This window comes from Aurantiacibacter odishensis, from assembly GCF_003605195.1.
Taxonomy (GTDB): Bacteria; Pseudomonadota; Alphaproteobacteria; order Sphingomonadales; family Sphingomonadaceae; genus Alteraurantiacibacter; species Alteraurantiacibacter odishensis.
In genome coordinates this window covers 110258-222362 of the sequence record NZ_QYOS01000025.1, presented here as the reverse complement: position 1 = coordinate 222362, position 112105 = coordinate 110258, and the positions used below count along the sequence as shown (strand labels likewise).

Here is a 112105-nt window from a genome sequence, read left to right as displayed (position 1 = left end):
GCGGTATGTCTCCCTGCCATGGACGGGACGAATCCCCATCGCGCCTTCGGGCGCTGGCTGGCACCGATTGCCGCACTTGCCCTGCTGGGCGGCGGAGGCATGGGCCTTGCGCAGGACGCGCCTGCGACCGCGCCGCTGAGCGCCGATCTCGCGCCCGTTGCCAAGCCGGACCAGCCTGCATTCCAGCCCAGTGAGGAAGCGCAGTTCGAAACCGCTTTCGCCCGGTTCGACATCCCGGCGCAGCCTGCCCTGCCCGATCACGCGGTGGACATCACCACCATCGAGCCTCCCGAACCCGCAGCCACCCCCATCGGCCCCGGCATCGCCAGCTACTACGGTCGCCGCTTCCACGGTCGGCCCACGGCCAGTGGCGAGGCGTTCGACATGCATGACTTCACCGCCGCCCACAAGACGCTGCCTTTCGGCAGCCGCGTGCGGGTGACGAACACGCGCAACGGTGCCTCCGTCATCGTGCGCGTCAACGATCGCGGACCGTTCGTGCGGGGCCGCGATATCGACCTGTCGCGCGCCGCGGCAGAGGAGATCGGCATCGTGCGCAGCGGCCATGGCCGGGTGGAGTTGGAACTGCTCGACAACTGAGCACCTAGTCCTCCGCCGCGCTCACCTCTTCCGGGCGCGCCAGCCACCAATCGCCCTCCCCAGCCTCATAAGCGCAGAGCCGCTCCGGTTCCGCCCAGCGCCACTGCGCTTCGGTCATGCCGCTTTGCGCCTGGGCATCGGGCGGCAACGCGGCCTGCATCGCGGCGAGGCGCTGCTCCAATGGCACCGGCGGCCCATCTTGCGCGGCCTCGTCGGCGGCGAATGTGGAACACATGGAACACTGTCCTGAAGCAAATTCCGGACCCTCCCCCTCGCCCCCTTCAAGCGCCTCCACCGCCTCGTCGAAGTGCTCCTCCGCCATCAGCGGCGCGCGGCAATCGTCGCACACCTCCCGCTCCTCGGCCCGCTTGTCGAGCCGCGCCAGGTGGGCGAGCAGCAGGCGGTCGGAATAGCGGGTGCGCGTGGCGACCTCCTCCCCGTGGTAGAAGACCTTTTCCTCCACCCCGTTCAGCGCGCGGTCGGCCAGCACCTGCTCGGCATGGTCACGCGCCAGCACCAGCGCCGCATCCCAGCACTGGCGGAAGGCGTATGAGGCCCGCCGCGCGCGATAGGCCGTCTGCGGAGAGACCTGCACCGCCCGGCACGCGAGCCGCACGTTGCCATGCTCCGCCAGCGCCGAGCAAAACGCCGCCTGCCTAGCCGGGGTGAGCAGCGGCACAGGTCCGGGCCGGGATTGGGCGCGGGCAGCTCGCGCCCGCTCACCCTGAGCCTGTCGAAGGGCCTCCCCCGCCTCCCGCAGCCGCAAGTCCTCCGCCGTGCACGGCAACCCCTCCACCATGGTGACAGGCTCGCGCATCTCCCCCTCCGGCGCCCACCCGCGCCCCGCGGCAGAGCGCATCACATAGCCCCGCGCCGCCTCCCCGTCCGGCGCGGACGTTTTCGGGCGTGAGGGGGTGGTTGCGGGCGTGTTCGTGGGAACGGGCGCATCATCTAGAGGATCGCCGCCGCTAGGCTGGCTCCAGCAGGCATCCGTGGGCGAGGGAATTTCGCCCGGTGCGAGGTTGGGCGCGAGGTCGGGAATGTCTTTGGGAAGGGTGAAACGGTCGATGGGCGTGTGGCGAGACATGAGCGGCTCCGTATGTGTCAGGACCGCGAGAGGGAGCCACAGCGCCGGTCCAGTAGGAAAGCGTCAACACGCCTCCCCGTCACCCGCCCCGCTTAGCAAAAAGCAACCTTGCGCCCATGCACGCCGACGGCGCGTTGCGACCCTGCACCCCTGACGACTGCAACCCCTGTACAGACCGGACCCGCCCCATGCTCACCCAACTCAACCCGCCCCTGCCTGTGACGATCATCGACAAGGGCAAGGGCTACGCCGTCGCGGTGATCGACTACGGCCCCGAACACCACCTGATCTGGGTGACGGCTCTGGACGAGAACGGAGAAATCTGGTGCGCGCCCAACCCCAAGGTGCGGATGCAGGGGAACTGGACGATGGGGCGGGAGGTGCCGGAGGGTGGGTGCGGGATGGGGAGCTAAAGCCAAAAATGAGACCGGCCTACAAAACGCAGCCTGTTTCGGCGGCGTGAGATTATGCTGCGGCTGATTGGCCGGCGACGCACGGGCGAATGCGGGGAGGCGGGCGTGGGAAACCTCGTGATGGAGGACCTCGCAGAACAGCTTTTCCACAATGAAACCGCCGACGACTAGCGAGAAACACTTTCTACTGCTATTCTAGTTGACTTGACCTTAACTGCTATATGACGGCGCCCTTTAATTGCCGTCTAATACTCTGAGAAGGTGACAGGAAATGGAATACACGATTGAGATTGATGCGTCCAGAGGACTTTTGAAGGCTACAGGTGATAGAGATTTTGTCGAGTCCGTGATTGGAAAGTACGATTCGTTGATGTCCGGGAAGACGTTCGCTAAGCCGGATGCCCCGCAACACTCGTCCGCCACGCAGGCTCGTGCTACTAATATGGACCCCGAACCGGCACCAAAAGCATCCGCGAACTTGGAAGAGTTTGGGAGCGTCTTTGATGTTACCGAGGGGAAGGTCTCAGTTATCGCAGATCTACCGGGAAACACACAAGCATCTAAAGCGAAGTCGCTTTGTCTACTTTATCTGTTCGCTAAGCTCAAACTTGGTGAAGAAATTGTTCCGAATGAAGAAATCCGCGAGGCGTGTAAGTCGCACGGCGTTTATGATCAGACGAATTTCGCGACTCAGATGAAGAGCCAAAAGAAGCTGGTGATCGTGAGCGGAGGAAAGGGTAGCCCCAACTTCACATTGAAGCTTACCGTTCCTGGGAGGAAGGCTGCTCAAGACCTTGCAAAGGAACTGGAGGGAGCCTCTTGAGCTTTTCCACGGAAACTCTTTTTGCTGGCCTACCCGATACACTTCGCGAAGAATTGCTGATGGAATATCAGCATATTGTAACAAACTACTACGAGGGTCGGTGGGGGCCTTCGGAACTCTCCGCAGGTCGTTTTTGCGAAGTCGCTTATACTGTCATTCGCGGACGCGCAGATGGAAGTTACCCACCTCAAGGCACAAAACCCAACCCTTTTGATGGGAAGTGCCGTGCCTTGGAGAAAGAGACTTCCCTAGAAAGAGGTCTGCGCCTACTTGCGGCACGCATCCTACCCGCATTGTATGAGATCAGGAATAACAGGGACAGCGGGCATGTTGGCGGCGAAGTCAATTCTAATGAGATGGATGCTACTTATGCGCTGACAGCATCAAGCTGGGTCTTGGCTGAACTAATTCGTATTTTTCATGATACGTCAACTGAAGAGGCTCAGGAAGCGGTCAGGCAAGTATCAGAGATTCGAACGCCTGTAGTTTGGTCTAATGGCTCAATCCGTCGGGTACTAAAGGACGGACTTAAATTGGAAGATGAAATTCTCCTACTGACGGCATCGGCTGGAAATTGCTCAGTGGAGAACCTCGTAGATTGGACTGAAACGAGCAATGCGAGCTATCTTCGCAAGGTCCTTCGAGGATTGCACAAAGCACGACTGATAGAAGCATCTGACCATTCGAAAATTCATACGACACCGAAAGCAGCGTCTAAAGTTCGGGAATTATTAGAACGCTGATGCAGAGGAGTTTCCAACTCGTCTGCATCAGCTAATCCCGACCATCCGACACCAACATCATTTCGTTCGCGCAAGCATTGGCGGGTCTAAGTTCAGGGAGTTGCCCCTCTAGTTGGGACGTTCGAATCAATCGTCAAATAGCTCAATTCTTCGCAGTCTTCTCCGCGGCCAACATAGGCCGCAAATAAGCCCCCGTATAACTCCCCTCCACCGCAGCAACCTGCTCCGGAGTCCCCTCCGCCACGATCTCGCCGCCGCGCACGCCGCCGTCCGGGCCGAGGTCCAGCAGCCAGTCGGCGGTCTTGATCACGTCGAGGTTGTGTTCGATCACCACCACGGAATTGCCCTGGTCCACCAGACGGTGCAGCACTTCCAGCAGCTTTCGCACGTCCTCGAAATGCAGGCCGGTGGTCGGCTCGTCGAGGATGTACAGCGTCTGGCCGGTGCTGCGTTTCGACAGTTCCTTGGCCAGTTTCACGCGCTGCGCCTCCCCGCCCGATAGCGTGGTGGCCTGCTGGCCCACCTTCACGTAGCTGAGGCCTACCTCGTTCAGCATGTGCATCTTGTCGCGGATGGGGGGCACGGCCTTGAAGAATTCCTCCGCGTCCTCAATCGTCATGTCCAGCACGTCGGCAATGGACATGCCCTTGAACTTCACTTCCAGCGTCTCGCGGTTGTAGCGCTTGCCGTCGCATTCCTCGCAGGTGACGTAGACGTCGGGCAGGAAGTGCATCTCGATCTTGATCAGGCCGTCGCCTTGGCACGCCTCGCACCGGCCGCCCTTCACGTTGAAGCTGAAGCGGCCCGGCTTGTATCCGCGCGCCTGCGCTTCGGGGAGGCCTGCGAACCAGTCGCGGATATTGGTGAAGGCGCCGGTGTAGGTGGCGGGGTTGGAGCGCGGGGTGCGGCCGATGGGCGACTGGTCGATCTCGATCACCTTGTCGCAGTATTCCAGCCCCGTCACCTTGTCGTGCGCGCCGGCCACCACGCGGGCGTTGTTCAGCGTGCGCGCGGCGGAGGCATAGAGCGTGTCGATGGTGAAGCTGGACTTGCCCGACCCGCTGACGCCGGTGACGCAGGTGAAGGTGCCCAGCGGGATGGAGGCGGTGACGTTGTTGAGGTTGTTCGCCCGCGCGCCGTGCACGGTCAGCTTGTGACCGTTGCCCTTGCGGCGCTTTGCCGGAACCTCGATCTTGCGGCGGCCGGTCAGGTAATCGGCGGTGAGCGAGTTCTTGGCCTTCAGCACCTGCTTCAGGGTGCCCTGCGCCACCACTTCGCCGCCGTGCACGCCCGCGCCGGGGCCAAGGTCCACCACGTGGTCCGCCGCGCGGATGGCGTCCTCGTCATGCTCCACCACGATCACGGTGTTGCCGAGGTCGCGCAGGCGTTTGAGCGTTTCCAGCAGCCGGTCGTTGTCGCGCTGGTGGAGGCCGATGCTCGGCTCGTCCAGCACGTAGAGCACGCCCGACAGGCCGGAGCCGATCTGCGAGGCGAGGCGGATGCGCTGACTCTCCCCGCCCGACAGCGTGCCGCTGGTGCGATCGAGGTTGAGGTAGTCAAGCCCGACGTTGTTGAGGAAGCCAAGCCGCTCGACGATTTCCTTGAGGATGGCGCGGGCAATCTGGTTCTGCGTGTCGGTGAGCTTATCGGGCAGCGCCTCGAACCATTCGAGCGCGTCGGAGACGCTGAGGCGCGTGGGCTGGGAAATGTCGGTATCGACGATCTTCACCGCGCGGGCCTTCTCGTTGAGGCGCGCGCCGCCGCAGGTCTCGCACGGCTGCGCGGTCTGGAAACGGGCCAGCTCCTCCTGCATCCACGCGCTCTCGGTCTGCGCCATGCGGCGGTTGAGGTTGCCCATCACCCCCTCGAACGCCTTTTGCACGGTGTATTCCTTGCGCCCGTCCTTGAAGGTGAGCGGCACGCGCTTGCCCTTGGTGCCGTAGAGGATGACGTCACGGTGTTCAGGCTTCAGGTCGCTCCACGGCGTGGTGAGGTCAAAGCCGTATTCCGCCGCGAGGCTGCCGAGCACCTGCATGTAATAGGGCGATGGCGGGTTGGACTTGGCCCAGGGCACCACGGCGCCCTTCTTCAGGCTCAGTTCCTCGTTCGGCACCACCAGTTGCGGGTCGAAGAGCTGCTTCTCGCCGATGCCGTCACACGTCGGGCACGCACCTTGCGGGGCGTTGAAGGAGAACAGGCGCGGCTCGATCTCCTCGATGGTGAAGCCGGAGACGGGGCAGGCGAATTTCTCTGAGAACACGATACGGTTGGCGGGGATGCCTGCGCCCTTCAGGTTGCCGCCGCTATCTGCCTCGTCCTCGCGCCCCGGCACCACGCCATCGGCAAGATCGACGTAGGCCAGCCCCTCGGCCAGCTTGAGCGCCTGTTCGAACGAGTCCGCCAGCCGCGTTTCCAGCCCCTTCTTCACCGCGAGGCGGTCCACCACCACCTCGATGTCGTGCTTGAACTTCTTGTCGAGCGCGGGCGCGTCCTCGATGGCGTACATCTCGCCGTCGATGCGGACACGGGTGAAACCCGCCTTTTGCCACTCGGCCAGTTCCTTGCGGTATTCGCCCTTGCGACCGCGCACCACGGGGGCGAGCAGGTAGAGCCGCGTGCCTTCGGGCAGTTCCATCACCCGGTCGACCATGTTGGAGACCGTCTGCGCCTCGATCGGCAGCCCGGTGGCGGGCGAGTAGGGCACGCCCACCCTCGCCCACAAAAGGCGCATGTAGTCGTAGATCTCGGTAACGGTCGCCACGGTGGATCGCGGATTGCGGCTCGTCGTCTTCTGCTCGATGGAAATGGCGGGAGACAGCCCGTCGATGTGCTCCACATCGGGCTTCTGCATCATCTCCAGGAACTGCCGCGCGTAAGCCGACAGGCTCTCCACGTAGCGCCGCTGCCCCTCGGCATAGATGGTGTCGAACGCGAGGCTGGACTTGCCGGAGCCGGAGAGGCCGGTGATGACGATCAGGCTGTCGCGCGGAAGGTCGATATCGACCCCCTTGAGGTTATGTTCGCGAGCGCCTTTTACAGAGATTCTGGTAAGAGCCATAAGCCGTCCAAGTGGGGGCTTGTTTGTCACAAGTCCAGTGGGCCTGAAGTCCATGCCTTGAGAGAGGCGGACTGTCCGTCGATGTTCTTACAATGTTCCGCTGGTGTGCACAAGTGCGGTCGAAAAGCCGTACTGCGTCCAAGCCGCATTTCGCCTATGTTTGATTCGCGACAAGATATTGAAATTCCGCTTGAAAGCCGCGCAACCGCATATTGCGCAATTTGGTCGCGATCAGAGTTAACGAAATCTTAACTATTCTCGAATCCGCGAGCTTCGAAACCGCCGGACACTGCCAAGAAGCCGATTTCATCTAACCATCCGATCTTCCTGCAAAATTGCGCAGTTTGCGCAATCCGTCCTCAATTCGCGATAGGATTCTCTTAACGCTCCTCTTCCTAAATTACGAATAATCTCAATTACTTGGACGGGTAAACGAGAGGAAGAGAAATGAGGAAGACACACACCGCGATTCTCCGAGCGACGATGATGGCCGGGGTTGGCGCTGCCAGCCTGACCGCACCGGGCTTCACCAAACCTGTCCAGGCCCAGGCCCTCCAACCCGTAGTCGACGTCTGCACCGGTATCTCGCTCGACGATTCCGTGCTGACAGATATCCTAACCACCACCGTCGTGCCCACCGCGACCGGGCTGGAAACCCTTTACGACAACCTCCTCGATATCGAACTGGACCTCGTCCTGGGCACGGTCGACCTGCTCGATATTCCCGACGTCGACCTGGGTATTGCGGATACCACCGCGGCAATCGCAGCCGGGGACACGATTTCGCTGCAGGTGCTCGACACGGACGGCAACGTCGTTTCGCCCGGCGACTGCAACCTTGCCGCCGACAATTTCACGCTCAACGAAGAAGGTGGGCTTGCCATCGGCGGCAACCAGATCTCGGGCCTTGGTGCAGACGGCCTGACAGCATCGGCCGGAGAGCTCGATGCCATTGCGCTGGGCAACAACGCTTCCACCGCAGTCGGCGCGAACGGCGCCATCGCAATCGGTACGGATGCCAGCGCAACTGCCGCGAACAGTGTTGCCCTGGGCGCAGGATCCGTCGCGGATCGCGGCGCGCAAACCGGCTATACCGCCGATTTCCTTGCCGGGACTTTCGACTCCGCCGGTTCGGTTTCGGTGGGTGCGCCCGGCGCGCTGCGGCAGATCACCAATGTCGCGCCCGGCTCCGCCCCCACCGATGCCGCGACCGTCGGCCAGGTGCAGGCGGCGATCGATGGCGTCAGCGCATCCGTGGCGAATGCCGTGCAGTATGATGACGCGACGCAGACCTCCATTACGCTAGGCGGCGCGGGTGGAACCACCATCGCCAACCTTGCCGATGGCGAAGTGAGCGCCACGTCCGGCGAGGCAGTGAACGGATCCCAACTGTTCGCAACCAATCAGGATGTGGCCGCAAACGCCGCCGATATCGGCGGCCTCCAGACCGATGTCGCCACGAACACTACGGATATCACGAACCTGCAGACAGACGTCGCGACGAATACCACCGATATCGCGGCCCTGCAGGATACCGCAGTGCAATACGACGATGCCACACAGGCCAGCGTGACGCTGGGCGGTGCGGGCGGCACCACCATCGCCAACGTGGCCGATGGCGAGGTAAGCGCAACGTCGGATGAGGCAGTGAATGGCTCCCAGCTGTTTGCCACCAATCAGGATGTGGCCGCGAATGCCGGCGACATTGCCGATCTCCAGACGGACGTGGCGGCCAACACCACGGACATCGTCGACCTGCAAACGGACGTCGCTACCAACACCACCGACATTGCGGCATTGCAGGATACGGCGGTGCAATACGACGATGCCACACAGGCCAGCGTGACGCTGGGAGGCGCTGGCGGGACGACCGTCACCAACGTCGCCGATGGCACGCTGAGCGCAGGCTCCAGCGATGCGGTCAACGGCTCGCAACTGTTCGCCACCAACCAGCAGGTCGACGCCAACACCGTCGCCATCCAGGCCAACGCCGATGCCATTCTAGCAATCGGCAGCACCGGCGATCCGCTGGGCGTGACCTACGACGATGCGACGCGCACCAGTATCACCTTCGACGGCGCCGGCGGCACCACGCTTGCAAATGTCGCCGACGGCGAGGTCAGCGCCACGTCCGACGAGGCGGTGAACGGCAGCCAGTTGTTTGCAACCAACCAGGCCGTGGCCGATCTCGATACGCGGGTCACCACGAACGAGGGCGACATTGTCGATCTCGACAATCGCGTCACCGCGAACGAGACGGACATTGCCAACATCGATGCGCGCGTGACAGTGAACGAAGGCGATATCGCCAACAACACCACCGTCATCGCCAATCTCGATGACCGGGTGACGATCAACGAAGGCGATATCGCCGACATCGACGCCCGCGTGACGGTGAACGAAGGCGATATCGCCAACAACACCACGGACATCGCCAATCTCGACGACCGGGTGACGGTGAACGAAGGCGACATCGTCGATATCGATGGCCGCGTCACCGTGAATGAGGGCGATATTGCGGACAACAGCACCGCGATTGCCAACATCGACAACCGGGTGACGGTGAACGAAACCTCGATTGTCGAAGTGCAGCAGCAGCTTGCCAATGTGCCCATCGGCTACGTGGACGATGTGGATCCCACGATGATGAGCGACACGCCCACCAACACCGCTGCGCTGATCGGCGCAGGGGGCGACCCTGTGCGCCTGACGAACGTGGCGGCGGGCAATGTCGCTGCCGGATCGACCGACGCGGTCAACGGTTCGCAGCTGGCGGCTACCAATGCAGCCGTGGCAGAGAACCGCGTGGATATCGACCAGAACACCTCGGACATCGCGACGATCAATGCCAACCTCTCGGGCAGTACGGTCGTCGCGGTGCAGTATTCCGATCCTGACGATCCGACGCAGAGCAACGGCGGCACGATCACGCAGGACGTGACCTTCGTGGGCCTCGACTCTTCCGCGCCGGTGCGGGTGCACAACGTTGCCAACGGCACGCTGGCGAATGACGCGGTGAACCTTGGCCAGTTGCAGGCTGGTCTGGCCGACGTGATGAGCAGCTCGATGGAATATACCGACCAGCGGTTCGACATTATCAGCGCCGGGCTGGACCAGCTGGCCTTCGACCTTGACGAACTGCGCGACGAGGCGTTTGCCGGAACCGCGGGCGCCATGGCGCTGGCGGGCGTCCCGCAGACGATGGATCCGGGCCGCTCGATGGTTGGCGGCGCGATCGGCCACTATCGCGGCGAAACGGCCTTCGCCATCGGCGCATCCACTACGTTCAACGACGGGGCAGGCGTGCTGAGCGTGGGCGGCACGATCGATACCAACGGCAAGGGCGGCTTCAGCGCCGGGGCCGGTATCAGCTTCTGAGGCGTGATCGGAAGACAGCAGGAGGGCGCGCCACCCGGCCGGGTGGCGCGCCCTTCCCCTGTAAATCGAGCGTGGTCAGTCGCGCGTGCCGAAGCTGACCCCGTCGAGCGTGCCCAGCCCTGCATCCTCGATCCTGAACGTCGCGCCGTATTCCTGCGCGGCATCGCCGAAGAAGCGGCCCAGCAGGGAGCCGTTTCCGCCGTTCAGGTCCGCCTCGATCTCGCCCGTCACCGCCGACAGCGCGCCGGCGAAATCGTAGATACCGTAGGCAATCGGCACACCGCCCGCGTCGACGCCGCTTGGTGCAATCCGCACGGTAAGGGTCTGGTCGCCGAAGTTCACCCGCAGCAGCGAGGTGCCGCCGAAATCGGCGAGGATATCCGATCCCTGCCGCAGGGTGCCCGCCGTGCGCCCTGTATAGCTGGCGCTGCCGGTGAGCGGTATCTGGTCGAGCGGCGTGGCAATGCCGAAAGCGATCCAGTCGAGCGAGGTCGCTTCCACCGCGTCGCTCGCATCCAGCCGGGTGCCGATCACGCGGGCGAAGCTGGTGTAGGTGAGCGTCACGCCCTGCGAACTGCCGTCGAACAGGCCGATATCGTATTGCACCTCGCCCCCGTCCGCCACGGGCTGCGTGGCGCGGTAGGCCAGCAGGTCATTCGCATCCTGCGCGGCCACGCGGTTGCCAGGGCCGAAGCCGATGTTGAACTGGCTCGTCGCCACTTCCCACCGCTGCGTTGCCGCGTCGTAGGTGAGGAAATATTCGCTCAGCAGGGAGTCGATGCCGCCTGCATCCGGGAACAGGTTTGCATTGCGGCTGGTGCGGAAACGCGTGACGCCGGTGAGGTTTGTCAGCGTGTCGCCGGGCACGACCTCATCGTATTCGCGGCCCGCGAAGCTGGCGCTGTAGAAGTAGTTGCCGGAGGTCGCGTAGAGCGTGCCGCCCACCTCGTCCGCATCCGGCCCGTAGAAACGGCCCGACCAGTCGCCGTTGAACACCAGCGCCCCCGCACCGTCGGTATGGTTGGCGGTGAAGCTGCCGGTGAACAGGTTCTCGCCCGAGGCCAGGCTCGCCGTGCCGGACAGCGTGCCCGCATTGGCCTGGTCGCGCGACTGGCCCTGCGTGTTGCTGACCGTCGTGTTCGCGGCGATCGTCACCTTGCCGGTGGCAAAGTCGACCTGGATCGAGCCGACGCCGCTCAGCAGCGAAAGCGTGTCATAAGGCGCGCCTTGTGCGGACGAACCGGACAATGCGCCGCGCAGGGTGATGAAATGCGCCGCCCGCCCGCTTGGCGCGATATCGGCCACGTCGCTGGGCAGGCCGAACACGAAACTGGATGCGGTATAGTCGCGCTCGTCGTCGATGGCATTGTAGGTGGAGGTGTAGAACAATCCCTCGCGCACATAATCCGGGCGCGGTTCGATCAGCCCCTGGTCGCCGGTGGATAGCAGGAGGTTCCGCTCCTCCCCGTTCGCGCTGTTCGCAAAGGCGAAGTTCCCCGCAGAGGCTACCGCGTCACTCGGCAGGAAGCGGTAATTCTGCGGCCCGACCCCGATCACGTAGGCGTTGTCGGTCGCGTCGTAGCTGATGGTGATCTGCGAGCCATCGCCCTTGGCTGAAGCCTGGGCCGCGCCGCGATCGTAGGTCACGGTCGTGATATCGGCCTGCGTTGCAAAGGTGCCCGTTTCCAGCGGCGGCTGCACGCTGGTGTTCGGATTCGTCGGCACCGGCGTGGGTGTCGGCGAAGGAGCGGGAGTGGGTGCCGGAGTCGGCGCGGGAGTGGGCGTAGGCGTAGGCGTTGGCGATGGTGTCGGCGTTGCCGTGGGCGCGGGGCCGGGCGTGATGACCGGGCCGCCGCCGCCCGAGGTGCCGCCTCCGCCGCACGCTGCCAGTGCCAGCGCGAGGCTGGAGATCGAAGCTGTCTTGATGGAATGCATACCCTGTCCTCAATGCGCCTTAGCGGAGGCACCTGTTCACTCGTAACCGCAAGCGCGCCGCCCGGATAGGGCAACGCGCTTCCTTGTCATCAGTCTTTCTTGCCGAAGAACACGCCGTCGATATCCAGCTGGTTATCTCCGCCGCGAATGGTGTCGGGGGTGTAGATATCGAAGCCGCCGCCGATCTCTGCCGCCTGCGGGCCGAAGAAGTAGGCGAACATGTCGCCCACATCGGTATCGGCCCCGTCGCGCAGGTTCGTCTGGTTCAGCTTGTTGCCGGTGATCGAGCCGAGGTCCGTCGTGTAACTGCCCAGATCGCGGGTGGCCCCGGTGTTCTGGTTCGTGCCGTTCAGGTCCAAGGCCGCCCTCCACGAACCTGCGCCGAAGTTCACCGTGATCGCATTGGTGCCGTCCACGGTGTAGAACTCGTCGCCGTCGAAGCCGGTGCTGGCCCCCACGCCCACGACCGTGGTGGTGTAGCTGGCGCTGCCCGTGGTCGGAACGTCCACGTCCTCTGTCTCGAACCCGAAGACCAGCAGGTAGCGGTCAACTGTGCCGTCGCCCGCCTGGTAATCGATGAAGGAGGTGTAGGTCAGCTCCACGAACGAGTTGCCCGCCGCGGGGTTGAGCAGCTTCATGCCGTTCACTGGATCCACGCCCGTTTCGCCCAGCACGGTGTCGCCATAGGCGATGAACTGGTCGTTCGACTGCGCGGCATCGATGTCGCCCGTGTCGAACGTGGCCTCGATCCCGCGCACGACGGTCCATTCGCCGGTAGCGGGATCGTAGCGGACCGGGGGGACACCGGTGTATTCCATGAAATCACCCACCTGGCCGAACTGCTGGTAGACCTCTGTGCTGAACGAATAGCGCGACTGCTGCGTGCGCAGCTGGATCGCTCCGAAATCGGTCGGTTCGGTCAGCTCGGCGAAGTTGGTGGCGACGCCCCGGAAGGCGGGATCGCGGGAGCCTGCCAGCGAACCGGCATAGGAGTATCCACCGTTCAGCGACTGGAACGTGGCGGCAACTTCCTGCGCCGCCGGGCCGAAGAACAGCCCTTCCCAGCTTCCTTCCACGCCGTTCAGGCGGAACACGCCGCCAAAATCGTTCTCGAAGCCCGAAATGTCGGCGCTGGCATTGTAGTTCACCGTTCCCAGCGAAGCACCGGTGGCGAGATTGTACCGCTCGGCATCGCCCGTGAGGTAGATGCTGTCGCCCTGGAAATAGACGTCCATCGTGCCGGGTACGAGCGAGCGCACCAGTTCCGTCGGCGCGCCGTTCTGCCCGGCCAGCGCATAGAGGTAGACCGAGTAGTTGGCAGAGCCCGTTCGCGGCACTTCGGAGGCCGCGGTTGGGATACCGGCATAGAAGCCGTAGGCATCGAACACGCTACCCACGCCCGCCGGGTTGCGGCTGCTGAACAGGCCGTGGGTGACGTAGGACAGGTTCTTGTCCGGCGATGCCGGGAAGTCCGCGATTACCAGCACATCCTGGTTGTTGCCGGTGCCGTTGACGAATCGCGAATAGTTGACGTTGCCAGCCGCGAAGCTGCCCGTCTCGCTGCCCGGTACGAATGTCACCGTATCGGCACCGACCACCACCTCGTAATTGCCGGTGGCGGAATCGTAGACGATGTCGAGCCGGCTGGTGCCGGCTTCCGGCTGCGTCGTCACGCCGCCCGTCGAATTGGTGTCGAGGCTGAGCAGCGATGCCCGCGTCGCGAAGCCATAGCGGCCATCGGGATCGATCAGGGACGTGGTGCCCGGCGGCAGGCTGGGCAGCGTCACCAGCGTGGGAGCCGCACGGCCCGGCAGCAGGTCCGGCAGCGAAACGCTCGCCCCCGCCTTGCCCACGGCCGCGCCGAAGATATCGAGCTGGCCGCCCGATACCGGGTCCACCGTCTGGGCGAACCAGCGGGCGATCAGTTCCTCGGCATTGGGGCCGGCAAACTGGCCCTGGTAATAGCCCCCGCTGCCCGAAGGCGTGTTCGGCCCGGCGATGCCGCCGAAGAACGCGGGATCGGGGAAGAAGCTGGGGTTGTCGTAGGTGATCTGGCCGGTTTCGAGTGTGTAGTCACCCAGTTGCGTCAGCGTTCCGACGACAGGATCGTAGAGCCACGGGCTGAGCGAGCCGCCCACCGTGCCCGCGCCGAAATTGACGACGAACTGGCCGGTGCCGGTCACTTCGTAATTGCCGCCCTGCCCGTTTGACATGGTGGTGTTGTCGGACTGGCCATAGAGCAGCGCGCCATAGGTCGCCTGCCCGGTGCGAGGGATCGCGTCTGCCGGGGTCAGCTGGCCGAACGCGACGTAGCCCTGCTCCACGTTGAAATAGGTCGCGTAGTCGGGCTTCGAATAGCGATAGGCCAGCAGGCTGGAATAGGTAAGCACCAGCTCGGGATTGTTGTCCGCCGGGCGGAACTTGTAGACGGTGTGCGTCTCCGTCTGGCCGTCTGGCCCCGTCGTCTGGAACGTGTATCCGTCGAACGCGAGGTTGCTGAGCGACGCGACCGGTGCCGACGTCAGGGCGCGATCTGCCCCGCCCAGCCCGGCATCGTAGACGAACGAGCCGGTGTCTTCCGAGTAGCGCACGGATGACGTGTCCGACGTGTGCGGGTTCGGCTCCCCGCCGTTGAAATTCACCCCGTTGGTGCTGTCGATCTGGGTGCGGTACTGCATCCCCATCTCGGCAAGGTCTTCGTTCACGATCATCGCCCGAAGCGAATCGTTGGTGGGGAACAGGCTCGTTTCCTTGCCCAGCATCACGCCGAGATAGATCGGTCCGCCGCCGCCGGGATTGAACGAATAGGCACCGCCAAGCTCCGCCGCGCCGGGGCCGTAGAACTGCCCCTGGATGGAGCCGGTGCCGCCGGTGAAGCTGGTGACCGCGAACAGGCCGGAGAAGGTCTTGTTCGCCGCGCTGATGCTGGCCTGCACGCGCCACGGATCGATCTGCGTGACGGAGCCGCCGTTGAGCGTGCTGACTTCGCCGGTGCCGGTGATCGCGCCGCTGGCAAAGTTGACCGTCAGCAAGCCGTCCCCGCGCGAAGGCAGGGCCGTGTCGGAAAAGGCCGTGGTGCCGTAGAGCCGCACTTCGTAATCGGCAGAGCCGGTGGTGGGAACCTCTCCGACGGGCGTGACGATGCCGTAGGCAATCGCCTCGATCTGGCCGCTCACCGTGGTCGCGGTCTCGTCCGTGCGCTGTCAGATGGCCGCGCCGACATAGCGGAACAGCGGGTTGTCGGGCGTGCCGGGGTCTTCGGAATTGGTGGTCACCAGCAGGCTATCGGTCCGCGTCCCGGACGTGACAACGTAGACGTTCGCCTCCGCGCTACTGAGCGATGCGTTGCGCGAGGACAGCGGGAACGTCTGGCTCACCCCGCCGCCGGTGACGCGGTAGCTGTTGCTGGCGGCGATGAATTCGAACGTGACGTTCGACGGCGCGCCCGAGCGGGTGCCCGACGGATAGCTGGCCTGGCCGCGCACCGACTTGCTGCCGAAGGTCTGGCTTTGCAGCGTGCCGACGAGATCGGCATTGGCGCCGGGTGTGGGCGTAGGTGTCGGTGTCGGTGTCGGTGTCGGTGTCGGAGAAGGCGTAGGTGTTGGCGTAGGCGTCGGCGTTGGAGCCGGTGTCGGAGTGGGCGTCGGCGTGGGAGCCGGCGTCGGACTGGGCGTCGGTGTCGGCGAAGGTGCCGGTCCCGGCGTGATGATCGGCCCGCCACCGCCGCTGGTGCTGCCGCCGCCACATGCGGACAAGGCAAGAGCAAGACTCGACAGCGACGCCATGGCCGCAATCCGACGCTTGGAATTCATATTTTCTGAAAGCCCCAAAAGATCCCTGTCCGAAGGGGTTTAGAGGCCTCTCCTGACACCGCGATAATGCGCCCGATTCGAAATCCTGGCAATATTCAAAATGCGGCCGTCAGAAGGCAGCGGTCACACCGAATTCCGCAGCGACCCGGTCGTAGTCGTAAATCTCCACCGTCGACCAGTTCCGCTCGTACCGCAGCCGCACCACCGGGGCGAAAGTGCCGACCCGCAGGGCACGCAGCGTCGCGGAGAGTCCGGCATCGAGGCGGTCGTCCCGGCGGCGCTCCGGATAAAGGAACAGCCTCTCGTCAGCCTCCAAGTGCGAATAGCCGAGATTGGCGACCAGCGTGGTCTGCCCGGCCTCGCGGTAGGCATAGGCGGCAAGCCCGCCGCGCGTGGTGGAATAGCCCGGATCGCGCGCCACGCTGCGGCTGCCCGAAACGCTCACTCCGCCCCCGAACCGCTGCGAGAAAGCGCGGTCCACGCCGGTCGAGAGCGAGTAGCGCGTCGCATCGCGCAGGTCGTTGAACCTGTCCTCGCTGCGCAGCACGGAGCCATCGACGCGCATCTGCGTGCGCTGGCCGATGGGGTGGCGCCAGTCCCCCTGCGCCCCGTAGGAGAAGGCATAGGGATCGCCGCCGAACCAGCGCCACTGCACCACGCCGGTCAGCGCGAAACGGTCCGCGCCCGATTGCAGCTCCGGCCCCAGCTCCACGCCGATGGAGTAGTCGTCGAACTGGTTTTCCTTGTAGAAGGAACCGCCGGCGTTGATCTCTCCGCGCATTAGCACATTCGAGGATACGGGCAGACGGCCCCATAGTTGCGCGCGGGTAGCAAGGCCCAGGCCGCTGGTCGCCTGGGCATCCTCACTGAGGTCGAAATCGCCGATGATCGTGCCCAGCGTGTCCGACCGAGTGGCGCGGTTGATGTTGCTGTCGGGCGCGAGGGCCAGTTCGAGGCTGGCACCATAGAGGCGCGAGGAATTGAGCGCGCTGGCGTAGAACCGGACCAGCCGCTCAACTTCGGGCGGTAGCCCTGCCGCGTGCGCGGCGCGCAGTTCGCGCTCCGCCGCGCGCAGGTTGCCCATCGTCGCCTGCATGCGCGCAAGTTCCACCCGCACGCGCGCCGCATCGGGCTTCTCGTCGAGGATCTGCCGCAGGATCGTTGCCGCCTCGCGCGTCTCGCCCTGCCCGTCCAGCATCATCGCGAGGCGGAAGCGCGCTTCCGTCCGCAGTTCGATTTCGGGATGCTGCGCAAGGGCGCGATAGGCGGTTTCCGCCGTTTCGAAATCCCCGGCATCGCGCGCCTCGTCGGCAAAGGCGAACAGTTGCGCCGGCGTGAGGTTCACCGTTTCGGTCCCGTCCTGCTCGCGCGACTCAACCTCCTGCGCCGCGGGGCGCGCAGGGGTGGCCGCGATCAGCGCGGCGCAAATGACCGGTGCGAGGGAGCGGCGACTGAAATGCATGGAAGATATCTGGAAGAGCGGCTCCTCTGCTCCCGCCGCGAACGATTGTCCATAGGCCATCGCAATGCTGGACGATTATGTCCGCAATCGCCATGTGGCTTGAATGGCCTCACGCCGCCTCTTTGTCGCCCTGCGCCCTCCAGAAGACGTGGCAGAAGCCCTGCTGGACACGATGGAAGGGATACCCGGCGCGCGTTGGCAGGATGCCGACAACCTGCACGTGACGCTGCGCTTCGTCGGCGAGGTGGACCGTCACACGGCCGAGGACCTCGCCACCGCGCTGGAAAGCTTGCTGTTCGCCCCCTTCCCGATCCGCATTTACGGCGTCGGGCATTTCGAGGGCAAAGGCCGTGCCCGTGCGGTCTGGGCGCGTGTCGCTCCCAGCACGGAACTGGACCTGGTGCAGATGCGCGTGGAGATGGCCTGCCGCCGCGCCGGCCTGCCGGCGGAAACACGCAGGTTCATCCCGCACATCACGCTGGCCCGACTCAATTCCGGCAGCGGCTTCATCGGCGACTGGCTGCACGCCAACGGCGCGCTGAGCCTCGGCCCGTGGCAGGTTGATGGCTTTTCCCTGTTCGAAAGTGACCTTACGCCGAACGGCGCAATATATTCGGAAATAACGAAATTTCCGTGGCTTACCCAATAGTCTAAGAATCTTTCTCAGGGCATCTGTGCGGTGCCGATCGTTCCCGCACAACTCGCGAACCGTTGGCCTGATCGGACGAACTGTGGACCGATATGGCGGGCAACCCGTTGATAAGGTGAAACGATACACGGCGACCGCCGAAAGTCCTACCCGCGTCGGTTGCCACAGGCACAACAGGACTCTCATGTCGAACCCGACACCTATTGAAAATCCGATCGACGCACATGCGATCGCCGCCCAGGCGCAGCGATCCAATCCACGCGACGGCTCCACTCACCCTCCCAAGCCCCCTCGGCGGCCTTCGCAGCCGTCACCGGACAAGAGCAAGGCGGACACGTCGAAAGAACTCGAACCTGCCCTCAGCTGGATGCGGGGCGAAATGGTGCGCGAATTGGTGCGCCGGATGCGCCGCAAGTATCGCTCCATCAGGGGTGATAATCTGCGTGGCCGGATGCGCAAGCGCAAGGCTGTGCTCGCCATGTCGGCCGCCGTAATGGGCTTCAGCACCGGCGCTGTCGATATTTCGGCCTTCGATCCGCAGCACAAGATCAGTTTCCAGCAGATTGACCCGACACAGACGCGCGTCCACGCATTGGAACTCGTATCCAGCGACACCATGAAGGAAGCACTTGCCGAAGAGGAGGGCGTTCGCCTGACGGTCTATCGCGACGTTGCAGGTTATCCGACAGTCGGTGTCGGACATTTGGTGCGCCCGGAGGATGGTCTGAGGGTCGGCGACCGCATTTCCTACGACCAGGCGCTTGACTTCCTTGAGGCCGATTTGCGCCGCGCCGAACAGGGAGTAAAACGCCTCGTCGGCGACCTCCCTCTCTACCAGCACGAATTCGATGCGCTGGTGGATCTTGTCTACAATGTGGGTGAAGGAAACGTCTCGGAAAGTCAGAGCCCCAATCTCAACGCTGCCATCCAGATGGCCGATTACGACGGGATCGCCAGCGAACTGACCTACACCACCGCCGCCGGAAAGGTTGCACGCGGGCTGGAATTCCGCTCCGAACGCCGCCAGTCGATTTTCATGAGCGCAACCTATGAGGATCCGCGCGCCATCGAAGTCGATATGAGGGGCCAGGCGACCACCTGACAAGCCGAGCTTGAACACAGTCATTCCAACGGCCATGAGCCAGACCATGTTGCACCGCCGCACGTACAAGACAGCAAGACCCGCCCCGGCCCGTATCGTTGCCGCGCTGGCGGGTCTTGTGATGCTGGGAGCGTGTTCGCAAGAAGGGCCGCCGGTCGATGCTTCGGGCGAAATTGCCGGGGATCTGGACATTCCCGCGCCAGCAGGCTCCGCCGCCGCCGAGGCCGACCGCGACTGCCTGCTGGTGGTGTGGGAGCAACAGCCATCGCCCGACCGTGATTTCGACCGCGCCAACGATCCTGCCGAGGGCGGGCTTATCTCCTGCTCCACGGGCACCAGCGCAAGCCAGTACGAAGCCACTCTTTCTGCTCTGCGCAAGGCCGCGTCGGGCGAAGACCGTGACGCCCTGCTAGGCGAGATCGGCATACCGCTGCTATACATCGATGCCGAGGGCAACCGCCGCGACATGCTGGAAACAGACCTTGCGGACCGCGAGTTCACCGAGGTCTTCTCGCCCGAAATGCTCGCCCTGATGCGCGGCCTTCACCTTCGTGACATGACTGTCGTGCCCGACCAAGGCGGTTTTTTCGAACTTGGTGCGATCTGGCTCAGCCCCGGCGAACCGGGCGGTCGCCCGCGCGTCGTCACCGTCAACCGGCAGGCGCTGGCTGAAGCTGCTGCGGCTGCCGCCGATACGGAGGCGGAAACCTCCTCCTGACAGGCGCGTTCAGGCTCTTGGCAGGTTCCATCTGTAGGACTATGCGCCAAGTTTCAGTAGAAACCACAACGCTGCGCCGTCCGGCGCGCCAGAATTACAATCCTGAAGGAAGAGACGCCCGAATGCGCAAGAGCACACTTCTCGCCACCACCATGATCGCCGCGCTTGCCAGCGCCTGCACAACGATGGAAGAAGGCGGCATGAACACGTCTGCTGCCCTGCCCAATACGGCAGAATACAACCCCGACATTCCCGAGGCGACCAGCATCTTTGCCGAGCTGTCGCCGCTTTACATGCACGCCCCGCAGTTCGACCAGATCGAGGACAGCGAGTGGCAGGGCATCATCGAGGAAGCCATCGCCATCCAGCTGGCCGAGGTCGAGGCGATTGCCGAGAACCCCAACCCGCCGACGTTCTCCAACACACTCGTCGCGATGGAACGCTCGGGCCAGGTGTTCGACCGTGCCTATGGCGCGTTCAGCCAGATCGTGTCCGCCAACATCAACGACACCATCGCTACGACCGACGAGGAACTTGCCCCGCAGGTCGCCGCGATGACCGACAGCATCTACCTCAACCCGCAGCTGTTCGCCCGCGTGAAGGCCGTTTACGACAATCGAGCCGCGATGAGCATGACGCCGGAAGACGCAATGCTGCTGGAGACGACGTACGAAGAGTTCGTCCACCGTGGTGCGCTGCTGGGCGACAATGCGCAGACCGAACTGCGCCAGATCAACGAGCGGCTCTCCTCGCTCTCCTCGCAGATCTCGCAGCGCATCACGACCGGCCAGAACAACGCCGCGATCTTCGTGAATGACCGCGCGATGCTGTCGGGCCTGTCCGAAGGCCAGATCGCGTCTGCCGCTGCAGCCGCCACCGAAGCGGGCCGCGACGGCGAGTTCATGCTGAACGTCAGCAACACCACCGGCGTGCCGCAGCTGGCGCAGCTCGACAACCGCGACGTGCGCGAAATGCTGTTCAAGGCCAGCATCGACCGCAACCAGTCGGGCGAGGCCAGCACGCTGCCGCTGATCCAGGAAGTGATCGCGCTGCGCAACCGCCGCGCCCAGCTGTTCGGCGAGCCAAGCCACGCCAACTGGCAGATGTACGACCGCATGATTTCCGATCCGCAGGCTGCCATCGGTTTCATGGCCGACATGGTGCCTGCCCTGCGCGCAACGCAGGAACGCGAGGCTGCCGTGCTGCAGGCCCGTATCGAGGAAGACGGGCACGACTTCACCCTCGCCCCGTGGGACTGGCAGTATTACGCCAGCAAGGTCCGCGCCGAGCGCTACGCACTCGATAACGAGGAGATCAAGCAGTACTTCGTGGTGGAGAACGTGCTGGAAGACGGCGTGTTCTACATGGCCGAAGAGCTCTACGGCCTGACTTTCGAGGAACGCACCGACATCCCCACCTATCACCCGGACGTGAAGGTCTACACCGTCTTCCACGACGGTGAGGAACAGGCATTGTTCTACTTCGATCCGTTCCAGCGCGAGAGCAAGCGCGGCGGTGCGTGGATGAGCAACTTCATCGAGCAGAGCCACCTGCTGGGCCTGAAGCCGGTCGTCACCAACACGCAGAACATCGCTCCGCCCGCCGCCGGCCAGCCGGCGCTGGCCACGTGGGACGACGTGACCACGATGTTCCACGAGTTCGGCCACGCGCTGCACGGCATCTTTGCCGATCAGCAGTATCCCTCGCTCTCGGGCACCAACACCGCGCGCGACTGGGTGGAATTCCCCAGCCAGTTCCACGAGAACTTCGCCGCCGTGCCGGAAGTGCTGCAACGCTACGCTCGCCACAACGAGACCGGCGAAGTGATCCCGATGGAGCTGGTGGAAGCGATCGACCGGGCGAGCAAGTTCAACCAGGGCCACAGCTTCGGCGAGATCATCGCCGCATCGCTGCTGGACATGGAATGGCACTCGCTCGACCCCAGCCAGCCCGCGCCGACCGACGTGATGGCGTTCGAAGCCGAAGCGCTGGAACGTATCGGACTGCGCAGCGACCTGGTGCCGCCGCGCTACCGCACCCCCTACTACCGCCACATCTTCGAGCACGGCTATGACGCGGGCTATTACGCCTACACCTGGACGGAAATGCTGCACCACGATGCCTACAGCTACGTGGCGGCAAACGGCGGCATGACCCGCGAGATGGGCGACCACATCGTGAACACCTTCCTCGGCCAGGGTCACTCGAAGACCTACGAACAGATGTTCCGCGACTTCACCGGACGCGACCCGCGCGTCGAGCCGCTGCTGGAAGCACGCGGCCTGATCCCGGAAGATGACGATGTTACGGGTGTCGATGGCGCAGAAGGCGCTGTCTAACTTTCGGTGACCAAAGCCCGCTGACCCGGTTCGCCCAGCCAGCGCGCTTTCACGCCCCAGACATCGTTGATGGTCTCAAGCGACAGCGCCTCCTCGGGGGCGCTGTCTGCTTTCAGGCGTCCTTCGTCCAGCACCAGCACCCGGTCGGCGTGGTTCATCGCGAGGGCGAGGTCGTGCACGACCAGCACAACACCGACGCCCCCGTACGCCTGAGCGCGCAGCACTTTCAGCAGGCCGAGCTGGTGGGCGAGGTCCAGCGCGGCGAGGGGTTCGTCGGCGAGAATCCAGCGCGGCTCTCCCGCCAGAACGCGGGCAAGCAGCGCGCGCGCCTTTTCACCGCCCGAAAGCGTGGACACGGGCCGCGCGGCAAAGTCGGACATGGCGGTGGCGGCCATCGCGCTGGCAACGGCGAACTTGCCCGCGTCGCCATGCGGCAGGCGGCCCAGCGCCACGAGATTGGCGACTGATACATCCCACGCGACTTCGCCCGATTGCGGAAGGTAGCCGATAGCCTTGGCCCGCCCCCGTAGCGGCATGGCGGATAGCGGAGCGCCGTCCAGCAGCACCTCGCCCACGTCCGCGTCGAGCAGTCCCGCCAGCGCCGAGAGCAGCGTGGACTTGCCCGCGCCGTTTGGGCCGCAGATCGCCGTAATCGCGCCGGGTTGCAGCGCGGTGGTCACGATATTCAGCCGATCTGCAAGAGAGAGGTTACGCGTTTCCAGCATCACGCCGCCCTCCGCATTCGCAGCAGCAACATCAGGAAGAACGGCGCGCCGATCAACGAGAGCGCGATGCCGAGGCGCAGTTCCGTCACCAGCGGCAGGATACGCACCACCACGTCCGCCACCAGCACCAGCAGCGCGCCCGCAAGCGCGCTCGGGACGATCAGGCTGGAGGGGCGCTTGTCGGTCAGCGGACGGACGAGATGCGGCACGATCAGGCCGACGAAACCGATGATCCCCGCCACTGCCACCCCGCTGCCCACGGTGAGCCCCGTGCCCACCACCAGCAGCGCCATCAAGCGGCCCGGTGAGACACCCAGCGACCGCGCGGCAGGTTCGCCCAAAGTCATCGCATCGAGATCGCGCCCCGCCAGCCACAGCGCGGCGAGGCCCGCCAGCGTCAGCGGCGCGGCCAGCATCACGTCGGCCCAGCTGCGGTCCGTCAATGCGCCCATCAGCCAGGTGACGATGCTGCTCATGGCAAAGGCATTGGGCGCGAGGCTGATCGCCAGGGAGGTGAGCGCGCCCGCCAGGCTGGCAATCATCATGCCCGCCAGCGTGAACAGGGCGATTCCGTTGGCCGGATTCGCCGTGCGCCCGGCGATAAGCGCCAGCAGCGCCATCGCACCGCCCGCGCCAATGAGCGCGAACAGCGGCAGCAGGATGGCACTGGCAACGCCGATGTAGAGCGCGATCACCGCGCCCAGCGCCGCGCCCGGCGCGATGCCGAACAGGCCGGGATCGGCGAGAGGATTGCGCAGGTAACCCTGCATCGCCGCGCCAGCCGCACCCAGCCCCGCGCCGATCACCACGGCCAGCACCGCGCGCGGCAGGCGCAGCTCGGCAAGGATCGCGAGGGCGTTGGGCGTCATCCCCGTATAGATCCATACGCGACCTGCCAGCAGGGAAAGCGGCACGGCGACCAGCAACAGGGCGGCAAAGATCAGGCTCGCGCGGTTCACGGAACCTGCCGCCTGATCTCGGACAGCCGGTCCAGCGCGCGCGGGATGGTCGGCCCTCCGCAATAGAGCAGCGAGGAATCCAGAGTGTAGTGCTGTATTCCGGAAGCCATTCGCATGGCCGGATGCGAAAAGGCGCGTTCGTCGCCCGCCGTGATGACGACCTGCGGCGGATCGGCCAGCACTTCTTCCAGCGGCAAGTAGGCCCCCTGCCCCAGCCCGCGCGCGGCGGACAGGCTGGCAAAGCCGCTCTGCTGCATCAGCGCATGGGCGAGCGCCCCCTCCCCCGCGACGATGCCGCCCTGCTGCCACAGGATCGCGATCGCAGGCTCGCCGTTCCAGTGATGGGCCTGCCAGCCTCGGGCGATCTCGCCGGACAAATGCGCGGCACGCTCCTTATTGCCGGTCGCCGCGCCGAGGGCTTCGACCTGTTCGAGGCTCGCTTCCAGCGATGAGGCGATCCCCAGTGCCACCACCCGGATGCCCGCCTGTTCCAGCGCGCGGCGGGTGGCGGGCTGGATAAACACGTCCGCCACCACCACGTCGGGCGCGAGGGCCAGCACTTCCTCCGCCGTGCCGCCGGTGCTGGCGAATTGCGCCGCGCGCTCAGGCAGCATCGAGCTTGCCGCCGGATCGTGGCTGTAGTGCGAGACGGCCAGCAATTGCCCCGGTGCGGCGATTTCGGCGAGGATCGCGTCGGCACACGGGTTCAGGCTGACCACGGTGGGGTAATCGCCCTGCGCGCGCTCGACCGGCCCGGAACAGGCCGCCAGTGCAAGGGCGAAGACGACCACGCTTCTCAAAGCGACAGCCTTGCCCCGATGTGCGCCCCGGTGCCCGCCGTGCCGTAACCGGCGGCGGTCTGGTATTGCTCGTCCCACAGGTTCTCCACCCGCCCGAACAGTTCCACACGCTCGCTCACGTTCCAGCTGCCACGCAGGGTAAGCACTTCGTAGCCGTCCAGCCGCACGGCATTGGCCGCATCGTCGAAGCTGCCCGAAACCACGCGCAAGTCCGCGCCCAGCGTCACTGTGTCCACGGGCTGCCACTCGCCCGTCAGCGTAGCCGCATGGCGCGGGCGGCGGGCCAGGGTGAGGCCGGTATCGCGGTTCTCGGTATCGGTCAGCGTATAGACCGCCCCCAGCGACACGCCATCGGCAGGCCGCGCCCACAGTTCCGCCTCGATTCCGCGCGCACGGGTGCGGGTGACGTTGTCGTAGGTGCCGAAAGGACGGTCGGTGCAGATGCCCGTCGTCTCGCCGAAGCAGCTGACGAAGGCGATCTGGTTGTCGGTGTTGCGCTGGAACACCGTCACTGCGCCGTAAACCGGCTCGCGCGACAGCGTGCGCTCGCCGTAGGCCAGGCCGAGATCGAAGCTGGTGCTCTGCTCGGGATCGAGCGCAAGGTTGCCGTATTCGGAATAAAGCTGGAACAGGCTTGGCGCCTTGAACCCCTCACCGATGCTGGCGCGCAGGCGCAAGCCAGGGGAGAGTTCGTAGCTGACATCTCCTCCGAAGCTGACGGTCGTGCCGAAGTCGGCGTGGTCGTCCACCCGCGCGCCGATATGTCCGGATATCGCGTTGTACTCGATACCCGCCTGCGCATAGGCGCCGCTGCTGCGAGTATCCTCGCCAGTGTCGAAGGCCGTGGCGTAGCTGGTCCACTCGTTCTCCGCGCCGAAGTGCAGCAGGAAGGGGCCGATGGGCCGCCACTCGCCGCGCACCTCGATCCGGTCGGAACGGCCCTGGCTGGTAAAGGTCTCCGCCCCCGTGCCGTCGAGGTTGTCCCGGTCGGTATCGGCAAAGCTGTAGGCGGCGGAGAGGAACAGCGCGCCTGTATCCAGCACCGCGCCCGCAGAGCCTGTCCACTGGCGGGTTTCCTGCACTTCGTCGGTGTCGGCGAGGATGAAGTCGGGCGCGGGGAAACCGTCGAGGTCAAGCTCGCCCTCGGCGTAACGGGTGCGGCCGAACACCTCGAGCCGGTCGCTGAAGTAGTAGCGTGCGTGTCCGTTCAGCGCCCATTGCTCGAAGCCGTCGGCTTCGGTGCCCGCTTCGGCGGCGGAAATGCCGTCGGTGCTGAACCACGTGCCGGAAAGGCCGAGGAAGCCGGTGTCGGGATCGCTCACTCCACCCGAGACGATGCCGCTTGCCGTATCGCGCGCGCCGTATTCGGCCTGCGCGCGCAGGCCACTCTGCGCACGGGTAGAGGCGACGATCACGCCGCCGATCGCGTCCGATCCCCAGATTGTGGAGTTTGAACCGCGCAGGATCTCCAGCTTGTCGAGATCGAGCGCCAGCAGGTTCCCGAAATCGTAACCGCCCGTGGGCGCGGCAGGGTCCGACACGCGCAGGCCGTCGATCACGGTAAGCACCTGCTCCGCCTCGCTGCCGCGCAGGCGCACGCCGGTGAACCCACCGGTGCCGCCATTACGGCTGATGGCGACGCCCGGTGCGCGTTCGAGAACGCGGGTCAGGTCCGCACCCTGCACCGCCTCGATCTCGGCCTCGCCGATCACGGTGACGGCCTGGCCGGTATCGACAACCTCGATGCGGGTGCCGGTGGCGGTGACGGTTATGGTCGCCTCGTCCTGCGCGGCGGCAGGATGCGCGAGAGTTGCAAGGGAAACGCCGAAAAACAGGTATTTGTACATTGAACCTCCAGTCAAAAGCGTGCTTGCCGCTCGTGACGGAGGGAGCGCGGAACTGCGCTCTCCCGCTGGCTGTCGGTACACCCCGCCCGATAGCGTAAGCGACCGTCTCGGGCAGGTCTCCTGGCTCCCGGATCGTCGCTTCCTGCCCGCCTTCCCGCCCCCTGAATCCAATCAGGCAGGCAGTGGCATGTGAGCAGGTCGCTCCCCGGTCACAGTTGCGGGGGCAGCGCGGGTATTGCACCCGCTTCCCTCTTAGGTTCGCACAGGAACGATTCCGGCGCGAACACCCGTGACGTCACGCCCGCCATATGGCCCAAATGCCGTAGAGGCAATGGTGAACGGCCCGATCGTTAACGGAGCGGTAAGCGGCGTCCCTCTCTGGAACGGCCCTACCGGGGTTGATGTCCCGGCAAGCTCTTCACCCTATGGGCGAGCGCGTGGACCAGACCGCCCGCCCGACTCTGCAAATGATTCTCGCCGAGCGCCGCCGTGCGCGCGCTGCGCGGCGTGCCGCGCTCGTCCGCCGCCTGGGCGTGTTGGCGGCAGTGCTCGCCGTGCCGGCTCTGGCAGCGGAAACCGCTTTCGAGCCCGAGATCGCGCAAGCGCCCTCCAAGGCCACCCAGCCGATGGGGTTCGAGACGCCGGGTCAGAGCTTTCCCGGCTCCGCTTTCTACTACCTGGAGGAAGCGCCGGTCGTGACGGCTGCATACACTCCCGGCGGTGCAACGATAGACAGCGCCGAGCTGGCCAGCCCCGCGCGGCCCGAAATTGGCCCGGCCGCTGCGTCGCTGGTGGCCATGGGATCGGGCGGCGACATGGTGCGCGCGCAGGAATGCCTCGCCACGGCGATCTACTATGAAGCCGCCAGCGAGAGCGACGCGGGCCAGCGTGCCGTGGCGCAGGTGGTGCTGAACCGCGTGGCGCACAGCGCCTGGCCGAACACGGTTTGCGGCGTCGTCTACCAGGGATCGGCGCGGCGAACCGGGTGCCAGTTCACCTTTACCTGCGACGGCTCTCTGGCCCGCCGTCCCTCGCGCGGCGGGTGGGAGCGCGCCAGCCGCATCGCCCGCGCGGCGCTGGCGGGCAGCGTCTATGCGCCGGTTGGCCTTTCCACCCATTACCACACACTGGCCGTGAACCCTTACTGGGCACCCAGCCTGACGCGCACGACGGTGATCGGCGCGCACGTGTTCTATCGCTGGCCGGGAGCGGCAGGACAGAGCGCCGCCTTCGTATTCGACTATACTGGCGGGGAGCCGCAGCCGGGCCGCGCCACCACGCCGCCGTCGCTGGCACAGGCTGAGGGTCCGGACCCCGTGGCGCTGGCGCAGGCTACGTCGCTTGCCGAAGTGCCGGGAACGCCGCCGACCGCGCCCCAAAGCGCGCCGACTGCAACGCCCGCTCCCGCACCGGCCAGCACCAGCCTGCTGCCGTCCTCGGGCGCGGTGCGCAGCGAATATGCCAACAGCGGTCGGTGGATCGAACGGCCCTGAGCGAAGAGGCTGAACAGCCTCAACATTTCGGAAACCATGCCTTCCAACCTTCGCTTAGCGTGAGGGCGTCTAAAGTCGTGCCATCGCCCGCAGAGGCGAAGACAGGAAAATTCGGAAGTTCGCAAACCATGCCCATTCGCTTTGCCGCATCGCTTCATCGCACCAGCTGCCGGATGCCCCGCCGCAAAGCGCGCGCGATGCATTTCCGTCCTGCGAACGACAACCGCGGCAAGCAGGTTTCCAGCCCCCACCTCCACGCAGCTCTGCGCCATTTCGCGGAGCATGGCCTTGCCGCGGCTGACCATGCCCGGCAGCAGGCCATCACCGCTGCCGACGCCGGTGATCGCCAGACCTTCGAATGGTGGCTGGAAGTGTGCCGCGCGCTTGATCGGCGCATGGCCAGCCGAATCGACATGCCGGCGCAGGCTGGCGGCTGAGCCGCTTCTCGACAGCAAGCAATTTCCAACAACATGCGCGCCTGCGTCCCCGCCGTGACAGGTCGGGGAACCGCTGGCGCTTTGCCGCGTCTTGTGACTATGCATCTGGCTTGATCTGCAGCGCGTTATTGCTATTGCGAACTGTTTGCAAAAACAATTCCTTTTCGCGGTTGCAATGCCCTTTCCCGCGCCCTAGGGCGGCCAAATCGAATCCGGGTGGCTGGTCCCGCGTGGGCGCTGGGCAGTCACCACAGGCAGGCAGACGCGCCCGAGAAGGATAGAGACTTTCCATGGCTCGCAAGAAGATCGCCCTTATCGGCGCCGGCATGATCGGCGGCACCCTTGCCCACCTCGCTGCGAAGAAGGAAATGGGCGACGTCGTCCTGTTCGACATTGCCGAGGGCATGCCGCAGGGCAAAGCGCTGGACCTGTCGCAGTGCGGCCCCATCGAAGGCTTCGACGCGAAGATCACCGGCACCAATGACTATGCCGACATTGCTGGCGCGGACGTTGTGATCGTGACCGCGGGCGTGCCGCGCAAGCCGGGCATGAGCCGTGACGACCTGCTGGGCATCAACCTGAAAGTGATGAAGGCCGTCGGCGAAGGCATCAGGAACAACTGCCCCGACGCTTTCGTGATCTGCATCACCAACCCGCTTGACGCGATGGTATGGGCGCTGCGCGAATTCTCCGGCCTGCCGCACAACAAGGTGGTCGGCATGGCTGGCGTGTTGGACTCCGCGCGCTTCGCCACCTTCCTCGCCTGGGAATTCGACACATCCGTGAAGGACGTGAACGCCTTCGTGCTGGGTGGCCACGGCGATACCATGGTGCCTGTGCTCTCCTACTCCACCATCAACGGTATTCCGGTGGCGGACATGGCCAAGATCAAGGGCGTCTCCGAAAGCCGCCTCGACGAGATCGTGGACCGCACCCGCAAGGGCGGCGGCGAGATCGTCGGCCTGCTCGGCAATGGCTCGGCCTACTACGCCCCCGCCACCAGCGCGATTTCGATGGCCGAAGCCTACCTGGGTGACCAGAAGCGCGTGCTGCCCTGCGCCGCGCACCTGACGGGCGAATATGGCGTTGACGGCCTCTACGTCGGCGTGCCCGCCGTGATCGGTGCCGACGGCATCGAAGGCGTGGTCGAAATCGAGCTGTCGGACGAAGAGAAGAACAACCTCCAGGTCAGCATCGATGCGGTCAAGGAACTGCTCGAGGCCTGCAAGGGTCTGGATAGCTCGCTCGCCTGATTTACCACAATACCAGTCAAGATAAGGGACGAACGCCATGAGCATCCTCGTCGACAAGAACACCAAGGTCATCACGCAAGGCATGACCGGCAACACCGGCACCTTCCACACGCAGCAGGCGCTGGATTACGGCACCAAGATGGTTGCGGGCGTCACGCCGGGCAAAGGCGGTAGCGAACACCTCGGTCTGCCGCAATTCGATACGGTGCGCCAGGCGAAGGAAGCCACGGGCGCGACGGCTTCGTGCATCTACGTGCCGCCGCCCTTCGCAGCTGACGCGATCCTCGAGGCGATCGAGGCCGAGATCGAACTGATCATCACCATCACCGAAGGTGTTCCCGTGATGGACATGGTGACGGTGAAGCGCGCGCTGACCGGCTCCAAGTCGCGCCTGATCGGCCCGAACTGCCCCGGCGTGCTGACGCCGGAAGAGTGCAAGATCGGCATCATGCCCGGCTCCATCTTCAAGAAGGGCAGCGTCGGCGTCGTCTCTCGCTCGGGCACTCTGACCTATGAAGCCGTGCACCAGACCACCGCGGTGGGCCTCGGTCAGACCACCGCTGTCGGCATCGGCGGCGATCCCGTCAACGGCACCAATTTCATCGACGTGCTGGACATGTTCCTCGACGACGATGAAACCAAGTCGATGATCATGATCGGCGAAATCGGCGGCAGCGCCGAGGAAGAAGCCGCCGAGTTCATCAAGCAGGAAGCCGCCAAGGGCCGCCGCAAGCCGATGGTCGGCTTCATTGCCGGTCGCACGGCCCCTCCGGGTCGCCGCATGGGCCACGCGGGCGCCATCGTCTCGGGCGGCAAGGGCGGCGCGGACGACAAGATCGCGGCGATGGAAGACGCAGGTATCCGCGTTGCCCAGTCGCCCAGCGAGCTTGGCACCACGCTCGACGCACTGCTGAAGGAACTGGCGTAACCGCCGTTCCTTTAGAGTCCAAAGGATAGAGCCATGGGTAAAGAGCCGGACAACTTCCTCCCCGAGATGCCGCCGCAGGAAGGCGCGCAGCCCGGCCCGTCGTGGGGCAACCCGCGCTGGCCGCTGACCGACGACGCGGGCGGGTGGTCTGCGGCGATGGACCCGACCGACATGGTCGCCGTGGTGAAGGAAGCCGCCGCGAAAGCAGGCAAGCCGACAGACTCCGCCTCCATCGAGGCGGCGGCGCGCGATTCCATCCAGGCCATGCTGCTGATCCGGCTCTACCGCGTGCGCGGGCACCTTGGGGCCAAGCTCGATCCGCTGGGCATATCGCACCAGGACAACCCTGAAGAGCTGACCCTGAAGTGGCACGGTTTCGAAGGGCAGGAAGACAAGGAAGTCTACGTTGGCGGAGCCTTCGGCTTCGACTGGGTGAAAGTCGGCACGCTCTACAACGCGCTGCGCCTCACCTACTGCGGGCACGTCGGCCTTGAATACATGCACATCGCCGATACCGAGGAGCGGCGTTTCCTGCAGGACAAGTTCGAAAGCCCCGAAGAGACGATTCAGTTCACGCCGGAAGGCAAGAAGGCGATCCTGAAGGCCGTCATTCGCGGCGAGGAATACGAGAAGTACCTCGCAAAGAAATACGTCGGCACCAAGCGTTTCGGCCTCGACGGCGGCGAATCGATGATCCCGGCCCTGGAAGCGGTCATCAAGTACGGTGGCGCGCTGGGCGTGCGCGAGATCATCTACGGCATGGCCCACCGTGGCCGGTTGAACGTGCTCGCGAACGTGATGGCAAAGCCATACAAGGTGATCTTCCACGAGTTTTCCGGCGGCAGTTCCAACCCCGACGATGTCGGCGGTTCGGGCGACGTGAAATACCACCTCGGCACCAGCACGGACCGCGAGTTCGACGGCATCAAGGTGCACATGAGCCTGGTGCCCAACCCCTCCCACCTCGAAGCGGTGAACCCCGTTGTGCTGGGCAAGACTCGCGCACAGCAGGCGTTCCGCGACGATCTGGACAATCACGAGCAGGTGCTGCCGGTCCTGATCCATGGCGACGCGGCTTTTGCCGGCCAGGGCGTGGTGTGGGAATGTTTCGGCCTTTCCGGCGTACGCGGCTATTCCACCGGCGGTTGCATCCACTTCGTGATCAACAACCAGATCGGCTTCACCACCAGCCCGAAATTCGCTCGCTCCAGCCCCTACCCGTCCGACGTGGCGAAGGGCGTGCAAGCGCCGATCCTGCACGTCAACGGCGACGATCCCGAAGCGGTGACTTTCGCCTGCAAGCTGGCGATCGAATACCGCCAGCGCTTCAAGCGCGATATCGTGATCGACATGTGGTGCTATCGCCGGTTCGGCCACAACGAGGGCGACGAGCCCAAGTTCACCCAGCCGTTGATGTACGACGAGATCAAGGGCCATCCTCGCGTTTCGGAAATCTATTCTGAACGGCTGAAGGAACAGGGCGTGCTTGAAGAAGGCACCGCACCCGAAATGCGCGCCGAATTCATCGCCCACCTCGACGAGGAGTTCGAGGCCGGCAAGACCTACAAGCCCAATGAGATCGACTGGTTCGCTGGTCGATGGAGCGGGCTGCACAAGCCTGCCGACCCCGAGACCGCGCGCCGCAACGTGGAAACCGCGCTCGACAAGAAGCTGTTCGACAGCCTTGGCCGCACGCTCACCACGGTTCCCGACGATCTGGACATTCACAAGACACTGGGCCGCGTGCTCGATGCCAAGCGCGAGATGTTCAAGACCGGCGAAGGCTTCGACTGGGCGACGGCGGAGGCACTGGCTTTCGGCAGCCTCGTGACCGAAGGCTTCGGCGTGCGCCTGTCGGGCCAGGATTCCGGACGCGGCACCTTCAGCCAGCGGCACGCCATCTGGGTCGACCAAAAGACCGAGGACAAGTACATTCCCCTCGCCACCCTGCCCCACGGCAAGTTCGAGGTTTACGACTCCACGCTGAGCGAGTTTGGCGTGCTCGGCTTCGAATACGGCTTCGCCCTCGCCGATCCCAAGACGCTGGTGCTGTGGGAAGCGCAGTTCGGCGATTTCGCCAACGGCGCGCAGGTGATGATCGACCAGTTCATCGCTGCGGGCGAGGTGAAGTGGCAGCGCGCCAACGGCCTCGTCATGTTGCTGCCGCATGGATACGAGGGACAGGGTCCGGAGCACTCCTCCGCCCGTCTCGAGCGTTTCCTGCAATTGTGCGCGAACGACAATATCCAGGTCTGCAACATCACCAGCCCCGCGAACTACTTCCACGTGCTTCGCCGCCAGATGCTGCGCCCGTTCCGCAAGCCGCTCGTCATCATGAGCCCCAAGAGCCTGCTGCGCCATCCCAAGGCCAAGAGCGATGCCTATCGCTTCATGGGTGACCATCACTTCCAGCGCATCCTTTCCGACAAGACCGAGATCGACGACAAGAAGGTCCGGCGCCTCGTGCTGTGTTCGGGCAAGGTCGCCTACGACCTGATGGAAAAGCGCGACGAGGAGGAACTGGACGACGTTTCCATCGTGCGGATCGAGCAGCTCTATCCCTTCCCCGGCGAGCCGCTGGCCGTGCGGATGAAGCGTATGACGGGCCTCGAGGAAGTGGTCTGGTGCCAGGAAGAACCGCACAACAACGGTGCCTGGTTCTTCGTTCAGAATCGCATCGAGGACGCGCTGACCGCCGCCGGTCACGATGGCATGCGCCCTCGCTATGCCGGTCGCGAAGAAGCGGCATCGCCCGCCACCGGCTACGCCAAGCGCCACCAGGCACAGCAGGAGGCGCTCGTCTCCGTGGCGCTGGGCCTTTCCGAACGCGGCAAGACCGCCGCATCGCGCAAGTCGCGCGGCCAGAAGTAAGCATTCAGAGAGCCAAGGAACGCACCGCATGGCAACCGAAGTAAAAGTCCCCACGCTTGGTGAATCGGTCACCGAAGCCACTGTTGGCGAATGGCTGAAGCAGCCCGGCGATGCCGTGGAAGCGGACGAGCCGATCGCCAGCCTGGAAACAGACAAGGTCGCCGTGGAAGTGCCCTCCCCCGTGGCGGGCGTGCTGGCTGAGTTCACTGTCGAACTGGGCGAAACTGTTGAAGTCGGCGCCGTGATCGCGCGGGTCCAGGAAGGCGCGGAAGGCAAGTCTGCCGACAAGCCCGCTGCGGCAAAGTCCGACGATTCCGCGGCGAAGGAAAGCGCCAAGGAAATGGAGAAGCTGCCCGACGATGATGCGAAGGGCGAGGACGCGAAAGGCGGCGATGCGCCGACCATGTCTCCCGCCGTGCGCCGCGCGGTGCTGGAACACGGTGTGGACCCCACCACTATCAAGGGCACCGGCAAGGACGGCCGCCTGACCAAGGAAGACGTGCTGGCCGCTGCCCAATCCAAGCAGGCAGGGTCCAAGGGCTCTGGCGATAGCGCCCCTGCCCCGACGCCTTCCCCGTCGCCTGCACCCGCCCCCGCTCCCTCCGCCAAGGGCGAGCGGCGTGAGGAGCGCGTGAAGATGACGCGTATGCGCCAGACCATCGCCAAACGGCTGAAAGGCGCGCAGGAGGAGGCGGCGCTGCTCACCACCTTCAACGATTGCGACATGACCGCCGTGATCGAGGCGCGCGAGGCCTACAAGGACACGTTCGCCAAGAAGCACGGCATCAAGCTGGGCTTCATGTCCTTTTTCGCCAAGGCTGCCGCACTGGCGCTGAAGGACGTGCCAGCCGTGAACGCGCAGATCGACGGGGACGAGATCGTCTATCACGACTACGTCGACCTGTCGGTTGCAGTCTCCGCCCCCAATGGCCTGGTCGTGCCGGTGGTCCGCTCGATCGACCAGATGAGCTTTGCCGAGATCGAACTCGCCATCGCCGACTTCGGCAAGCGCGCTAAGGAAGGCGCCCTGACCATGGAAGACATGCGCGGCGGCACCTTCACCATCTCGAACGGCGGTGTGTTCGGTTCGCTGATGTCGACTCCGATCATCAATCCCCCGCAGTCTGCCGTGCTGGGCCTCCACCGCATCGAGGACCGCCCCGTCGCCGTAAACGGCGAAGTGGTGATCCGCCCGATGATGTACCTGGCTCTCAGCTACGACCACCGCATCATCGACGGCCGCGAGGCCGTGACCGCGCTCAAGATCATGAAGGAAGCGATCGAGGATCCCATGCGGATGCTGATCGACCTGTGAGGATGATGCGCATCAAACGCCCCCTCTTGTTGTTGGCAGGTGCCGCGTCCCTGGGTGGATGCGATGCTGCGACCGATATCGCCGGCGATGCGTTCGAAGGCGAACTGCGCAACAGCGTCACGGCACAGTGCGAGCAGGTTGCCGAAGGTGCAAGCATCGCAGGCCCGCGCATCAGCCAGGTGTGCGAATGCGTTGCCGATACCTATATCGAGGACTCCGACCTTACCCTGGAAGACATAAGCCAGGAGCGGGTTACATCCATCGTCAACGATTGCGCGGCCTCCACGGACCCCGATCTCGAAACGAACCAAACGACACCAGCGGAGGAAGCAGGTGGCTGAGAATTACGATTATGACGTCCTTGTTATCGGTGCCGGTCCCGGCGGCTATGTCGCGGCCATTCGCGCCGCGCAGCTCGGGCTGAAAACCGCCTGCGCCGAAAGCCGCGAGACGCTGGGCGGGACCTGCCTCAATGTCGGCTGCATTCCCTCCAAGGCCATGCTGCACGCGTCCGAGTTCTACGACGCTGCCGCCAATGGCGCGATGGAGCACATGGGTATCGAGGTGACGCCCAAGCTGAACATGGACAAGCTGCACGGCCAGCGGATCGAGGCCGTCGACGGGCTCACCAAGGGCATCGAGTTCCTGTTCAAGAAGAACAAGGTCGACTGGAAGAAGGGCCACGCGAAGTTCGTGGACGCGCACACCGTGGACGTGGGCGGCGAGACAGTGACGGCAAAGGAAGTGGTGATAGCCACCGGTTCCAGCGTCACGCCGCTCCCCAATGTCGAAGTCGACAACTCCAAGCACGTGGTGGTCGATTCCACCGGAGCTCTGGAACTGCCCAAGGTGCCGGAACACATGGTGGTGATCGGTGCGGGCGTGATCGGCCTCGAACTCGGCAGCGTCTGGCGCCGTCTGGGCGCGAAAGTCACCTGCGTCGAATTCCTCGACGAGGTGCTGCCCGGCATGGACGGCGACGTACGCAAGGAATCGCGTAAGATTTTCAAGAAGCAGGGCATCGAATTCAAGCTTTCCACCAAGGTCACCGGCGTATCGGTGAAAGGCAAGAAGGCCACGCTGACACTCGAGCCTGCCAAGGGTGGTGACGAGGAAACGATGACCGCCGACTGTGTGCTGGTATCTATTGGCCGTAAGCCTAATACCGAGGGCCTTGGTCTTGAGAACATCGGCCTCGAAACCAACGATCGCGGCCAGATCGAGGTGGACGGCGAATTCCGCACCTCGGTCGAGGGCGTGCGCGCCATCGGTGACGTGGCGCCTGGCCCGATGCTCGCTCACAAGGCCGAGGATGAAGGCATCGCCGTTGCCGAATGGATTGCGGGCGAGACCGGCATCGTGAATCACGATGTGATTCCGTCGGTCGTCTACACCTGGCCCGAAATCGCCGGCGTTGGCCTGACCGAGGAGCAGGCTGTCGAGAAGATGGGCGGCGACAAGAAAGCCGTGAAGACGTCCAAGTTCCCGATGATGGCCAACTCCCGCGCCAAGACCAACCACGAGCCGGACGGCTTCGTGAAAGTGATCGCGGAAGCCGAGAGCGACCGCGTGCTGGGCGTCTGGGCCATTGCCTCTGTCGCCGGAACGATGATCGCCGAAGCCGCGCTGGCCATGGAATTCGGCGCAACGAGCGAGGACATCGCCTACACCTGCCATGCCCACCCCACCCATGCCGAGGCCCTGAAAGAGGCCGCGATGGGCGTGCAGGGCAAGCCGATCCACATCTGAGGTGCCTTTCCGGGATCGCGTCCCCGCGCTTTTTGCGCTCGCGATCCCGGTGCTGGCGGGTGCGCTGTACATGGCGCTTGCCGGAGCGCCCTCGCACTACGCGCTGAACAACCTCGGCGCGCTGGTGCTGGCTTGCCTGTGGATCCTCGCCGGGCGCGGCCCACACACTTCGCTCAGTCGCCACCTGATGACCGGCGTGCTCCTGTTCAGCCTGCTCACCCCGCTTGCTGTCAGCCCGGAGACGACATCCGTTACGGGCGACCGGGTGATGCGCTGGTTCCCGTTCGGCTCGCTGAACTTGCACACGGGGATGCTGGTCGCACCCGCTCTGTGCGTGCTGGCCGCAAGGCACCGCACCCTCGGTGCCCCGATTCTTCTGGCGGCCATCGCTTGCGTCTGGTTCCAGCCGGATGCGGCGACGGGATTTGCCCTGACCTTTGCCGCCGTTGGCCTGCACCATGTCACCCGCGACTGGAAGGTCGGCGCGGTCGCAATCATCGGGTTCTTTGCCTCGATCAACATGGCGCTGCGCGGTGAACTGCCGCCGCAACCCTTCGTCGAGCGAGTGCTGGTCGAGGCCGCCGGTATAAGCATTTTTCTCGCTATCGCCCTTGGGCTCGCTCTGGCCGTAGCGTTCGCGCTGGTGCTGTTCGCGATACCGTTCGACCGTGAGAAGCGCTTCGCCCTCGCCGGGCTTCTGTTCGGCTTTGCCGTGCTCGCCCTCATGTCGACCTACCCCACCCCGTTGATCGGCTACGGCGCCTCCCCCATACTCGGCTTCGGCCTCGCCCTCGGACTGCACAGGATACCCAAGAGATGACCCAGCTTTCCCCCTTCCACCTCGCCTTCCCCGTCGACAACTTGGAGGCCGCGCGCGACTTCTGGGGCGACGTGATGGGCTGCAAGGAAGGTCGCTCCAGCAAGGACTGGTGCGACTTCGATTTCTACGGTCACCAGATCGTGGCGCACCAGGCGCCTTCCATCGTCGCCAAGGCGGGTCACGGCACCAATCCCGTGAACGGCGACGAGGTGCCGGTGCCGCATTTCGGCATCGTGCTGGAGATGGAAGAATGGAAGGCGCTGGCCGAACGGCTGATCGAAAAAGGCGTTGAGTTCGACATCGCCCCGCGCATCCGCTTCCAAGGTGAACCGGGGGCGCAGGCGACGATGTTCTTCCGCGATCCCGCAGGCAACGCCATCGAGATGAAGGCCTTCGCCGACCGCTCCAAACTGTTCGCCACGCACTAGCGGCGCGCCGCCGGAGGGACTATCGGGCGCACATGGCAAAGCAGACAATCATGCGGCGGTTCGCCAAGTGGCACATCTGGCTGGGATGGCTGGTGGGCGTGCCCGTGCTGATGTGGACCGTCACCGGGCTCATCATGGTGTGGCATCCCATTGAATACGTGCGCGGCAACCACCTGCGCGCCGAATTGCCGCCTGTCGAGACGGCCACGCTGGTCATGCCGCAACTCAGTGGCCCGGTGCGGAGCATGACGCTGGATAGCTTCCCCGATGGTGCGGGCTGGATCGTGGTGGAGGAGGACGGTGGCCGCTACCGCTACTCGCCCACGGACGGGCGGCTCTACAATCCGGTGCTGGAACGGGACGCGCGCGCCATTGCCAAGGCGGCCTATGCAGGAGATGCCGCATTGGAAGCGCTCACCTATTTCCCCGGCGACGCCACCCCGATGGACCTGCGCGCAGGCACGAACGCATGGCAGGCGCGCTTTGCCGACGACACGCATATCTACATCCACTCGCAGACCGGGGAAATTCTCGCGGTGCGCAGCGGATGGTGGCGCGTGTTCGATTTCGTGTGGGGCCTGCACATCATGGACCTGCAGGAACGCGAGGATACCAGCCATCCGATCCTGATCGTCTTCGCCGCGCTGGGCGTGGCAGGATCGCTGCTGGGCTGCGTGCTGATGTTCCGCCGCCGCAAGGCGCGCGTGAAGGTGCCAAATGAGGTAACGGCATGATCGCCCCCGTCCTGCCCCCGTTCCTCGATCTGGGCGGAACAGCCGTCTTCGCGCTATCGGGCGCATTGCTGGCGGCGCGGCTTAATCAGACCTTCGTGACCTGCGCCTTCTTCGCTTTGCTGACGGGTGTTGGCGGCGGGTCGGTGCGCGACGCGCTGCTGGGCGTGCCCGCTTTCTGGCTGCGCGATTTCTGGGTTGCCCCGGTCATTCTGATCACCGCGCTGATCGCGTGGTTCATCCCGCGCAAGTGGTGGCAAGGCAGGGACAGCTGGCTCGAATGGGCCGACGCGATGGGTCTGGCGCTGTTCAGCACGCTTGGTGTCGCCAAAGCGCTCGCCTTCGATGTCGCGCCCTTCCCCGCCATTATCCTAGGTGTAGTGACGGGATGCGTGGGCGGCATCGTGCGCGACGTTATCGCGGGCGTGCCCAGCATCCTGATGCGGCCCGAGCTCTACGTGACGGCAGCCGCCCTCGCCTCCTCGCTGTGCGGGATCATGCTGCTGCTGGGGATGCAGCAAGGCTGGGCCATGGCAATCGCCGCGCTGGCAGGGTTCGTGCTGCGCGGCGCGGCGATGGTGTGGCGGATCGAACTACCCGCCTATTCGAAGGAAGTGCCCGACTAGCGGGCAGGTTGCTCGAAATCGGGAGCATGCGCCGTGGTGTAGCGGCCATCGCCTTCCCATTCGCCGTCCTCGATGTCGCCGTCGACCTGCCAGTCTTCGTCGTAGCCTTCCTCGCCCGGCAGCGGACCGCCGGGATAGGCCGGGCGCGGATCGTCGGCACCGGGAACATCGCTGACGGGGGCCTCATCGTAGGAATAGGCTTCATCCGCCGCCGTGCGCGTGGTGGCGCGGGCGCGGGAATAGGCCGCATCGCTCAACTGGCCGGTGGCGGAAGCGGCAGGTGCCTGCCAGGAATAGGCGACACCGCCGTAATCGATGCTGCGCACTTCGCCCGAATTGTCGATGAAGCAGGTCCAGCGCTCGCCGTTTTCCAGCGAGCCGGACACGTTCCACCCACCGGCGTTGCGGTCCGCCCGGTCGACGTTCTCGACCCGGTTGTTGCGATACTCGACCTGGTCGACGCACATGTCGACAGCGCTCTCGATACCGCGGCTGTCATAGCGATCGCGGCGATCGTCGTAGCGCACGCGCTCTCGGCGATCGTCGTAGCGATCCCGGTCCCGGTTGCGGTTCGAGGAACTGAGAATGGCGGCCAGCACGCCCACCACGGCGACGCCTGCGATCACGTCGCCTGCATCCACTCCGCGGTTATGGCGGTGGCGATAGGGGCGATAGCGGCGCCACTGGTTCGCTTCACCCGCGCCGACCGGGAGAACCTCTGCCTGCGGGGCTACACTCGCGGGAACAGCGGCCAGCGGCATGTCCAGCGCGACCGCAGGCGTTGCGGCCATGGACATGGCTGCAGCAAGCGCAGTGGCGCCTGCGAGACGTGATGGACGGAATGTCATGGTCGGTTCCCCTGGGAATACGGATTGCGGATATGGCTAGGCGGTCCAGACTGACTTCAGCCTGAACCGCCCGGCAGTCATGTTAGAGGATCGGCGATCAAAGGCCGCGGATACCGTCGATGTCGATATCCCTCACCCGGCCACGGTCGATCTCACACTTGAAGCGGCCCTCGTCCCAGCCATCGTTGCGATATCCGCGGCGGTAGTCATTCCGGCCCCACCCGCGACGGTCGCGATAGCGATAGTCGTCGCGCACAGCGATCCGGCCTTCGACCTCGTAGCCGCGACGTTCACGGTCGACATCGCGAATTTCGTAAACTTCGGCGCGGCTTCCGGTTCGGCGCTGCGCATAGCGTTCCACTTCGCGGACGCACTGCTCGACGGCATAGCGGCCATTGTCGTAGGCGCCGCGATAGCTGCCACGGTAGTGCCGGCGATCATAGCGGTAGTCGCGGTCGTAGCGATCGTTGTTGCCGGAGGACAGGATGGCGGCAAGGCCACCCAGAACCACAGCACCGGCAATCACTTCACCGGCAGAAATGCCACCGCGATCGCGATCACGATAACGGTGATCATCCGCCATGGCGGGAGTGGCCATGCCCATCACCATCGCGCCAGCCGCGACGGTTCCGAGCGTGCCCTTGGCGATAGCCTTGGTAATGGACTGCATGAGGTTTCTCCTTCTCGTGCCGATGACGGGATCGCCATCGTTGAGTAGGGTTCTACCCGAGTCGGCGTGAGGTCTCGCTGAACCCACGTGTTAGCGAATATTCAGGAAAGTGACCTCCTACCTGAACGCCCTATTTCGTCGGTTCAAGCCCGGTCCACCGGGCAAGGAAAGCCGCGATATCAGATGCTTCCGCGATGGCCTTGTCCGTTGGCTTTCCCGATCCGTGGCCTGCACGCGTCTCGATCCGGATGATCTGCGGGCGTTCTCCAAGGTCCTCCGCCTGCAATGCGGCGGTGTATTTGAAAGAATGTCCGGGCACCACGCGGTCGTCGGTATCGGCCGTCGTCACCAGCAGGGCGGGATAGTCCGTATCGGGCTGGATGTTGTGCAGCGGAGAGTAGGTCCGCAGGATCCGCCAGTCTTCCTCGCGGTCAGGGTAGCCGTAATCGTCCACCCAATAGCGCCCGGCGGTCCACTGGTCGAAGCGCAGCATGTCCATCACGCCAACGGCCGCGTTGCCCGCGGCGAACAGGTCCGGACGCTGGTTGGCGACCGCGCCGACCAGCAGGCCGCCGTTGGAGCCGCCCTGAATGGCGAGGCCGTCTTCCGGCGTCACCCCTTCAGCGATCAGGAACTCGCCCGCCGCGATGAAATCGTCGAACACGTTCTGCTTGTTCGCGCGGCGGCCGGCGTCGTGCCAGGCCTTGCCGTATTCGCCGCCGCCACGGATGTTGGCGAGCGCGAAGGCACCGCCTGCCTCAACCCATGCAAGGCGACTGGTGGAGAAGCCGGGAGTAAGCGAGACATCGAAGCCACCGTAGCCGTACAGCAGCGTGGGCACGGCTTCACCGCTCGCGGCCACCTCTGCGCTGCGCATGATGAACATGGGTACGCGGGTGCCGTCCTTGCTTTCGTAGAAGCGCTGCTCGACCACGAAGTCGTCGGGTTCGAAGCTCAGTTCGGGCTCGGCGAAGACGGTGCTGTCGCCAGTCGCCACGTCGTAACGGTAAATGGTGGCTGGGCGGTTGAAGCTGGAGAAGCTGTAGAACATTTCCGGGCTGTCGGGATCGCCGTAGAAGCCACCGGCGCTGCCGATGCCTGCGAAGTCCATCTCGCGCACCAGTTCGCCGTCCAGCGAATAGACGTAGGCGGCGCTGGATGCGTCTTCGAGGTATTCGAGCACCAAGTGCCCGCCCACCAGTGAGGCATTGGCGATCGGTTGTTCACGCTCGGCGATGACCTCGCTCCAGCCAGCTTCGGGCGCGTCCATGTCGATGGAGACAACGCGGTAGAGGGGCGCGTCCTCGTTCGTGGTGAAGAACAGGCGCGAGCCGACGGAATCGATCAGGCTCCAACTGTTCTCGAAGCCGGGAACGAGCACGCGCGTGTCCCATCCGTCGGAAAGGTCGATCACGTTCACTTCGTAACGGGAATCGGTGCCGGTGGACGAGGTGACGATGGCCCAGCGGCCGTCGCTGGTGGTCTGCGCGGTGTGGTTACGCTCCGGATGCTCGGGCGTTGCGAACACAAGCTTGTCGGCCGCCTGATCGGTACCGAGGGCGTGATAATGGACCGATTGATCCATGTTCAGCGCCTGGAAGTCCTCGCCCTCTTCGGGTTCGGGGAAGCGGGAATAAAGTAAGCCCTCGTTGCCCACCCACGAGAGCGAGGTGAACTTGGCCCAGCGGATCTCGCCACCGATCTGCTCGCCGGTCGCCACATCCATCACGCGCAGGATACGCCAGTCGGTACCGCCGTCCTGCACGGAGTAAAGGAGCTTCGAGCCATCGGGCGACGGCACCCAGCCTGCGAGCGCGGTGGCGCCATCGTCGGCCCATTCGTTCGGGTCGATCAGCAGGCGAGGCTCTGCATCGAGACTGTCACGCACATAGAGCGGCGACTGGTTCTGCAGGCCGGAATTGCCGGTGTAGAAATAGCGTCCGCCGCGCTCCACGGGGACGGAGAAGCGCTCGTAATCGTAAAGTTCGCCGATACGCTGTGTGAACCAGTCACGCGCGGGCAGCGCTTCGAGGTATGCGTCGGTCACGGCGTTCTGCCGTTCTACCCAGTCGGCCACCTCCGCGCTGTTGCGCACGTCCTCTTCCAGCCAGCGGTAGGGATCGGCCACTTTCTCGCCGAAGATAGTCTCGGAAACGTCGCCCTGGCGCGTTTCGGGATAGTCTGGTGCAGTCATGTCCTGGGCGATAGCGGGTATGGCAGAAGCGGCAAGCAGCGATGCTGCGACAATGTGAAAACGCATGGAATCTCCGCGTGATAGGCAATTGGTTGACGATGTAACCATTGCCTCTGCGGATGCAAGGCGGTCCTTTGGACTACTCTGGCAAATCCATCGGGAGCGCATAAGAAAAGGGCCGCCGGATTGCTCCGACGACCCTCCTCTTGTTCGCTTCTACGAGGCGCTTACGCGTCTTCGTATTCATCCTCGGTCATCACCGGGCCGCTGTCCTGGCCCTTGGCATCTTCGTCGCGGTCGACGAGTTCGATGTAGGCGATGGCAGCGGCGTCAGACGCACGGTAGCCGGCCTTGATGATGCGGGTGTAGCCGCCGTTGCGGTCGGCGTAACGCTCGGCCAGCACTTCGAACAGCTTCTTTTCCTGCGCTTCGTCCATCAGGCGGCTGTGCGCCAGGCGACGGTTGGAAAGGCCGCCACGCTTTGCCAGCGTGATCAGCTTCTCGACATAGGGACGCAGTTCCTTGGCCTTGGCCGTGGTGGTGAGGATCTGCTCGTGCTTGATCAGCGCAGCAGCCATGTTGCGGAACATGGCAGTGCGGTGCTGGCTCTTGCGGCTGAGCTTACGGCCGGAAATACCGTGACGCATATTCTTTACTCCAGTTCGAAAAGGGCCCGTTTTACGGAAAAGCCCAGTGCAGGCCGGAAAACGGGGTCCGGCCCAAGCCCCTGTGGTGGCAATTAGCCGAGCAGTTCCTGCTCCAGCTTCTTGGCCATTTCCTCGATGTTCTCGGGCGGCCAGCCCGGAATGTCCATGCCGAGGCGCAGGCCCATCGAGGAAAGTACTTCCTTGATCTCGTTGAGCGACTTGCGACCGAAGTTCGGCGTGCGGAGCATCTCAGCCTCGGTCTTCTGGACCAGGTCGCCGATGTAGATAATGTTGTCGTTCTTCAGGCAGTTGGCCGAACGCACCGACAGTTCCAGCTCGTCGACCTTCTTCAGGAGGTAGCGGTTGAGCTGGTTGGTGTCGCTTTCCTGCGGCTCTGCGGCAACGCCGATCATGGCGCTGGAGGGCTGCGGGATGCCGTCCTCGAAGTGGACGAACAGCGTCAGCTGGTCCTGCAGGATGCGCGCGGCGTAGGCGATGGCATCTTCAGGGGTGACGGTGCCGTCGGTCTCGATGGTCAGCGAAAGCTTGTCGAAGTCCAGTTCCTGGCCAACGCGGGCATTCTCGACCTTGTAGCTCACCTGCTTGATCGGCGAGTACAGGCTGTCGACCGGGATCAGGCCGATCGGCGCATCGGCCGGACGGTTCTGCACGGCGGGCGAGTAGCCCTTGCCGGTGTCAGCGGTCAGCTCCATGTTGAGCGTGGCGCCTTCGTCCAGGTGGCACAGCACCAGGTCCTTGTTCAGCACTTCGATATCGCCGGAAACGGCAATGTCGCCGGCCTTCACTTCGCCGGGGCCGGTTGCGGAAAGCTGCAGGCGCTTGGGACCTTCACCTTCCATCTTCAGCGCAATCTGCTTCACATTGAGGACGATGTCGGTAACGTCTTCACGCACACCGGCGAGAGACGAGAATTCGTGCAGCACGTTCTCGATCTTGATCGAGGTGATGGCGGCACCCTGAAGGCTGGCAAGCAGGACGCGGCGCAGGGCGTTGCCGAGCGTCAGGCCGTAGCCACGCTCGAGCGGTTCGGCGACGAAAGTAGCCTTGCGCTTCTTGTCGGAGCCTTCCTTGATCTCGAGGGTGTTGGGCTTCTTCAGTTCCTGCCAGTTCTTCGTATTGACGGACATGGACTTCCCCTAAAGGTATTTCGTGGCGCAAAGGCCGCGGAGCGCTGGAGCGCCGCGGCCGATGCGAGTGACTTGGTGCGGGAGCCCTGAACTACAAGGCCCCGCGGCAGGCTTCGATCAGACGCGGCGACGCTTGGAAGGCCGCACACCGTTGTGCGGGATCGGCGTCACGTCGCGGATGCTGGTGATGGTGAAGCCCACCGCCTGCAGCGCCCGCAGCGCGCTTTCACGGCCCGAACCCGGACCCTTGATTTCCACCTCGAGCGTGCGGACGCCGTGTTCGGCGGCCTTCTTGCCCGCATCATCAGCAGCAACCTGCGCTGCGTAAGGAGTCGACTTGCGGCTGCCCTTGAAGCCCATCATGCCGGCGCTGGACCAGCTGATCGCATTGCCCTGCGCATCGGTGATGGTGATCATGGTGTTGTTGAAGCTGGCGTTGACGTGGGCAACACCGCTGGAAATGTTCTTCTTGTCACGGCGCCGAATACGGCCTGGTTCGCGTGCCATTGTTCGTGTTCCTCGTATCTAGTCAGAAGGAAAAGCTGCGGAGGACCGCGCTTACTTCTTCTTGCCGGCGATCGGCTTGGCCTTGCCCTTGCGGGTGCGGGCGTTGGTGTGGGTGCGCTGACCGCGGACGGGCAGGCCCTTGCGGTGACGCAGGCCACGATAGCAGGCGAGGTCCATCAGGCGCTTGATGTTCATCGCGGTTTCGCGACGCAGGTCGCCTTCCACGGTGAATTCGGCGTCGATGGTTTCACGGATCTGCAGGACTTCGGCGTCCGTCAGGTCCTGCACGCGGCGCGAGTGATCGATGCCGAGCTTGTCGGCGATCTTCTTCGCAGTGGTGGGACCGATACCGTGAATGTAGGTGAGCGCGACGATAACGCGCTTGTTGGTGGGGATGTTCACCCCGGCAATACGAGCCACTTAATTCTCCATGCTCCACAGGGGTTTCATCACTGGGGATGCCCCTATCTCATCGCTACAAAAACCTATCCGCCCGCCTCGAAAGCAAAAACAGGGGGCTTGCCGATGGCTGCCGCCTGATAGTGACTATCGATACCAATGGACGAATAGAGGGCGCAGATAGGGTGATTCTGCCTGTTCGTCAACAGGCGAAAGGGCGCATACGGAATCTTCCGCTGCGCTGCTGAAACCCCTCGGTTTCGATGGAGGCTATATAACCCGTCTCAGCGACCTAGTCAAAACCCCGCATCACTCGCCCTGCCCCGCTTCTTCCACAGCTCCGCCGAGACGGTCGACCAGCGCGGTCAGGAATTCTGTCTGGACCGAATCCACCACCGGCGCAAATTGCGCAGCCGGGAAGCGCGCCTCGCCGCCGGTTACGTAATCCCAGTTGATGCGCGTGCCCTTCTCGACATCCTCCAGCGTCACGGTCAGCGTACCGGCCAGCCCTTCCGCCTGCAGCGGCCCGAGCGATCCGGACATGCGTAGCGTGCTTCCCGGCATGACCATGATGACGCGCATGTGCTCGACCGAACCCTCCCCCCAGCCATCGGCGGCGGGCAGGGCCTCGCAGAAACAGCCGCCAGCGCGGGGATCCAGCGAAAGGTTGGTCGAGTCGTTCGACCAGGTGTGGCTCCACCAGTCTTCCGGGTGGACAAGTGCTTCCCAGACTGCCTGGCGATCCGCAGCGACCACTGCGCTGTCGTGCGTGGCAAATCCACCGGTGGACGATTCGACCACTTCGGCAGAAGCGGGCACGGCCACCAGGCCGAGAACCAGTGCTGTAGCTAGATTGCGCAAGAATCCCTCCATCCAATGACGGAAGGATAGCGCGCAGGTCAGGCGGAGGCCAAGACCTTCTCGATGGCGGTCGTTACCTCGTCGATCGAAGCCATGCCATCCACCCGCTGCACGATGCCGCGCTGCTCATAGTAAGGAAGGATCGGCGCGGTCTTGGCGCGGTATTCCTTCATGCGCGTACGCACCGTTTCCGCATTGTCATCGGGACGACGCTTGAATTCGGTGGAACCGCACTTGTCGCACACGCCCTCGATCTCGGGCTGCTTGTGGCGATCGTGATAGCCCTCGCCGCAATTCGCGCAGGTGTAGCGACCCTCCACGCGGTCGACCAAAGCCTCCTCGTCGACCACCAGTTCGATCACGTGGGCGAGCTTGCGCCCATGCTTGGCGAGCAATTCGTCCAGCGCGACAGCCTGTGCCTCGGTGCGGGGATAGCCGTCGAATATCGCGCCCACATCCTCGCCCATCGCGGCCAGTTCGGCATCGATCAGCGCGGACACGATATCGTCGGAGACCAGTTCGCCGCGATCCATCACCGCCTTGGCCTCGACGCCGACCGGTGTCTGCGCCTTTACGGCGGCGCGTAGCATATCGCCCGTGGAAAGCTGCTTCATGCCGTGATGTTCGACCAGCAGGTTTGCCTGGGTGCCCTTGCCTGCGCCCGGAGGGCCGAGAAGGATGATATTCATGAAACGCGATTCCCCCGAGTGAAGAAGCGTCGGACGCTAGACTAGCGCATCCGCCCCTTCAACTTCGCCTTCTTGATGAGGTCGCCATACTGGTGAGCCAGCAGGTGCGACTGGATCTGGCTGATGGTGTCGACGGTCACGTTGACGACGATCAGCAGGCTGGTGCCGCCAAGGAACAGCGGCAGGCCGGTCTGCGCGATACCCCATTCGGGAATGATGCAGACAGCGGTGAGATAGATGGCGCCAACCACGGTGATGCGCGTGAGCACGTAGTCGAGGTAGTCGGCGGTGCGCTTGCCCGGACGGATGCCGGGAATGAAGCCGCCATTCTTCTTCAGGTTCTCCGCCGTGTCTTCCGGGTTGAAGACAACCGCGGTGTAGAAGAAGCAGAAGAACATGATGCCGAGGCCATAGAGCAGCATGTAGAGCGGCTGCCCGTGCGCCAGGTACTGGTTCAGCGTCACGATGGTGCTGCCCCATGCGCTGTCGGTATCGACCGAGTTGCCGGCAAATTGCGTGATCGTCAGCGGCAGCAGCAGCAGTGAGCTGGCAAAGATCGGCGGAATGACGCCTGCGGTGTTGAGCTTCAGCGGCAGGTGCGAACGGTCCGCCTGCATCCCGCCGCGCTGCGTCGCGCGCTTGGGATACTGGATCAGGAGCCGCCGCTGGGCGCGCTCGAAGAAACAGATCACGAGGATCAGCACGACGACCATCACGACAAGCCCGCCGATCAGCACCCCACTGATCGAGCCGGTGCGACCGCCTTCGAAAAGGTTGGCGGTGAAGGTCGGGAACTGGGCGACGATGCCGGCCATGATGATCAGAGACACACCGTTGCCGATGCCGCGCGCGGTGATCTGCTCACCCAGCCACAGCAGGAACATGGTGCCGCCAACCAGGTTGATGACGGCCACGACCTTGAACATGATGCCGGGGTCGACGACCGCCTGCAGGCCGCTGGATGCGCCGTAGGCTTCGAGACCACTGGCCAGGAACCAGCCCTGGATCGCGCACAGGAAAACCGTGCCGTAACGGGTGTACTGGTTCAGTTTCTTGCGCCCGGCCTCGCCTTCCTTCTTCAGCGCCATCAGGCTGGGATGCAGCGAGGCTGCCAGCTGGATCACGATGGAGGCGGTGATGTACGGCATCACACCCAGCGCAATCAGGCTCATACGCTCCAGCGAACCGCCGGAGAACATGTTGAACATGTCGAGGATGCCGCCGCGCGTCTGGTCGTACAGCGTTTCCAGGATCAGCGGATTCACGCCGGGCAGCGGCACAAAGCTGAGGAAACGGAAGACGATGAGCGCACCGATGGTGAACCAGATGCGCTGCTTGAGTTCGGTAGCCTTGCTGAAGTTGGAGAAACTCAGCGAGCTTGCGAGATTATCGGCGCGAGATGCCATGGGAAATATCTGAATCCTGGTATTGGGCGCCGGACCCTCCCGGCTCAGGAAGGCTAGATAGGGATGCGCGGGCCCGATGTCGAACCCGCGCACCCCATTTTCTGGTTACTTGGCTTCCTTGGCAGCCTTGTTGGCGTCGCGGCGAGCAGCCTTCTTCTCATGCTCGGGCTTGCCAGGATCGATCACGTCGACCTTGCCACCAGCCTTCTCGACAGCTGCGATGGCGCCCTTGGAAGCACCGGCAACGTTGAAGGTAAGTTTGGCGGTCAGTTCGCCCTTGGCAAGCAGGCGCACGCCGTCCTTGCCACCGCGAGCCACTCCGGCGGCCTTGAGCGCGGCGTGATCGATGGTGTTCTTGGCGTCGAGCTTGCCGTTGTCGACAAGCTTCTGGACCTGGCCGATGTTTACTTCGGCATAGTCCTTGCCGAATGGATTGTTGAAGCCGCGCTTCGGCAGGCGCATGTGAAGGGGCATCTGGCCCCCTTCGAAGCCCTTGACGGCAACGCCCGAGCGGCTCTTCTGGCCCTTTTGGCCACGACCGGCGGTCTTGCCCTTGCCCGAGCCGATGCCACGGCCCACGCGGATGCGACCCTTACGGGCGCCTTCATTGTCACGGATGTCGTTAAGTTTCATAGTCTGCACTCGCTTTCGCTCTGTTCGCGCTAAAAATGGAAGCGGCCCGCTACGCGAGCGGGCCACGACCGTCAAATTGTTTCGCGGGTCGCAAAGGGCCTCAGCCCTCCACGATCTCCACCATGTGCGGCACCTTTGCGATGGCGCCGCGCACTTCCGGGGTGTCCTTCAGTTCGACAACCTTGTGCATCTTGTTCAGCCCGAGGCCGATCAGGATCTTGCGCTGGCTTTCGGGACGACGGATCGGCGAACCGATCTGCTTTATCTTGATGGTAGCCATCTTGAATTACTCCGTGATCGCTTCAGCTTCGGCCTGGGCCTCGGCTTCGCTCACCTGGCCACCGCGACCCAGCAGGTCGGCAACCTTCTTGCCACGACGCTGGGCAACCGACTTCGGCGAAGACTGGTTCACCAGCGCGTCGAAGGTGGCGCGGATCATGTTGTAGGGGTTGGACGTGCCGATCGACTTGGTCACCACGTCGGCAACGCCAAGGCTTTCGAACACGGCACGCATCGGGCCACCGGCGATGATACCCGTACCGGCCGGAGCCGAACGCACGTTCACCTTGCCTGCGCCGAAGTGACCCTTGCCGTCGTGATGGAGGGTGCGACCTTCCTTCAGCGGAACACGGATCATCTTCTTCTTGGCAGCGGCGGTCGCCTTGTTGATGGCTTCCGGCACTTCGCGGGCCTTGCCGTGGCCGAAGCCAACGCGGCCCTTGCCGTCACCCACCACGACGAGCGCGGCGAAACCGAAGCGCTTACCGCCCTTCACCACCTTGGCGACGCGGTTGATGTGGACGAGCTTTTCAATCAGCTCCTCGCCATCATCGTCGCCACGGTTGCCACGGCGATCGTCACGGCCACCGCGACCACGGCCACGGCCACCGCCACCGCCACGATTGTCATCACGGTTGCCGCCCCGGCCACCACGCTGACGCGGGCGGCCTTCGTCGGCCTGCGCGGGCGACTGGTTCTCAGCCGCTTCGGTGGTTTCCAGCGTCGGGGTCGGAGTCGAACCTTCGATGTTCTGCTCGACCTGCGCCTCGGCGCCGGTTTCTTCGTTCTTGTTTTCGTCAGCCATCATCAGAACTCCAGCCCGCCTTCACGAGCGGCATCAGCCAGCGCCTTGACGCGGCCATGGAACAGGAACCCGCCGCGATCGAACACGACAGTCGTCACGCCAGCCTTCTTTGCGGCGGCGGCGATATCGCTGCCGACCTTCTTGGCAGCATCGACATTGGCGCCCGAGCCCTTGCCACCCAGCGTGCTGGCGGCGGCGACGGTACGGCCGTCCTTGTCGTCGATGATCTGCGCGTAGATGTGCTGGCCGGTGCGGTGCACGGACAGGCGCGGCTTGTCGCCCGAGCGCTTGCGAAGCGCGGTGCGCACGCGGCGGCGGCGACGTTCAAAGAGAGAAAGCTTTGCCATCTTACTTCTTCTTCCCTTCCTTGCGGAAGATATACTCACCGCGATACTTCACGCCCTTGCCCTTGTAGGGCTCCGGCTTGCGCCATTCGCGGATCTCGGCAGCGAACTGACCGACCTTCTGCTTGTCGATGCCCGAAATCTCGACCGTGGTCTGGTCGGGCGTCTTCACTTCGACACCTTCCGGAACATCCAGGTCGACGTCGTGGCTGAAACCAAGCTGCAGCTTGAGCTTCTTGCCCTGCGCCGATGCACGATAGCCGACGCCGGTGATTTCCAGCACCTTTGTGAAACCTTCGGTGACACCGTCGACCAGGTTCTGAACGAGGGTGCGCTGCATGCCCCAGAACTGACGCGCCTTCTGCGTCTTGTTCGCGGGCTGCACCGAAATTTCCTCATTCTCGATCTTGTAATCGATCAGATCGATCGTGGACATGGAGAGCTCTCCCTTGGGGCCCTTCACGGTCAACGTGCCGTTCTCGATCTTGGCAGTCACCCCGCTGGGGAGCGCTACCGGACGTTTGCCAATGCGGCTCATCAGAACACCTCCGCCAGCACTTCGCCGCCGACGTTCTCGATGCGCGCTTCGTTGTCCGAAAGCACGCCCTTGGGCGTCGAGACGATGGTGATGCCGAGGCCGTTACGCACTGCCGGCAGCTCTTTGCTACCCGAGTAGATGCGGCGGCCCGGCTTGGAGACACGGGCAACGTGCTTGATCGCAGGTTCGCCCTCGAAATACTTCAGTTCGATCCGCAGTGCGGGGTGCTTGCCGCTGCTGTCTTCGCTGTAGCCACGGATGTAGCCTTCGCGCTGAAGCACTTCGAGCACGTTCGCACGCAGCTTGGAAGCGGGAGACAGGACGGAGTCCTTCTTCGCCTGCTGGCCGTTGCGGATACGGGTGAGCATATCACCCAGGGGATCGGTCATAGCCATCTATCGTTTCCTCACCAGCTCGACTTGGTCACGCCCGGAATCAGGCCCTTGTTGGCCAGGTTCCGGAGTTCGATGCGGTTAAGCCCGAACTTGCGGTAGTAGCCACGCGGGCGGCCGGTGGTGGTGCAGCGGTTGCGCACACGAGTGGGGTTCGCATTACGCGGCAGCTCAGCCATCTTCAGGCGGGCCATGAGGCGCTCGGTATCGTCGAGCGACTCATCGTCGGCAATTGCCTTCAGCTTCGCGTACTTTTCCGCGTACTTCTTGACGAGTGCTTTGCGCTTCTCGTTCTTGTTGATGGAACTCAGTTTCGCCATTGGACTTAAGCTCTCTCTTGCTTCTTCAGTTCAAGGAAACGGCTCACGCCGCTTCCTTCTCTTCGGCGCTTTCGGCCGGGAACGGGAAACCGAACAGGCGCAGCAGTTCGCGCGCTTCTTCGTCGGTCTTGGCGGAGGTGGTGACGATGATGTCCATGCCGCGCACCTTTTCGATCTTGTCGTAGCTGATCTCCGGGAAGATGATCTGCTCCTTGATGCCCATGGCGTAGTTGCCATTGCCATCGAAGCTCTTCGGATTCAGGCCACGGAAGTCGCGGATGCGGGGCATTGCGATCGTCACCAGGCGGTCGAGGAATTCGTACATGCGATCGCGACGCAGGTTCACCTTGCAGCCGATGGGCATGCCGTCGCGCAGCTTGAACTGTGCGATCGACTTCTTGGCCTTGGTGATCACCGGCTTCTGGCCAGCGATACGTTCCATTTCCTCGGCAGCGGTCTGGACCTTCTTCTTGTCCTGGCTCGCTTCGCCCACGCCCATGTTGAGCGTGATCTTTTCCAGACGAGGAACCTCCATGTGGTTCTTGTAACCGAACTTCTCGGTCATCGCTTTCGCGATCTCGTCCTGGTACTTCTTCTTCAGGCGGGGTGTGTAATCAGCCATCGATGGTCTCCCCGGACTTGACGGCGACGCGCACCTTCTTGCCGTCCTTTTCTTCGAAACGGACGCGGGTGGGCTTGCCATCCTTGGGATCTGCAACGGCAACCTTGGCGATTGCCATCGGGGCGGGCACACGGTCGATGCCGCCCTGCGGATTAGCCTGCGAAGGCTTGCGGTGACGGGTCATCACGTTGACGCCCTCGACGAGGATCTTGCCTTCCTTCGGCATGACCTTCTGGACGGTGCCGGTCTGGCCCTTGTCCTTGCCCGAGAGCACGACGACCGTGTCGCCCTTCTTGATCTTAGCGGATGCCATCAGAGCACCTCCGGAGCGAGCGAGATGATCTTCATGAAGCCCTTGCCGCGAAGTTCGCGCACGACGGGGCCGAAGATACGGGTGCCGAGCGGCTCCTCGTTCTTGTTCACGAGCACCGCGGCGTTGCTGTCGAAGCGGATCACGGTGCCATCGGGACGACGAACGTCCTTCTTGGTACGCACGATAACCGCACGGTGCACGTCGCCCTTCTTAACGCGGGCGCGCGGCTGGGCTTCCTTCACGGAAACCACGATCACATCGCCGACAGACGCGGTACGACGCTTAGACCCGCCCAGCACCTTGATGCACTGGACGCGCTTTGCGCCGCTGTTGTCCGCGACGTCGAGATTGGATTGCATCTGGATCATCGATCCGGTTCCTTCTCTTGGCTTGCCGGGACGGTCCGATCATTCGGTGCCCGGCAGTTCCTACGTCTAATTACTCAGCGCCACCGGGGGTGGCTTCGGCGACTTCCAGATCCGCTTCCACGGCCTGGCCTCGGCTCGCGACCAGGCGATCCTTCACCGCCCAGGTCTTGGTCTTGGAGATCGGTCTGGTCTCCTCGATACGAACCTTGTCGCCTACGACATATTCGTTCTTCTCGTCGTGAGCGTGATACTTCTTCGAACGCTTGATGATCTTGCCGTAAAGCGGGTGCTTCACGCGGCGTTCGACGAGCACGGTCACGGTCTTGTCGGTCTTGTCGGAGGTGACAGTCCCGGTCAGGATACGCTTGGGCATTGTCTACTCCTTACGCTTTCGCTGCTTCGCGGGCGCGTTCGCCCTGAAGCGTCTTGATGCGCGCGATCTGGCGACGGACTTCCTTGACGCGGGCCGGACCTTCCAGCTGGTTGGTCGCAGCCTGGAAACGCAGGTTGAACTGCTCTTTCTTGAGCATGGTCAGCGCTTCGTTCAGTTGGTCGTCGGTCTTCGTGCGCAGGTCTTCGGTGTTGCTCTTGTCAGCCATTATTCGCCTCCCAGGTGCGAGGTGTCGCCGAAGCGGGCGATGACCTTGGTCTTGATGGGCAGCTTCATGGCAGCGCGTTCGAAAGCGAGCGCGGCCACGGGGCCGGGAACGCCGTCGAGTTCGAACAGGACGCGGCCCGGCTTCACGCGAGCGGCCCAGTATTCGACGGAACCTTTGCCCTTACCCTGACGGACTTCGGCAGGCTTCTTCGAAACGGGAACGTCGGGGAACACGCGGATCCACAGGCGACCCTGGCGCTTCATCGCACGGGTAATGGCACGACGGGCAGCCTCGATCTGGCGAGCGGTCAGACGCTCGGGCTCGAGAGCCTTGAGACCATAGGCGCCGAAGTTGAGGGTGGTGCCACCCTTGGCGGTGCCATGGATCTTGCCCTTGAAGGCCTTGCGATACTTGGTCTTTTTCGGTTGCAGCATGGTTCTTTACCTCAACGAGCCGGGCGGACGCCGGACGTCTGCGATTCCATCATCAGGCGGTCCTGCGAGGTCGGATCGTGACCCAGGATCTCGCCCTTGAAGACCCACACCTTGATGCCGATGATGCCATAGGCGGTCAGCGCCTCGGCTTCGGCATAGTCGATGTTGGCGCGCAGCGTGTGCAGCGGCACGCGGCCTTCGCGGTACTGTTCGACGCGGGCGATTTCGGCACCACCCAGACGGCCGCCGCACATGATCTTGATGCCTTCGGCACCAAGACGCATGGCCGACTGCATCGCGCGCTTCATGGCACGACGGAAGGCGACACGGCGAACCAGCTGGTCGGCAATGCCCTGGGCGACGAGCTTGGCGTCGATTTCCGGCTTGCGGATCTCGACGATGTTCAGCTTCACTTCGCTTTCGGTCATGGTCGACAGCTTGGCGCGCAGCTTCTCGATGTCGGCGCCCTTCTTGCCGATGATGACGCCGGGACGCGCAGCATAGATAGAGATGCGGCACAGCTTGGCCGGACGCTCGATCACCACCTTCGAAATCGCTGCCTGCGGCAGGGTATCGATGATGTACTTGCGGATCTCGATGTCTTCCTTGAGCAGCTTGGCATAGTCGCCACCTTCGGCGTACCAGCGGCTGTCCCAGGTGCGGTTGATCTGCAGGCGCAGACCGATCGGATTGCTCTTGTGACCCATCTTACGCCTCTTCTGCTTCGCGTACGACGATCCGCAGCCGGCTGAACGGCTTCAGGATCCGCGTGGACTTGCCACGGCCGCGCGTTGCGAACCGCTTCATGGTGATCGACTTGCCGACCGACGCCTCGGCGACGACCAGGGAGTCGACGTCGAGATCGTGGTTGTTCTCGGCGTTGGCGATTGCCGATGCGAGCACCTTCTGTGCATCGCGGGCCATCGCGCGCTTGGAGAAGGAGAGGATGTTCATCGCTTCCTCGGCCTTCTTGCCACGGATGAGGGCGGCCACGAGGTTCAGCTTCTGCGCGGAACCACGGATGGTGGTGCCGACAGCCAGCGCCTCGTTGTCCGCCACGCGGCGGGGAGACTTAGCCTTTGCCATTAGCGCTTACCCTTCTTGTCGGCAGCGTGGCCGGGGAAGCTGCGCGTGGGCGCGAACTCGCCAAGCTTGTGACCGACCATTTCCTCGTTGACCGAGACGGGCACGAACTTGTGCCCATTGTAGACGTTGAACGTCAGGCCGACAAAATCGGGCAGGATCGTCGAACGGCGCGACCAGGTCTTGATCGGCTTGGTGTTGTTCGCTTCCTGCGCTTCCTGCGCCTTCTTCAGAAGGCTCAGCTCGACAAACGGACCTTTCCAGACGGAACGTGCCATTGGTGCTTACCTCTTCTTCTTCGCGTGACGCGAACGGATAATCATCTTGTCCGTCTGCTTGTTCTTGCGGGTACGGGCGCCCTTGGTCGGCTTGCCCCACGGAGTAACCGGATGACGGCCACCGCTGGTGCGGCCTTCACCACCACCGTGCGGGTGGTCGACCGGGTTCTTGGCGACACCGCGCGTCAGGGGCTTCACACCCATGTGACGGCGACGACCGGCCTTGCCCAGGTTCTGGTTCTGGTTGTCGGGGTTCGAGACCGAACCCACGGTGCCCATGCAATCGGCGCGCAGGTAACGCTGCTCGCCGCTGTTCAGGCGCACGATAACCATGCCGCGGTCACGACCGACCAGCTGAACATAGGTGCCTGCCGAACGGGCGATCTGCCCGCCCTTGCCCGGCTTCATCTCCACGTTGTGGATGATAGTGCCGACCGGCATCTGGCCCAGCAGCATTGCGTTGCCCGGCTTCGTGTCGACCTTCTCGCCGGCGATGATCTTGTCACCCGGCGCGAGACGGTTGGGCGCGATGATGTAGGACAGCTCGCCGTCCTCGTATTTCACCAGCGCGATGAATGCGGTGCGGTTGGGATCGTATTCGATCCGCTCCACGGTCGCTTCCATGTCCCACTTGCGACGCTTAAAGTCGATGAAGCGGTACTTCTGCTTGTTACCGCCGCCCTTGCCGCGCGAGGTAACATGGCCCTTGTTGTTGCGGCCACCGGTCTTGCGCTTGCCCTCGGTGAGCGACTTAACCGGACCACCGCGGTGGAGGCCGGTCTTGTCGACCAGGACGAGGCCGCGGCGCGCCGGGCTTGTCGGATTGTATGTTTTCAGTGCCATCGGATCAGCCCACGCCTTCCGTGATGTCGATCGGATCCTGACCCTCTGCGAGAGTCACGATCGCCTTCTTTTCGTCGGTGCGCTTGTAGGGCTTGCCCTTCCAGCGCTTGCTCTTGCCCTTGGAAACGATCGTGTTCACGCTCTTCACCTTGCGATCGAAGAGAGCCTCGATGGCTTCCTTGATCTGCGGCTTCGTCGCATCGTTCGCCACCTTGAACACAACTGCATTGTCTTCCGACAGGAGCGTTGCCTTCTCCGTGATGTGCGGAGCAAGAATCACGTCGTAGTGACGCGCGTCGATTGCATCTTTCTTAGCCATTGAAACGCGCCTCCAGCTTCTCGACCGCATCCTTGGTGAGGACCAGCGTGTCGTGGTTGAGGATGTCGTAGACGTTCGCGCCGACAGCCGGCAGAACATCCACACCCGGCAGGTTGCGGGCAGCCTTGGCGAAGCCATCGTCGACGCTTTCGCCGCCGATCACCAGCACCTTGCCGTTCCAGCCATTCTTGTCGAAGTGACCCTTCAGGGCCTTCGTCTTGGCATCCTTCAGTTCCAGGCTGTCGAGGATGATGAGACCATTCCCCGAAGCATCCTGGGCCTTGCTGGACAGAGCCATTTTCAGGCCGAGCGCGCGCACTTTCTTGTTGAGCTGCTGCTCGAAGTCACGCTTGCGGGCACCGTGAGCCTTGCCGCCGCCGATGAAGATCGGGGCACCGCGGTCACCGTGACGAGCGCCGCCGGAACCCTTCTGGCGACCCCACTTCTTGCCGGTGCGGGCAACGTCCGAACGCTCACGCGTCGGGCGAGCCGTGGCGCGGCGGTTTTCCAGCTGCCAGGTAACCACGCGGTGCAGGATATCGGCACGCGGCTCGACACCGAAGACAGCGTCGTTCAATTCGACGTCGCCGGCGGCCTTGCCGTCAATTTTCTGGACCTTGACCTTCACGATCAGGACTCCTTCTTGTCGTTAGGTTCGGCCTCGGGCGTTCCGCTCTCGGTGCCGACACCCGCGTCCTGCTGCTGAGCCAGCTTCTCCTGCTGCTCGGGCGTGACTTCGGGGTTCACAGCGTGTTCTGCCGCGCTCTCGACCAGGCCGGCATCAGCCTCTTCGGAAGAGAATTCATCGGCGTTGCGACGCATGGCGCCGGGGAACGGCAGACCTTCGGGAAGCGGCAGCTTCACGGCGTCGCGAACCAGCAGCCAGCCATTCTTGGCGCCCGGCACGGAGCCGCGCACGAAGATCAGGCCGCGCTCTGCATCGGTGCGCACGACTTCCAGGTTCTGTTGGGTGCGCTGACGGTCGCCCATGTGACCGGCCATCTTCTTGTTCTTGAAGACCTTGCCCGGATCCTGGCGGTTACCCGTCGAACCGTGCGAACGGTGGGAGATCGAGACGCCGTGCGTTGCACGAAGACCGCCGAAACCCCAACGCTTCATGGCGCCGGCAAAGCCCTTACCCACGGTGTGACCCGTGATGTCGACCTTCTGTCCAGCGACGAAGTGGTCAGCGGTGATGGTGGCACCAACGGGAAGGAGACCTTCCTCGTTTTCCACACGGAACTCGGCAACCTTCATCTTCAGGCCGACGTTAGCCTTCGCAAAGGCCTCACGCTGCGGCTTGTTGACGTTCTTCTGCTTCGCATCGCCGGCGCCGAGCTGCACCGAGAAATAGCCGTCGCGGTCGGCCGTACGCTGCCCGGTGACCTGGCACCCTTCCAGCGACAGAACAGTCACGGGTACGTGACGTCCGTCCTCCTGGAACAGGCGGGTCATCCCGACTTTCTTCGCGATCACGCCAGTGCGCATGATCTAAACTCCTTAAACAGAGGCACAAGGGGACCATCCCCAGGTGCGTGCCCAACCCATCGATTTTTATGCTGCGAGCCCCGTCCGGGCTGAACTGCTTTCACGGCCTTGGCCGATCGGGCGAGACGGGGAACGCAGCCCGGACCATGATTTTCCCGAGGGAAGGTCCGGCGGTATTCCTTGTGTCCCGATGATGTGTCACCGGGCGCTGTCTTCGCGATCCCCCTTGTGCGGAGATCGGTAGGCTCCGGCGGGACCGAAGCGGTTGCTGGCTCAGGCCAGCTTGATTTCCACGTTCACACCCGCGGCGAGGTCCAGCTTCATCAGCGCGTCGACCGTCTGGGCGTTGGGTTGCACGATGTCGAGCAGCCGCTTGTACGTGCGCACCTCGAACTGCTCGCGCGACTTCTTGTCGATGTGCGGGCCGCGGTTCACGGTGAACTTCTCGATACGCGTCGGCATCGGAATCGGACCACGAATAAGCGCGCCAGTGCGACGTGCCGTATCCGCGATTTCGCCAGTTGCCTGGTCGAGCACGCGGTGATCGAAAGCCTTGAGGCGAATACGAATATTCTGTGCGTCCATAATTCCGTCTACCGATGCGAAAGAGCCAAGCGAGCCATCAACAGTTGCCGTCTCCGGCCCGCCAAAAATAAAAAGGCCCGCCCCGCTCTGACCCGGTTTCCCGGAACGGGCGGCCTTCCCGTAAATTCGTTTTGAAAGAGACGAATCTCTTTCTGTTGGCGCGCATATACGGGGGAGAGGGTGAACTGACAACCCCCGAAATGCGTCATTTTTCGGACACCTCCCCTCCCCTGCCAAAAGAGCGAGCAAACAGGAGGGCGCCTACATAAAAAGGGCCCGGCACTCGATGTGAGTGCCGGGCCCCTTCATTCCGTCGCGCCTGGAAGCGCGGGCCGGATTACTTGGTGATCTTCGAGACGACGCCCGAGCCAACCGTGCGGCCGCCTTCGCGGATAGCGAAGCGCAGGCCTTCGTCCATGGCGATCGGAGCGATCAACTTGACGCTGATCGTCACGTTGTCGCCCGGCATCACCATTTCGGTGCCTTCCGGCAGGATCACTTCGCCCGTCACGTCGGTCGTGCGGAAGTAGAACTGCGGACGGTAGTTGGCGAAGAACGGAGTGTGACGACCGCCTTCGTCCTTCGACAGGACGTAGACTTCAGCCGAGAACTCGGTGTGCGGGGTCACGGAACCCGGCTTCGCGAGAACCTGGCCACGCTCCACTTCGTCACGGCCAACGCCGCGGATCAGGGCACCGATGTTGTCGCCGGCTTCGCCGCGATCGAGCAGCTTGCGGAACATTTCGACGCCGGTCACGGTCGTCTTGGCGGTGTCCTTGATGCCGACGATTTCGACTTCGTCGCCAACGTTCACAACGCCGGTTTCGACACGGCCGGTGACAACCGTACCACGACCCGAGATCGAGAACACGTCTTCGATCGGCATCAGGAAGGCCTGGTCGACCGGACGGTCGGGCTGCGGGATGTGCTCGTCGACAGCCTTCATCAGTTCGATGATGGAGTTCTTGCCGATTTCGTCGTCACGACCTTCAAGAGCGGCCAGAGCCGAACCCTTGACGATCGGAATGTTGTCGCCGTCGAAGTCGTAGTCGCTCAGCAGTTCGCGAACTTCCAGTTCGACCAGCTCGAGCAGTTCTTCGTCGTCAACCTGGTCGACCTTGTTCAGGTACACGACCAGAGCCGGCACGCCGACCTGACGCGACAGCAGGATGTGCTCGCGGGTCTGCGGCATGGGGCCGTCAGCAGCGTTCACAACCAGGATAGCGCCGTCCATCTGGGCCGCACCGGTAATCATGTTCTTCACGTAGTCAGCGTGACCCGGGCAGTCGACGTGAGCATAGTGACGAGCTTCGGTTTCGTACTCGACGTGTGCGGTCGAGATGGTGATGCCGCGCTCGCGCTCTTCCGGAGCCTTGTCGATGTTTGCGAAATCGACAGCAGCACCGCCGTAGGTTTCAGCCATCACCTTGGTGATAGCAGCCGTCAGCGTGGTCTTGCCGTGGTCAACGTGACCGATGGTGCCGATGTTGCAGTGCGGCTTGTTCCGCTCGAATTTTTCCTTCGCCATTTTTCTAATAACCTCTGTTAGTCAAAAGTTGAATTTCACCGGGAGAGGAAGCGGCACCCGTTGAATAAGGCGCCGCCCCTAGACGCTTGCCCATGCTTAGGCAAGCTTCTCCTTGATCTCCTGCGCCACATTTGACGGAACTTCGTCATAGTGGCTGAACTGCATCGTGTACTGGGCACGGCCTTGGGTGAACGAACGCAGCTCGTTCACGTAACCGAACATGTTCGCCAGCGGCACGTGAGCCTCGACAACCTGGGCATTGCCGCGGCTGTCGGTGCCCTGGATCTGGCCACGACGGGAGTTCAGGTCGCCGATCACGTCGCCCATGAACTCTTCCGGAGTCACGACTTCCACCTTCATCACCGGCTCGAGCAGGTTGATGCCTGCACGTTCAGCCGCTTCGCGCATTGCGCCGCGACCGGTGATTTCAAAAGCGACCGTGCTCGAGTCGACGTCGTGGTACTTGCCGTCGATCAGCTCGATGGTGAAGTCGATGATCGGGAAGCCGACCAGGTAGCCGCTCTCGGCCTGCTCGCGCATGCCCTTCTCGACCGACGGGATGTATTCGCGGGGAATGTTACCGCCCTTGATCTGGTCGTCGAAGATGATGCCCTGGCCGCGTTCGCCGGGGACGACGCGCACCTTGGCTTCACCGAACTGGCCCGAACCACCCGACTGCTTCTTGTGGGTGTAGGTCACTTCGACCGGCTTGCGGATGGACTCGCGGTAGGCCACCTGCGGCGCACCAACGTTGGCTTCCACCTTGAACTCGCGCTTCATGCGATCGACGAGGATGTCGAGGTGAAGCTCGCCCATGCCCTTGATGATCGTCTGGCCAGATTCGTGGTCGGTCGACACGCGGAAGCTGGGATCCTCGGCAGCCAGGCGGTTGAGGGCAACGCCCATCTTTTCCTGGTCGGCCTTGGTCTTCGGTTCCACCGACAACTCGATCACGGGCTCGGGGAATTCCATTCGCTCGAGAATGATCGGGTGCTGCGGGGCGCACAGGGTGTCACCCGTGGTGGTTTCCTTCAGACCCGCGATAGCGACGATGTCACCGGCGAATGCTTCTTCGATGTCCTCACGGTTGTTGGAGTGCATGAGCAGCATGCGGCCGATTTTCTCGCGCTTGTCCTTCACCGAGTTCAGCACGGTGCCCTTGGAGAGCTTGCCCGAGTAGATGCGGGTGAAGGTGAGCGAGCCGACGAACGGGTCGTTCATGATCTTGAAGGCGAGAGCTGCGAAAGGCTCGTCATCCGAAGACGGACGCGTTTCTTCCTTGTCGCTGTCGGGCAGCACGCCCTTGATCGGCGGCACGTCGACGGGCGACGGCATGTAGTCGACCACGGCGTCGAGCAGGGGCTGGACGCCCTTGTTCTTGAACGCCGAGCCGCACAGCACGGGGACGAAAGCCTGCGCCATGGTGCCCTTGCGGATCAGCTTCTTCAGCGTGGCCGCATCGGGTTCTTCACCGTTCTCGAGGTAGGCTTCCATCGCGTCGTCGTCCTGCTCGACAGCAGTCTCGACCAGCTTCTCGCGATATTCGGCAGCCTTGTCAGCGAGGTCGGCGGGGATGTCGACGTAGTTGAACTCGGCGCCCAAGCCGTCGTTTTCCCACACGATGCCGCGCATGTTGACGAGGTCGACGACGCCCTGGAGGTCGCTTTCCGCACCGATCGGCAGGTAAAGCACCAGCGGGTTTGCGCCGAGGCGGTCTACGATCGACTGCACGCAGTAGTAGAAATCGGCACCGGTGCGGTCGAGCTTGTTGATGAAGCACATCCGCGGGACCTTGTACTTGTCCGCCTGGCGCCACACGGTTTCGGACTGCGGCTCCACGCCGGCCACGCCGTCGAACACGGCGACCGCGCCGTCGAGCACGCGCAGGCTACGCTCGACTTCAATGGTGAAGTCCACGTGTCCGGGGGTGTCGATGATGTTGATGCGGTGCTTGGGGCCCTGGCCGTCTTCGGCGGACCAGAAGGTGGTCGTCGCGGCAGACGTGATGGTGATCCCGCGTTCCTGCTCCTGCTCCATCCAGTCCATCGTCGCGGCACCATCGTGCACTTCGCCGATCTTGTAGGACTTGCCGGTGTAGTAGAGAATACGCTCTGTCGTAGTGGTCTTGCCGGCATCGATGTGAGCCATGATGCCGATGTTGCGATAACGCTCCAGCGGATAGTCGCGGGCCATGTTGAATTCCTCAAAAGGTTCGGGGCGGAAAAGGATCGCGCCCCATATAGTCTCGAATGTGACCGCTTGAAGACCGAGGCCGCAGCCCCGGTCTCACAAGCAGCACACTTTACCAGCGGTAGTGCGAGAAGGCGCGGTTCGCGTCCGCCATGCGGTGCGTGTCCTCGCGCTTCTTCACGGCATTGCCGCGGTTGTTGGCGGCATCCATCAGCTCTGCCGAGAGGCGTGCGCTCATGGTGGTTTCGGCACGGCCGCGCGCCGCGTTGATCAGCCAGCGGATGGCCAGCGCCTGGGCACGCTCGGGGCGCACCTCGACCGGCACCTGGTAGGTGGCACCACCGACACGGCGGCTGCGCACTTCGACCTGCGGCTTCACATTGTTCAGCGCTTCATGGAACAGCGCGACGGGATCGCTCTTGGCACGGCTCTCGACAGTGTCGAGCGCGGTGTAGACGATACCTTCGGCCACGGCCTTCTTGCCGTCCAGCATGAGGTTGTTCATGAACTTCGACAGCACCTGATCACCAAACTTGGGATCGGGCAGGATTTCCCGCTTCTCGGGACGACGACGACGACTCATTTCAGTTACTCCAGACTCGTGAGCGCAGCGAACTCTTCAAACGTCATCCCAGCGAAAGCTGGGATCTTTAGCCACTGGCACTCGGCCTATTAGACTTGTCTTCGGGCGGTGGAGCGGGATGCACCGGATCCCAGCTTGCGCTGGGATGACGGACGCAGGCCGCGACCGCATACCCGATTACTTCGGACGCTTGGCGCCGTACTTCGAACGGGACTGCTTGCGATCCTTCACGCCCTGCGTGTCGAGCACGCCGCGCAGCACGTGGTAACGCACGCCGGGAAGGTCGCGCACACGGCCGCCGCGGATCAGCACCACGGAGTGTTCCTGCAGGTTGTGACCTTCGCCGGGAATGTAGGCGATGATCTCGCGCTGGTTGGTCAGACGGATCTTGGCAACCTTGCGCAGCGCCGAGTTCGGCTTCTTCGGGGTCGTCGTGTAGACGCGGGTGCAAACCCCGCGCTTCTGCGGGCTGGATTCCATCGCCGCAGACTTGCTCTTCTTGACGATGGGCTGGCGCGGCTTGCGGACCAGCTGGTTAATAGTCGGCATAAAATCTCTTCACCGTTTTGTGGGTTGAGGTTTCGCTTCCCGTTTTCCGAGTGCCCTGAGCTTGTCGAAGGGCTGCCCTTCCCTTTCCCGCGCAAGCCAGGAAGAAAAGGCAGTGCTTCGACAAGCTCAGCACAATCGGGAAAAAGGGAGAAACCCTTCACCCGTGGATGGCACCATCGGCAGACCGGATGGAATGTATCGGGTTCGTGCGACGCCATACGACCGCTCATCCTGAGCTGCGTCGAAGCATCGCGCGAGCCTGAAACGCTCCACCCGGACGCTGCAAGCACCGGGTTACTTTGACGGCTGCCCCGAGCGTTTCCGCTCCAATAGAAAAAGGCTCCACCTGTCGGGGAGCCCCGGGACATGACCGGCAATGTTCAGCTCTATCTGGCCGGGGACTCGCTACGAGAGCGGCCTCGGATGGGCGCGCAGATAGTTGGATTTGGGCGGGGGGTCAAGGGTGGCAATATCTCGAACGCCTACTCAGACTTTATGAATTGCACGCGTTGCTCCATACTTCTGATTTCAGACAGCAAAAGTTCGCGCTCAAACCCATCATCTCCATTCCCAACTCCATGATCTGACAGAAACTGACAGAGTTGGATTCCATCGAGACCGATAATCCCGGCCTTACCAAGAAGAGTCTCGCTACCCTTGGTAAAACGCCCTGAACAGACGATTATACTAAAAACCGGATCGCATAACCTTAGCGAAAGCCCTTCTAACACCTCACTATCACTTGAGTATATTTTACTTCTGGCAAGTTCAACGGAGCCCACCAACTCTCGCAAATCAGAAGTTCCTACCTTCGTATCATTTTTTCTCTTTGCTTGCCCGACAATCCAAATTTTCAAATTTTCTTCGACGGCATCAGGCAAAACGGTCTTCTTTACCAAGTCCCCGAACGCCGCTTTGCCGAAAAAATCAACTCCTTGGTCATTACTACTCGGACTTATGAAGGGTTCTTCTACTCCCAGTTTGGCGAGAATTACTCCGCATAAAAACTCGAATTCTCTTGGCGATAAGTCTTGAACCGTCTGAAGCATTGGCAACGCGTTTGAACGCTGCCTCTTATATTCCGCGATTTCTTGGCCATCGCTTTCGAAAATGAAGCAAGAGCCTTGGACTACTGTAGTGGTCTCAGAGCTAAATTCGAAGGACAATAATCTGCGGCTCTCGGCAGCCGCACTGATCCGCTTTAGAAGGAAACGCTCGAAGGTGGAGTGACTTTCTGCAGCCAATGTTTTGGCATTCACCCCTTGGGCCCACCCCTCGCCCACGATGACGCGTTCAAGAAGTTTAATCGTACGTTGGGGAGCGTCTAAAGGGTCAATATATTGATCCAACTTTTCGGCCGCCAACCGGCCAAAATTGTCAACCATCGGCGGCGGTTACCGTATTATAAATATTCAGTACCTGTTCGGCCATATCGCGAATGTTTTCGAGTGCTTCGACGTCTTCATCTTTGAATGACTTCACTTCGAGCGCTCCAATCTTTTCGAGTGCAGTCGCGGCTTCAGCAATTTCGCTTCTCCACTTGCTTGAAAGCTCGTCTTTGCGGGCAACGGTGAGAGCGTCCAAGAACGTACGACTTTCATCCAGCAACATGGTGAGCGCGCTGCTGTTCGGAATGATCTTTTTCATCTCTCGAACGTCGCCATAGGTGCGAACCTTAGGTTTTTTCGCCTTTTGCCCTTCAATCTCTCTCGGAGAAATGAGCATAAAGAACTGTTCGGCTTGTTCCGACTTGTCAAATGAAAGGGTTTGATCGTTCCAACCAACCCAATTCCTCGTAATCGGTGACGACATTAATTCGTGGAATAATGGATACTGAGAAGGATCAGCGAACTCTCCGAACTCCTCACTTTCCTCCATCTGTTCAAGAGCTTTGAAAGCTCTGTAACGACGATTTACTTCACTCAATCGAAGACCAAGCTGGGATGACACTTCATTAGTCTCGACGCCATGCTTATCAATCAGGTCAGCGATCAGTTTGGCCCTTTGGTATCCACCCCATTCTCTAATGCCACCAACGTGGCGGACTCCCATGAGAGTTTCTCGGAAGTGCGGATACTCTCCTTCCTCGAATACGACACAAGGTACGGCTCCGAATACGCGGCTCAACCCTTCATGCATGTCCACACCGACACGCGCTTGCTCTCTCAATCCCATAAGAGCCGCAACGCGACGATTTCCCTCAACAACCAAATACTTTCCGTCATCATAGTCGTAAGGCGTGACCACAATTCTTTCGATCGGCAGGAAGCCATTCGAACGAATCGAGTCGGTTAATGAATCAAGACCTTCATCCTTCAGCTTTTGCCGGGTGTTTTTTTGAATTTGCTCAAGAGCATATTTTTCAATGGGAATTGTATAGAAACCGCCAGTATCTTGTAACCGATAGTTATTCGGATCCAAAAGCAAATCGTCGAGTGGGAGTTCCTTAATTTGCATATAATTTCCTGTGATAAACTAGTGCGTGCGCTAGCCAGATCTGCGTCGCTGTCGTCGCCATAATCATCGGCCGCTTTCGAGATTGCAAGTAGCGCAAGCATACGGCGTGATCACTTTGCCCTTCCCTACAACTTAGCGTCCATGCTCCACACCGGCGCATGACCAAGAACCCATCAATTTGTCTAGTCTCAAGCGCCGGCGTTCGCGTCCGCTCACTTGGCTTTCCTCCGCTTCGCTCCGGGCGCGCGGGCAGTTGGCCTTTGGCCATCTCCGCCTTCGGCTCCGATTCCGCGCTTGCGGCGCGCTGACGCGCGCCGAGCATCGCCAGCCAGAAAACCCTTTCCTACGCTGCGGGTAAGTTGCTCCACCGCCGAGCATGACGAAGAATCTCCCACGGCGTCCTCGCGCCACCCCCTCGCAAGCCACATCCTACGTCACCGCCCCGCCCTCGCCGGTCGAGCCGTGTGATCCGCTGCTCGATTTCGCGCCGGTGCCGCACACGGCTCCGCGCAGGAATTCCATCACGCCCGATCGCCAGCGCCGCTTCATCGCCCATCTTGCCGCCACCGGCATCGTCAAGCAGGCCGCGCTCCACATCGGGGCCAGCCTGGAGGCGCTTTACAAGCTTCGCCAGCGGCCCGGCGCGGAGGAGTTCCGGCTTGCGTGGGACATGGCGGTGGATCGCGGCGTCTCCCGGCTGGAGGACTGCGCGCTAGCCCGCGCGATAGAGGGGGAGGAGCGCATGGTCGTCTCCTCCGGCAAGGTGCTGGGCACCGAGCGGCGGCATAACGAGGCGCTGGTGATGTTCTTCCTGCGCAGCCGCCGGGCGGACCGTTATGGCAGGCAGGTGCTGCCCGGCAGCCCGCTCTACGAGACGATCAAGGCGCAGGTGCTGGCCGAATACCACGCCAGTCGCCCCAGCAAGGAAGAGACGCTCGCCCGCCTCAACGCCAAGCTCGACAAGATGCGCGAACGCCGCGCGGCGGCAGAGGCGCTGTTTGCGGGGGATAAGGAGGATTGAAGGCTGGGCGTTTCTCTCCTACAACCCGGACAAAATCAATTTGGCCGAAGAGCCTTACCGGGAGAACCTTGCATGATCCGCCGCATTACCCTTGCTTTTGCCGCCTCTACCCTCGCGCTCGCCGCCGCGCCTGCCGTGTCGCAGGAACGCCCGGCGGACCTCACCGAGCTGCCGCCCGTCCCCACCGACTACACGCCCGAGCGCCTGCCCTGGGGCGACTACGATTTCACCGGCACCTGGCCGATCGAGAACGTCAACCAGGGGCACATCCTGTTCCAGCGGCCCGAGCAGTACGGGAACCGCTTCTGGGTGAACGACGAGGAGTTCGAGCGCCGCCTCGCCTCCGCGCGCGGGGACGATGCCAGCTTCACGCAGGCGAACGAGAGCGGCATCGGCGCCAGCGGCACCACCGGGCTGGAGCAGTGGTTCCTCGACACGGACTGGGCAAAGTCCACTTCCATGCTGGTCTCCCCCGCCGACGGACAACTGCCCGACCTCACCCCGCAGGCGATGGAGCTGTTCCGGCAGGGCCGTAGCGGCTGGGTGCCGGGACAGGGTTACGACTGGGTGGACGATTTCGACAGCTGGGATCGCTGCGTCAGCCGCGGCTTCCCCGCCTCGATGTACCCCTTCCGCTACAACAACGGCATCCGCGTGTTCCAGTCGCCCGGTCAGATCACCATCATGCTGGAGATGCTCGGCACCCGCGTGGTGAAGCTCTACGACAGCGAAGAGGACGCGCGCGCCGCCAAGTGGGCGGAGCCGGTGGAAGCCTGGATGGGCAACTCACGCGGCTGGTGGGAAGGCAAGACGCTGGTGATCGAGACGACCAACATCGTCAGCGGCGACAGCGCCACCGAGAACGTCTACGAACGCTCCGCCGCGCCGCTCAACATGGCCACCCAGTTCACTGGCACGCTGGAGGTGCCCGCCTTCAACACCGTGCCCATGAGTACCGAGGCGATGACGGTGGAACGCCTGACCATGACCGGGCCGGACACCATCATCCACGAACTCACCTATTCCGACCCGCAGGTTTACGAAGAGCCGTGGACCACGCGCATCGCCTGGAGCCGGGACGAGGACTACCAGTTCTTCGAATACGCCTGTCATGAAGGCAACTACATGCCGCGCGACTACATCAGCGCCAGCCGCGCGCAGCAGGCCCGCATTGCCGCGGGCGAGGAAGAGCCCGTCACCGCCGAGAACGACGATCGCAGCCGCTTCGCGCGGCCCTTCGACTGGGATCCCGGCGTCGGCCCGCGCCCCGGCCCGCCCCCGGTGGGCGGCAGCGAAAGCGATGACGAGGACGAAGCCGAGGGCTGACATGAACAGGGCGGGGAGCAATTCCCCGCCCTTTCGTTATCAGTCGGGCACGCGGGTCATGATGACCGAAGCACCTTCCAGCCCGTAGGCACCCTGAAGCGGCACGATCGCAAGCTTCACTCGCAGAGAGGCCGCCTTGTTGGGCATCAGTTCGATCTCGATCTGTTGCCGCTCGTTGTCCTCGTAGACCCGGTCCAGCGCGTTGCGGAAAGCCAGGCGCTGCTTGCGCACCACCAGATCCCCCAGCCGCACGCCGCACAATTTCTCGTCCGAGACGTCCATCCACTTGCGGAACGATGGATCCGTCGCTTCGATCAGACCGCGCAAGGTGATGTGCACGTAGCTCACGTCGGGGTGCAGGCTTATGGCATCCAGCATGGCGTGCTTCGCATCGGCCATCCGGTAATGCTCCACCTCGTCAGTAATGTCGCGCATCATCAGGACGAGCCGATCGCCCAGGGGGATGGACTGCAGGTGTGTCCAGCAATCCTTCGCGAAAACGGAAGGGATATCCGCCTGCAGCGCTTCTCCTGTCGCCATCGTGCGGCGGTATTGCACCTGGATAACGCTTCCCTCCAGCGCCGGCATGGCCTCTGCTAGCGTAATCCCGGGCCGGAGTGCTGGCAGACGGCAATACTGCCGCGCCCGCGCGTTGGCGTAGATGATCTCTTCATCTGCCGTGCACAGAATGATGCTTTCGCCCAGCCAGTCGGCAAGGCCCGTCAGCTGTTCCTCTGCAAGAAGCGTGTTCTCCCTGCCTGAATTCTGGGTGAGCTGCTGGAAAAGCCGGGCGCTGGTAAGAACGTGCGACGGTCTTCCGTGCGTCGTGACGAAAATCGGTGTCGTCTGCGATGCGTCGCGCCATTTGGCGAAAGAGCGGACCAGCTCGGCGGACGTAACGTGATTCTTGCGGACGTCATGCATTCGACGTGCCCCTCGAATATGTGTTCCCCTCGGCCATGAAGGCCGGACATCCGAATTAGCGTTCAGACATCATGACGTCGCTAACAGCTTTAAATAAAACAATCACTACCAAATTATGATCGATAACAATCGGGGATTGTACCTGACGCGATTCCGTCATTTCGGACAGAAGCCCGAAGGACGGATCAGTCGCCCGCGGCGTCCTCTATGGCTTCCGCGGCAGCCTCCACTGCAGCTTCGGCATCGTCCCACGGCTGCTCCACGCGCTCTGCCATGCCGGGCGTGACGACGAGGGTGTACTCGCCGTCTGATCCGCCATAGCCCTGCGCGCGAATACGCAGCTTGTCGAGCAGGCCCGGCTCGGCGGCCAGCAGGCCGAGGTCCACCGGCAGCAGGGCGTCCAGATCACCGGCGCCATCGTCGTCGCTCTCCACCACGGCAAAACCCAGCGGCGTGTCGAAGCCGAGTTCGATGTATGGATCGATGGTGTCGCCGAAATCGGGGTCGCTTTCCCCGCCACCGCTCATGCGAATGGAGAGCTCTCCGTTGCCGGAGCGAATCGTCGCCTTGGCCTCTTCGCTCAACTGGTAGTCGATATAGCTCGGCGTGAGCGTGGCATCGCCCGCCTCGTCCCAGCCCCCGGCCAGCACGCCTGTCGCCTCGTCGTCGATGCCGATCACCTGCAAGGGCAGTTGCGCGGGCACCTCGCGCTGTTCGCGCACGCGCAGGCGATAGGCCCCGGTGCTCTCGCCAAATCCGGTGGCGACGATGGTGTATGTACCGTCCTGCGTAAAGGTGTGGCGCAGCAGTGAATTGAGGTCACCGCCGCCATCGTCGTCGGAAGCGACGCTCTCGCCCGCGGGATCGCGCAGTTCGAGATAGGGATCGAGGCTGTCGTCGGTGGCGATCAGCGCCACTTCTACCGATTCCCCGGCCTTGCCGCGGATCGTGAAGAGGTGTTCTCCGCCCATCAGGGTGCCGGTTTCGCGCGCGCCGTAGGAGACGGCCCTGGTGCCGACGTCCACATAGTCGCTGGTGGCGAGGCGCAGGTCGAACGTGCCGCCGTAGCTTTCGCCCTCCTCCGCCCAATCGGCGTCGAAGCTGTCGACCTCGATGGTGAGGCGGCGGCTACGGTCGCTCGCGCCGATCATCACGCGGGAATTCAACTCGTCGCCGAAGTCGTCGTTCTCGGCCAACAGTTCGCCGCTCGCGTCCTTCACCCGCAGCACGGGGTCGAGATCGCCCGTCGCAATCGCGTCCACCTGCAGCCCGGTATCGGCGGGCAGCGTGAGGGTGAAAACCGCGGCCTCCCCGGCAACGCGGCCCTGGAACACGCGCACGTCGCTCTGCTCACCGTCAAGGTCGCGCACCTGCGCCTGTGCGGTCGTGGCGATAAGTGCCGCACCTGCAATCAAGGCAGCGTGGCGAATGGTCTTCAGCATCGAGAATGTTCCCCCTTGTGGCCCGTTTCCGGGTGTTGCCGATCAGGCAGCATATCCACGATAAACCGTCAAAGCTTAATCGAAGTTTTCCGCCCCTATGGCTCGTTCCATTCGTCGCTCAGCAGGCCCCAGAGCGAGGTGTCGCACCAGCCGATGTGAGTCTTCATCGTGTGCCGCAGGTGCCCCTCGCGCGTGAAGCCCAGCCGCTCCAGCAGCGCGTTGGAGCGAATATTGCGCGGGTCGACGTCGGCGAAGATGCGGTGATAGCCCTCTGTGCGGAAAAGGTGGGAGATGAGGGCTGTGAGGCACTCGCGCGCGATGCCCCGCCCCTCGTTACCGGGCACGAGGATGTAGCCGATCTCCGCCACCTGCTCCACGTCGCTGCTGGCGACCATGCGGAATACGGGGGCGCCGCCTTCTCTCGGCTCGCACACCCAGGTGCGTCCGCCCCAGGTGCCGCCCTTGTCGAACAGGTAGTCGCGAAATTCGTCGCGATCGTCGAACGGGCCGCGGCCCCAGTACCGCATGGCATCGTCGCTGGAGAACGCTGGCCACAGGGCGCGCTCGTCCCCCTGTTGCAGGGGGCGGCAGGTGAAGCGCGGCGTGGTGAGAATGGGCGTGGCAGTCATGCGAGGAGCCATAGCAGCGCCGCGCGGAATCGCTATGCCATTGCGCGAAGCCGCACGGCGGGCGGATGACCGGCCTACAACACGCCGGGGCCTGCTCCTTCGCCACCGCGCCCCCGCGACTTTCCAGAATGGAAAACTATCACTTGCCAGATTGGAAACTCGAGGATATCAACTTTCCATTTTGGAAAGTGGAGAGCCGCATGAACCATCCCGCAAGCCTTGTTCTGTTGGCCGCCCTTGCCGGTCTGACGTGGATGTCCTGGCGGGATTCGCACGACTACGCAGCTTTCAGGCAGCTGGACGACAGCGCCCATCGCATCCGCTTCTATCGCCAGTGGACGCTCGTGCCATTCGTGCTGTTCGGCATCGGCGGCGTGGCGATCTTGCTTGCCCTTGGAAAGCTCGATGCCCTGTGGATTCTGCCCGCCGAATTCGCAGGATCTATCGAACGCGTCTTGCCCGAACCATCATCGGAAAGCTCCAGCCTCGAAAAGTCCCTTGGCATGGCGGCTGGCATAGCCCTGGGCCTTACTATCTCGGCGATCGTCTGGCGGTACCGCTTGAAGAAAGCGAGCCAGCCTGTGACCGGAGACATAGAGGCCCTTCTGCCGCGCAACCGAAAGGAGCTGGCCTGGTGCATTCCGCTGGCGGTGAACGCCGGTATCAGCGAAGAAATTTTCTACCGCGCCGCGCTGCCCTTGCTGGCGCTGGAAGCGACCGGCAGCGTCTCCGCCTCTCTCGTTATTTCGACGGCCGCCTTCGGGATTGCGCACTGGTATCAGGGCTGGAAAGGCGTGCTGGCAACCACCGGAGTGGGCGCATTGATGGCATGGCTCTACCTGTCGAGCGGCTCCATTGTGAAACCGATGGCCGCGCACATACTGATCGACATCGTCGCGCTGGTGATCCGCCCTCTCATATCCCAATCGCTGTTAAACCGCGCGATCAGTCAATCCGCGAATGCACGGAAGGCGCAGTAGCAGCAAATTACGCTGGCGGCGGCGAATGACCCGCTTCCCAAGCGGCGCGCTCAGCCGCCCGTCAGAAACTCCACGAGCGCCTTAACTTTCTTCTGCCGCCACTGGGGACGCGGGGCGACCAGCCAGTAGGCGCGGCGGCAGTCTTCCTGTTCCTGCAAGGCTTCCAGCCTGCCGTCGGCCAGGGCTTCCTCCACCAGCGGCAGGGGCAACCAGGCGCGGCCGATCCCGGCGATGGCGGAGGACAAAACCTGTCCGGCATTGCCGACTTGCAGCGCGACCTCAGCGCCTTCGGGCGCTTCGTAGGTGGGCCAGCTGATCCACGCATCGGGCGCGCCCGGTGCTGCCACCATGACCTTGCAGCCGTTTACCAGTTGCGCGCCTTCGAGTTCGCCCGGCCCTTCCACCAGCCGGATGGCAAGGTCGAGATTGGCCTCGGTGAAGTCGGCGTTCTCATCTGCTGTCAGCTGCACGGTGATTTCCGGGTTGGCCTTGCGGAAAGCCGCCAGCCGCGGGGCGAGCCACTGGGCAAAGAATTCGCGCGGGCAGGCTATCGCGTAGTTGGAGGAGCTTTGCCCCGCCTGCATCGCCTGCACGCTTTCCTCGAACTTCAGGAATCCGTCACGCAGCGAATCGAGACCGGCCTCGGCCTCGTCCGTCAGTTCCAGCCCCTTCGACGTGCGGCGGAACAGGACCACCCCCAGCACATCTTCCAGCGCGCGGATCTGCTGGCCGACGGCCGCCGGCGTCACCGCAAGCTCGTCCGCCGCGCGGGTGAACGACAGGTGCCGGGCAGCGGCATCGAAAACGCGCAGGGCGTTCAGGGGCAGGTGTGTGCGTTTCATCGGTGAAGCTGCCTCTAAGCCATGGTGACAGTGCGCCGCAAGCGGCTTGACCGGGGACGTGCTTGGTCACAATGCTCCCGCATCAGGGATTTCCGGGAGTTATCATGATCCGCCACTTGCTCGGCCTCTTAGCCGCCGCACTGATGCCTGCCGCGCCTGCCTCTGCGCAGAGCTTCCTCGAAGGCACGTTCGATGCCGACATTCCCACGCTGGAACAGGTGGCGGGGCACCGTTCGGGAGAGCAGATCACCCGGCCCGACGTGGTGACAGGCTACATGGAAGAACTGGCCGAAGCCGCGCCCGACAGGATGCGGCTGGTGCAATATGCCACCAGCTGGGAAGGCCGCCCGCTCGTCTACGCGGTCATCTCCAGCCGGGAGAACATGGCGCGGATCGACGCGATCCAGGCCGACATGCAGCGTATTGCCAGTGGCGGCGCGCCGGGGCCGGACAGCGTTCCGGTGACGTGGCTCAGCTACGGCGTGCACGGCAACGAGATCAGCAGTTCGGATGCGGCGCTGGCGCTGGCCTATCACCTGCTGGCAGCACAGGGCGACGAACTGGTCGAGACGATCCTTTCCCAAACCGTCGTCATCATCGACCCGATGCAAAACCCGGACGGGCGTGCGCGTTTCACGAACAGCTATTACCAGCAGCTGGGCATCGCCCCCTCCCCCAACCGCGCAACGGCAGGCCATGACGAACCGTGGCCCGGCGGGCGGTTCAACCACTACCTGTTCGACCTCAACCGTGACTGGTTCGCGCTGACCCAGCCCGAAACGCAGGGCAAAATCGCCGCCGTGCGCGACTGGCAGCCCGTGGTGCTGGTTGACGCGCACGAGATGGGCGGCGACGAGACCTACTTCTTCCCGCCCAGCGCCGATCCCTTCAACCCCTACATCACCGCCGACCAGCGGCAGAAGCAGGTGGTTCTGGGCCGCAATATCGCAAGCTGGCTGGACCGGCTGGGCGTGCCCTATTTTACCCGCGAGGTGTTCGACGCGTTCTACCCCGGCTACGGCGACACCTGGCCGACGCTGAACGGCTCCATCGCCATGACGTTCGAGCAGGCGAGCTCGCGCGGCCTCGTATGGGAACGCCGCAACGGCGAATTGCTGACCTACGCGGAAGGCGTGCGCAACCACTTCGTCACCACGCTGGCAACGGCGGAAACCGTGGCCCGCAACCCGTCGATGTTCCTTGCCGACTATGCCAGCTACCGCCGCAGCGCGGCTGATGGGGCGGCAGGAAGCGGCTGGTTCGTGATCGACCTGGCGGATCGCCGCTGGAACGCCGAGGCGCTGGCCCGCAGGCTGGCGCACCAGGGCATTGCCGTGGGCCGCGTGAACGGCCCCGCAAGCGCCTGCGGCCGCTCCTACCCGCAAGGCTACCTCTCTGTATCGATGCGCCAGCCCACCGCGCGGCTGATCCGCAGCCTGCTGGACGAGGATATCGCCCTGCCCGCCGACTTCATCGAGGGGCAGGAGGACCGCCGCGCCATCGATCTGCCGCACGAAATCTACGACACGACCGCATGGTCCGTCGGGCAGATGAGCGGACTGGACGTGGCGCAGTGTTCCAGCGCGTCTGCCGGAACTGCGGTGGTGGCGGACAGCCCCATCCCCGCCCTCGCCAGCGCGCCGGGTGCCTTCGGCGTCGCCGTGCCGTGGACCGACAGCGGCCAGGTGCGGCTGGTGGGCGAAGCGATGAAGGCAGGCATCGTGGGCCGGTCAACCGACACCGCCTTTGCCGTCGGCGGGCGGGATTTTCCGCGCGGCACCGTGGTCTTCACGCTGGCCGACAATGATGGCTCTCTGGACGGCCTCCTGACGCTGGCGAACGCAATCGGGGCCGAGACCGTGGCGCTTGAATCGGGCTGGGTGGACACCGGTCCGAACCTTGGCAGCGACAGCTTCGTGCGCCTTTCCGCGCCCACCATCGCGATGGTGTGGGACGACGGCGTCTCGCCGCTTTCCACAGGCTCGGCCCGCTACGTGATAGAGCAGCGCTTCGGCCTGCCGGTCGCGCCCATCCGCAGCGGCTCCATCGCCCGCGCCGACCTTTCCGACTGGGACGTGATCGTGGTGGCGGACAGCTATGACCTGCCTTCCGCCGCCCGCTCGGCCCTTGCCGACTATGTCAGCGACGGCGGCGTGCTGGTGGCTTTCGGCGGCGCGCTTGGCAGTTTTGCCGGCGGCGACGACGCCCTGTTCTCCACCCGCGCGGAAACCGTGCTGGGCGGCGACCCGGAAGAGGAGGAGGCCGAGGGCGAAACCGCTCCCGGCACCGCGATCGAGAGCGTGGACGACTACCGCAACGCCATCGCCGACCCAACGCGCCGCCCGGACACGCTGCCGGGCGCGCTGCTCAACACCGAAGTGGACCCGGAGAACTTCCTCGCCGCAGGGTATGACGGCAGCGCCCCCACGGTGTTCGCCGACGGCTCGCTGATCCTTACCCCGCTCAGCCTGACGGACGGGGTGAACGTGGTCCGCTATGCCGCGGCCGACGAACTCGTCGCGTCGGGCTACGTGTGGGACGAGAACCGCCGCCAGATGGCGTTCAAGCCCTACATGCTCGCCCAGCCCAGCGGCCGCGGCCTAGCCATCGGCTTCGCCCACGATCCGACCGTGCGCGGCTACATGGACGGGCTGGACATGCTGCTGGCCAACGCGGTGATCGTGGCGCCGAGCAGGGTGAGGTAAGGAGTTCGCGGGATTGTTTGTTTTTCGATCCGGCCTCCGCCGGATCGTCCTCGGTGCTATTCGCTCCGTCCTACGGACTGCGCGGCACCTGCGGGCGCCCGTTCGGGCTTGCGGTCTGCTAGTCGCAGACCGAGCCAGCTCCAGCGGTCAGAGGTTTTTCGAGGTACGGCGCGCGACTAGCGCGTCGCAAGGGCGAACGCCCGCCCGCAGCGGGCGCGCAGCGTAGCGGAGCGCGTCTAGCGAGGACGATTGCGCGGAGGCGCAATCGAAAAACAAGCTACACACTGCTATCCGCAGGCGCAGCGAGCGGGAAGTACGGGATCGCGACTTCGAACTGCGAACCGTCTGTGTGGATGAAGGTGTAATGTCCTTCCATCGCGCCCATGTTGGTCGCCAGTTCGCAGCCGGACACGTAATCGTGCGTTTCGCCGGGGGCCAGCACCGGGGTTTCCCCCACCACGCCCTCGCCGTCGACGATGTTCACCATGCCGTTCGAGTCGGTAATGCGCCAGTGGCGGCTCTTGAGCTGCACGGTCTCGTCCCTGCCGTTCTCGATGCGGATGTGATAGACCCAGAACCAGCGGCCCGCGCCCACGCGCGACTGCTCCGGCATGAAGCTGACGGCGACGCGAACGGTAATGCCCGCCGTGATGGCCGTGTGCTGGAAAAGCGAGGAGAGGGCGGAGTCAGTCATTACGCCCACAAGGTAGCGCCTTTGCAGGTCGCTACAAGGGGACTTTCGTCCTAAACCCCCGAACTAAACCCCAGCCTTGTCGAGCGCCTGACCGATATCCTCGATCAGGTCCAGCGGATCTTCCAGTCCCACGTTGATCCGCAGCATCCCGTCCTCGATACCTGCGGCTGCGCGCCCTTCTGCGCCCATGTTGTGATGCGTGGTGGTGGCCGGGTGGCACATCAGGCTTTTCGCATCGCCGATGTTGTTGGAGATATCGACCAGCTCCAGCGCGTTGCAGATGGCCATGGCCTTTTCCTTCGCCTGATCTCCCGAACCGGGCGCGAAGAAAGCGAAGATCGGACCTGCCGCCACCATCTGGCGCCTGGCCAGTTCGTGCTGCGGGTGGCTGGGGAGCCACGGATGCAGCACGCGCAGGCCGCGATCTTCAATGAATTGTGCCACCTGCAGCGCATTGGCGCTTTGTGCAGGCGCGCGCAGCGGCAGGGTTTCCAGCCCCTTCATCACCACCCAGGCGTTGAACGGCGCGCAGATTGGCCCGGTGTTGCGCTGGAACGGGGAGAGCTTCTCCTCGATCCATTCCCGGCTTGCGCACACCGCGCCCGCCATAACGCGGCCCTGCCCGTCCATCAGCTTGGTTGCCGAATAGGCCACCACGTCCGCGCCGAAATCCATCGGGCGCTGGAGGATGGGCGTGGCAAAGGCATTGTCGACGATGGTGGTGATACCCTTCGACTTCGCGAGGCCGCAGACGAATTCCAGATCCACCAGGTCCATCGTCGGATTGGCCGGCGTTTCGAAGAAGAACGCCTTGGTGTTGGGCTGCACGGCGGCTTCCCAGGCGGCGTTGTCCGTCCCGTCGATCGCAGTGTGGGTGATGCCGAAACGGTTCAGCACGTTGTCGAGGATCCACCGACACGAACCGAAGGCCGCGCGGCCCGCCACCACGTGATCGCCCGCGGAAAGCATGCACAGGAGCGAACTCGTCATCGCGGCCATGCCGCTTGCCTGCACCAGGCACGCCTCCGCCCCCTCCATCGCGGCGATGCGGCTTTGCAGCATCTCCACCGTGGGGTTCTTGAAGCGCGAGTACTGCATCCCCTGCGCCTCGCCCGCGAAACGCGCGGCCACTTCCTGCGCGCTGTCGAAGGTGAAGCCGCTGGTGAGGTAGAGCGCCTCGCTCGTCTCGCCATGCTCGCTGCGGTGCGTGCCGGCGCGCACGGCCTGCGTCGCGGGACGCCACTTGGCGGTGATGGCGGGGTCTGTTCCGGTCGTCTTTTTCATTGCGGCTGTGCGTTTAGGGGGACAGCAGCCATTTGCCAATTGCTCTTGGCGGAATGGGTCATTAACCCTCCGAAGCAATGAGCGCCGTGCCCAGCCATCCCCGAGATCCGATCTTCTGGAACGGCGCGATAGCGCTGGCCTTCCTGCTCGCCTGCCTCGTGCGGCTCGGCATTCCGACCACGCCCTATTTCGACGAGGTGCACTACCTGCCCGCCGCCCGCGCCGTACTGGAACTGGCGCAGGCCACCAATGTCGAGCATCCGCCGCTGGCGAAGCAGATCATCGCCGCCGGCATCGCCCTGTTCGGGGACGAGCCTTTCGGCTGGCGCATCTTCAGCGTGGTGGCGGGCACACTGGCGCTGTTCGCATCGATGCGCGCGATGTGGTTTGCCGGTTGTTCGCGAGCGGCCAGCGTGCTGACCGGGCTGTTCGTCGCCACCAACTTCGTCCTCTTCATCCATGCGCGCATCGCCATGCTGGACGTGTTCATGGTCGCCTTCCTGATGCTGGCGGCGTGGATGTTTGCAGGGGCCTTGCGAGAGAACGAGACCGCCCGCTGGCGCCTCGCGATCGCCGGGGTGGCGCTGGGCTGCGCTATGGCATCCAAATGGAACGCCATCCCGCTCGCAGTGCTGCCCGGCCTCGCCTTCCTCGCCGCGCGCTGGACAGCGGGGCGGCGACGGCTGGTGATGTCGGCACGCGGCGCGCCCGTCCGGGGGATGACGCTGTGGGAAGCGGGCGTGTGGCTCGGCCTCGTGCCGCTGCTGGTCTATGCCGCGTCGTTCTGGCCGTTCCTCTACTGGAGCACGCCGGGCGGCGATCCCTCCGGCCTGGTCGAACTGCACCGACACATGCTGGCCCTGCAAACGCAGGTGCCAGAGGCCCACCCCTACCAGAGCCAGTGGTGGGACTGGGTGATAAACCGCCGGGCGATCTGGTATCTCTACGAACCGGTGGACGGCGCGATGCGCGGCGTCATGCTGATCGGCAACCCGGTGACGATGTGGTTCGGCCTGATCGCGATGGCGTGGTGCGCGTGGACCGCCTGGGTCAGCCGCGCCGAAGCTTCGCGATGGGACTGCATTGCGCTGGTGGTGGTTTACGTGGCGAGCCTCGGCCTGTGGATCGTCGCACCCAAGGCGGTGCAGTTCTATTTCCACTATTTCCTCGCCGGAATGGCGGTCAGCGCAGCGCTGGCGCTGGGCGTGGAACGCCTTTGGCAGCGTGGCGAGCGGCTCGTCCCGGCGGTGCTGACGCTGGGCGCGCTGGGGTTCTTCCTCTACTGGTTCCCAATCCTGACAGCGGCCCCGCTGGAAGACCCGCAGGACTTCCTGAAATGGGCTTGGACCGAAGGCTGGCGCTAGCCCTTCTTGCGGCGGTCTTCGAGGTCGAACACTTCGACGGTGCCGGCCTCGCTCTGGTCAATACGCACAGGCTCGCGTTCGTCCATCGTGTCGAGATCGGCAAAGGCCTGCTCGATCTCCGCGCGCTTTTCCAGGATCAGCCGGGCAACGCCCTCGGTCAGGCCACCTTCGTCACCCACGCGGCCGAGCGCGGCGGCAATATCGCCGATCACCGCGCTCTTCGGCGTCATGTGCAGATGACCCCGATTGTCGACGTAGGCTTCGATAGACTTGGCCAAGGCCACTGATTCCCTCTTGTTGCACTGCAAAAGATACAGTGAAACCCGGTGTTAAGCAAGGAATGGCCAAGTATATGGTTAAACCTGCTCCGGCCTTTTCTTCACGCAACAAAGTGTTCACATTTATTGCTTGGGACTAAGCTTTCTCGCATACGTTCTGGCAACAAAATGACTTGATGCGCGCGGGCCAATCCTAGCGGAAACGGCCCCAGACGAACTTGCTCGATAGCGCATAGTTCCAGACCGATGCGATCGCCACGCCGACAAGCGCGGCGGCCCACCAGACCAGCCCCTCGTCGTTCAGCACGGTGGCGACGGCCACGTTGGCAAAGGCGCCTACCGCGCAGGCCCCGCAGAACTTCACCCAACCCCAGAACATATCGCTCGGCCCGCCAAGCTTCTTGTCGCGGTAGGTGAGCTGGTTGTTGAGCCAGAAGTTGAACGTCATCGCCACCATCGTGGCAATCGCCTGCGCCCAGCCGAAGCCGATCTCGTCCGGCCAGTAGAGCACCGCGAGGACGGCCATGTGCACGAATACGCCCAGCCCGCCGACCATGCCGAACAGGGCGAAGCGGACGGGGATCCAGCGACCGAGGTAGCGATCGAGCAGTCCGGCGACGAAATCCACGACCACGCCGTTGTCCAGCTTGCTCTCTCCACTCAGGCGTTCGGCGAATTTCAACGGGAATTCCTTTACTTTCAGCCGTGGCTGGGCGGTCGCGAGGATATCCAGCATGATCTTGAAACCGATGCCCGAAAGGCCCGCTGCCTGCTTGCGCAACTGCTCGGTGCGCAGGAGGAAAAAGCCGCTCATCGCGTCGGTCAGTTCGGTGCCGGTCAGCTTGCGAGCGAGCGCGTTGGCGAGGCGGCTGCCCGTCTCCCGGCCCTTGCTCGACAGGCCGTCGGCATTGCCGCCAACGGCGAAGCGGCTGGCATAGGCGAGATCGTATTCCCCCGACTTCACCGCTTCCAGCATTTCGTTCAGCAGAGCAGGGTCGTGCTGGTGATCGGCGTCCATTACGGCGACGAAAGGCGCGGCGGTTGCGCACATGCCCTCGATCGCGGCGCTGGCGAGGCCGCGCCTGCCGATGCGCTGGATAACGCGGATGCGCGGATCGGTCTGGCCGATGCGGCGCGCTTCCTCCGCTGTGCCGTCGTGCGAATTGTCATCGACGAAAACCGCTTCCCAGCCAGACGGGCCAAGGGCCTTTTCCAGCCGCTCCACCATCGGGGCGATATTGCCCCGCTCGTTCAGCGTCGGCAGCACGACCGCAAGTTCAAGCGGGCGCGAGGTACTGGCCTTCGCCAGCCGGGCGGCGGTCTCGATCTGCTGCTGGAATTGCTCGGTCACCATCTTCATGTGCCCGCGTTACGGCAAATTGTTAACCATAAGGTTACTGCGGGACCGATTTGGCTCAGAGGCGTGCGAGCACCGCATCGCCGATCTCGGAAGTTCCCGCCGTGCCGCCAAGGTCGCCGCCCAGCACGCCGTCGTCCAGCGCCTTGGCCACTGCCGCCTCCACCTGCGCAGCCTTGTTGTCCAGTCCCAAAGAATGGCGCAGCAGCATGGCGAGGCTGAGGATCATGGCCATCGGGTTGGCCTTGCCCTGCCCGGCAATATCGGGCGCGGAACCGTGGATCGGTTCGTACATGCCGAAGGTGCCATATTGGGTCTGCCTCTCGCCCAGCGATGCGCTGGCAAGCAGGCCGATGGAGCCGACGCACATGCTCGCCTGGTCGGACAGGATATCGCCGAACAGGTTGCCGGTCACGATCACGTCAAACTGGCCGGGGTTGCGCACCATCTGCATGGCGGCGTTGTCGACATACATGTGGGTCAGCTCGACATCGGGATAGTCCGCATGCGTCTCGATCACCACGTCGCGCCAGAGCTGGCTGGTTTCCAGCACGTTGGCCTTGTCCACGCTGCACAGCTTGCCGCCCCTTCCCTGCGCCGCGCGGAAAGCGACGTGGGCAATGCGGCGCACCTCGTCCTCGGCGTAGGACATGAAATCGTAGCCCTGCCGCCTGCCGTCATCCAGCACGCGCATGGCTTTCTCGCCGAAATACACATCGCCGTTCAGCTCGCGCACGATCAGCACGTCGATCTCGCGGGCGATTTCGGGTTTCAGGCCGGACATGTCCTCCAGCCCCGGAAACATCGTGGCGGGGCGCAGGTTGGCGAACAGGCCGAGGTTGGAGCGCAGGCCGAGGATCGCCTGTTCCGGGCGCAGGTGTCGCTCCAGGTTGTCGCACTCGGGATCGCCGACCGCGCCGAACAGCACGGCATCGGCATCGCGGGCAATGGCCAGCGTCTCGTCGGGGAGCGGGTGGCCGTGCTTGCGATAGGCCGCGCCGCCAACGTCGGCTTCGGCAAGGTCGAGACCCGGCAGGTCCAGCGCATCAAGCACGCGGCGCGCCTGCGCCATGATTTCAGGGCCGATACCGTCACCGGCAAGAAGGGCAATTTTCATGTCAGGCAATCCGTCCCAGCAATTCTCTCAAGCGATTTCGCGCCGCCATAACGTCTGCACGCCTGTCGGCAAGCAGGTAGTGATCGAGCGCGGGGCCGAGCGCGTCCATAGCCTCCAGCACCTGTGCCATGTCGCCCTGCGGCCGCTCCCCCGCGCCGCCATAGCCCAGTTCGCGCAACAACAGCACTTCGTAGCCCACCAGCGCGCTCGCCCAGCCGCGCGCGCTGGGCGCGTGACAGATGGCGGAAAGCGTGCCTTCCAGGGCGCTGAAAAGCGGGGGATATGGCTCCCGCTCCGGCAGGGCGGAGGCGGTGAGCGCGGTGATCCAGCCGATGGCCGCGGCAGGCAGCGGCTCGGCCAGCCACGGCCCGCGGCTCTCGGTCAGTTCCACCTTGGCAAACGGCAGCTGGCTGGCCGAGCGGGCGCTGAGTTGCAGGTCCACCAGATTGCCGGGGATCATCACGGGCCGCAGCGTCCGCCCGCGCCCGCCCGCGACGTAGCCAGCGACAATGCCAAATTCCTCTGTAAAGAACCGCGCCACGACGGCCGTCTCGCCGTGCTGGCGGGCGGCAACGAGGATGGCGGGCGCGCGGAGGTGCATCCGCTGCCCCTAGTCGCCCGCGCCGTCCTCCCCAAGAACATCCTCGAGGAATTCGGCCTGCTTGCGGAAATAGTAGAGCCGGTTCGACAACTTGCGCCAGCCGTGTCCCTCGTCGGGGATGCGCACGAAATCGGCGCGAACGCCGTTCTCGCGCAGGGCCTTCACCATGATCTCGGTTTCGGAAATGTCGATGCGCGGGTCCATCGCGCCATGCGAGTAGAGCACCGGCACGCGGATCTGGTCGGCGCGGAAGACGGGGCTGATCTCGCCGTAGAATTCGCGCCAGCGGTCTTCGGTAATGTCTCCGTATTCGATCCGGTCGCTAGCCTTGAGGCCGGGAGAGGCGACTTCCAGCGCGGTGATCCAGTTGCCAACGCCGAACAGCGAGACACCGGCGGCAAAGGCATCGGGATAGTCGGCCAGCACGGCGTTGACCATATACCCGCCGTAGGAACCGCCCATCACCGCCGCGCGCTCTCCGTCGACAAGGCCGTCATTATCGAGCGCCGCCAGCAGGTCCACGAGGTCGCGGACCGAATCGAGGCGCGCCTCGCGGTCGTCGAGCGTGGAGTAGGTGCGTCCAAGGCCGGTGGATCCGCGCACGTTCGGCTCGAACACGGCGACACCGCGCGCCACGTGATACTGCGTGACAGGGTCCCACGTCGGGCCGGACTGGCCGCTGGGGCCACCGTGAACGCTGAAGACGACGGGCGGCGCGTCCTCGCCCGTGCCAGCCCCCTCGGGCAGGTAAAGCATCCCTTGCAGTTCCAACCTGTCGCGCGCCTGGTAGCGAACCACCTGCGGGCGCACGAGGCTTTCGGGATCGAGGCCTGCCATGGTCGACGAATAGACCTGTCGTGCCGCTCCGGTGGCGGGATCGACCGTGTAGATATCGCCCGGCGTGTTCCACCCGCTGACGCCCACCATGAGGGTGCCGCCCGCGCAATCGAGCGAAAAGTTGCCTTCCGGCAGCTGGCCAGTCAGCGGCGCTCCGCTGTCGCCATCGGCGAACATCAGCGTTTCGAATCCGTCGCGGCTTACCGTGTAGGCCAAGCCGGGGCGCGATCCTTCGCACAAGGCGACATCGCCGATATCCCCTTCAAAAGCCTCCATCGGGGCAAGCCTGCTTTCATTGACGAAATAGGTCTGGCTAGCCCCGTATTCGCGGCCTGCATTGCTGGAGAAGATGAAAGCAGAGGAATCGTCCAGCCATTCAAACCCGTCCAGCGAATGGCTGGCCCGGTCCTCCAGCGGCGGGGCGCTGATCGTGGTGAGCTCGCGGCTTTCGAGATCGAGCAGGTAGAGGTTGTCGGCATCCTCGCCCACGCCTTCGGTCACCACGGCATAACGGCCATCGGGCGAGAGGCTCTGCGCGTAGTAGCCGAAGGTGCCCTCGTAAATCAGTTCGGCATTGCCGTTAAGATCGGCGCGCCAGATATCGAAGTCGCGACCGTTGCGGACGGTGGAGGAAAAGACGAAGCTGCCATCGTCGGCGAACCCGCCGAAGCGGCGGAAATCGCCCTCCGCCGCAGGCAGGATTTCGCGTTCCTGCGTCCCGTCGCGGCTGATCCAGAAATAGCCGGGCTGTTCGTTGCCGTTGCGGTCCGCCGAATAGAGCAGGCCGCTGCCGTCCGGAGTCCAGTGAAACTCGCTGGGGTTGGTGCGGAACGTCAGCTGGCGAGGCTGGCCGCCGGTGACAGGCACGATCCACACCTCTGGCTGACCGGTGACGCTGGAGGAAAAAGCCACCAGCTCGCCATCGGGAGAGAGCCTTGCCCCGCCCGCGCCGCTCGCCAGCAGGTAGCGGGCAATGTCGACCGGCTGTTCACCGGCAAGGCCGATGTTGACGGCGGTATCGTCAGGCTCCATCGCCTCGATGCTCATGTCCGGGCCGGACTGGCCGCCGACCGCGGTGTCCTGCGCGGTGGCGGGCGTGGCTATGGCGGTGGTGGCGAGTAGCAGGTTGGCGACAAAACGCATGAATTCGGACCCTTCTCTCCAGAAAGGCCGAAAACAGCACAAATCCTTGTAAAGGAAAAGCGTCCGATCGGGCGATCAGCCCTTATCGGCCAGCTTCGCTTCGAGTGCGGCGATCTTGGCTTCGAGTACGTCAACCCTTTCGCGGGCCATGGCCGCCATGTCCTTCACCGCGTCGAATTCCTCGCGGCTGACGAGATCGAGGCCGCCCATCGCTTCCTTCAGCTTCTCGCGCCCGGCATCGCGGGCTTCCCTGCTCATGCCGGCAAAGGTGCCAGCCGCACTGTTGGCGAGTTTGACGAAGTCGGCGATCAGGGGGTTCTGGCTCTGCATGACGTATATTTGGGACCAGCCGCGCGCGATGGCAACCTACAATTCCATCCTCTGGACTGCGCCTGATCCCTCCTCCTGCCCCGCCTCGGGATTGGCTTCGAGGAACTGCCAGTTCAGCACCGTCGCGAACAGCGCCCATGCGAGGTAGGGCAGCAGCAGCACGCCTGCCCACTTGCGCACCTTGAAAAACAGCACGACGGTGCCGATCAGCGCCACGTCGAGCGCCACGATCACCCACAGTGCTTGCTCTATCTGGCGGGCCGCGAAGAACGTCGGCGACCACGCAAGGTTGATGGCAAGCTGCACGATGAAGGCAATGATCGCCCATCTCCGCAGGCGCGAACCCCAGGCTGCGCAGACCATCGCGAAGGCGAGGCCCATCATGATGTAGAGCACGGTCCATACGATGCCGAAAGTGGCGGGCGGCGGAAAAAGCGCGGGCTTTTCCAGCGACTGGAACCACGGGCTGTCGGCACTGCTGCCGCTAACCTGGCCGGAGAGGAAGCCCAGCAGCATCACCGTGGGCACGATGAACAGGGCCCAGCGGATCAGGCTGGCGCGCAATTGCGACGGGGACGCAAGACGGTTCATCGTTATCGGTCTCTCCCTGATTCGTTGCGTCAATCTGACGGGCGGTCAGCTATCACGCAAGGCGGAGACGAGGTACTCCACGTTACCCTCCGTTCCCGTTATGGGACTCTCGATAATTCCCTGTATGCGCCAGCCGCCGCTTTCCAGCCATGCGCGCACCTCGTCGCACACGCGTTGGTGCAGCGCCGGGTCGCGCACGATGCCACCCTTGCCCACCTCGCCCTTGGCGACTTCGAACTGCGGCTTGATGAGAGCGACAAGCTGGCATCGCGGCGCGGCCAGCGCCAGCGGTACTTCCAGCACCTTGGCAAGGCCGATGAAGCTGGCGTCGCAGACAACCCAGTTGCAGGGCCGGTCGATGATTTCCGGCGTCAGGGCGCGGGCGTTGGTCTGTTCCAGCACGGTGATGCGCTCGTCCTGCCGCAGCTTCCAGGCGAGTTGGTTAGTGCCCACGTCCACCGCGAAGACGTGGGCGGCGCCGTGGTGCAGCAGCACTTCGGTAAAGCCGCCGGTGGAGCTGCCGATATCCATCGCCACCGCGCCCGTGGGATCGAGGCCGAAGTGCTTGATCGCATGATCCAGCTTCATCCCGCCGCGCCCGACCCAGGGATGGTCGCGCCCGCGCACTTCGACTGCCCAGCTATCAGGCACTTGTTGCCCGGACTTGTCGATCCGGCTGAGCTTGCCCGGCGGCCCTGCGAACACCAGCCCCGCCATGATCAGCGCCTGCGCGCGGGTACGGCTCTCGGCCTCACCGCGCTCCACCAGCAATGTGTCAATTCGGTTACGGGACGGCTTGCGCTCACTCATGGGGAAGTCGATAGAGCCGACCATGGCCAACCGTCCAGAAGGAACCGCCGCGATGAAGTTTGCCCATGTTCTCACCCTGCCCCTCGCCACCCTCGCACTGGCTGCCTGCAACAACAGCGACGATGCCGCTCCCGCAGAGGAAGCGGCCGTGCCCGAGCCGGTGCTGACGCCCGCCCCCGTGGCCACCGCCGCTGAAGACGGCACAGCGCTGGTGGTGGGCACCTGGAACGTGCGCGAAACGCCCGAAGGCGGCAGCGCCGTGTTCGGAGAGGAAGGCGCGGCGCCCGCACTCTCGTTCAACTGCGACGCGATGAGCGGCACGGTGACGCTGGACGTCGCCAGCAGTTCGCAAACGCCGGAAGCATGGCGCGTGGACGCTGGCGGCGAAGCCGCGCGGCTCGATATGGCACCGGTCGAAGGCGGACTTTCCGCCGAGATCGAGCCGGGCCTCGCGATTTTCCATGCCTTCTCCACCACCGGGCAGGTCGTCTCGCTGACCAATGCCACCGGAGAAAAGATGCAGTTCCCGACACATCCGGGGATTTCGCGCGTATTGGATGCATGCAGCTGATGAACAAACGACTCCTCGCCGCCACCTCCGCCATTCTCGGCGTGGTGGCACTTTCGGCCTGCGTGCCGCCCTCGCCCGAACCGACGCCAGTGCCCTCGCCTTCGCCGACGCCTACGCCGACTCAGGCCCAGCCCGAAGCAGCCCCGCCGCAGGTGGTTACGCCCAGCTTCGACAACTGGATGGACGCGCCGCAGACGCCGGGAGACTGGCGTTATGTCGCAGAAGGCGGGGACACGCTGGCCGTGTTCGGCACCGGGCGCACGCCCGATACCGTGCAGCTTATCGTCCGCTGCGAGCGCGCTTCGCGCCGCGTCAGCATCGCCCGCGCTGGCACTGCCAGCGGCCAGGTGGAAATGCTGGTGCGCACCGAGACACAGGACCGGCGACTCACCGCCAGCCCGATGCAGAGCGGCGGCACCGGGCTGATCGTGGCGCAGCTTGCCGCCAGCGATCCGCTGCTCGACGCGGTGGCTTTCTCGAAAGGTCGCTTCGCCGTGGACGTGGCGGACACCAGCCCCGTCTACGCGCCAGCATGGCCGGAGATCACGCGGGTGATCGAGGATTGCAGGGGTTAGGAAATCGGGGGCGCCAGGGCCTCCTCGAACAGGCGCTCTATTCTGACTGTGAAAAAGAAAAATACAAGCCTTGCGTTCGCCGACTCAGTGATTCACAACTGCACTCAAGACCTGCGAAACCACGCGGTCTTGGCCCCCGGTGATACGGCAGGGTTCTGGCTCAAAAGCGCGAAAGGAGGTGATCCGATGTCTCATGGTTCAGCAGGGAGGTCGGTGATGACCCATGCGGAGCATATTCGGTAATTTCCTACTCGCCGAGTAAGGTTTCGTGGGCGGTCTAACTGACCGCTGACCATGCGAAGGCCAGTTACGCATCGAGCGTAGCTGGCCTTCTCATTTTGGGGCCTAGAACACGCGGCACAGGGCGCGCCAGGCAATTATGTCTAGTCAGTCTTGCGCTGGTGTTCCCTAGATCGGGCATGACCGGGGGGAAGCAAAACAGGATGCTACTGCGCCGACTTGGCAACAGTCTGCGCCGTCAGGACTGGTTTGCAGCGGCAACGGAACTTGTCGTGGTTGTGGTCGGCGTGTTTCTCGCGTTGCAGGCGTCCAACTGGAACGAGGCGCGACGGGAGCGGCTGGACGAACAGGCAATCATCGAGCGCCTGCACGACGAAACCGGCGATCTTCTCGAGGCCGTGCGCGCCGAACGCGCCCTAGTGCAAACCAGGGTTGACGCGCTGCATAGCGCGCAACCGGTTATCTTCTCGATGGAGCCGGGCCGTCCGCTCACAGGCATGGAATGCGAAGCGGTCGCCTACTCGCACGTCTACCGCAAACCCTCAGACGAACTGCCGGTCATGGACGAACTGATAGGTACCGGACGCTTCGATCGCCTGCGGAACGACGAGATCAGGCGCATGCTGCGATCCTACATCCTGTTCCGCGATCGCCAGCGCGCCAACCATGAAGAGCGAGTAAACGAGCTGTTCCGTCTCTACAGCCGTCATTCCGATGTGATTACCCTTCGACTGGTGCCCGCCGAAAGCGACTACTCACCCTTCTTCACGGTCATGAGCAACGATGCATACAAGTGGCAACCCGATTGCGATGTCGCGCGCATGCGCACAGACCAGCAGTTCCTCAACGAGACCTTCGACAACATGGGGCGTAACAGCTACCTCCTCCAGGCCTATGCCGAGCGTGAGGAGATTCTGGTTTCGTTGCGCGAACAGCTTGGCGCAGCGATTGCGCCCTGAGAGCGAAGGTACTGCGGGCCACGTCCCACTTGCCTCTCCCCGCGCCGCCCACTAATCGCCGGTGCCATGAAGTTCGAGCATATCCAGCATCCCGCTCCCGTCCCCGGTGCCACCCGCGCGCAGGCCATTGCCGATCCCGGTTTCGGCAAGGTCTTCACCGATCACATGGTGATGATAGACTACGATGAAGGTGAAGGCTGGCACAACGCCACCCTTGGCCCTTGCGAACCGATCCCGCTGCACCCGGCATCAAGCGTGCTGCACTACGCGCAGGAAATCTTCGAGGGGCTGAAGGCCTACAGGCAAGCCGACGGCACGATGGCGCTGTTCAGGCCGGAGGCGAATGCAAAGCGGTTCAACGAGAGCGCCAAGCGCCTCGCCATGCCCGAATTGCCCGAGGACGTGTTCATCGAGTCGGTGAAGCAGGTGGTGAAGAAGGACGCCGACTGGTTTCCAGGCGTCGAAGGCGGCTCGCTCTATATCCGTCCCTTCATGTTCGCCAACGAGCATTTCCTGGGCGTGCGTCCGGCGACGAAGTACAAGTTCATCGTGATCCTCTCGCCCGCCGGCAACTACTTCAAGTCCGGCGCGCCGGCCGTGTCGGTGTGGATCAGCGAATACACCCGCGCCGCACCCGGCGGCACCGGCGCTGCCAAGTGCGGCGGCAACTACGCGGCCAGCCTCGTCCCGACGGGAGAGGCATTTGCGAAGGGGCACGACCAGACGGTGTTCCTTGACGCGGCAGAGCACAAGTGGGTGGAGGAACTGGGCGGCATGAACCTGTTCTTCGTGTTCGACGACGGGCGCGTGATTACCCCGCCGCTCGGCGGCACGATCCTGCCCGGCATAACCCGCGATTCGATCATCACGCTGGCGCGCGAGCAAGGTCTCGACGTTGCCGAGGAGATGTATTCCATCGACCAGTGGCGCGAGGATGCGCAGAGCGGCAAGCTGGTGGAAACCTTCGCCTGCGGCACGGCTGCGGTCGTCACCGCGGTGGGCAAGGTTGCCGGGCGCGATGGCGAATTCACCATCGGCAGCGGCGGACCGGGACAGCTGACCACCACCATTCGCGAGAAGCTTGTCGGTATCCAGCGCGGCACCGTGGAAGACACCCACGGCTGGGTGATGAAGCTGGACTAGAGCGCCAGCGCCACCGGCTCCTGTCCGGGCTTCCACGGTTTCTCGCGCTGCATCACCGTCTTGAACAGCGGCGATTGCAGATGCCCTTCCAGCCAGGGATGGACATGCGGCAGGTCTGCCGCATCGAACCACTCGCGGTCGTGGTTGGCGAACTGTCGGACGAAGGGGAACACTGCCGCGTCAGAGATGCCGCGCTTGCTGCCGCATAGCTGCCCGCCTTCGGCCAGCCGCGCATCCAGCTTTTCGAAAAACTCTAAGCCCCGCGCGCGGTGGGGGAGCGGGTCGCAATCGTCGTAGCGGTTGGGGTATTTATAGCGGTCGAGCGCGTGTTTGAAGGGGCCATCGCATTCGGCGATCAGGTCCGGATCGTCGCGCTCCAGCCAGCCTTCGGGATCGCAGCGGGCAAGCGCCCAGCGCATCACCTCGATGCTTTCCTCGATCACCGTTCCATCGGGCAGCACCAGCACCGGCACCGTGCCCTTTGGCGAGGCTTCAAGCATGGCATCGGGCTTGTCCGACAGCTTAACCTCGCGCAGTTCGCAGGCCGTGCCGCTCACCACCAGCGCGAGGCGCGCGCGCATGGCGTACGGGCAACGGCGGAAGCTGTAGAGGATGCGGTTAGGAATGGTTTTCTGGCTCCGGTTCATCGTCCTTCACGAGCTGGCTCGGCAGCACTGCTCCGACGTGGGCACGCCCCTCTGCCATCGCAAGCTCTTCCTGCCGCTGCCGTTCGCGGTAGGCCGCGCGCTGTTCGTCGGTGCGTTCGTCCCAGCAGGCGGGGCAACTTACGCCTTCCTCGTAGTGTTCCGATTGCATGTCCTGCGCGCTCACCGGGCGGCGGCAGGCGAAGCACAGGCCATAGCTGCCCAGCGCAAGGCCGTGCCCAACGGTCACGCGCTGGTCGAACACGAAGCACTCGCCGCGCCACATGCTGAGTTCCTCCGGCACCGTTTCGAGGTATTTCAGGATGCCGCCGTTGAGATGATAGACTTCCTCCACCCCCTCGGCCTTCAGGAAGGCGGTGGACTTCTCGCAGCGGATGCCGCCGGTGCAGTACATTGCGACCTTGGGCTGCTTCCCCTCCCCCAGCAGCCGCTCGCGCTCAGCCCGGAACCATTCGGGAAAGTCGCGGAAGCTGGGCGTTTTCGGATCGATCGCACCTTCGAACTTGCCCACGGCCACTTCGTAGTCGTTGCGCGTGTCGATCACGATGGTGTCCGGGTCGGCGATCAGCGCGTTCCAGTCCGCGGGATCGACATAGACGCCGGCATTGGTGGCCGGGTCCAGATCGCCCTGCCCCATGGTGACGATCTCCTGCTTCAGCCGCACCTTCATCCGGTGGAAGGGCATGGTGACGGCGCCCGAGAACTTCACCTCGATATCGGCGCAGACGGGCAGCGAGCGGACGTGATCCAGCACCGCGTCGATGGCTGCGGGAGCGCCCGCGATGGTGCCGTTGATCCCCTCCTTCGCCAGCAGCAGCGTGCCGCGCACGCCGCCCTCCCGGCAAGCCGCCAGCAAGGGTTCGCGCAACACAGCGGGATCGTCGAACGTGGCGAAGCGATAGAGCGCGGCGACGCGGATGGGCGCATTGTCGATGGGAAGCGGGCTGGCCATGCGCCGCCCCTTAGCCGCCCGGTGGCAGCGAGGCCAGAGCCGCGAGCGGGCGAACCTGGAACACATGGAACACTGTCCAAGGGCAAAAACCGCCCGGAGTGTCACTCTGGGTGCCCGATGCGTAACCTTGCCGCGCAAGGTGTGCCCCTGAGCCATGCAGGTGTCACCCTGGGCACGGCGAAGTGTCACTTTCGGCGCGGTATGGTTGGCAGGTGTCGAGAGGTTGTCGTTACACATGATGAAACCACCGGACCACGCACACCCGGCAGTAGGAAAGTTATGCCCGTTGGTTCTGCCGGTCGGGTTGGCGTCAGCTATTGTCCAGTTCCGCGAACAGTGTGAACGACCGAAACTGGGTGGAAAGCGGACGTCAACGCTTGGAATCGAAGTGCGCCCTACCGCATTTCGGACACGGATCGATTACCCATGGAAAAAAGAAAATGCCCGATTGGCAAACGAGCCCGTGGCCGCACTTTCTCAAGCGAAATACGAGACTGTAGCAATACAGGGCCGAAGCAATCGCAATCGCTAGCCAGACAAACTCTGCGATGTGCTCTGGAGGAACAGCCCAGACACCTGTGATAGCGAGCAGACCCGAGGCCATCATTCGCCTTGAATTAGCTTGCCGGTTTGTAGGCCAGAAAAAGGCAGTGTGTTTTGAAGACATTCGCAGAGATTAGGCTTCTTTCCCACAACCACAATCGGGTCGCTAGCGGCTGGTCCGTTCTTGGCGCATCGCTAGCTCGCCAAATCAGTCACGGAGTGGGTGGAAAGCTGACTTAGACCGTGGCATTCTAATGCGATGGTCGACGCCCATTCAGTCATCTCTGACATTCAGCGCCGGTATGCCCTCGATTGGGAGAGCCAAGCCCCAACCCAAGAAGATATTATTGCGTGGTCAGGACGGACAGGCGAAAAGCAGTCTGCGCTCTACGACCTCATTGGTGCACATTTGGCGCTTGGCTATCATGAAGGCCGCTTCTCGTTCGCATTCTGCGACGAAGTAGTGAATGTATTATACGGGGTAATGATCGCTCAACAGACGCAGAAATCACCGCCCCCGTGGCCCCAGCTGTTTTTTCGGGTCTATGAAGCGTTTGACGCTGGGGAGTATGCTAACCCTTCTTCGCCACCTCATGACCCGGTGAAAACTCACACTGACCCTGAGATCGCAGAAATCGTGCACGAGTTGTGATGTCCGCTATCGGGTCGTTAGCAGAATGTCCGCTCGCGCCTACGATCCCCCTGAAGCGGACCAAGCCCCGCCTCACCCGTCCCTTGTCACCACGATCTTGCCCTTGGCGTGGCCTTCTTCCAGTTCGGCCATCGCCTCGTCGATCCTGTCGAACGGGTAGGTGCTGTCGATCACCGGCGTCAGCAGGCCGCGGTGCGCCATTTCGGCGAGGTAGGCGAGTTCGCTGCCGCTGGGGTGCATGAACAGATAGCGGTAGTCGACGCCCGCTTTCGCCGCCTGGGCGCGGAATTTCAAGCTGGCGAACCAGAACATCGCGGCAAGGCCGTAGCGTCCGTCCAAGTCCTTCGTGGCGGTGCGCGGTTCGGGCATTCCGGCGATGGAGACGACGCGGCCGCCCTTCTTCACTACGCCGAAAGTGCGCGACAGGGTGTCGCCGCCGATCAGGTCGAACGCGCCGTCGACGGGGTCGATCACGTCCTCGAACTTCTCGTGCTCGTAATCGATCACCACGTCCGCGCCCATGTCCTTCACCAGGTCGCGCCCGCGCTGGGATGCGGTGGTGACGACTTCAGCGCCCAAGTGCTTGGCGATCTGGATAGCGAAGGTGCCCACCCCGCCCGCGCCGCCGGTGATGAGAACGCGGAAACCGCTCTTCACCTGCAATTCGTCGCGCAGCGCCTGGAGAGCGGTGAGGCCCGCCAGCGGGATGGCGGCGGCGGTCTTGAAATCGAGGCTTTCGGGAATGGCGGTGAGGAATTCCTCGCGCACCACGGCATATTCGGCAAACGCGCCCAGCCGTTCCTTGCCCACGCGCGCCATCACGCGGGTGCCGGGCAGGAAGCGGCGCGCGCCCTTGCCGTTCGCTTCCACGATCCCGGCCAGTTCGTTGCCCAGCGTGGTGGGCAGGTCGAGCCGCAGGATGGGCTTCAGCATGCCGTCGCGGATCTTGTAGTCGACCGGGTTGAGGCCCGCCGCACGCACCCGCACCAGCACTTCGCCGGGACCGGGTACCGGGCGTTCGACCTCGCGCATCTGCGCTTTGCTTGCGTCACCATATGCGGTGAGGGTGTAGGCTTTCATGGGATCGCTCCGAGGGTCTGGTGGTGAGTGCGACTTGCGCTCTTTCTCCACCAACACCCCCGGAAACGGCAATGTTCCCTGTTCGTCAAACGCTGTCGGGATAGATCGGGCGGATATCGACCGGGATGTCGCCCATTCCGGCAATCGCGGCCTCGGCGTGTTCGTCGAGCCGCGCATACTGCTCGAAGAAAGCCTTGGTGCCTTCATAGTCGCCGGTGGCCTGCAGCATCAGTTCGGTGCGCAGCAGCTCGGTAATGCCTTCGACAAGCTTGGCCTCGTCGATGACGTAGTGGCCGTTTTCCTCGTCGAAGCGGTAGGCGCCGTAGTCCAGCAGGTAGCCGTACTGCGCGGCTGCACCCTTGCCGTGGGCTTCCTCGATGCCGAAGCGCATGGAGCGGAACAGGCCCGCGACGTAGGTCGCGAGCAGTTCGCTGCGCTCTGCGGCAGGCAGTTCGCCGCGCTCCATCATGTAGAGCAGGTTGTAGATGCCCATGACATCGGCCTTGCTCTCCTCCAGCGCGGAATACTGCTCGCGCAGCTGCTCGTTCACGGTGGTCTGCTGCCCGTCGACCGTGATCGTGCCCGGCCCCAGCGAGTGGCTGAGTTCGTGGAACAGGGTGAACAGCTGCATGTAGCGGCGGCTGACCAGCGCGGCCTGTTCCTGCGCCAACACAACGTCGGCGATGGGATCGAGGATGCGATCGAATTTCGCGCCCAGCACGTTGGAGAGGATCACCTTCTTCGCGCCCTTGGCCTCGCGCACGCGCTCGTCATTGGGCAGGTTGAAGGCGATGGTCTGCACGCCCGGCACGTTGTCGCCGCCGCCGTGGACCTGGTCGGCCACCGCGATGGGGCTTTCGAAGCCGCGGGCGAAATTGTGATACTGCGGATCGATGGGCAGGTTGCCCTCCATGTCGCGCAGATAGCCCACGTAGCGATCCAGCGCGGCGCTCTCGTCCGGGTTCTTCAGCGTCACGAAGCTCTCGAACGCGGTCTTGGTGCCGTAGAGGCGGTCGGTATAGACCTCGTAGGGGCCGATCGCGACTTCGATGGGCGTATCGGTCAGGTCCATCCATGCCATTTCGCTTTCGAAATAGTCGTCGGACAGGAAGCTGTCGGCGCGCAGGTTCAGGAAGCGCTTGAGGCTTTCGTTGGTGGTGATGCTCGCCGCTTCGCGCAGCAGTTCGGCGGCAGGCTGGAGGAATTCGGCGTATTCCTCGCTGTACGGCACGGCAACGAAGCCGCCTTCGCCATCCCGCTTCACCACGGTGTAGGGGCTCATCAGGTCTTCGCGCTGGTCCGGGTTGGCCTCCAAGTATGCGTCGAATTCCTCGCGCGTCAGGTCTGCCGGGTAGAAGCCCGCGCCCTCGGGCCAGTCGTTCTCGCCGTAGAAGGGCTGGTTGTCGGCCACGGTGTCCCACGGGCCGTAGTGCAGATCGAACATTTCCAGCATGGCCGCATCGCCGCTGGCCTCGATCTCCTCGCGCAGGGCCGGCAGGTCGCCGCCGCGCTGGCGCAGGTAGATCTCGTCCATGTAACCACTGGCCTCGATCAGCAGGTTCACCACCTGCCGCTCCTCGTCGGTGAGGTAGCTGGTGTCGGGCGCCATCTCCACGTCGGCGATGCTCGCGCGGCTCGCGGCCATGTCATAGCCGCCGATCTCGGCCTGCTCGGCGGTGGGGGAGCATGCCGCCAGCAAGGCAACGGGCGCGGTGGCGAGTGATAGGGCGATGAGAGCGCGGCGCATTCGGGGAATCCTCCAACTGGTAACAGGCGCAAGCATCTAGCCGAGCGCCATCGCGGAGTCACGCGCTTGCCTTGTGGATGGAGCGGGCTATTCCCGGCCCGTGACGAGCGCGAATTTCAAACGGATGCAGGAAAGCGCGGGCGAACGGCTGGCGCTGCTGCTGGAATGCTATCACAGGCTGACGGGCGAGATTCTGGCCGCCGACGCCGATGCCCTGTGGAACGCGACCTGTGCCGTGCTGGCGCACGATCGCTCGGTTCCGCCTGAGTTCTTCTACGCCAACGCTCGCACGCTTTCGCTGTTCAAGCGATCCGCCGACACGATGATCGGCCTCCCCTCGCACCTTTCCGCCGAGCCGGATGCGCGCGAGGAGCGGGCGGCCATGTTCGCCAAGCTGGAAGCGAAGGACATCGTGACCGGTTACTCCGGCATTCGCGTAGCGGCGGACGGGTCGCGCTTTCGCATCGTGGACGCGGCGATCTGGAACCTGCGCGATGCGAGCGGCACCCTGCACGGGCAGGCGGCGCGGATCGAAGCGGTGGAGATGCTCAGCCGGTGAAATCGGGCAGCGAGAGCGGTTCGCGCGTTTCGGCCTGCGCGGTCATCCGGCGGGCTTCATCCCACGCCTGCGCCATCAGCGCCTCGGCCAGCATGGCCTCCACCGGGTTGATGCCGTTGCGCGCCTGCTCCAGCGAGGCGCTGGAATAGAGGAAGATGTTGCGCGTCGCCTCGCCCATTTCGGGAACCTCGGCTTCGGCAAACTGGCGCTCGTCATTGGCAAGTTCCACGGCCACGCGGTGCTCGCCCGCTGCCAGCCCTTCGAAACGATAGGTGCCATTGGCGTCGGTGATGGTGGAGAGGCCCAGCGCCGGGATCGTCACCTGCGCCCCTGCCACCGGGCGCGCGGTGGAATCGTTCACCGTGCCGGAAAGGTCGCCTGCATGGGCGAGGCTCGGCATGGCGAATAGAGCGGCGGCGCTGGCAAGGATGGCGATGCGGGTCATGCGCTCGTGCAAGACACGAGTTTTGTTACGAGACGGCGACTCTTTCGTGACAGGCGCGTGGCAAGGTCAGGCCGCCGCCAGCAGTTCCTCCGCCGCGGGGGAGGCTTCCAGCAGTTCCAGCAGGGCGCGTTCCCAGCGGTTCTGATACTGCGTGCGGCGCGGCAGTTTCAGCGACGCGCGCCATTCCTCCTGCCGCGCGATCAGGTCTATCACCGCCGGGTGGACATAGCTCTTGCGCGTCACGGCAGGCGTGTTGCCGAGGTATTCCGCCACCCGTTCCAGCACGGCCTTGATCGTCAGCACCTCGTCCGCCTCTCCCAGCAGGCGCAGGGCCATCACGCTGGCGTGCCAGGTGCGGAAGTTCTTGGCGGTGAAAGCTTCGCCCGTCGTCTCGCCCAGGTAGGCGTTGACGTCGCCCGAACTGACTTCGTGCACGGCGCTGTCCTCGTCCACCCAGCAGAACAGGTGCTGGCCGGGCAGGTCCTGCATCTTGCGCACGCAGGCGGCCAGCGCATCGTCGGACAGTTCCATGTCGCGCTCCTTGCCGCCCTTGCCGGTAAAGCGCAGGCGCAGCGTCCGCCCGGTCAGTTCGGCGTGGCGGCGGCGCAGCGTGGTTGCGCCGAAGCTGCGGTTCTCGCGGGCGTAACTGGTGTTGCCGACGCGGATCGCGCCAAGGTCCAGCAGGCGCACGACACTGGCGATCGCCCGCTCCCGGTGGACGCCGCGTGCGCGCATGTCCTGTTCCACGCGCTTGCGCAGCAGCGGCAGGCTTTCGCCGAAAGCGACGCATCCGTCGAACTTCTCGCTCTCGCGCCAGATGCGGAATTCGGGGTGGTAGCGATACTGCTTGCGCCCGCGCGCATCCACGCCGGTTGCCAGGATATGGCCGTTGGGGACAGGGCAATACCACGCATCGATATAGGCGGGCGGCAGGGCGATGGCGTTGAGGCGCTGCTTCTCCGCCCGGTCGGTGATCAGCGTGCCGTCGGGATCGTAGTAGGCCCAACCCTTGCCTGCCCCCTTGCGGGTGATGCCGGGCAGGCTGTCATCCACATGGATGAGGTTGGAAGGGCGCGTTGCCATGGTGCGCGGATAACGGCCTGATATGGCGGGCGGTTCCGCAGGCTGGACGAAAGACCGGGTGCCCCGCCATCGCGGACGAGAAAGCGCGACTGGCCCCTTCCCCAAGGATAGCTTTCTTGCAGCGCCCGCGCCCACGACCCATGTTGCGCGCCAACACACGATTGCAGGAGAACGCCCATGTCCGATGTCTACACCCCGCCAGAAGTCTGGCAGCCGGAGGAGAACGGCGGGAAATTTTCCGGCATCAATCGCCCCACGGCCGGCGCGCGCGAGCAGAAGGAGCTGCCGGTGGGCGAGCATCCCTTCCAGCTCTATTCGCTGGGCACGCCCAACGGCGTGAAAGTCACCATCATGTTCGAGGAGCTGCTGGAACGCGGCTATGCCGAGGCGGAATACGATGCGTGGATGATCAAGATCTTCGAAGGCGAGCAGTTCTGGTCGGGTTTCGTCGATCTCAATCCCAATTCCAAGATTCCCGCCCTTCTCGACCGGTCGGGCGACACGCCTTTCCGCGTTTTCGAGAGCGGCGCGATCCTGCAGCACCTGGCGGAGAAGTTCGACTACCTGCTGCCAAAGACCAATCCGGCCCGCGCCGAAACGCTTAGCTGGCTCAACTGGCAGATGGGCACCGCCCCCTTCATCGGGGGCGGCTTCGGCCACTTCTACGAATATGCGCCCGAGAAATACGAATACCCTATCAACCGCTATTCGATGGAAACGAAGCGCATCTTCGACGTAGCGAACAACCAGCTGACGAAGACGAACTTCCTGGCAGGAGACGAACTGACCATCGCCGATATCGCCGCCTACCCGTGGCTGGGGAACCTCTACCACGGCGCCTACAGCGGATCGGACAGGTTCCTCTCGCTGCACGAATACGAGAACGTGGGCCGCTGGGTGAAGGAAATCGACGCCCGCCCCGCGGCGATCCGCGGGCGGCTGGTGAACACCGAGGCCATGCCCGAACGCCACAGTGCCGCCGATTTCGGCAATGTCGAGGACAAGAGCCTGTTCGATCGCGTGCGCAAGCGCGCGAATGTTTGAGAGTTAGGCAAAAGGGGCGGGTTGCGCCGCGCGCGCGGCCCGCTATATGAGCGCGCTCCTGCTGGGGTGTAGCCAAGTGGTAAGGCATCGGTTTTTGGTACCGACATTCGCAGGTTCGATCCCTGCCACCCCAGCCATATTTCCTGCGGAAACATGCCCGGTGTGTTCGGGTGGCGCAGGTTCGATCCCTGCCACCCCAGCCATCTATCCCTGACCTTCGCCCACACCCGTCCGCGTCGCCAGCACGAAGCCGGTGACAGCGAACACGCTTGTGCCCAGCACCACCAGCGCCGCGCCTGCCGCGCCCAGCCAGTCGATCAGCCACGGCAGCGCAGCGAGGCCGATTGCGGTAGGAATGCCGCGCAACAGGAAGTTGGTGATGGCCTTGCCGTACGCCAGCAGCAGCGCTTCAACGCTGGCCCCTGCCAGTTCAAGCGCGGCGGCGGCGGCGAGGATGATCATCGGCCAGTAGGCGGCAAGGAAGGCGCTGCCCGCGATGGCAACGATGATCCATTCGCCAGCAATCAGGCCAAAGCCCACCACGATCACGCCGGTGACGATAGCGAGCTTCGTCATCTTGCCCGCCAGCTTGCGCGCGCTTTCGGGATTGCGCACGAGTTCGGGATAGACGGCGCGCAGTAGCGCCTGTGCCAGCTTCAGCAGCCCCTCGCCCAGTTGCGCCGCTACGCGGTAAATGCCTGCCAGCGCCGCGCCGCCGAACGCGCCCACCAGCAGCACGAGCAACTGGCGGCTGGCGATCGTGAGCATTCCGGTGAGCGAAGTACCGATCACGAAACTCCATGTGCCTCCGGTTAGCGCGGCCTGCTCTTTCGGCAGGCGGGTGAGGCTGAAGCGGCGCCAGCGGATCGTCTCGGTCTGCCCGGCCATGCGCCAGTACATCGCGGCTGTCGCGATCTCGGCAATGCCCCAGACTACGATGAAAGCGGCGATGCTTGGCGCGGTGAAGGCGACCACGGCAGCGCCCGCTGCGCGCATTACGCTGGTGGTGGCATCGGCGGCGGCGGCGCGCGCGTACCTGTCGTGTACGCGCAGCAGGCCGGTGGGGGTCGAGCGGATCGAGAGGAGTGAGACCAGCGTGAACAGGAAAGTCGGGAGACGCAATTCGGACGAGATCGGCAGCCAGTCCCCGGCCAGTGCGAGTATCAGCGCCGCAGCTATCGTTCCGACAGTGATCGTCACCGCATCCAGCGCGAGGGCATAGCCGGTCGCGGTGTTGCGCCCGTCTTCGTCCTGTCCCCAGCGCACGACGGCCTGCCACGTCTGGAAGCTGGTGAAGCCCACCACGAGCTGCGCGAAGGTGAAGGCGATCACGAACTGGCCGAAGCCTTCCAGCCCCAGCGCCCGCGTGGCCAGGGCGAGGTAGACGAGGCTGAGCACCGCGTTGATTCCGCGCGCGCCCATCAGCCAGCCGGTGTTCTGTAGCGCACGACGCATCATGATGCCCCCGCCCCTGCCCCACGGCGACGGGAATTGCAAAAGCCAACTGCGCGCGGCACATGTAACCGGGAGGGGAGACACGACCATGACAATACCCGCGGCCCGGCTGGCCTTCTTCAAGCTGAACGTGCCCGATGCAAACGCGGCGCGCACCTTCTGGGAGGACGCCTTCGGCTTCGCCGTGACGCAGACCTACGACGAGGACAGCTTCGTCGAGCATATCATGGCGCTGCCGGGACAGGCTGAGGCGGGACCGAGCCTGATGCTGGTGGAGAGCAAGCCAGCGCGCGACGTTTCCGTGGGGCCGGGCCACGGCCCTCTTGGCCTGGTCTGCGACGATATCGCCGCCAGCCATGCCCATGCGGTGCAATCGGGTGCGACATCGCTGATGGATCCGCTCGACGTCGGCGGTGTGATCGTCTCGATGCTGAAATCACCACAGGGGCACGAGATCGAACTGGTTCAGCCGCTCGGCTGACGCGGTTCCTACGCCTTGGCGCCCTGCCGTCCGCCGATCACGCCGCCGTTCACCACGCCCAGCGCGAACACCAGTGCGGCGATCACCAGAGCCGGGATCGCCGTCACCGTCATGATCGCCTCCAGCGGCATGGCCGCCGCCAGCGCCAGCCCGCCCAGCGCCGGGAAGGCAATGCCGCCCAGCCTCCCGAAACCGCCCGCCCAGCCGATCCCGCTGGAGCGCATTTCCGGCGGGTAGCTGAGCGTTGCGAGGTTGTTGATGCCGGTCTGCCCGCCGACCTGCGCGAAGTTCCACACCACCAGCGCGGTGACGAAAGCGACGGCAAGCTGCGGCGGAATCTGGCCCAGCGAGAAGATCGCCACGGCATCGATCACGAAGTAGGCGGTGATGAGCCAGTAGGGATTCATCCGGTCCATCAGCCAGCCCATCACCAGCGTGCCCGACGCGCCGCCGAAGTAGCCGATGATCATGTAGAAGGCGAAGACCTCCAGCGAGAGGTCCGCGAATTCGTACAGGAAGGTGGCGAGGTAATTCGCCAGCAACGCGATGTTGCCGAGGCTGAAGAAGCACAGCGCGAACAGCAGGATCGTCTGCACCCGGTAGCGCGAGCCGAACATGGCGAGCGGGCCGTATTTCGAGACTTCCGCCTGGTCGCCCATGTAGAACTCGGTATCCTCGGCCAGTTGCACCTCGGGACTACGCCGACGGATCGCCTCGGCAATGCGCGGGTCGCGGCCGTTGCGGTTCACGCGGAAAGACAGGCTCTCGGGAATGAACAGCAAAAACAGAAGCGCGGCGAGCGGCACCACGCCGCCGACGATGAAGAAGCCCTCCCAGCCCAGCTCATCGAGGAACTGGTTCACCATGATCCCGCTGCCGAGGTTGCCGCCGGAAAAGCATACCAGTGCAATCGACATGAACAGCGCGCGCCGTTTCTTGGGCGTGCTCTCGGAAAGCAGGGCGAGGCCGATGGGGAGCATGGCAGCAAAGAAGATGCCGGCCACGCCGCGCAGGATGGCGAGCATGTCGAAACTGGTGGACCACGCGGCCCACAGCGTCAGCGATCCGAACACCGAAAGGCATAGTCCCAGCACCGGCTTCCTGCCGATACGGTCGGCCAGCGGCGGCATGATAAAGGCCCCAATCGCCATGCCGATCTGCTGGTAATTCACCACCGGCGCCATATCGACGGACGTGCCGCCCAGCCCCTCGGCAATGGCGGGCAGGATCTTGCCGAGAAAATACATGTCGAAACCATCGAGGAACAGCACGATGGAAACGATCACCAGCGTCGCGATCTCGCGTTTCCCGACGGGCCGATTGTCGATGTATTCGGCAACGTCGAAACGTGCGCGCTCGCCTGTGTCGGCGTTGGTGCTGGCCATGTCCTCTCCCTCAGGCGGGGAGATTGACGATGTCCGAACCTTACGTCAACGGGCGCTTTCCAGCGCCGGCTGCGGGTTGTTGGGTACGAGGATGAGCTCGCCCTGTTCGATCCGCACGCTGGCAAGGCGAGACAGCAGATTCATGCCGATGACGTTGGTTTCTCCCAGCCCCGGCGCGATCACCGCGTCGAGACCGTTCGCGGCCACGTTACCGAAGCGCAGGCTCTCGATGCTGGTGAGGTGCGCGGCGACGGTGCCGTTGGCGGTCTGCAGGCGGATGGGCAGGCCGCCGTCGCGCGCTTCCAGCCCGGCGGCTTCGGCCGTTTCCTGGCTGACGGCGGTCAGCGTGGCACCGGTATCGACCATGAAGGGGAAGCGCTGGCCGTTGACCTCTGCCTCCAGCCAGTAGTGCCCGTCGCGCGACAGGGGAACGCGGGTCTCCCCGCCCTGCACCACCTGTTCGGGCAGGCCGAGTTCCGGCACGGCCATCGAGAAGCGCGGGTCCAGGCGCGAGAGTTGCAGCACCACCAGCACCAGTACGCCCACCAGCGTGAGCGTGCTGGCATAGCGCAGCAGGCGGCCCAGCGCAGGCACGCGCGAAAGGAGCAGCGAGCCAACAACACCCGCCACCATTGCCGCCACGGCCGCCATCAGCAGGCCCGATTGCGGAATCTCGCGGATCATCATGGCAAGCTGATCGAAGATGGCGGCAACGTCCATGACAAGCAATATAGGGTGCGTCGCCTGAATTTGTTAAGAACGATCTCAGGGCGCGGCGCGCTTTATCGTCGCTTCGGCAAGGATGACGGAGAACCGGCCTTCCGCATCGGTCCAGCGGCCCACAGGTGTCCAGTGTCCGCCCAGCAGCAGTGTGTTGGCACTCCGCTTGCCGAACTTGTGGCTGTTCTCCGTATGGATCGTCTCGCCCGCCTGCATGGCGAAAGTCCTGCCTGCCACTTCGAATTCGACGTCGGCGTCGGCCACGGCGTGCATCTCGATGCGGGCGAAGGTGTCGTTCCAGCGCGCGTCGTGGTGGAACTTCTCGACCGGGATGTTGCCGCCAAGCTCGCGGTTGATGCGGCGCAGCAGGTTCAGGTTGAACTCGGCGGTAACGCCAGCCGCATCGTCGTAGGCAGCTTCCAGCACCTTGCGGTCCTTTATCAGGTCCATGCCGATCAGCAGCTTGGCCTTGTCGCCCAGCGTCTCGCGCATGGAGCGCAGCAGGTCCACCGCCGTTCGCGGCACCATGTTGCCGATGGTGGAACCGGGGAAGAACCCGAGCTTGGGCATGTCCGCCACTTCGGCGGGAAGCTCCACCTTCTTCGTGAAGTCGGCCTCCACCGGATGGACCGGCAGGCCGGGAAACTTGGCGGAAAGGTCCGCCGCCGCAGCGCGCAGGAAATCGCCAGCGATGTCGAGCGGCACATAGGCGCCCGGTTCGATGGCTTTCAGCAATAGTGGTGTCTTCACCGACGATCCGGAGCCGAATTCCACAACCGCGCGGCCCGGACCGATAGCCTCGGCGAATTCCTCGCCGCGGCTTTCCAGAATCTCGGTCTCGGCGCGGGTGGGATAGTATTCGGGGACCTTCGTGATGTCCTCGAACAGTTGCGATCCCGCATCGTCGTAGAGCCAGCGCGCGGGGATGGCCTTCTGCTCCTGCCCCAGCCCCGCCAGTACGTCGGCGCGAAAGGCACGGTCGATCCCCTGCTCGTCGAGGTCGACAAGCTGGATGCCTTGGGAATTGGCCATGTTTACAAATCCTTTGCCAGCCGCAGGCCGGTGAACTGCCAGCGTTGCTGGGGGTAGAAGAAATTGCGGTAGCTTGCCCGCGAATGGCCGCGCACAGTGGCACAGCTGGCGCCTTTCAGCACCCACTGCCCGGCCATGAACTTGCCGTTGTATTCGCCCACTGCGCCCTCGGCTGGCTTGAAGCGCGGATAGGGCAGGTAGCCGGACCGGGTAAACTGCCAAACGTCGCCGAACAGCTCGCCCGTACCAATGGGCGGCGGCGGTGCAGCGGCATCGAGTTGATTGCCCGCAGCGGCATCGAAACGCTGGTCCGTCTCCGGCGCATCCTGCCCGCGCGCGATAGCTTCCCATTCAAACTCGGTCGGCAGGCGGAATCCCGCCCACGAGGCGAAGGCATCGGCCTCGTAATAGGAGATGTGCGACACCGGCGCGTCGGGATCGCGCTCCTGCCACCCGGCATGGGTAAAGTGTTCGCCCTCACGCCAGTAGAGCGGCGCGGAAATGTTGCAGCGGTCGAGCCAGGCCCAGGCGTCGGACAGCCACAGGCGATGATCCTTGTAACCGCCGTCGGCGATGAACTGAGCCCATTCACCATTGGTGACGAGGCGGCGCGACAGCGCGAAAGGCTCCAGCAGCACGCGGTGCGCGGGGCCTTCGTTATCGAAAGCGAAGCCATCCGACTGGTTGCCCACGCGGGCGATGCCGCCGGGATGCTCTATCCAGCCGTCCTGCTGTGCGCTCGGCGCAGCGGGCTGTTTGTCCCAGATCGCGGGGCCGAGCGGGTTCTTGGAGAACGCGTGCTTGATATCGGTCAGCAGCAATTCGATGTGCTGCTGCTCGTGCGCTATGCCCAGTTCGATCAGGTCCGCGCAGCGCTCGTCCGTCATCAGCGACTGCATCGCCTCGTTCACGTGCGCGCGCCATTCGAGCACTTGCGATAGCGTGGGCCTCGTCACCAGGCCGCGATTGCCGCGCATGATGCGCTCGCCCTCGGCCTCGTAATAGGAGTTGAACAGGAACGGCCATTGCTCGTCGAACAGTCGAAAACCCGACACGTGATCGCGCAGCAGAAAGGTTTCCCAGAACCACGTGGTGTGCGCGGCATGCCACTTTGCGGGCGAGGCATCTTCCATCGACTGGATGGTGGCATCGGCCTCGCTCAGTGGTTCGAGCAGGCCCTCCATCAGGGCGCGCGTCGCGGCAAAACGGTCTGCCAGAGACGGCACGGGCCGGTCCGAAAGCTGGCGGGTAATGGTCTGGGACAAGGTCCTCTCCCGGAAGACGATCTGTGAACGTCCTACGAACGAATGGCCTATCGGGTTTCCGATTAAAACCCCTGTTCCGAACAAAATACCCCGAAAGCGGGGCGTCAGGCAGCGCGTTGCACCCGGTTGCGCCCGGCTCCTTTCGCTTCGTAAAGCGCCGCGTCGGCGCGGGCAAGGAGGCTCCCGCAATCGTCTCCGGGGCGGAAATAGGCCAATCCCACGCTGATCGTCACGCTGGGCAGGCGAGTGCCGGTAAAGCCCTGCTCGACCGCTTGGCGCAACCGTTCTGCCAGCAGCCGCGCCGCGCTCTCCTGCGTGCCTGCGATCAGCCACACGAATTCCTCGCCGCCGATGCGCCCCAGCACGTCGCCCTTGCGCGCCTGTGCCCGGGCAATCTCGGCAACCCGCTGGATCACCTCGTCGCCAACCTGGTGGCCGTAGGTGTCGTTCACCGACTTGAAGTAATCGATATCGAACAGCATCGCGCTCAAGGGGCTGCCACAGTTTTCCGCAACCAGGGTCATGCTGTCGAGTTTGGCGAAGGTGCAGCGCCTGTTCGGAAGGTCGGTCAGCGGATCGGTGTTGGCCAGCTTCTGCGCCTCGGTTGCGAGCCGCATTGCGCGGCTGCGTGCAGTGTCGAGCGCTTCTTCCCGGCGCACCTGTTCGGTCACGTCCATCGCCACGCCGAACACCGCGGTGCGTTTGCCGCGAGGATCGAATTCGTTCAGCATCGTCATGCGCAGCACCCGCTCGAGCTGGTTCGTCGGCCGGATGCGATAGGTGAAGGTGTAGGTGCCCACTGTCTCCTTGTTCCTGGCGATCTGCCCGAAAACCTCGCTGCCACCGTCGGGCAGGCGATGGCGCATATCACCGGGATCGGGCGCGAGGGAGCGCGGCAGGCCGTTCATCTCCAGCATCTTGGGCGACCAGTCCTGCTCTCCCGTCACGAGATCGAGCCGCCAGCGCCCGATGGAGGCGGTTTCCTCGGCCAGGTCGAACAGCATCAGGCTCTCGCGCATCTCCCGGTTGCGGGCGATGAGTTCGCGCTGCAACTGCTGGCGCTTCATCAGGGCGGAAGCGATCGGCAAGGCGGTTGCGAGCATGGTGAACATCCAGGTTTGCAGGACCAGCGTGGCCTCGCCCGCGGGCACCGCGAGATGGGGCATGGGGGAGCCTGCCACGACGCTGAGCGCGGTGGCGCAGGCGGCATAGATCAGCACGACCAGCAGGCTGGCCATCTGGCCGTAGCGCACGGCTGCCATCACCATGGCCGCCACCAGCAGCGGCATCAGCGTGACCTGCGAGACCTGCAGGGCGAGCAAGGCCAGCCCCGCGCAGGCGATCAGCCAGGGATATAGCGATCCCTCCACGCCCGAGTTCGCCACATCGCTTCCGCGCGCGGTAAGCTTGCGCACCACGCCCAGCAGGATGGGGGAGAAGATGATCACGGCAAGCACGTTGGCCATGAACCACCAGGAAAACTCCCCGACGGTCTGCTCTGCGCGGAAGGGAATGGCGATCAGCGCACCTGCAAGGCATCCCGCGATGGCCGCGGCGAAGGCTCCGCCAAGTTGCCGGAACTTGCGCGGCACCTGGCTGCGCCCGCCCATGGCCATGGTGCTGAGGCTGGCGATGATGGCGGACTGCACCACGCTGGAAATGGAATAGACGGTCGCTTCGGCCAACGGGATGCCCGCGCTCCAGATCGTGGCCGCCTGCATCGGCAGCAGGACCAGCGCCAGCAAGGCCCAGTGCCTCTGCCGCACCACATAGAACGCGGCAACCGCCACGCCTGAGGGCACCCAGACGAGGATCACTCCGCCCAGCACATCGCGCAGGGCAAGACAGCCGAGCGCCGCGAGAGCCCAGATCAATCCTGCCAGAATAGGTTCGCGCAACGCGCGCCAGACATCCACCTAGGCTGCTCCCCATGCACAACGATGGGGATGCCATAGGGGTGATGTATGAGCGGAGGTGCGTCAGCCGGATAGGGATAACACCCTATCCGGGAACTTTATTCCGCCGCTTCGCGCGCTTCGCCCAGTTCCAGGTTGATCATTTCGGCCAGCAGGAACGACAGTTCCAGCGACTGCGCCGCGTTGAGGCGCGGGTCGCAGTGCGTGTGGTAACGATCGGCCAGCCCCTCGTCGGTGATGGCAACGGCCCCGCCGGTGCACTCGGTCACGTCCTGCCCGGTCATTTCCACGTGGATGCCGCCCGCATGGGTGCCTTCCGCACGGTGCACGGCGAAGAAGCCGCGCACTTCGGAAAGGATGCGGTCGAACGGTCGGGTCTTGTAGCCGCTGTCGGACTTGATGACGTTGCCGTGCATCGGGTCGCAGCTCCACACCACCGGGTGTCCCTCGCGCTCGATGGCGCGCACCAGCGGCGGCAGGCCGTCTTCCACCTTGCCCGCGCCGAAGCGGCTGATGAGCGTGATGCGGCCCGGCTCGCGCGCGGGGTTCAGCACGTCCAGCATCTTCAGCAGCGCGTCCGGCTCCAGCGAGGGGCCGCACTTCACGCCGATGGGATTGTTCACGCCGCGCAGGAATTCCACGTGGGCGGAATCGATGAAGCGCGTGCGATCGCCGATCCACAGCATATGGGCGGAGGTGTCGTACCAGTCGCCGGTCAGCGAATCCTGCCGCGTCATCGCCTGCTCGTAAGGCAGCAGCAGCGCCTCGTGACTGGTGTAGAACGTCGCGGTCTTGAGCGATTGCTGGTCCTCGATATCGACACCGCAGGCCTCGATAAAATCGAGCGCTTCGCCGATCCGGTCGGCAATCTGCTTGAACTCGCTGGTCCAGGCGCTGCGCTCCATGAAATCCAGCGTCCACTGATGCACCTGCCGCAGGTTGGCATAGCCGCCGCCTGCAAAGGCGCGCAGCAGGTTCAGCGTGGCGGCGGCCTGCGAGTAGGCGCGCAGCATCCGCTGCGGATCGTTGCGCCGCGATTCGGGCGCGAAGTCGATGCCGTTCACGTTGTCGCCGAAGTAGCTCGGCAGCGTCATGTCGCCCTGCGTTTCGGTATCGCTGCTGCGCGGCTTTGCGAATTGCCCGGCCATGCGGCCCACTTTAACCACCGGCATCTTGCTGGCGAAAGTCAGCACGGCCGCCATCTGCAGGATTACGCGAAAGGTATCGCGAATGTTGTTGGCGCTGAATTCGGCAAAGCTCTCGGCACAGTCGCCGCCCTGCACGAGGAACGCCTGACCAGAAGCGACCTGCGCCAGATCGGCCTTCAGGTTGCGCGCCTCGCCAGCAAATACCAGCGGCGGAAACCCTGCCAGCGCGCGCTCAGCCTCGGCCAGCGCGTCCGCGTCTTCGTACTTGGGCAGGTGCTTCGCGGTGAAACGGTCCTGTTTCCAGCTCTCGGGTGTCCAGTTCTGTGCCACGTATTCTACTCGTTCATGCGCGCCCGTTCCCCGCCGGGCCATCCAATATCAAAATGCTGGGGAGACAAGGGCTCCTACAGCCCGGTTTCGCGGGGCGCAAAGGTTACTTGAGAAACGGACGCGGGCCAAGCGGACGGGCTCAGCGCCCGGATGTCACCTGCCCCGCCCCCGCACTAACACCTGCCACTGCCCCTTCCGGCAGCACCGAAATCCGCAGGCCCGGCCGCGCGACGAGGTATCGCTGCGCCAGCGCCTGCATCTCTTCCGGCGTGGCATTGGAGTAGTCGCTGTAGAGCGATTGCAGGTAAATCGCCCGGTTCGGGTCGAAGGCCGCGCCTTCCAGCTGGTTCAGCCAGAAGGTGTGGCCGGTACTGGCACGCTCGATGCGCTGACGGATCGGTTCCACCACGCGGGAAAGCTCGTCCGCTGTTGGGCCGTTCTCGGCAAGGTCAGCGACGATCGTCTCGGCCTCGTCATAGAAGGCGGGCACCAGCGCGGGGTCGATCTGCGCAAGGGCAAACACCAGCCCGCCGGACTGCGTATCCAGCGGCCAGCTTGACGTGACGAAGGGCGCATAGGCCGCCCCTGCCCGCTCGCGCAGGCCATCCATCAGGCGGTTGGAGAAGACCTGCGAGAGCAGGTCCAGCTTGCGGCTCTGCACCAGCCCCGCGGAACCGCCCGCAGTTGGCCAGGCGATGACGGCGGCGGCCTGGTCGGTATCGCCCTCGTGCGTCAGGCGCACCGGACCTGCCCCCAGCTCGGGAAATTCGAGCGGACGGTTGGCGACTTCGGGTGCCAGCGGCATACGCGGATCGAGCGCCCCGAACGTGCGCGACAGCGCCTGGATGGTCTCCTCGCGATTGATATCGCCGAACACGGCGACTTCCACCGGACCTTGCGAGAGGAGGCGCGACCATGTGCGGCGGAAGCCCTCCGCCGTTGCATCCCCGATCAGATCCGGCCCTGGCGTGACGAAGCGCGGATCGCGGTCGCGCAGCAACCAATCGAGATCGCGGTTGAGCACGCCGTTGGGATCGCGGCTGTAGGATTCGTAGCTGAGCAAGGCGCTCGCCTTCGCCCGCTCGAATGGAGCGGGGTCCCAGCCGGGTTCCTGCAACTTCTTCGCGAACAGGTAGAGCTGCTCGTCAAGGTCCTCCTGCCGGGTGAGACCTTCGAACACGAAAGCCCCGTCCTCGATCCGGAAATCGAAGCCCAGCTTGCTGCCTGCCGCCGCGCGGTCGAGGTCGTTCTGATCGAGCGGGCCGACGCCGGAATTAACCAGAGCCATTGGCGCGAGGTGGGCATAGGCCGCCTCGTCATCCTCGAATCCGCGCCAGCCAGCGCCGAAACGCACCCGCACGGTAACGCGGCCCGGTTCGTTGTTGCGGCTGAACAGCAGGGCGCGAACGCCGTTCTCGAACTCCAGCCGCTCCACGTCCAGCACGCCAAGCGGCTCGCGCAGCGAAGGCAGCGCGGGATCGCCGACAGGAGGGAGATCAGCGAAATTGATCGGCTCTGCATTCTCGCGCGCACCGGCCAGCGCCACGGCGGGCGATTGCAGCGCGGCGCGCAGTTCCTGCACGTTCGCGTCCATCGGATCGGGCGTGAGCATGATGGCGCGGATCACCTCGCCATCGAACAGCGCCTGCGTCGCTTCCTGCACCTGTGCGGGGGTGAAGCGTTCGCTGATGGAGCGGAAGACCTCGAGGAAGGTTTCCGGGCTGGCCACGGCCTCGCGAATGTCGACGGCCTGCGTGATCTGGTCCGCCAATTGCGAACCTGCCTGGATGCGCGACTGCTCCACCATGTCCACGAAAGCCACGTCGAACAGGGCCACGGCCTGATCGATCTCCGCCTGGCTGGGCGGCTCGTCCAGTGCATCGGCGATCACGCCGCGTACGTCGGAAAGTGCGGTTTCCCAATTCTCGCCAGCCGGTGTGACCGAAACGAACGTGCCGTCGACCGTGCGGCTCACCTTCTCGCGGCCCACGGAGGCGGCAAGATAGCTGCCCCCTGCACGCGCGCGGTTCTCCAGCCGCCGGTTCACCACGGCGGCGGCGACCTGCATGAGCAGATTGCGGCGGTTGTATTCGAGGTTGTCGATCACCTGCACCCACGGACGCATGACGGCGAAGGTCAGCGTGCGCGTCTGGCCGGGTTCGACAACAATGTTCACTTCTCCCACGGGATTGTCCGGGTCGGCACCGGGAGGCGCGACGGGATCGCCGAAATCGGGAGCGGGTGCGGGTTCGCCCGGCACGTCCCAGTCGGCAAAGTGCTTTTCCACCATCGCGGCGAGCACCTGCACATCGGCATCGCCGACGAGGACGACGGTGGCGTTCTCGGGCCTGTACCAGCGCTGGTGGAAGGCCTGCACGGCCTCTGCCGTGGCGCCTTCCAGCGTTTCGACCGTACCGATGGGGCTACGGCTGGCAAGGCGCTGCCCGGAGAACAGCGTGGCGGTGACGGCTTCCTGCACCCGGCGGGCCGGGCCTGCGCGCTCGCGCCGTTCGGACAGAACGATGGGCACGTCGGTCGCCACGTTCTGCGCGGAGAGGGCCGGTTGCGTCACCATGCCGGTGAACAGACGCACGGCATCGTCCATGCTGGATCGCGTGGCGTTGGGAAGGTCCAACTTGTAGACCGTCTGCGTGGGACTTGTGGTGGCGTTGGTATCGTTCCCCAGCGCCGCGCCCTGCCGCTGGAAATGGGGGATCGCCTCGCCGGGGCCGAAAAAGACCGATTCGCGGAACACCAGATGCTCAACCAGGTGAGCAAAGCCGCGCTCTTCCTCGCGCTCGTGGATGGAGCCCGCGTCGATCGCGACGCGCAGGCTCATCTGGCACGGCGGCACGCCGTTCTGGCGCACGGCATAGCGCACACCGTTGGGCAGTTCGCCGAACAGCCATTGCGTGTCGACAGGGATGTCGGTGCCGCGATAGATCCACGGATCGTCCGGCTCTGCATATTGCGGCGCGTCTTCCGCCGTGGCGGGGATGGTGCAACTGGCCTGGAACTGCGCCAGCGCGGGCGCCGGAACAAGGAGGGCGAGCGGGAGAAGTGCGCCTGCGACGCGCGAGAGTAAGGTCATGCTGCCCCTTAGGCCATGAAGCGATGAAGCAAGGGTGAATAGGTGCCCTTTAAACCATGACGGAAAGCCTTGTGCCACCCGCATGGTTCCCGCCCTTGCGAGCGCCTTGCCCCGCGCCTACATCTTGCGCCATGTTCATCGAGACCGAAACCACGCCCAACCCCTCCACCCTGAAGTTCCTTCCCGGGCAGCAGGTGATGCCTTCGGGCACCCGCGATTTCGCCACGCCGGAAGAGGCTGAGGCCAGCCCGCTGGCGCAGGCGCTGTTCGATACAGGCGAAGTGACGGGCGTGTTCTTCGGCAGCGATTTCGTCTCCGTCACCGCTGCACCGGGCGTCGCCTGGGCGGACCTGAAGCCGCAGGTGGTAGCCGTGCTGCTCGATCATTTCGTGTCGCAGGCCCCGCTGTTCACCGGCGGCGATGCCAGCGGCATTTCCGTGCCGCCGGAAGCTGACGAGGCGGACCTTGGCGACGACGAGGGGACCGAGGATATCGTGGCCCAGATCAAGGAATTGATCGAGACGCGCGTACGCCCGGCCGTTGCCAACGATGGCGGTGACATTCGCTATCGCGGTTTCCGTTCCGGCGTGGTCTACCTTGCCATGCAGGGTGCCTGTTCGGGCTGCCCCAGCTCCACCGCTACGCTGAAGCACGGCATCGAGGGGCTGCTGAAGCATTACGTGCCGGAAGTGCAGGAAGTCCGCGCCGCCTGATCGGAAAAAGGCGTTT

Annotated in this window: 110 protein-coding genes, 1 tRNA gene and 1 riboswitch; of the genes, 36 read left to right on the top strand and 75 right to left on the bottom strand. The window is 64.0% G+C overall.

The window, feature by feature from the left end; genetic code table 11:
- Positions 1-18 precede the first annotated feature (18 nt).
- Complete coding sequence (locus tag D4Q51_RS12965; protein WP_170146357.1) at positions 19-600, top strand: septal ring lytic transglycosylase RlpA family protein; 582 nt, start codon at positions 19-21, stop codon at positions 598-600.
- A 4-nt stretch (positions 601-604) separates the two neighbouring features.
- Here D4Q51_RS12965 and D4Q51_RS15880 read toward each other — a convergent pair whose 3' ends face one another.
- The gene (locus tag D4Q51_RS15880; RefSeq protein WP_205689498.1) at positions 605-1687 is read right to left on the bottom strand and encodes a hypothetical protein; all 1083 of its coding nucleotides are present in this window, start codon (positions 1685-1687) and stop codon (positions 605-607) included.
- Between the two features lie 188 nt (positions 1688-1875).
- On the opposite strand from D4Q51_RS15880, the gene D4Q51_RS12955 reads away from it, so the two are divergent.
- From D4Q51_RS12955 to D4Q51_RS15785, 3 genes are all read left to right on the top strand, one after another.
- Positions 1876-2100 (top strand): hypothetical protein, encoded by a 225-nt coding sequence (locus D4Q51_RS12955; RefSeq protein WP_120078181.1) that lies wholly within the window; start codon positions 1876-1878, stop codon positions 2098-2100.
- Positions 2101-2371: 271 nt separating this feature from the next.
- A complete protein-coding gene (locus D4Q51_RS12950; RefSeq protein WP_120078180.1) occupies positions 2372-2923 on the top strand; it encodes a hypothetical protein in 552 nt (183 codons plus the stop codon).
- On the top strand, positions 2920-3666 hold the full coding sequence (locus D4Q51_RS15785) for a hypothetical protein (RefSeq protein ID WP_162925327.1): 747 nt from the start codon (positions 2920-2922) through the stop codon (positions 3664-3666). The genes D4Q51_RS12950 and D4Q51_RS15785 overlap by 4 nt, the downstream gene beginning before the upstream one ends.
- A gap of 142 nt (positions 3667-3808) precedes the next feature.
- Here the strand turns inward: D4Q51_RS15785 and uvrA are convergent, their stop codons facing one another.
- Positions 3809-6724, bottom strand: a complete 2916-nt coding sequence (uvrA, locus tag D4Q51_RS12945) for an excinuclease ABC subunit UvrA (RefSeq protein WP_120078179.1) — start codon at positions 6722-6724, stop codon at positions 3809-3811.
- A 447-nt stretch (positions 6725-7171) separates the two neighbouring features.
- On the opposite strand from uvrA, the gene D4Q51_RS12940 reads away from it, so the two are divergent.
- Positions 7172-10102, top strand: coding sequence for a YadA family autotransporter adhesin (locus D4Q51_RS12940; RefSeq protein WP_120078178.1), 2931 nt, complete (start codon positions 7172-7174; stop codon positions 10100-10102).
- A gap of 75 nt (positions 10103-10177) precedes the next feature.
- On the opposite strand, the gene D4Q51_RS15830 is transcribed toward D4Q51_RS12940, so the two are convergent.
- The 4 genes from D4Q51_RS15830 to D4Q51_RS12910 form a co-directional block, all read right to left on the bottom strand.
- Positions 10178-12037: a HupA family protein gene (locus D4Q51_RS15830; RefSeq protein WP_170146356.1), complete on the bottom strand. Its 1860-nt coding sequence runs from the start codon at positions 12035-12037 to the stop codon at positions 10178-10180.
- Between the two features lie 89 nt (positions 12038-12126).
- Positions 12127-15213 (bottom strand): transferrin-binding protein-like solute binding protein, encoded by a 3087-nt coding sequence (locus tag D4Q51_RS12925; protein ID WP_120078175.1) that lies wholly within the window; start codon positions 15211-15213, stop codon positions 12127-12129.
- Between the two features lie 27 nt (positions 15214-15240).
- Positions 15241-15849, bottom strand: a complete 609-nt coding sequence (locus tag D4Q51_RS15875) for a hypothetical protein (protein ID WP_162925326.1) — start codon at positions 15847-15849, stop codon at positions 15241-15243.
- A 109-nt stretch (positions 15850-15958) separates the two neighbouring features.
- Positions 15959-17371 carry a surface lipoprotein assembly modifier gene (locus D4Q51_RS12910; protein ID WP_240624731.1) on the bottom strand — a complete coding sequence of 471 codons (1413 nt, stop codon included), beginning with the start codon at positions 17369-17371 and terminating at the stop codon, positions 15959-15961.
- Between the two features lie 43 nt (positions 17372-17414).
- Here D4Q51_RS12910 and thpR point away from each other — a divergent pair, with 43 nt between their 5' ends.
- The 4 genes from thpR to D4Q51_RS12890 all read left to right on the top strand — a co-directional run bounded on the left by thpR (position 17415) and on the right by D4Q51_RS12890 (position 22119).
- Positions 17415-17960: an RNA 2',3'-cyclic phosphodiesterase gene (gene thpR, locus D4Q51_RS12905; protein WP_120078173.1), complete on the top strand. Its 546-nt coding sequence runs from the start codon at positions 17415-17417 to the stop codon at positions 17958-17960.
- Positions 17961-18339: 379 nt separating this feature from the next.
- Positions 18340-19062: a lysozyme gene (locus tag D4Q51_RS12900; protein ID WP_240624728.1), complete on the top strand. Its 723-nt coding sequence runs from the start codon at positions 18340-18342 to the stop codon at positions 19060-19062.
- Positions 19063-19096: 34 nt separating this feature from the next.
- On the top strand, positions 19097-19780 hold the full coding sequence (locus D4Q51_RS12895) for a hypothetical protein (protein WP_240624727.1): 684 nt from the start codon (positions 19097-19099) through the stop codon (positions 19778-19780).
- A gap of 122 nt (positions 19781-19902) precedes the next feature.
- On the top strand, positions 19903-22119 hold the full coding sequence (locus D4Q51_RS12890) for a M3 family metallopeptidase (protein ID WP_162925325.1): 2217 nt from the start codon (positions 19903-19905) through the stop codon (positions 22117-22119).
- Here D4Q51_RS12890 and D4Q51_RS12885 read toward each other — a convergent pair.
- From D4Q51_RS12885 to D4Q51_RS12870, 4 genes are read right to left on the bottom strand one after another with little or no spacing between them, the layout of a single operon-like run.
- Positions 22116-22844 carry an ABC transporter ATP-binding protein gene (locus tag D4Q51_RS12885; protein WP_120078171.1) on the bottom strand — a complete coding sequence of 243 codons (729 nt, stop codon included), beginning with the start codon at positions 22842-22844 and terminating at the stop codon, positions 22116-22118. The two genes, D4Q51_RS12890 and D4Q51_RS12885, sit on opposite strands and share 4 nt — an antisense overlap.
- Positions 22844-23803, bottom strand: coding sequence for a FecCD family ABC transporter permease (locus D4Q51_RS12880; protein WP_120078170.1), 960 nt, complete (start codon positions 23801-23803; stop codon positions 22844-22846). The genes D4Q51_RS12885 and D4Q51_RS12880 overlap by 1 nt, the downstream gene beginning before the upstream one ends.
- Positions 23800-24594 (bottom strand): ABC transporter substrate-binding protein, encoded by a 795-nt coding sequence (locus tag D4Q51_RS12875; protein WP_240624805.1) that lies wholly within the window; start codon positions 24592-24594, stop codon positions 23800-23802. The genes D4Q51_RS12880 and D4Q51_RS12875 overlap by 4 nt, the downstream gene beginning before the upstream one ends.
- A gap of 5 nt (positions 24595-24599) precedes the next feature.
- Positions 24600-26450, bottom strand: a complete 1851-nt coding sequence (locus D4Q51_RS12870; RefSeq protein WP_120078168.1) for a TonB-dependent receptor plug domain-containing protein — start codon at positions 26448-26450, stop codon at positions 24600-24602.
- A gap of 93 nt (positions 26451-26543) precedes the next feature.
- A riboswitch (cobalamin riboswitch) is annotated at positions 26544-26756 on the bottom strand.
- Between the two features lie 131 nt (positions 26757-26887).
- On the opposite strand from D4Q51_RS12870, the gene D4Q51_RS12865 reads away from it, so the two are divergent.
- The 12 genes from D4Q51_RS12865 (at position 26888) to D4Q51_RS12810 (ending at position 39101) form a co-directional block, all read left to right on the top strand.
- A complete protein-coding gene (locus D4Q51_RS12865; protein ID WP_240624725.1) occupies positions 26888-27943 on the top strand; it encodes a cell wall hydrolase in 1056 nt (351 codons plus the stop codon).
- 173 nt (positions 27944-28116) lie between these two features.
- Positions 28117-28380 carry a hypothetical protein gene (locus D4Q51_RS12860; RefSeq protein WP_240624723.1) on the top strand — a complete coding sequence of 88 codons (264 nt, stop codon included), beginning with the start codon at positions 28117-28119 and terminating at the stop codon, positions 28378-28380.
- Between the two features lie 290 nt (positions 28381-28670).
- The gene (gene mdh, locus D4Q51_RS12855; protein ID WP_120078167.1) at positions 28671-29633 is read left to right on the top strand and encodes a malate dehydrogenase; all 963 of its coding nucleotides are present in this window, start codon (positions 28671-28673) and stop codon (positions 29631-29633) included.
- Between the two features lie 37 nt (positions 29634-29670).
- Complete coding sequence (gene sucD, locus D4Q51_RS12850; RefSeq protein ID WP_120078166.1) at positions 29671-30561, top strand: succinate--CoA ligase subunit alpha; 891 nt, start codon at positions 29671-29673, stop codon at positions 30559-30561.
- Between the two features lie 33 nt (positions 30562-30594).
- Complete coding sequence (locus tag D4Q51_RS12845) at positions 30595-33432, top strand: 2-oxoglutarate dehydrogenase E1 component (RefSeq protein WP_120078165.1); 2838 nt, start codon at positions 30595-30597, stop codon at positions 33430-33432.
- Positions 33433-33460: 28 nt separating this feature from the next.
- On the top strand, positions 33461-34747 hold the full coding sequence (gene odhB, locus D4Q51_RS12840) for a 2-oxoglutarate dehydrogenase complex dihydrolipoyllysine-residue succinyltransferase (protein ID WP_120078164.1): 1287 nt from the start codon (positions 33461-33463) through the stop codon (positions 34745-34747).
- 2 nt (positions 34748-34749) lie between these two features.
- Complete coding sequence (locus D4Q51_RS12835; protein WP_120078163.1) at positions 34750-35088, top strand: hypothetical protein; 339 nt, start codon at positions 34750-34752, stop codon at positions 35086-35088.
- Positions 35081-36496, top strand: a complete 1416-nt coding sequence (lpdA, locus tag D4Q51_RS12830) for a dihydrolipoyl dehydrogenase (RefSeq protein ID WP_120078162.1) — start codon at positions 35081-35083, stop codon at positions 36494-36496. The genes D4Q51_RS12835 and lpdA overlap by 8 nt, the downstream gene beginning before the upstream one ends.
- Positions 36497-36566: 70 nt before the next feature.
- Positions 36567-37316 carry a hypothetical protein gene (locus D4Q51_RS12825; RefSeq protein WP_162925324.1) on the top strand — a complete coding sequence of 250 codons (750 nt, stop codon included), beginning with the start codon at positions 36567-36569 and terminating at the stop codon, positions 37314-37316.
- Positions 37313-37744 carry a VOC family protein gene (locus tag D4Q51_RS12820; RefSeq protein ID WP_120078160.1) on the top strand — a complete coding sequence of 144 codons (432 nt, stop codon included), beginning with the start codon at positions 37313-37315 and terminating at the stop codon, positions 37742-37744. The genes D4Q51_RS12825 and D4Q51_RS12820 overlap by 4 nt, the downstream gene beginning before the upstream one ends.
- Before the next feature lie 32 nt (positions 37745-37776).
- Positions 37777-38478: a PepSY domain-containing protein gene (locus D4Q51_RS12815; RefSeq protein ID WP_120078159.1), complete on the top strand. Its 702-nt coding sequence runs from the start codon at positions 37777-37779 to the stop codon at positions 38476-38478.
- The gene (locus D4Q51_RS12810; RefSeq protein ID WP_120078158.1) at positions 38475-39101 is read left to right on the top strand and encodes a trimeric intracellular cation channel family protein; all 627 of its coding nucleotides are present in this window, start codon (positions 38475-38477) and stop codon (positions 39099-39101) included. Before D4Q51_RS12815 ends, D4Q51_RS12810 begins: the two co-directional genes overlap by 4 nt.
- Here D4Q51_RS12810 and D4Q51_RS12805 read toward each other — a convergent pair.
- From D4Q51_RS12805 to D4Q51_RS12625, 37 genes are all read right to left on the bottom strand, one after another.
- Positions 39098-39949 carry a hypothetical protein gene (locus D4Q51_RS12805; protein ID WP_205689497.1) on the bottom strand — a complete coding sequence of 284 codons (852 nt, stop codon included), beginning with the start codon at positions 39947-39949 and terminating at the stop codon, positions 39098-39100. The genes D4Q51_RS12810 and D4Q51_RS12805 overlap by 4 nt on opposite strands.
- Positions 39950-40046: 97 nt before the next feature.
- Positions 40047-40619: a hypothetical protein gene (locus D4Q51_RS12800; protein WP_120078156.1), complete on the bottom strand. Its 573-nt coding sequence runs from the start codon at positions 40617-40619 to the stop codon at positions 40047-40049.
- Between the two features lie 130 nt (positions 40620-40749).
- Positions 40750-42879: a prolyl oligopeptidase family serine peptidase gene (locus D4Q51_RS12795; protein ID WP_120078155.1), complete on the bottom strand. Its 2130-nt coding sequence runs from the start codon at positions 42877-42879 to the stop codon at positions 40750-40752.
- Positions 42880-43040: 161 nt separating this feature from the next.
- Positions 43041-43460, bottom strand: coding sequence for a 50S ribosomal protein L17 (rplQ, locus tag D4Q51_RS12790; protein WP_120078154.1), 420 nt, complete (start codon positions 43458-43460; stop codon positions 43041-43043).
- 92 nt (positions 43461-43552) lie between these two features.
- Positions 43553-44608 carry a DNA-directed RNA polymerase subunit alpha gene (locus D4Q51_RS12785; protein WP_120078153.1) on the bottom strand — a complete coding sequence of 352 codons (1056 nt, stop codon included), beginning with the start codon at positions 44606-44608 and terminating at the stop codon, positions 43553-43555.
- A 117-nt stretch (positions 44609-44725) separates the two neighbouring features.
- Positions 44726-45115, bottom strand: coding sequence for a 30S ribosomal protein S11 (gene rpsK, locus D4Q51_RS12780; RefSeq protein ID WP_047003266.1), 390 nt, complete (start codon positions 45113-45115; stop codon positions 44726-44728).
- A 51-nt stretch (positions 45116-45166) separates the two neighbouring features.
- Entirely contained in the window at positions 45167-45535 is a 369-nt protein-coding gene (rpsM, locus tag D4Q51_RS12775) for a 30S ribosomal protein S13 (RefSeq protein ID WP_120078152.1), read from the bottom strand.
- Between the two features lie 288 nt (positions 45536-45823).
- Entirely contained in the window at positions 45824-46375 is a 552-nt protein-coding gene (locus tag D4Q51_RS12770; RefSeq protein ID WP_240624721.1) for an SRPBCC domain-containing protein, read from the bottom strand.
- A gap of 38 nt (positions 46376-46413) precedes the next feature.
- Positions 46414-47064, bottom strand: coding sequence for an adenylate kinase (locus D4Q51_RS12765; protein WP_120078150.1), 651 nt, complete (start codon positions 47062-47064; stop codon positions 46414-46416).
- Between the two features lie 41 nt (positions 47065-47105).
- Complete coding sequence (gene secY, locus D4Q51_RS12760; protein WP_120078742.1) at positions 47106-48470, bottom strand: preprotein translocase subunit SecY; 1365 nt, start codon at positions 48468-48470, stop codon at positions 47106-47108.
- A 105-nt stretch (positions 48471-48575) separates the two neighbouring features.
- On the bottom strand, positions 48576-49103 hold the full coding sequence (gene rplO, locus D4Q51_RS12755; RefSeq protein WP_120078149.1) for a 50S ribosomal protein L15: 528 nt from the start codon (positions 49101-49103) through the stop codon (positions 48576-48578).
- Positions 49104-49203: 100 nt separating this feature from the next.
- Entirely contained in the window at positions 49204-49383 is a 180-nt protein-coding gene (gene rpmD, locus D4Q51_RS12750) for a 50S ribosomal protein L30 (protein ID WP_119584472.1), read from the bottom strand.
- Positions 49384-49389: 6 nt separating this feature from the next.
- Positions 49390-50187 (bottom strand): 30S ribosomal protein S5, encoded by a 798-nt coding sequence (rpsE, locus tag D4Q51_RS12745; RefSeq protein ID WP_420807543.1) that lies wholly within the window; start codon positions 50185-50187, stop codon positions 49390-49392.
- Positions 50188-50189: 2 nt separating this feature from the next.
- Entirely contained in the window at positions 50190-50534 is a 345-nt protein-coding gene (gene rplR / locus D4Q51_RS12740; RefSeq protein ID WP_120078147.1) for a 50S ribosomal protein L18, read from the bottom strand.
- Position 50535: 1 nt separating this feature from the next.
- Positions 50536-51069, bottom strand: a complete 534-nt coding sequence (gene rplF / locus D4Q51_RS12735) for a 50S ribosomal protein L6 (RefSeq protein ID WP_120078146.1) — start codon at positions 51067-51069, stop codon at positions 50536-50538.
- A complete protein-coding gene (gene rpsH / locus D4Q51_RS12730) occupies positions 51069-51464 on the bottom strand; it encodes a 30S ribosomal protein S8 (protein WP_120078145.1) in 396 nt (131 codons plus the stop codon). The genes rplF and rpsH overlap by 1 nt, the downstream gene beginning before the upstream one ends.
- A gap of 11 nt (positions 51465-51475) precedes the next feature.
- Positions 51476-51781, bottom strand: a complete 306-nt coding sequence (rpsN, locus tag D4Q51_RS12725) for a 30S ribosomal protein S14 (RefSeq protein ID WP_120078144.1) — start codon at positions 51779-51781, stop codon at positions 51476-51478.
- A gap of 43 nt (positions 51782-51824) precedes the next feature.
- Positions 51825-52403, bottom strand: a complete 579-nt coding sequence (gene rplE / locus D4Q51_RS12720; protein WP_120078143.1) for a 50S ribosomal protein L5 — start codon at positions 52401-52403, stop codon at positions 51825-51827.
- A complete protein-coding gene (rplX, locus tag D4Q51_RS12715) occupies positions 52396-52716 on the bottom strand; it encodes a 50S ribosomal protein L24 (protein ID WP_120078142.1) in 321 nt (106 codons plus the stop codon). Before rplX ends, rplE begins: the two co-directional genes overlap by 8 nt.
- Entirely contained in the window at positions 52716-53084 is a 369-nt protein-coding gene (rplN, locus tag D4Q51_RS12710; RefSeq protein WP_120078141.1) for a 50S ribosomal protein L14, read from the bottom strand. Before rplN ends, rplX begins: the two co-directional genes overlap by 1 nt.
- 70 nt (positions 53085-53154) lie before the next feature.
- Positions 53155-53457 (bottom strand): 30S ribosomal protein S17, encoded by a 303-nt coding sequence (gene rpsQ / locus D4Q51_RS12705; RefSeq protein WP_120078140.1) that lies wholly within the window; start codon positions 53455-53457, stop codon positions 53155-53157.
- A 10-nt stretch (positions 53458-53467) separates the two neighbouring features.
- Positions 53468-53683, bottom strand: a complete 216-nt coding sequence (gene rpmC / locus D4Q51_RS12700; RefSeq protein WP_120078139.1) for a 50S ribosomal protein L29 — start codon at positions 53681-53683, stop codon at positions 53468-53470.
- Complete coding sequence (gene rplP / locus D4Q51_RS12695; RefSeq protein WP_120078138.1) at positions 53683-54117, bottom strand: 50S ribosomal protein L16; 435 nt, start codon at positions 54115-54117, stop codon at positions 53683-53685. The genes rpmC and rplP overlap by 1 nt, the downstream gene beginning before the upstream one ends.
- Positions 54118-54128: 11 nt before the next feature.
- A complete protein-coding gene (rpsC, locus tag D4Q51_RS12690) occupies positions 54129-54824 on the bottom strand; it encodes a 30S ribosomal protein S3 (protein WP_120078137.1) in 696 nt (231 codons plus the stop codon).
- 1 nt (position 54825) lies between these two features.
- On the bottom strand, positions 54826-55203 hold the full coding sequence (gene rplV / locus D4Q51_RS12685) for a 50S ribosomal protein L22 (RefSeq protein WP_120078136.1): 378 nt from the start codon (positions 55201-55203) through the stop codon (positions 54826-54828).
- Entirely contained in the window at positions 55203-55478 is a 276-nt protein-coding gene (rpsS, locus tag D4Q51_RS12680) for a 30S ribosomal protein S19 (RefSeq protein ID WP_120078135.1), read from the bottom strand. Before rpsS ends, rplV begins: the two co-directional genes overlap by 1 nt.
- A gap of 6 nt (positions 55479-55484) precedes the next feature.
- The gene (gene rplB, locus D4Q51_RS12675) at positions 55485-56321 is read right to left on the bottom strand and encodes a 50S ribosomal protein L2 (protein WP_120078134.1); all 837 of its coding nucleotides are present in this window, start codon (positions 56319-56321) and stop codon (positions 55485-55487) included.
- 4 nt (positions 56322-56325) lie between these two features.
- Positions 56326-56640 carry a 50S ribosomal protein L23 gene (locus D4Q51_RS12670; RefSeq protein ID WP_120078133.1) on the bottom strand — a complete coding sequence of 105 codons (315 nt, stop codon included), beginning with the start codon at positions 56638-56640 and terminating at the stop codon, positions 56326-56328.
- Positions 56633-57268, bottom strand: a complete 636-nt coding sequence (gene rplD, locus D4Q51_RS12665; RefSeq protein ID WP_120078132.1) for a 50S ribosomal protein L4 — start codon at positions 57266-57268, stop codon at positions 56633-56635. Before rplD ends, D4Q51_RS12670 begins: the two co-directional genes overlap by 8 nt.
- A 2-nt stretch (positions 57269-57270) precedes the next feature.
- Positions 57271-58128 carry a 50S ribosomal protein L3 gene (gene rplC, locus D4Q51_RS12660; protein ID WP_120078131.1) on the bottom strand — a complete coding sequence of 286 codons (858 nt, stop codon included), beginning with the start codon at positions 58126-58128 and terminating at the stop codon, positions 57271-57273.
- Between the two features lie 273 nt (positions 58129-58401).
- The gene (gene rpsJ, locus D4Q51_RS12655) at positions 58402-58713 is read right to left on the bottom strand and encodes a 30S ribosomal protein S10 (RefSeq protein ID WP_120078130.1); all 312 of its coding nucleotides are present in this window, start codon (positions 58711-58713) and stop codon (positions 58402-58404) included.
- Positions 58714-59050: 337 nt separating this feature from the next.
- The gene (gene tuf, locus D4Q51_RS12650; RefSeq protein ID WP_120078129.1) at positions 59051-60241 is read right to left on the bottom strand and encodes an elongation factor Tu; all 1191 of its coding nucleotides are present in this window, start codon (positions 60239-60241) and stop codon (positions 59051-59053) included.
- 96 nt (positions 60242-60337) lie between these two features.
- Positions 60338-62434, bottom strand: a complete 2097-nt coding sequence (fusA, locus tag D4Q51_RS12645; protein ID WP_120078128.1) for an elongation factor G — start codon at positions 62432-62434, stop codon at positions 60338-60340.
- Positions 62435-62543: 109 nt separating this feature from the next.
- A complete protein-coding gene (gene rpsG / locus D4Q51_RS12640; RefSeq protein WP_120078127.1) occupies positions 62544-63014 on the bottom strand; it encodes a 30S ribosomal protein S7 in 471 nt (156 codons plus the stop codon).
- A 177-nt stretch (positions 63015-63191) separates the two neighbouring features.
- Entirely contained in the window at positions 63192-63563 is a 372-nt protein-coding gene (rpsL, locus tag D4Q51_RS12635) for a 30S ribosomal protein S12 (RefSeq protein ID WP_120078126.1), read from the bottom strand.
- Between the two features lie 482 nt (positions 63564-64045).
- A complete protein-coding gene (locus tag D4Q51_RS12630; RefSeq protein ID WP_120078125.1) occupies positions 64046-64948 on the bottom strand; it encodes a restriction endonuclease in 903 nt (300 codons plus the stop codon).
- The gene (locus D4Q51_RS12625; protein ID WP_120078124.1) at positions 64941-66020 is read right to left on the bottom strand and encodes a ParB N-terminal domain-containing protein; all 1080 of its coding nucleotides are present in this window, start codon (positions 66018-66020) and stop codon (positions 64941-64943) included. Before D4Q51_RS12625 ends, D4Q51_RS12630 begins: the two co-directional genes overlap by 8 nt.
- A 376-nt stretch (positions 66021-66396) precedes the next feature.
- On the opposite strand from D4Q51_RS12625, the gene D4Q51_RS12620 reads away from it, so the two are divergent.
- Both D4Q51_RS12620 and D4Q51_RS12615 read left to right on the top strand, forming a co-directional pair.
- The gene (locus D4Q51_RS12620; protein WP_205689496.1) at positions 66397-67041 is read left to right on the top strand and encodes a hypothetical protein; all 645 of its coding nucleotides are present in this window, start codon (positions 66397-66399) and stop codon (positions 67039-67041) included.
- Positions 67042-67113: 72 nt separating this feature from the next.
- The gene (locus D4Q51_RS12615; RefSeq protein ID WP_120078123.1) at positions 67114-68367 is read left to right on the top strand and encodes a hypothetical protein; all 1254 of its coding nucleotides are present in this window, start codon (positions 67114-67116) and stop codon (positions 68365-68367) included.
- A 39-nt stretch (positions 68368-68406) separates the two neighbouring features.
- On the opposite strand, the gene D4Q51_RS12610 is transcribed toward D4Q51_RS12615, so the two are convergent.
- The 3 genes from D4Q51_RS12610 to D4Q51_RS12600 form a co-directional block, all read right to left on the bottom strand.
- A complete protein-coding gene (locus tag D4Q51_RS12610) occupies positions 68407-69291 on the bottom strand; it encodes a PAS domain-containing protein (protein WP_120078122.1) in 885 nt (294 codons plus the stop codon).
- 185 nt (positions 69292-69476) lie between these two features.
- Entirely contained in the window at positions 69477-70733 is a 1257-nt protein-coding gene (locus D4Q51_RS12605) for a PPC domain-containing protein (RefSeq protein WP_120078121.1), read from the bottom strand.
- A gap of 95 nt (positions 70734-70828) precedes the next feature.
- Positions 70829-71362 (bottom strand): GNAT family N-acetyltransferase, encoded by a 534-nt coding sequence (locus D4Q51_RS12600; RefSeq protein WP_162925323.1) that lies wholly within the window; start codon positions 71360-71362, stop codon positions 70829-70831.
- A 128-nt stretch (positions 71363-71490) separates the two neighbouring features.
- On the opposite strand from D4Q51_RS12600, the gene D4Q51_RS12595 reads away from it, so the two are divergent.
- A complete protein-coding gene (locus D4Q51_RS12595) occupies positions 71491-72342 on the top strand; it encodes a CPBP family intramembrane glutamic endopeptidase (protein WP_205689495.1) in 852 nt (283 codons plus the stop codon).
- Between the two features lie 50 nt (positions 72343-72392).
- Here the strand turns inward: D4Q51_RS12595 and D4Q51_RS12590 are convergent, their stop codons facing one another.
- A complete protein-coding gene (locus tag D4Q51_RS12590) occupies positions 72393-73184 on the bottom strand; it encodes a LysR family transcriptional regulator (protein WP_120078118.1) in 792 nt (263 codons plus the stop codon).
- A gap of 104 nt (positions 73185-73288) precedes the next feature.
- On the opposite strand from D4Q51_RS12590, the gene D4Q51_RS12585 reads away from it, so the two are divergent.
- Positions 73289-75889 (top strand): M14 family metallopeptidase, encoded by a 2601-nt coding sequence (locus D4Q51_RS12585; protein WP_120078741.1) that lies wholly within the window; start codon positions 73289-73291, stop codon positions 75887-75889.
- 277 nt (positions 75890-76166) lie between these two features.
- Here D4Q51_RS12585 and apaG read toward each other — a convergent pair whose 3' ends face one another.
- Together apaG and D4Q51_RS12575 are read right to left on the bottom strand one after the other, a co-directional pair.
- Positions 76167-76583: a Co2+/Mg2+ efflux protein ApaG gene (gene apaG, locus D4Q51_RS12580; protein ID WP_120078117.1), complete on the bottom strand. Its 417-nt coding sequence runs from the start codon at positions 76581-76583 to the stop codon at positions 76167-76169.
- A gap of 63 nt (positions 76584-76646) precedes the next feature.
- A complete protein-coding gene (locus D4Q51_RS12575; protein WP_120078116.1) occupies positions 76647-77867 on the bottom strand; it encodes a trans-sulfuration enzyme family protein in 1221 nt (406 codons plus the stop codon).
- Between the two features lie 77 nt (positions 77868-77944).
- Here D4Q51_RS12575 and D4Q51_RS12570 point away from each other — a divergent pair, with 77 nt between their 5' ends.
- Complete coding sequence (locus D4Q51_RS12570; RefSeq protein WP_120078115.1) at positions 77945-79231, top strand: glycosyltransferase family 39 protein; 1287 nt, start codon at positions 77945-77947, stop codon at positions 79229-79231.
- Here D4Q51_RS12570 and D4Q51_RS12565 read toward each other — a convergent pair.
- The 8 genes from D4Q51_RS12565 to D4Q51_RS12530 form a co-directional block, all read right to left on the bottom strand.
- A complete protein-coding gene (locus tag D4Q51_RS12565; RefSeq protein WP_420807542.1) occupies positions 79228-79515 on the bottom strand; it encodes a Cas5 family CRISPR-associated protein in 288 nt (95 codons plus the stop codon). The two genes, D4Q51_RS12570 and D4Q51_RS12565, sit on opposite strands and share 4 nt — an antisense overlap.
- A gap of 187 nt (positions 79516-79702) precedes the next feature.
- The gene (locus D4Q51_RS12560; RefSeq protein ID WP_240624718.1) at positions 79703-80869 is read right to left on the bottom strand and encodes a glycosyltransferase; all 1167 of its coding nucleotides are present in this window, start codon (positions 80867-80869) and stop codon (positions 79703-79705) included.
- A 55-nt stretch (positions 80870-80924) separates the two neighbouring features.
- A complete protein-coding gene (gene leuB, locus D4Q51_RS12555) occupies positions 80925-81983 on the bottom strand; it encodes a 3-isopropylmalate dehydrogenase (protein ID WP_120078114.1) in 1059 nt (352 codons plus the stop codon).
- Between the two features lies 1 nt (position 81984).
- A complete protein-coding gene (gene recO, locus D4Q51_RS12550; protein ID WP_120078113.1) occupies positions 81985-82584 on the bottom strand; it encodes a DNA repair protein RecO in 600 nt (199 codons plus the stop codon).
- A 9-nt stretch (positions 82585-82593) separates the two neighbouring features.
- Positions 82594-84564: a S9 family peptidase gene (locus D4Q51_RS12545; protein ID WP_120078112.1), complete on the bottom strand. Its 1971-nt coding sequence runs from the start codon at positions 84562-84564 to the stop codon at positions 82594-82596.
- A gap of 75 nt (positions 84565-84639) precedes the next feature.
- Positions 84640-84894 (bottom strand): accessory factor UbiK family protein, encoded by a 255-nt coding sequence (locus tag D4Q51_RS12540; protein WP_120078111.1) that lies wholly within the window; start codon positions 84892-84894, stop codon positions 84640-84642.
- Between the two features lie 36 nt (positions 84895-84930).
- The gene (locus tag D4Q51_RS12535; protein WP_120078110.1) at positions 84931-85485 is read right to left on the bottom strand and encodes a TspO/MBR family protein; all 555 of its coding nucleotides are present in this window, start codon (positions 85483-85485) and stop codon (positions 84931-84933) included.
- Between the two features lie 45 nt (positions 85486-85530).
- Entirely contained in the window at positions 85531-86295 is a 765-nt protein-coding gene (locus D4Q51_RS12530) for a TlyA family RNA methyltransferase (protein ID WP_120078739.1), read from the bottom strand.
- A 22-nt stretch (positions 86296-86317) separates the two neighbouring features.
- Between D4Q51_RS12530 and D4Q51_RS12525 the strand changes: the two genes are divergently transcribed.
- The 4 genes from D4Q51_RS12525 (at position 86318) to D4Q51_RS12510 (ending at position 89783) form a co-directional block, all read left to right on the top strand.
- Positions 86318-86866, top strand: a complete 549-nt coding sequence (locus tag D4Q51_RS12525; RefSeq protein ID WP_120078109.1) for a hypothetical protein — start codon at positions 86318-86320, stop codon at positions 86864-86866.
- Positions 86866-87441 (top strand): hypothetical protein, encoded by a 576-nt coding sequence (locus tag D4Q51_RS12520; RefSeq protein ID WP_162925321.1) that lies wholly within the window; start codon positions 86866-86868, stop codon positions 87439-87441. Before D4Q51_RS12525 ends, D4Q51_RS12520 begins: the two co-directional genes overlap by 1 nt.
- 443 nt (positions 87442-87884) lie before the next feature.
- Positions 87885-88640, top strand: a complete 756-nt coding sequence (locus D4Q51_RS12515) for a hypothetical protein (protein WP_120078107.1) — start codon at positions 87885-87887, stop codon at positions 88638-88640.
- A gap of 66 nt (positions 88641-88706) precedes the next feature.
- Complete coding sequence (locus tag D4Q51_RS12510; protein ID WP_120078106.1) at positions 88707-89783, top strand: branched-chain amino acid aminotransferase; 1077 nt, start codon at positions 88707-88709, stop codon at positions 89781-89783.
- Here the strand turns inward: D4Q51_RS12510 and D4Q51_RS12505 are convergent.
- Both D4Q51_RS12505 and trhO read right to left on the bottom strand, forming a co-directional pair.
- On the bottom strand, positions 89780-90430 hold the full coding sequence (locus tag D4Q51_RS12505; protein WP_120078105.1) for a glutathione S-transferase: 651 nt from the start codon (positions 90428-90430) through the stop codon (positions 89780-89782). The genes D4Q51_RS12510 and D4Q51_RS12505 overlap by 4 nt on opposite strands.
- On the bottom strand, positions 90402-91400 hold the full coding sequence (trhO, locus tag D4Q51_RS12500; RefSeq protein ID WP_120078104.1) for an oxygen-dependent tRNA uridine(34) hydroxylase TrhO: 999 nt from the start codon (positions 91398-91400) through the stop codon (positions 90402-90404). Before trhO ends, D4Q51_RS12505 begins: the two co-directional genes overlap by 29 nt.
- 802 nt (positions 91401-92202) lie before the next feature.
- Between trhO and D4Q51_RS12495 the strand changes: the two genes are divergently transcribed.
- Positions 92203-92595: a hypothetical protein gene (locus D4Q51_RS12495; RefSeq protein WP_120078103.1), complete on the top strand. Its 393-nt coding sequence runs from the start codon at positions 92203-92205 to the stop codon at positions 92593-92595.
- A 72-nt stretch (positions 92596-92667) separates the two neighbouring features.
- Here the strand turns inward: D4Q51_RS12495 and D4Q51_RS12490 are convergent, their stop codons facing one another.
- Entirely contained in the window at positions 92668-93675 is a 1008-nt protein-coding gene (locus D4Q51_RS12490; RefSeq protein ID WP_120078102.1) for an NADP-dependent oxidoreductase, read from the bottom strand.
- A gap of 85 nt (positions 93676-93760) precedes the next feature.
- The gene (locus D4Q51_RS12485) at positions 93761-95422 is read right to left on the bottom strand and encodes a dipeptidyl-peptidase 3 family protein (protein WP_120078101.1); all 1662 of its coding nucleotides are present in this window, start codon (positions 95420-95422) and stop codon (positions 93761-93763) included.
- Positions 95423-95522: 100 nt separating this feature from the next.
- Between D4Q51_RS12485 and D4Q51_RS12480 the strand changes: the two genes are divergently transcribed.
- Complete coding sequence (locus tag D4Q51_RS12480) at positions 95523-95981, top strand: MEKHLA domain-containing protein (RefSeq protein ID WP_162925320.1); 459 nt, start codon at positions 95523-95525, stop codon at positions 95979-95981.
- On the opposite strand, the gene D4Q51_RS12475 is transcribed toward D4Q51_RS12480, so the two are convergent.
- Complete coding sequence (locus tag D4Q51_RS12475; RefSeq protein ID WP_162925319.1) at positions 95971-96426, bottom strand: carboxypeptidase-like regulatory domain-containing protein; 456 nt, start codon at positions 96424-96426, stop codon at positions 95971-95973. The two genes, D4Q51_RS12480 and D4Q51_RS12475, sit on opposite strands and share 11 nt — an antisense overlap.
- Before the next feature lie 66 nt (positions 96427-96492).
- Positions 96493-97509 (bottom strand): DNA topoisomerase IB, encoded by a 1017-nt coding sequence (locus D4Q51_RS12470; RefSeq protein WP_120078098.1) that lies wholly within the window; start codon positions 97507-97509, stop codon positions 96493-96495.
- Positions 97510-97686: 177 nt separating this feature from the next.
- Here D4Q51_RS12470 and yghU point away from each other — a divergent pair, with 177 nt between their 5' ends.
- Positions 97687-98553 (top strand): glutathione-dependent disulfide-bond oxidoreductase, encoded by an 867-nt coding sequence (yghU, locus tag D4Q51_RS12465; RefSeq protein WP_120078097.1) that lies wholly within the window; start codon positions 97687-97689, stop codon positions 98551-98553.
- Positions 98554-98615: 62 nt separating this feature from the next.
- A tRNA-Gln gene (locus D4Q51_RS12460) sits at positions 98616-98690 on the top strand.
- A 67-nt stretch (positions 98691-98757) separates the two neighbouring features.
- Here the strand turns inward: D4Q51_RS12460 and D4Q51_RS12455 are convergent.
- On the bottom strand, positions 98758-100011 hold the full coding sequence (locus tag D4Q51_RS12455) for a lipopolysaccharide biosynthesis protein (protein WP_162925318.1): 1254 nt from the start codon (positions 100009-100011) through the stop codon (positions 98758-98760).
- An 85-nt stretch (positions 100012-100096) separates the two neighbouring features.
- Here D4Q51_RS12455 and D4Q51_RS12450 point away from each other — a divergent pair, with 85 nt between their 5' ends.
- Entirely contained in the window at positions 100097-100489 is a 393-nt protein-coding gene (locus D4Q51_RS12450) for a VOC family protein (protein WP_162925317.1), read from the top strand.
- Positions 100490-100497: 8 nt separating this feature from the next.
- Here D4Q51_RS12450 and D4Q51_RS12445 read toward each other — a convergent pair whose 3' ends face one another.
- The 7 genes from D4Q51_RS12445 to D4Q51_RS12415 all read right to left on the bottom strand — a co-directional run bounded on the left by D4Q51_RS12445 (position 100498) and on the right by D4Q51_RS12415 (position 111376).
- Positions 100498-101874 carry an MFS transporter gene (locus D4Q51_RS12445; protein ID WP_120078095.1) on the bottom strand — a complete coding sequence of 459 codons (1377 nt, stop codon included), beginning with the start codon at positions 101872-101874 and terminating at the stop codon, positions 100498-100500.
- A gap of 45 nt (positions 101875-101919) precedes the next feature.
- Positions 101920-102594 carry a retropepsin-like aspartic protease family protein gene (locus tag D4Q51_RS12440; RefSeq protein ID WP_120078094.1) on the bottom strand — a complete coding sequence of 225 codons (675 nt, stop codon included), beginning with the start codon at positions 102592-102594 and terminating at the stop codon, positions 101920-101922.
- Positions 102595-102639: 45 nt separating this feature from the next.
- Complete coding sequence (gene egtD / locus D4Q51_RS12435) at positions 102640-103626, bottom strand: L-histidine N(alpha)-methyltransferase (RefSeq protein ID WP_120078093.1); 987 nt, start codon at positions 103624-103626, stop codon at positions 102640-102642.
- A 2-nt stretch (positions 103627-103628) separates the two neighbouring features.
- On the bottom strand, positions 103629-104891 hold the full coding sequence (egtB, locus tag D4Q51_RS12430; protein WP_240624716.1) for an ergothioneine biosynthesis protein EgtB: 1263 nt from the start codon (positions 104889-104891) through the stop codon (positions 103629-103631).
- Between the two features lie 104 nt (positions 104892-104995).
- Positions 104996-106789, bottom strand: coding sequence for a sensor domain-containing diguanylate cyclase (locus D4Q51_RS12425; protein WP_162925316.1), 1794 nt, complete (start codon positions 106787-106789; stop codon positions 104996-104998).
- Between the two features lie 116 nt (positions 106790-106905).
- Entirely contained in the window at positions 106906-108285 is a 1380-nt protein-coding gene (locus D4Q51_RS12420; RefSeq protein WP_120078091.1) for a class II 3-deoxy-7-phosphoheptulonate synthase, read from the bottom strand.
- A 139-nt stretch (positions 108286-108424) separates the two neighbouring features.
- Positions 108425-111376: a M16 family metallopeptidase gene (locus D4Q51_RS12415; protein WP_120078090.1), complete on the bottom strand. Its 2952-nt coding sequence runs from the start codon at positions 111374-111376 to the stop codon at positions 108425-108427.
- A gap of 131 nt (positions 111377-111507) precedes the next feature.
- On the opposite strand from D4Q51_RS12415, the gene D4Q51_RS12410 reads away from it, so the two are divergent.
- Positions 111508-112089 carry a NifU family protein gene (locus tag D4Q51_RS12410; protein WP_120078089.1) on the top strand — a complete coding sequence of 194 codons (582 nt, stop codon included), beginning with the start codon at positions 111508-111510 and terminating at the stop codon, positions 112087-112089.
- Positions 112090-112105: the final 16 nt, after the last annotated feature.

What these genes read in the sequence shown, in the direction of transcription:
- D4Q51_RS12965 (WP_170146357.1), top strand. Translation starts at nt 19, where the DNA reads ATGGACGGGACGAATCCCCATCGCGCCTTCGGGCGCTGGCTGGCACCG.
- D4Q51_RS15880 (WP_205689498.1), bottom strand. Translation starts at nt 1,687, where the DNA reads ATGTCTCGCCACACGCCCATCGACCGTTTCACCCTTCCCAAAGACATT.
- D4Q51_RS12955 (WP_120078181.1), top strand. Translation starts at nt 1,876, where the DNA reads ATGCTCACCCAACTCAACCCGCCCCTGCCTGTGACGATCATCGACAAG.
- D4Q51_RS12950 (WP_120078180.1), top strand. Translation starts at nt 2,372, where the DNA reads ATGGAATACACGATTGAGATTGATGCGTCCAGAGGACTTTTGAAGGCT.
- uvrA (WP_120078179.1), bottom strand. Translation starts at nt 6,724, where the DNA reads ATGGCTCTTACCAGAATCTCTGTAAAAGGCGCTCGCGAACATAACCTC.
- D4Q51_RS12940 (WP_120078178.1), top strand. Translation starts at nt 7,172, where the DNA reads ATGAGGAAGACACACACCGCGATTCTCCGAGCGACGATGATGGCCGGG.
- D4Q51_RS15830 (WP_170146356.1), bottom strand. Translation starts at nt 12,037, where the DNA reads ATGCATTCCATCAAGACAGCTTCGATCTCCAGCCTCGCGCTGGCACTG.
- D4Q51_RS15875 (WP_162925326.1), bottom strand. Translation starts at nt 15,849, where the DNA reads ATGAATTCCAAGCGTCGGATTGCGGCCATGGCGTCGCTGTCGAGTCTT.
- D4Q51_RS12910 (WP_240624731.1), bottom strand. Translation starts at nt 17,371, where the DNA reads ATGGCCTATGGACAATCGTTCGCGGCGGGAGCAGAGGAGCCGCTCTTC.
- thpR (WP_120078173.1), top strand. Translation starts at nt 17,415, where the DNA reads ATGGCCTCACGCCGCCTCTTTGTCGCCCTGCGCCCTCCAGAAGACGTG.
- D4Q51_RS12900 (WP_240624728.1), top strand. Translation starts at nt 18,340, where the DNA reads ATGGTGCGCGAATTGGTGCGCCGGATGCGCCGCAAGTATCGCTCCATC.
- D4Q51_RS12895 (WP_240624727.1), top strand. Translation starts at nt 19,097, where the DNA reads ATGAGCCAGACCATGTTGCACCGCCGCACGTACAAGACAGCAAGACCC.
- D4Q51_RS12890 (WP_162925325.1), top strand. Translation starts at nt 19,903, where the DNA reads ATGCGCAAGAGCACACTTCTCGCCACCACCATGATCGCCGCGCTTGCC.
- D4Q51_RS12885 (WP_120078171.1), bottom strand. Translation starts at nt 22,844, where the DNA reads ATGCTGGAAACGCGTAACCTCTCTCTTGCAGATCGGCTGAATATCGTG.
- D4Q51_RS12870 (WP_120078168.1), bottom strand. Translation starts at nt 26,450, where the DNA reads ATGTACAAATACCTGTTTTTCGGCGTTTCCCTTGCAACTCTCGCGCAT.
- D4Q51_RS12860 (WP_240624723.1), top strand. Translation starts at nt 28,117, where the DNA reads ATGCCCCGCCGCAAAGCGCGCGCGATGCATTTCCGTCCTGCGAACGAC.
- mdh (WP_120078167.1), top strand. Translation starts at nt 28,671, where the DNA reads ATGGCTCGCAAGAAGATCGCCCTTATCGGCGCCGGCATGATCGGCGGC.
- sucD (WP_120078166.1), top strand. Translation starts at nt 29,671, where the DNA reads ATGAGCATCCTCGTCGACAAGAACACCAAGGTCATCACGCAAGGCATG.
- D4Q51_RS12845 (WP_120078165.1), top strand. Translation starts at nt 30,595, where the DNA reads ATGGGTAAAGAGCCGGACAACTTCCTCCCCGAGATGCCGCCGCAGGAA.
- odhB (WP_120078164.1), top strand. Translation starts at nt 33,461, where the DNA reads ATGGCAACCGAAGTAAAAGTCCCCACGCTTGGTGAATCGGTCACCGAA.
- D4Q51_RS12835 (WP_120078163.1), top strand. Translation starts at nt 34,750, where the DNA reads ATGATGCGCATCAAACGCCCCCTCTTGTTGTTGGCAGGTGCCGCGTCC.
- D4Q51_RS12825 (WP_162925324.1), top strand. Translation starts at nt 36,567, where the DNA reads ATGGCGCTTGCCGGAGCGCCCTCGCACTACGCGCTGAACAACCTCGGC.
- D4Q51_RS12820 (WP_120078160.1), top strand. Translation starts at nt 37,313, where the DNA reads ATGACCCAGCTTTCCCCCTTCCACCTCGCCTTCCCCGTCGACAACTTG.
- D4Q51_RS12815 (WP_120078159.1), top strand. Translation starts at nt 37,777, where the DNA reads ATGGCAAAGCAGACAATCATGCGGCGGTTCGCCAAGTGGCACATCTGG.
- D4Q51_RS12810 (WP_120078158.1), top strand. Translation starts at nt 38,475, where the DNA reads ATGATCGCCCCCGTCCTGCCCCCGTTCCTCGATCTGGGCGGAACAGCC.
- D4Q51_RS12805 (WP_205689497.1), bottom strand. Translation starts at nt 39,949, where the DNA reads ATGACATTCCGTCCATCACGTCTCGCAGGCGCCACTGCGCTTGCTGCA.
- D4Q51_RS12800 (WP_120078156.1), bottom strand. Translation starts at nt 40,619, where the DNA reads ATGCAGTCCATTACCAAGGCTATCGCCAAGGGCACGCTCGGAACCGTC.
- D4Q51_RS12795 (WP_120078155.1), bottom strand. Translation starts at nt 42,879, where the DNA reads ATGCGTTTTCACATTGTCGCAGCATCGCTGCTTGCCGCTTCTGCCATA.
- rplQ (WP_120078154.1), bottom strand. Translation starts at nt 43,460, where the DNA reads ATGCGTCACGGTATTTCCGGCCGTAAGCTCAGCCGCAAGAGCCAGCAC.
- D4Q51_RS12785 (WP_120078153.1), bottom strand. Translation starts at nt 44,608, where the DNA reads ATGTCCGTCAATACGAAGAACTGGCAGGAACTGAAGAAGCCCAACACC.
- rpsK (WP_047003266.1), bottom strand. Translation starts at nt 45,115, where the DNA reads ATGGCACGCGAACCAGGCCGTATTCGGCGCCGTGACAAGAAGAACATT.
- D4Q51_RS12765 (WP_120078150.1), bottom strand. Translation starts at nt 47,064, where the DNA reads ATGAATATCATCCTTCTCGGCCCTCCGGGCGCAGGCAAGGGCACCCAG.
- secY (WP_120078742.1), bottom strand. Translation starts at nt 48,470, where the DNA reads ATGGCATCTCGCGCCGATAATCTCGCAAGCTCGCTGAGTTTCTCCAAC.
- rplO (WP_120078149.1), bottom strand. Translation starts at nt 49,103, where the DNA reads ATGAAACTTAACGACATCCGTGACAATGAAGGCGCCCGTAAGGGTCGC.
- rpmD (WP_119584472.1), bottom strand. Translation starts at nt 49,383, where the DNA reads ATGGCTACCATCAAGATAAAGCAGATCGGTTCGCCGATCCGTCGTCCC.
- rpsE (WP_420807543.1), bottom strand. Translation starts at nt 50,187, where the DNA reads ATGGCTGACGAAAACAAGAACGAAGAAACCGGCGCCGAGGCGCAGGTC.
- rplR (WP_120078147.1), bottom strand. Translation starts at nt 50,534, where the DNA reads ATGGCAAAGCTTTCTCTCTTTGAACGTCGCCGCCGCCGCGTGCGCACC.
- rplF (WP_120078146.1), bottom strand. Translation starts at nt 51,069, where the DNA reads ATGAGCCGCATTGGCAAACGTCCGGTAGCGCTCCCCAGCGGGGTGACT.
- rpsH (WP_120078145.1), bottom strand. Translation starts at nt 51,464, where the DNA reads ATGGCTATGACCGATCCCCTGGGTGATATGCTCACCCGTATCCGCAAC.
- rpsN (WP_120078144.1), bottom strand. Translation starts at nt 51,781, where the DNA reads ATGGCGAAACTGAGTTCCATCAACAAGAACGAGAAGCGCAAAGCACTC.
- rplE (WP_120078143.1), bottom strand. Translation starts at nt 52,403, where the DNA reads ATGGCTGATTACACACCCCGCCTGAAGAAGAAGTACCAGGACGAGATC.
- rplX (WP_120078142.1), bottom strand. Translation starts at nt 52,716, where the DNA reads ATGGCATCCGCTAAGATCAAGAAGGGCGACACGGTCGTCGTGCTCTCG.
- rplN (WP_120078141.1), bottom strand. Translation starts at nt 53,084, where the DNA reads ATGATCCAGATGCAATCCAATCTCGACGTCGCGGACAACAGCGGCGCA.
- rpsQ (WP_120078140.1), bottom strand. Translation starts at nt 53,457, where the DNA reads ATGCCCAAGCGTATCCTGACCGGGACTGTCACCTCCGACAAGACCGAC.
- rpmC (WP_120078139.1), bottom strand. Translation starts at nt 53,683, where the DNA reads ATGGCTGACAAGAGCAACACCGAAGACCTGCGCACGAAGACCGACGAC.
- rplP (WP_120078138.1), bottom strand. Translation starts at nt 54,117, where the DNA reads ATGCTGCAACCGAAAAAGACCAAGTATCGCAAGGCCTTCAAGGGCAAG.
- rpsC (WP_120078137.1), bottom strand. Translation starts at nt 54,824, where the DNA reads ATGGGTCACAAGAGCAATCCGATCGGTCTGCGCCTGCAGATCAACCGC.
- rplV (WP_120078136.1), bottom strand. Translation starts at nt 55,203, where the DNA reads ATGGCAAAGGCTAAGTCTCCCCGCCGCGTGGCGGACAACGAGGCGCTG.
- rpsS (WP_120078135.1), bottom strand. Translation starts at nt 55,478, where the DNA reads ATGGCACGTTCCGTCTGGAAAGGTCCGTTTGTCGAGCTGAGCCTTCTG.
- rplB (WP_120078134.1), bottom strand. Translation starts at nt 56,321, where the DNA reads ATGGCACTGAAAACATACAATCCGACAAGCCCGGCGCGCCGCGGCCTC.
- D4Q51_RS12670 (WP_120078133.1), bottom strand. Translation starts at nt 56,640, where the DNA reads ATGGCTAAGAAAGATGCAATCGACGCGCGTCACTACGACGTGATTCTT.
- rplC (WP_120078131.1), bottom strand. Translation starts at nt 58,128, where the DNA reads ATGCGCACTGGCGTGATCGCGAAGAAAGTCGGGATGACCCGCCTGTTC.
- rpsJ (WP_120078130.1), bottom strand. Translation starts at nt 58,713, where the DNA reads ATGGACGCACAGAATATTCGTATTCGCCTCAAGGCTTTCGATCACCGC.
- tuf (WP_120078129.1), bottom strand. Translation starts at nt 60,241, where the DNA reads ATGGCGAAGGAAAAATTCGAGCGGAACAAGCCGCACTGCAACATCGGC.
- fusA (WP_120078128.1), bottom strand. Translation starts at nt 62,434, where the DNA reads ATGGCCCGCGACTATCCGCTGGAGCGTTATCGCAACATCGGCATCATG.
- rpsG (WP_120078127.1), bottom strand. Translation starts at nt 63,014, where the DNA reads ATGAGTCGTCGTCGTCGTCCCGAGAAGCGGGAAATCCTGCCCGATCCC.
- rpsL (WP_120078126.1), bottom strand. Translation starts at nt 63,563, where the DNA reads ATGCCGACTATTAACCAGCTGGTCCGCAAGCCGCGCCAGCCCATCGTC.
- D4Q51_RS12630 (WP_120078125.1), bottom strand. Translation starts at nt 64,948, where the DNA reads ATGGTTGACAATTTTGGCCGGTTGGCGGCCGAAAAGTTGGATCAATAT.
- D4Q51_RS12625 (WP_120078124.1), bottom strand. Translation starts at nt 66,020, where the DNA reads ATGCAAATTAAGGAACTCCCACTCGACGATTTGCTTTTGGATCCGAAT.
- D4Q51_RS12620 (WP_205689496.1), top strand. Translation starts at nt 66,397, where the DNA reads ATGACGAAGAATCTCCCACGGCGTCCTCGCGCCACCCCCTCGCAAGCC.
- D4Q51_RS12615 (WP_120078123.1), top strand. Translation starts at nt 67,114, where the DNA reads ATGATCCGCCGCATTACCCTTGCTTTTGCCGCCTCTACCCTCGCGCTC.
- D4Q51_RS12610 (WP_120078122.1), bottom strand. Translation starts at nt 69,291, where the DNA reads ATGCATGACGTCCGCAAGAATCACGTTACGTCCGCCGAGCTGGTCCGC.
- D4Q51_RS12605 (WP_120078121.1), bottom strand. Translation starts at nt 70,733, where the DNA reads ATGCTGAAGACCATTCGCCACGCTGCCTTGATTGCAGGTGCGGCACTT.
- D4Q51_RS12600 (WP_162925323.1), bottom strand. Translation starts at nt 71,362, where the DNA reads ATGACTGCCACGCCCATTCTCACCACGCCGCGCTTCACCTGCCGCCCC.
- D4Q51_RS12595 (WP_205689495.1), top strand. Translation starts at nt 71,491, where the DNA reads ATGGAAAACTATCACTTGCCAGATTGGAAACTCGAGGATATCAACTTT.
- D4Q51_RS12590 (WP_120078118.1), bottom strand. Translation starts at nt 73,184, where the DNA reads ATGAAACGCACACACCTGCCCCTGAACGCCCTGCGCGTTTTCGATGCC.
- D4Q51_RS12585 (WP_120078741.1), top strand. Translation starts at nt 73,289, where the DNA reads ATGATCCGCCACTTGCTCGGCCTCTTAGCCGCCGCACTGATGCCTGCC.
- apaG (WP_120078117.1), bottom strand. Translation starts at nt 76,583, where the DNA reads ATGACTGACTCCGCCCTCTCCTCGCTTTTCCAGCACACGGCCATCACG.
- D4Q51_RS12575 (WP_120078116.1), bottom strand. Translation starts at nt 77,867, where the DNA reads ATGAAAAAGACGACCGGAACAGACCCCGCCATCACCGCCAAGTGGCGT.
- D4Q51_RS12570 (WP_120078115.1), top strand. Translation starts at nt 77,945, where the DNA reads ATGAGCGCCGTGCCCAGCCATCCCCGAGATCCGATCTTCTGGAACGGC.
- D4Q51_RS12560 (WP_240624718.1), bottom strand. Translation starts at nt 80,869, where the DNA reads ATGAAGATGGTGACCGAGCAATTCCAGCAGCAGATCGAGACCGCCGCC.
- leuB (WP_120078114.1), bottom strand. Translation starts at nt 81,983, where the DNA reads ATGAAAATTGCCCTTCTTGCCGGTGACGGTATCGGCCCTGAAATCATG.
- recO (WP_120078113.1), bottom strand. Translation starts at nt 82,584, where the DNA reads ATGCACCTCCGCGCGCCCGCCATCCTCGTTGCCGCCCGCCAGCACGGC.
- D4Q51_RS12545 (WP_120078112.1), bottom strand. Translation starts at nt 84,564, where the DNA reads ATGCGTTTTGTCGCCAACCTGCTACTCGCCACCACCGCCATAGCCACG.
- D4Q51_RS12540 (WP_120078111.1), bottom strand. Translation starts at nt 84,894, where the DNA reads ATGCAGAGCCAGAACCCCCTGATCGCCGACTTCGTCAAACTCGCCAAC.
- D4Q51_RS12535 (WP_120078110.1), bottom strand. Translation starts at nt 85,485, where the DNA reads ATGAACCGTCTTGCGTCCCCGTCGCAATTGCGCGCCAGCCTGATCCGC.
- D4Q51_RS12530 (WP_120078739.1), bottom strand. Translation starts at nt 86,295, where the DNA reads ATGAGTGAGCGCAAGCCGTCCCGTAACCGAATTGACACATTGCTGGTG.
- D4Q51_RS12525 (WP_120078109.1), top strand. Translation starts at nt 86,318, where the DNA reads ATGGCCAACCGTCCAGAAGGAACCGCCGCGATGAAGTTTGCCCATGTT.
- D4Q51_RS12520 (WP_162925321.1), top strand. Translation starts at nt 86,866, where the DNA reads ATGAACAAACGACTCCTCGCCGCCACCTCCGCCATTCTCGGCGTGGTG.
- D4Q51_RS12515 (WP_120078107.1), top strand. Translation starts at nt 87,885, where the DNA reads ATGCTACTGCGCCGACTTGGCAACAGTCTGCGCCGTCAGGACTGGTTT.
- D4Q51_RS12510 (WP_120078106.1), top strand. Translation starts at nt 88,707, where the DNA reads ATGAAGTTCGAGCATATCCAGCATCCCGCTCCCGTCCCCGGTGCCACC.
- D4Q51_RS12505 (WP_120078105.1), bottom strand. Translation starts at nt 90,430, where the DNA reads ATGAACCGGAGCCAGAAAACCATTCCTAACCGCATCCTCTACAGCTTC.
- trhO (WP_120078104.1), bottom strand. Translation starts at nt 91,400, where the DNA reads ATGGCCAGCCCGCTTCCCATCGACAATGCGCCCATCCGCGTCGCCGCG.
- D4Q51_RS12495 (WP_120078103.1), top strand. Translation starts at nt 92,203, where the DNA reads ATGGTCGACGCCCATTCAGTCATCTCTGACATTCAGCGCCGGTATGCC.
- D4Q51_RS12490 (WP_120078102.1), bottom strand. Translation starts at nt 93,675, where the DNA reads ATGAAAGCCTACACCCTCACCGCATATGGTGACGCAAGCAAAGCGCAG.
- D4Q51_RS12485 (WP_120078101.1), bottom strand. Translation starts at nt 95,422, where the DNA reads ATGCGCCGCGCTCTCATCGCCCTATCACTCGCCACCGCGCCCGTTGCC.
- D4Q51_RS12475 (WP_162925319.1), bottom strand. Translation starts at nt 96,426, where the DNA reads ATGACCCGCATCGCCATCCTTGCCAGCGCCGCCGCTCTATTCGCCATG.
- D4Q51_RS12470 (WP_120078098.1), bottom strand. Translation starts at nt 97,509, where the DNA reads ATGGCAACGCGCCCTTCCAACCTCATCCATGTGGATGACAGCCTGCCC.
- yghU (WP_120078097.1), top strand. Translation starts at nt 97,687, where the DNA reads ATGTCCGATGTCTACACCCCGCCAGAAGTCTGGCAGCCGGAGGAGAAC.
- D4Q51_RS12455 (WP_162925318.1), bottom strand. Translation starts at nt 100,011, where the DNA reads ATGATGCGTCGTGCGCTACAGAACACCGGCTGGCTGATGGGCGCGCGC.
- D4Q51_RS12450 (WP_162925317.1), top strand. Translation starts at nt 100,097, where the DNA reads ATGACAATACCCGCGGCCCGGCTGGCCTTCTTCAAGCTGAACGTGCCC.
- D4Q51_RS12445 (WP_120078095.1), bottom strand. Translation starts at nt 101,874, where the DNA reads ATGGCCAGCACCAACGCCGACACAGGCGAGCGCGCACGTTTCGACGTT.
- D4Q51_RS12440 (WP_120078094.1), bottom strand. Translation starts at nt 102,594, where the DNA reads ATGGACGTTGCCGCCATCTTCGATCAGCTTGCCATGATGATCCGCGAG.
- egtD (WP_120078093.1), bottom strand. Translation starts at nt 103,626, where the DNA reads ATGGCCAATTCCCAAGGCATCCAGCTTGTCGACCTCGACGAGCAGGGG.
- D4Q51_RS12415 (WP_120078090.1), bottom strand. Translation starts at nt 111,376, where the DNA reads ATGACCTTACTCTCGCGCGTCGCAGGCGCACTTCTCCCGCTCGCCCTC.
- D4Q51_RS12410 (WP_120078089.1), top strand. Translation starts at nt 111,508, where the DNA reads ATGTTCATCGAGACCGAAACCACGCCCAACCCCTCCACCCTGAAGTTC.